General features: G+C 73.4%; 101 protein-coding genes and 7 pseudogenes (1 of these 108 cut by a window edge). 45 read left to right on the forward strand and 63 right to left on the reverse strand.

Annotation, left to right across the window (positions count from 1 at the left end):
- Positions 1-122 precede the first annotated feature (122 nt).
- The gene (locus KME75_RS00005; RefSeq protein WP_219412367.1) at positions 123-2,495 is read right to left on the reverse strand and encodes a beta-xylosidase/alpha-l-arabinosidase; all 2,373 of its coding nucleotides are present in this window, start codon (positions 2,493-2,495) and stop codon (positions 123-125) included.
- A gap of 275 nt (positions 2,496-2,770) precedes the next feature.
- Between KME75_RS00005 and KME75_RS00010 the strand changes: the two genes are divergently transcribed.
- The gene (locus KME75_RS00010; protein WP_219412368.1) at positions 2,771-3,820 is read left to right on the forward strand and encodes a LacI family DNA-binding transcriptional regulator; all 1,050 of its coding nucleotides are present in this window, start codon (positions 2,771-2,773) and stop codon (positions 3,818-3,820) included.
- Between the two features lie 55 nt (positions 3,821-3,875).
- Positions 3,876-4,826, forward strand: a pseudogene (locus KME75_RS00015) (acetylxylan esterase); the annotation flags it as partial.
- A 35-nt stretch (positions 4,827-4,861) separates the two neighbouring features.
- On the opposite strand, the gene KME75_RS00020 reads toward KME75_RS00015, so the two are convergent.
- Positions 4,862-6,076 carry an MFS transporter gene (locus KME75_RS00020; protein WP_219412369.1) on the reverse strand — a complete coding sequence of 405 codons (1,215 nt, stop codon included), beginning with the start codon at positions 6,074-6,076 and terminating at the stop codon, positions 4,862-4,864.
- A 102-nt stretch (positions 6,077-6,178) separates the two neighbouring features.
- Here KME75_RS00020 and lipP1 point away from each other — a divergent pair, with 102 nt between their 5' ends.
- Genes lipP1 through KME75_RS00035 form a run of 3 tightly spaced genes read left to right on the forward strand, consistent with a single transcriptional unit; the run spans position 6,179 to position 9,407 of the window.
- Complete coding sequence (gene lipP1, locus KME75_RS00025) at positions 6,179-7,126, forward strand: LipP1 family hormone-sensitive lipase (protein ID WP_219412370.1); 948 nt, start codon at positions 6,179-6,181, stop codon at positions 7,124-7,126.
- Positions 7,123-8,727 (forward strand): flavin-containing monooxygenase, encoded by a 1,605-nt coding sequence (locus KME75_RS00030; protein ID WP_219412371.1) that lies wholly within the window; start codon positions 7,123-7,125, stop codon positions 8,725-8,727. Before lipP1 ends, KME75_RS00030 begins: the two co-directional genes overlap by 4 nt.
- Before the next feature lie 29 nt (positions 8,728-8,756).
- Positions 8,757-9,407, forward strand: coding sequence for a GntR family transcriptional regulator (locus KME75_RS00035; RefSeq protein WP_219412372.1), 651 nt, complete (start codon positions 8,757-8,759; stop codon positions 9,405-9,407).
- Here KME75_RS00035 and KME75_RS00040 read toward each other — a convergent pair.
- Positions 9,395-10,942 carry a class I adenylate-forming enzyme family protein gene (locus tag KME75_RS00040; RefSeq protein WP_219412373.1) on the reverse strand — a complete coding sequence of 516 codons (1,548 nt, stop codon included), beginning with the start codon at positions 10,940-10,942 and terminating at the stop codon, positions 9,395-9,397. The two genes, KME75_RS00035 and KME75_RS00040, sit on opposite strands and share 13 nt — an antisense overlap.
- A 111-nt stretch (positions 10,943-11,053) precedes the next feature.
- Here KME75_RS00040 and KME75_RS00045 point away from each other — a divergent pair, with 111 nt between their 5' ends.
- On the forward strand, positions 11,054-11,647 hold the full coding sequence (locus KME75_RS00045) for a Uma2 family endonuclease (RefSeq protein WP_219412374.1): 594 nt from the start codon (positions 11,054-11,056) through the stop codon (positions 11,645-11,647).
- Between the two features lie 35 nt (positions 11,648-11,682).
- On the forward strand, positions 11,683-12,477 hold the full coding sequence (locus tag KME75_RS00050; protein ID WP_219412375.1) for an NAD(P)/FAD-dependent oxidoreductase: 795 nt from the start codon (positions 11,683-11,685) through the stop codon (positions 12,475-12,477).
- Here the strand turns inward: KME75_RS00050 and KME75_RS00055 are convergent.
- The 3 genes and pseudogenes from KME75_RS00055 to KME75_RS42395 all read right to left on the reverse strand — a co-directional run.
- Positions 12,371-12,958, reverse strand: a complete 588-nt coding sequence (locus tag KME75_RS00055) for an alpha/beta fold hydrolase (protein WP_219412376.1) — start codon at positions 12,956-12,958, stop codon at positions 12,371-12,373. The genes KME75_RS00050 and KME75_RS00055 overlap by 107 nt on opposite strands.
- 150 nt (positions 12,959-13,108) lie before the next feature.
- Positions 13,109-13,327, reverse strand: coding sequence for a class III extradiol ring-cleavage dioxygenase family protein (locus KME75_RS42390; RefSeq protein WP_246631179.1), 219 nt, complete (start codon positions 13,325-13,327; stop codon positions 13,109-13,111).
- Positions 13,328-13,463: 136 nt separating this feature from the next.
- Positions 13,464-14,045, reverse strand: a pseudogene (locus tag KME75_RS42395) (3-carboxyethylcatechol 2,3-dioxygenase); the annotation flags it as partial.
- 144 nt (positions 14,046-14,189) lie between these two features.
- On the opposite strand from KME75_RS42395, the gene KME75_RS00065 reads away from it, so the two are divergent.
- The 6 genes and pseudogenes from KME75_RS00065 (at position 14,190) to KME75_RS00090 (ending at position 19,335) form a co-directional block, all read left to right on the forward strand.
- Positions 14,190-14,354: a helix-turn-helix domain-containing protein gene (locus tag KME75_RS00065; RefSeq protein WP_219412377.1), complete on the forward strand. Its 165-nt coding sequence runs from the start codon at positions 14,190-14,192 to the stop codon at positions 14,352-14,354.
- Positions 14,351-15,127 (forward strand): LysR substrate-binding domain-containing protein, encoded by a 777-nt coding sequence (locus KME75_RS00070; protein WP_219412378.1) that lies wholly within the window; start codon positions 14,351-14,353, stop codon positions 15,125-15,127. Before KME75_RS00065 ends, KME75_RS00070 begins: the two co-directional genes overlap by 4 nt.
- Positions 15,128-15,189: 62 nt before the next feature.
- Positions 15,190-16,797 (forward strand): FAD-dependent monooxygenase, encoded by a 1,608-nt coding sequence (locus KME75_RS00075; protein ID WP_219412379.1) that lies wholly within the window; start codon positions 15,190-15,192, stop codon positions 16,795-16,797.
- Positions 16,798-17,127: 330 nt separating this feature from the next.
- Positions 17,128-17,712, forward strand: a complete 585-nt coding sequence (locus KME75_RS00080) for an ABC transporter substrate-binding protein (RefSeq protein WP_246631199.1) — start codon at positions 17,128-17,130, stop codon at positions 17,710-17,712.
- A gap of 521 nt (positions 17,713-18,233) precedes the next feature.
- A pseudogene (locus KME75_RS46525) lies at positions 18,234-18,959 on the forward strand (ATP-binding cassette domain-containing protein); the annotation flags it as partial.
- 73 nt (positions 18,960-19,032) lie between these two features.
- Positions 19,033-19,335, forward strand: coding sequence for a hypothetical protein (locus KME75_RS00090; protein ID WP_219412521.1), 303 nt, complete (start codon positions 19,033-19,035; stop codon positions 19,333-19,335).
- Positions 19,336-19,399: 64 nt separating this feature from the next.
- Here KME75_RS00090 and dmpG read toward each other — a convergent pair whose 3' ends face one another.
- The 3 genes from dmpG to KME75_RS00105 are packed head-to-tail and all read right to left on the reverse strand — an operon-like array spanning position 19,400 to position 22,178.
- A complete protein-coding gene (dmpG, locus tag KME75_RS00095) occupies positions 19,400-20,410 on the reverse strand; it encodes a 4-hydroxy-2-oxovalerate aldolase (RefSeq protein ID WP_219412381.1) in 1,011 nt (336 codons plus the stop codon).
- Positions 20,407-21,357 carry an acetaldehyde dehydrogenase (acetylating) gene (locus tag KME75_RS00100; protein WP_219412383.1) on the reverse strand — a complete coding sequence of 317 codons (951 nt, stop codon included), beginning with the start codon at positions 21,355-21,357 and terminating at the stop codon, positions 20,407-20,409. The genes dmpG and KME75_RS00100 overlap by 4 nt, the downstream gene beginning before the upstream one ends.
- Positions 21,354-22,178, reverse strand: a complete 825-nt coding sequence (locus KME75_RS00105) for a 2-keto-4-pentenoate hydratase (protein ID WP_219412385.1) — start codon at positions 22,176-22,178, stop codon at positions 21,354-21,356. Before KME75_RS00105 ends, KME75_RS00100 begins: the two co-directional genes overlap by 4 nt.
- Positions 22,179-22,217: 39 nt before the next feature.
- Here KME75_RS00105 and KME75_RS00110 point away from each other — a divergent pair, with 39 nt between their 5' ends.
- Positions 22,218-22,970 carry an IclR family transcriptional regulator gene (locus tag KME75_RS00110; protein ID WP_308282459.1) on the forward strand — a complete coding sequence of 251 codons (753 nt, stop codon included), beginning with the start codon at positions 22,218-22,220 and terminating at the stop codon, positions 22,968-22,970.
- Positions 22,971-23,060: 90 nt separating this feature from the next.
- Here the strand turns inward: KME75_RS00110 and KME75_RS00115 are convergent, their stop codons facing one another.
- Positions 23,061-23,663: a CG0192-related protein gene (locus tag KME75_RS00115; protein ID WP_219412386.1), complete on the reverse strand. Its 603-nt coding sequence runs from the start codon at positions 23,661-23,663 to the stop codon at positions 23,061-23,063.
- A 10-nt stretch (positions 23,664-23,673) separates the two neighbouring features.
- Positions 23,674-24,678, reverse strand: coding sequence for a LacI family DNA-binding transcriptional regulator (locus tag KME75_RS00120; protein WP_219412387.1), 1,005 nt, complete (start codon positions 24,676-24,678; stop codon positions 23,674-23,676).
- 140 nt (positions 24,679-24,818) lie between these two features.
- On the opposite strand from KME75_RS00120, the gene KME75_RS00125 reads away from it, so the two are divergent.
- From KME75_RS00125 to KME75_RS00150, 6 genes are read left to right on the forward strand one after another with little or no spacing between them, the layout of a single operon-like run.
- Entirely contained in the window at positions 24,819-26,345 is a 1,527-nt protein-coding gene (locus KME75_RS00125; RefSeq protein ID WP_219412389.1) for a sodium:solute symporter family protein, read from the forward strand.
- Positions 26,342-27,544 (forward strand): AGE family epimerase/isomerase, encoded by a 1,203-nt coding sequence (locus KME75_RS45540; protein WP_219412391.1) that lies wholly within the window; start codon positions 26,342-26,344, stop codon positions 27,542-27,544. Before KME75_RS00125 ends, KME75_RS45540 begins: the two co-directional genes overlap by 4 nt.
- Positions 27,545-27,597: 53 nt before the next feature.
- A complete protein-coding gene (locus KME75_RS00135) occupies positions 27,598-28,296 on the forward strand; it encodes a 6-phosphogluconolactonase (protein WP_219412392.1) in 699 nt (232 codons plus the stop codon).
- Positions 28,289-29,047, forward strand: a complete 759-nt coding sequence (locus KME75_RS00140) for a sugar isomerase domain-containing protein (protein WP_219412393.1) — start codon at positions 28,289-28,291, stop codon at positions 29,045-29,047. Before KME75_RS00135 ends, KME75_RS00140 begins: the two co-directional genes overlap by 8 nt.
- Complete coding sequence (locus KME75_RS00145; RefSeq protein ID WP_219412395.1) at positions 29,047-30,195, forward strand: N-acetylglucosamine-6-phosphate deacetylase; 1,149 nt, start codon at positions 29,047-29,049, stop codon at positions 30,193-30,195. Before KME75_RS00140 ends, KME75_RS00145 begins: the two co-directional genes overlap by 1 nt.
- On the forward strand, positions 30,192-31,502 hold the full coding sequence (locus KME75_RS00150) for a hypothetical protein (RefSeq protein WP_219412397.1): 1,311 nt from the start codon (positions 30,192-30,194) through the stop codon (positions 31,500-31,502). Before KME75_RS00145 ends, KME75_RS00150 begins: the two co-directional genes overlap by 4 nt.
- A 23-nt stretch (positions 31,503-31,525) precedes the next feature.
- Here the strand turns inward: KME75_RS00150 and KME75_RS00155 are convergent, their stop codons facing one another.
- From KME75_RS00155 to larA, 3 genes and pseudogenes are all read right to left on the reverse strand, one after another.
- Positions 31,526-31,951 carry a DUF3237 family protein gene (locus KME75_RS00155; RefSeq protein WP_219412398.1) on the reverse strand — a complete coding sequence of 142 codons (426 nt, stop codon included), beginning with the start codon at positions 31,949-31,951 and terminating at the stop codon, positions 31,526-31,528.
- Positions 31,952-32,066: 115 nt separating this feature from the next.
- Positions 32,067-32,857 (reverse strand): annotated as a pseudogene (locus tag KME75_RS00160) (SIR2 family NAD-dependent protein deacylase).
- 23 nt (positions 32,858-32,880) lie between these two features.
- Positions 32,881-34,182: a nickel-dependent lactate racemase gene (larA, locus tag KME75_RS00165; protein ID WP_246631181.1), complete on the reverse strand. Its 1,302-nt coding sequence runs from the start codon at positions 34,180-34,182 to the stop codon at positions 32,881-32,883.
- Between the two features lie 57 nt (positions 34,183-34,239).
- Between larA and KME75_RS00170 the strand changes: the two genes are divergently transcribed.
- A complete protein-coding gene (locus KME75_RS00170) occupies positions 34,240-36,573 on the forward strand; it encodes a penicillin acylase family protein (protein ID WP_308282460.1) in 2,334 nt (777 codons plus the stop codon).
- 66 nt (positions 36,574-36,639) lie between these two features.
- Here KME75_RS00170 and KME75_RS00175 read toward each other — a convergent pair whose 3' ends face one another.
- From KME75_RS00175 to KME75_RS00230, 14 genes are all read right to left on the reverse strand, one after another.
- Positions 36,640-37,308, reverse strand: coding sequence for an HAD hydrolase-like protein (locus KME75_RS00175; protein ID WP_308282461.1), 669 nt, complete (start codon positions 37,306-37,308; stop codon positions 36,640-36,642).
- Positions 37,309-37,337: 29 nt separating this feature from the next.
- A complete protein-coding gene (locus KME75_RS42410) occupies positions 37,338-37,766 on the reverse strand; it encodes a nuclear transport factor 2 family protein (protein ID WP_246631182.1) in 429 nt (142 codons plus the stop codon).
- Complete coding sequence (locus KME75_RS00180; RefSeq protein WP_308282462.1) at positions 37,763-38,548, reverse strand: enoyl-CoA hydratase/isomerase family protein; 786 nt, start codon at positions 38,546-38,548, stop codon at positions 37,763-37,765. The genes KME75_RS42410 and KME75_RS00180 overlap by 4 nt, the downstream gene beginning before the upstream one ends.
- A gap of 28 nt (positions 38,549-38,576) precedes the next feature.
- On the reverse strand, positions 38,577-39,689 hold the full coding sequence (locus tag KME75_RS00185) for an acyl-CoA dehydrogenase family protein (protein WP_219412399.1): 1,113 nt from the start codon (positions 39,687-39,689) through the stop codon (positions 38,577-38,579).
- Positions 39,686-40,828 carry an acyl-CoA dehydrogenase family protein gene (locus KME75_RS00190; RefSeq protein ID WP_219412400.1) on the reverse strand — a complete coding sequence of 381 codons (1,143 nt, stop codon included), beginning with the start codon at positions 40,826-40,828 and terminating at the stop codon, positions 39,686-39,688. Before KME75_RS00190 ends, KME75_RS00185 begins: the two co-directional genes overlap by 4 nt.
- 2 nt (positions 40,829-40,830) lie before the next feature.
- A complete protein-coding gene (locus tag KME75_RS00195; protein WP_219412402.1) occupies positions 40,831-42,111 on the reverse strand; it encodes a CaiB/BaiF CoA transferase family protein in 1,281 nt (426 codons plus the stop codon).
- Positions 42,108-43,151: an ABC transporter ATP-binding protein gene (locus KME75_RS00200; protein ID WP_246631183.1), complete on the reverse strand. Its 1,044-nt coding sequence runs from the start codon at positions 43,149-43,151 to the stop codon at positions 42,108-42,110. The genes KME75_RS00195 and KME75_RS00200 overlap by 4 nt, the downstream gene beginning before the upstream one ends.
- Positions 43,148-43,726, reverse strand: coding sequence for an ABC transporter ATP-binding protein (locus KME75_RS44680; RefSeq protein WP_281424350.1), 579 nt, complete (start codon positions 43,724-43,726; stop codon positions 43,148-43,150). The genes KME75_RS00200 and KME75_RS44680 overlap by 4 nt, the downstream gene beginning before the upstream one ends.
- Positions 43,645-44,169 carry an ATP-binding cassette domain-containing protein gene (locus tag KME75_RS42420; protein WP_281424351.1) on the reverse strand — a complete coding sequence of 175 codons (525 nt, stop codon included), beginning with the start codon at positions 44,167-44,169 and terminating at the stop codon, positions 43,645-43,647. Before KME75_RS42420 ends, KME75_RS44680 begins: the two co-directional genes overlap by 82 nt.
- Positions 44,170-44,243: 74 nt before the next feature.
- Positions 44,244-45,194: an ABC transporter permease gene (locus tag KME75_RS00210; protein WP_308282463.1), complete on the reverse strand. Its 951-nt coding sequence runs from the start codon at positions 45,192-45,194 to the stop codon at positions 44,244-44,246.
- Entirely contained in the window at positions 45,191-46,135 is a 945-nt protein-coding gene (locus tag KME75_RS00215; RefSeq protein ID WP_219412403.1) for an ABC transporter permease, read from the reverse strand. Before KME75_RS00215 ends, KME75_RS00210 begins: the two co-directional genes overlap by 4 nt.
- Positions 46,136-46,200: 65 nt before the next feature.
- Entirely contained in the window at positions 46,201-47,790 is a 1,590-nt protein-coding gene (locus KME75_RS00220; protein WP_219412404.1) for an ABC transporter substrate-binding protein, read from the reverse strand.
- A gap of 41 nt (positions 47,791-47,831) precedes the next feature.
- The gene (locus tag KME75_RS00225; protein WP_219412405.1) at positions 47,832-48,569 is read right to left on the reverse strand and encodes an enoyl-CoA hydratase/isomerase family protein; all 738 of its coding nucleotides are present in this window, start codon (positions 48,567-48,569) and stop codon (positions 47,832-47,834) included.
- Positions 48,570-48,628: 59 nt separating this feature from the next.
- Complete coding sequence (locus KME75_RS00230; RefSeq protein ID WP_219412406.1) at positions 48,629-50,737, reverse strand: acetate--CoA ligase family protein; 2,109 nt, start codon at positions 50,735-50,737, stop codon at positions 48,629-48,631.
- Between the two features lie 421 nt (positions 50,738-51,158).
- On the opposite strand from KME75_RS00230, the gene KME75_RS00235 reads away from it, so the two are divergent.
- Positions 51,159-51,731, forward strand: coding sequence for a TetR/AcrR family transcriptional regulator (locus tag KME75_RS00235; RefSeq protein WP_219412408.1), 573 nt, complete (start codon positions 51,159-51,161; stop codon positions 51,729-51,731).
- A gap of 29 nt (positions 51,732-51,760) precedes the next feature.
- Here KME75_RS00235 and KME75_RS00240 read toward each other — a convergent pair whose 3' ends face one another.
- The 5 genes from KME75_RS00240 to KME75_RS00260 form a co-directional block, all read right to left on the reverse strand.
- Entirely contained in the window at positions 51,761-52,171 is a 411-nt protein-coding gene (locus KME75_RS00240; RefSeq protein WP_308282464.1) for a VOC family protein, read from the reverse strand.
- A gap of 79 nt (positions 52,172-52,250) precedes the next feature.
- Positions 52,251-52,487 carry a hypothetical protein gene (locus tag KME75_RS00245; RefSeq protein WP_219412409.1) on the reverse strand — a complete coding sequence of 79 codons (237 nt, stop codon included), beginning with the start codon at positions 52,485-52,487 and terminating at the stop codon, positions 52,251-52,253.
- Complete coding sequence (locus KME75_RS00250; RefSeq protein WP_219412410.1) at positions 52,484-53,539, reverse strand: ABC transporter ATP-binding protein; 1,056 nt, start codon at positions 53,537-53,539, stop codon at positions 52,484-52,486. The genes KME75_RS00245 and KME75_RS00250 overlap by 4 nt, the downstream gene beginning before the upstream one ends.
- Complete coding sequence (locus KME75_RS00255; protein WP_246631185.1) at positions 53,536-54,528, reverse strand: ABC transporter ATP-binding protein; 993 nt, start codon at positions 54,526-54,528, stop codon at positions 53,536-53,538. The genes KME75_RS00250 and KME75_RS00255 overlap by 4 nt, the downstream gene beginning before the upstream one ends.
- A complete protein-coding gene (locus tag KME75_RS00260; RefSeq protein ID WP_246631186.1) occupies positions 54,525-55,295 on the reverse strand; it encodes an ABC transporter permease in 771 nt (256 codons plus the stop codon). The genes KME75_RS00255 and KME75_RS00260 overlap by 4 nt, the downstream gene beginning before the upstream one ends.
- Positions 55,296-55,390: 95 nt before the next feature.
- Here KME75_RS00260 and KME75_RS00265 point away from each other — a divergent pair, with 95 nt between their 5' ends.
- The gene (locus KME75_RS00265; protein WP_281424357.1) at positions 55,391-55,948 is read left to right on the forward strand and encodes an anti-sigma factor RsbA family regulatory protein; all 558 of its coding nucleotides are present in this window, start codon (positions 55,391-55,393) and stop codon (positions 55,946-55,948) included.
- Positions 55,949-56,563: 615 nt separating this feature from the next.
- Here KME75_RS00265 and KME75_RS00270 read toward each other — a convergent pair.
- On the reverse strand, positions 56,564-57,358 hold the full coding sequence (locus KME75_RS00270) for an IclR family transcriptional regulator (protein ID WP_308282465.1): 795 nt from the start codon (positions 57,356-57,358) through the stop codon (positions 56,564-56,566).
- A gap of 165 nt (positions 57,359-57,523) precedes the next feature.
- Here KME75_RS00270 and KME75_RS00275 point away from each other — a divergent pair, with 165 nt between their 5' ends.
- The 6 genes from KME75_RS00275 to KME75_RS00300 all read left to right on the forward strand — a co-directional run bounded on the left by KME75_RS00275 (position 57,524) and on the right by KME75_RS00300 (position 65,163).
- Positions 57,524-58,438 carry a dioxygenase family protein gene (locus KME75_RS00275; protein ID WP_219412415.1) on the forward strand — a complete coding sequence of 305 codons (915 nt, stop codon included), beginning with the start codon at positions 57,524-57,526 and terminating at the stop codon, positions 58,436-58,438.
- Complete coding sequence (locus tag KME75_RS00280) at positions 58,435-59,265, forward strand: fumarylacetoacetate hydrolase family protein (protein WP_219412416.1); 831 nt, start codon at positions 58,435-58,437, stop codon at positions 59,263-59,265. The genes KME75_RS00275 and KME75_RS00280 overlap by 4 nt, the downstream gene beginning before the upstream one ends.
- Positions 59,262-60,878, forward strand: coding sequence for an FAD-dependent monooxygenase (locus KME75_RS00285; RefSeq protein WP_219412417.1), 1,617 nt, complete (start codon positions 59,262-59,264; stop codon positions 60,876-60,878). The genes KME75_RS00280 and KME75_RS00285 overlap by 4 nt, the downstream gene beginning before the upstream one ends.
- Before the next feature lie 168 nt (positions 60,879-61,046).
- Positions 61,047-62,462 (forward strand): MFS transporter, encoded by a 1,416-nt coding sequence (locus KME75_RS00290; protein WP_219412418.1) that lies wholly within the window; start codon positions 61,047-61,049, stop codon positions 62,460-62,462.
- Positions 62,459-63,640, forward strand: a complete 1,182-nt coding sequence (locus tag KME75_RS00295; protein WP_219412420.1) for a CaiB/BaiF CoA transferase family protein — start codon at positions 62,459-62,461, stop codon at positions 63,638-63,640. Before KME75_RS00290 ends, KME75_RS00295 begins: the two co-directional genes overlap by 4 nt.
- Entirely contained in the window at positions 63,637-65,163 is a 1,527-nt protein-coding gene (locus KME75_RS00300; protein WP_246631187.1) for a carboxyl transferase domain-containing protein, read from the forward strand. The genes KME75_RS00295 and KME75_RS00300 overlap by 4 nt, the downstream gene beginning before the upstream one ends.
- 87 nt (positions 65,164-65,250) lie before the next feature.
- Here KME75_RS00300 and KME75_RS00305 read toward each other — a convergent pair whose 3' ends face one another.
- Positions 65,251-66,036 (reverse strand): nucleotidyltransferase domain-containing protein, encoded by a 786-nt coding sequence (locus KME75_RS00305; RefSeq protein ID WP_219412421.1) that lies wholly within the window; start codon positions 66,034-66,036, stop codon positions 65,251-65,253.
- Positions 66,037-66,441: 405 nt separating this feature from the next.
- Here KME75_RS00305 and KME75_RS00310 point away from each other — a divergent pair, with 405 nt between their 5' ends.
- Positions 66,442-68,115 (forward strand): DUF222 domain-containing protein, encoded by a 1,674-nt coding sequence (locus KME75_RS00310; protein WP_219412423.1) that lies wholly within the window; start codon positions 66,442-66,444, stop codon positions 68,113-68,115.
- A 688-nt stretch (positions 68,116-68,803) separates the two neighbouring features.
- Here KME75_RS00310 and KME75_RS00315 read toward each other — a convergent pair.
- Complete coding sequence (locus KME75_RS00315; protein ID WP_219412425.1) at positions 68,804-70,192, reverse strand: flavin monoamine oxidase family protein; 1,389 nt, start codon at positions 70,190-70,192, stop codon at positions 68,804-68,806.
- A gap of 164 nt (positions 70,193-70,356) precedes the next feature.
- Here KME75_RS00315 and KME75_RS00320 point away from each other — a divergent pair, with 164 nt between their 5' ends.
- From KME75_RS00320 to KME75_RS00330, 3 genes are read left to right on the forward strand one after another with little or no spacing between them, the layout of a single operon-like run.
- Positions 70,357-70,527, forward strand: coding sequence for a hypothetical protein (locus KME75_RS00320; protein ID WP_219412427.1), 171 nt, complete (start codon positions 70,357-70,359; stop codon positions 70,525-70,527).
- Positions 70,524-71,957 carry a cytosine permease gene (locus KME75_RS00325; protein WP_219412429.1) on the forward strand — a complete coding sequence of 478 codons (1,434 nt, stop codon included), beginning with the start codon at positions 70,524-70,526 and terminating at the stop codon, positions 71,955-71,957. Before KME75_RS00320 ends, KME75_RS00325 begins: the two co-directional genes overlap by 4 nt.
- Before the next feature lie 60 nt (positions 71,958-72,017).
- The gene (locus KME75_RS00330; RefSeq protein ID WP_219412431.1) at positions 72,018-72,614 is read left to right on the forward strand and encodes a TetR/AcrR family transcriptional regulator; all 597 of its coding nucleotides are present in this window, start codon (positions 72,018-72,020) and stop codon (positions 72,612-72,614) included.
- A gap of 111 nt (positions 72,615-72,725) precedes the next feature.
- Here the strand turns inward: KME75_RS00330 and KME75_RS00335 are convergent, their stop codons facing one another.
- The 5 genes from KME75_RS00335 to KME75_RS00355 all read right to left on the reverse strand — a co-directional run bounded on the left by KME75_RS00335 (position 72,726) and on the right by KME75_RS00355 (position 79,381).
- Positions 72,726-74,387, reverse strand: coding sequence for a BCCT family transporter (locus KME75_RS00335; protein ID WP_219412433.1), 1,662 nt, complete (start codon positions 74,385-74,387; stop codon positions 72,726-72,728).
- Positions 74,388-74,448: 61 nt separating this feature from the next.
- Positions 74,449-75,192, reverse strand: a complete 744-nt coding sequence (locus tag KME75_RS00340; RefSeq protein WP_219412435.1) for an enoyl-CoA hydratase/isomerase family protein — start codon at positions 75,190-75,192, stop codon at positions 74,449-74,451.
- On the reverse strand, positions 75,189-76,385 hold the full coding sequence (locus tag KME75_RS00345; protein ID WP_219412437.1) for an acyl-CoA dehydrogenase family protein: 1,197 nt from the start codon (positions 76,383-76,385) through the stop codon (positions 75,189-75,191). The genes KME75_RS00340 and KME75_RS00345 overlap by 4 nt, the downstream gene beginning before the upstream one ends.
- A gap of 21 nt (positions 76,386-76,406) precedes the next feature.
- Positions 76,407-78,476 carry an acetate--CoA ligase family protein gene (locus KME75_RS00350; protein ID WP_219412439.1) on the reverse strand — a complete coding sequence of 690 codons (2,070 nt, stop codon included), beginning with the start codon at positions 78,474-78,476 and terminating at the stop codon, positions 76,407-76,409.
- Positions 78,473-79,381, reverse strand: a complete 909-nt coding sequence (locus KME75_RS00355) for an SDR family NAD(P)-dependent oxidoreductase (protein WP_308282466.1) — start codon at positions 79,379-79,381, stop codon at positions 78,473-78,475. The genes KME75_RS00350 and KME75_RS00355 overlap by 4 nt, the downstream gene beginning before the upstream one ends.
- Positions 79,382-79,535: 154 nt before the next feature.
- Between KME75_RS00355 and KME75_RS00360 the strand changes: the two genes are divergently transcribed.
- Complete coding sequence (locus tag KME75_RS00360) at positions 79,536-80,363, forward strand: TetR/AcrR family transcriptional regulator (protein WP_308282467.1); 828 nt, start codon at positions 79,536-79,538, stop codon at positions 80,361-80,363.
- A 54-nt stretch (positions 80,364-80,417) separates the two neighbouring features.
- On the opposite strand, the gene betT is transcribed toward KME75_RS00360, so the two are convergent.
- From betT to KME75_RS00375, 3 genes are read right to left on the reverse strand one after another with little or no spacing between them, the layout of a single operon-like run.
- On the reverse strand, positions 80,418-82,460 hold the full coding sequence (gene betT / locus KME75_RS00365) for a choline BCCT transporter BetT (RefSeq protein WP_308282468.1): 2,043 nt from the start codon (positions 82,458-82,460) through the stop codon (positions 80,418-80,420).
- A complete protein-coding gene (betA, locus tag KME75_RS00370; RefSeq protein ID WP_219412445.1) occupies positions 82,457-84,160 on the reverse strand; it encodes a choline dehydrogenase in 1,704 nt (567 codons plus the stop codon). Before betA ends, betT begins: the two co-directional genes overlap by 4 nt.
- A complete protein-coding gene (locus tag KME75_RS00375; RefSeq protein ID WP_219412447.1) occupies positions 84,157-85,662 on the reverse strand; it encodes an aldehyde dehydrogenase family protein in 1,506 nt (501 codons plus the stop codon). Before KME75_RS00375 ends, betA begins: the two co-directional genes overlap by 4 nt.
- A gap of 240 nt (positions 85,663-85,902) precedes the next feature.
- On the opposite strand from KME75_RS00375, the gene KME75_RS00380 reads away from it, so the two are divergent.
- Positions 85,903-87,840 carry a serine/threonine-protein kinase gene (locus KME75_RS00380; protein WP_219412449.1) on the forward strand — a complete coding sequence of 646 codons (1,938 nt, stop codon included), beginning with the start codon at positions 85,903-85,905 and terminating at the stop codon, positions 87,838-87,840.
- A gap of 31 nt (positions 87,841-87,871) precedes the next feature.
- Here KME75_RS00380 and KME75_RS00385 read toward each other — a convergent pair whose 3' ends face one another.
- The 10 genes from KME75_RS00385 to KME75_RS00430 all read right to left on the reverse strand — a co-directional run bounded on the left by KME75_RS00385 (position 87,872) and on the right by KME75_RS00430 (position 98,488).
- On the reverse strand, positions 87,872-88,603 hold the full coding sequence (locus KME75_RS00385; RefSeq protein ID WP_219412451.1) for an enoyl-CoA hydratase/isomerase family protein: 732 nt from the start codon (positions 88,601-88,603) through the stop codon (positions 87,872-87,874).
- Complete coding sequence (locus KME75_RS00390; RefSeq protein WP_219412453.1) at positions 88,600-89,760, reverse strand: acyl-CoA dehydrogenase family protein; 1,161 nt, start codon at positions 89,758-89,760, stop codon at positions 88,600-88,602. The genes KME75_RS00385 and KME75_RS00390 overlap by 4 nt, the downstream gene beginning before the upstream one ends.
- Positions 89,753-90,868: an acyl-CoA dehydrogenase family protein gene (locus tag KME75_RS00395; RefSeq protein ID WP_219412455.1), complete on the reverse strand. Its 1,116-nt coding sequence runs from the start codon at positions 90,866-90,868 to the stop codon at positions 89,753-89,755. The genes KME75_RS00390 and KME75_RS00395 overlap by 8 nt, the downstream gene beginning before the upstream one ends.
- On the reverse strand, positions 90,865-92,181 hold the full coding sequence (locus tag KME75_RS00400; RefSeq protein ID WP_219412456.1) for an alkyl sulfatase dimerization domain-containing protein: 1,317 nt from the start codon (positions 92,179-92,181) through the stop codon (positions 90,865-90,867). The genes KME75_RS00395 and KME75_RS00400 overlap by 4 nt, the downstream gene beginning before the upstream one ends.
- The gene (locus tag KME75_RS00405) at positions 92,178-93,728 is read right to left on the reverse strand and encodes a tripartite tricarboxylate transporter permease (protein ID WP_219412458.1); all 1,551 of its coding nucleotides are present in this window, start codon (positions 93,726-93,728) and stop codon (positions 92,178-92,180) included. Before KME75_RS00405 ends, KME75_RS00400 begins: the two co-directional genes overlap by 4 nt.
- 12 nt (positions 93,729-93,740) lie before the next feature.
- Complete coding sequence (locus KME75_RS00410) at positions 93,741-94,244, reverse strand: tripartite tricarboxylate transporter TctB family protein (protein ID WP_219412459.1); 504 nt, start codon at positions 94,242-94,244, stop codon at positions 93,741-93,743.
- Positions 94,241-95,230, reverse strand: coding sequence for a Bug family tripartite tricarboxylate transporter substrate binding protein (locus tag KME75_RS00415; protein ID WP_219412460.1), 990 nt, complete (start codon positions 95,228-95,230; stop codon positions 94,241-94,243). Before KME75_RS00415 ends, KME75_RS00410 begins: the two co-directional genes overlap by 4 nt.
- A gap of 31 nt (positions 95,231-95,261) precedes the next feature.
- Positions 95,262-96,422: a CaiB/BaiF CoA transferase family protein gene (locus KME75_RS00420; RefSeq protein WP_219412461.1), complete on the reverse strand. Its 1,161-nt coding sequence runs from the start codon at positions 96,420-96,422 to the stop codon at positions 95,262-95,264.
- A 127-nt stretch (positions 96,423-96,549) separates the two neighbouring features.
- Complete coding sequence (locus KME75_RS00425; RefSeq protein WP_219412462.1) at positions 96,550-97,485, reverse strand: LysR family transcriptional regulator; 936 nt, start codon at positions 97,483-97,485, stop codon at positions 96,550-96,552.
- Positions 97,478-98,488: a LysR family transcriptional regulator gene (locus KME75_RS00430; RefSeq protein WP_219412463.1), complete on the reverse strand. Its 1,011-nt coding sequence runs from the start codon at positions 98,486-98,488 to the stop codon at positions 97,478-97,480. The genes KME75_RS00425 and KME75_RS00430 overlap by 8 nt, the downstream gene beginning before the upstream one ends.
- A gap of 276 nt (positions 98,489-98,764) precedes the next feature.
- On the opposite strand from KME75_RS00430, the gene KME75_RS00435 reads away from it, so the two are divergent.
- The 3 genes from KME75_RS00435 to KME75_RS00445 are packed head-to-tail and all read left to right on the forward strand — an operon-like array spanning position 98,765 to position 101,883.
- Positions 98,765-101,104: a molybdopterin cofactor-binding domain-containing protein gene (locus KME75_RS00435; RefSeq protein WP_219412464.1), complete on the forward strand. Its 2,340-nt coding sequence runs from the start codon at positions 98,765-98,767 to the stop codon at positions 101,102-101,104.
- Positions 101,105-101,114: 10 nt separating this feature from the next.
- Entirely contained in the window at positions 101,115-101,585 is a 471-nt protein-coding gene (locus KME75_RS00440) for a (2Fe-2S)-binding protein (protein ID WP_219412465.1), read from the forward strand.
- A 10-nt stretch (positions 101,586-101,595) separates the two neighbouring features.
- Positions 101,596-101,883 (forward strand): hypothetical protein, encoded by a 288-nt coding sequence (locus tag KME75_RS00445; protein WP_219412466.1) that lies wholly within the window; start codon positions 101,596-101,598, stop codon positions 101,881-101,883.
- Between the two features lie 48 nt (positions 101,884-101,931).
- On the opposite strand, the gene KME75_RS00450 is transcribed toward KME75_RS00445, so the two are convergent.
- Positions 101,932-102,834 carry an intradiol ring-cleavage dioxygenase gene (locus KME75_RS00450; protein WP_308282469.1) on the reverse strand — a complete coding sequence of 301 codons (903 nt, stop codon included), beginning with the start codon at positions 102,832-102,834 and terminating at the stop codon, positions 101,932-101,934.
- A 105-nt stretch (positions 102,835-102,939) separates the two neighbouring features.
- Here KME75_RS00450 and KME75_RS00455 point away from each other — a divergent pair, with 105 nt between their 5' ends.
- Positions 102,940-103,674: a hypothetical protein gene (locus KME75_RS00455; protein ID WP_219412467.1), complete on the forward strand. Its 735-nt coding sequence runs from the start codon at positions 102,940-102,942 to the stop codon at positions 103,672-103,674.
- Between the two features lie 68 nt (positions 103,675-103,742).
- A complete protein-coding gene (locus KME75_RS00460; protein ID WP_308282470.1) occupies positions 103,743-104,192 on the forward strand; it encodes a hypothetical protein in 450 nt (149 codons plus the stop codon).
- 50 nt (positions 104,193-104,242) lie between these two features.
- Here KME75_RS00460 and KME75_RS00465 read toward each other — a convergent pair.
- A pseudogene (locus KME75_RS00465) lies at positions 104,243-105,013 on the reverse strand (YsnF/AvaK domain-containing protein); the annotation flags it as partial.
- A 14-nt stretch (positions 105,014-105,027) separates the two neighbouring features.
- Here KME75_RS00465 and KME75_RS00470 point away from each other — a divergent pair.
- On the forward strand, positions 105,028-105,513 hold the full coding sequence (locus KME75_RS00470; RefSeq protein WP_219412468.1) for a hypothetical protein: 486 nt from the start codon (positions 105,028-105,030) through the stop codon (positions 105,511-105,513).
- A gap of 82 nt (positions 105,514-105,595) precedes the next feature.
- Here KME75_RS00470 and KME75_RS00475 read toward each other — a convergent pair whose 3' ends face one another.
- The 3 genes and pseudogenes from KME75_RS00475 to KME75_RS00485 form a co-directional block, all read right to left on the reverse strand.
- On the reverse strand, positions 105,596-106,015 hold the full coding sequence (locus tag KME75_RS00475; protein ID WP_219412469.1) for a nuclear transport factor 2 family protein: 420 nt from the start codon (positions 106,013-106,015) through the stop codon (positions 105,596-105,598).
- Between the two features lie 634 nt (positions 106,016-106,649).
- A pseudogene (locus KME75_RS42425) lies at positions 106,650-106,823 on the reverse strand (hypervirulence associated TUDOR domain-containing protein); the annotation flags it as partial.
- A gap of 138 nt (positions 106,824-106,961) precedes the next feature.
- Positions 106,962-108,587 carry a serine/threonine-protein kinase gene (locus tag KME75_RS00485; protein ID WP_219412471.1) on the reverse strand — a complete coding sequence of 542 codons (1,626 nt, stop codon included), beginning with the start codon at positions 108,585-108,587 and terminating at the stop codon, positions 106,962-106,964.
- Between the two features lie 213 nt (positions 108,588-108,800).
- Here KME75_RS00485 and KME75_RS00490 point away from each other — a divergent pair, with 213 nt between their 5' ends.
- Positions 108,801-109,619, forward strand: a complete 819-nt coding sequence (locus KME75_RS00490; RefSeq protein ID WP_219412517.1) for a phosphatidylinositol-specific phospholipase C/glycerophosphodiester phosphodiesterase family protein — start codon at positions 108,801-108,803, stop codon at positions 109,617-109,619.
- 31 nt (positions 109,620-109,650) lie between these two features.
- Here KME75_RS00490 and KME75_RS00495 read toward each other — a convergent pair whose 3' ends face one another.
- Positions 109,651-110,511 (reverse strand): hypothetical protein, encoded by an 861-nt coding sequence (locus tag KME75_RS00495; RefSeq protein ID WP_219412472.1) that lies wholly within the window; start codon positions 110,509-110,511, stop codon positions 109,651-109,653.
- 298 nt (positions 110,512-110,809) lie between these two features.
- Here KME75_RS00495 and KME75_RS00500 point away from each other — a divergent pair, with 298 nt between their 5' ends.
- Positions 110,810-111,193 carry a group I truncated hemoglobin gene (locus KME75_RS00500; RefSeq protein WP_219412473.1) on the forward strand — a complete coding sequence of 128 codons (384 nt, stop codon included), beginning with the start codon at positions 110,810-110,812 and terminating at the stop codon, positions 111,191-111,193.
- Here the strand turns inward: KME75_RS00500 and KME75_RS44685 are convergent.
- Positions 111,163-111,672 (reverse strand): MarR family winged helix-turn-helix transcriptional regulator, encoded by a 510-nt coding sequence (locus KME75_RS44685; RefSeq protein WP_219412474.1) that lies wholly within the window; start codon positions 111,670-111,672, stop codon positions 111,163-111,165. The two genes, KME75_RS00500 and KME75_RS44685, sit on opposite strands and share 31 nt — an antisense overlap.
- Positions 111,673-111,828: 156 nt before the next feature.
- Between KME75_RS44685 and KME75_RS00510 the strand changes: the two genes are divergently transcribed.
- The gene (locus KME75_RS00510) at positions 111,829-112,677 is read left to right on the forward strand and encodes an alpha/beta fold hydrolase (protein ID WP_219412475.1); all 849 of its coding nucleotides are present in this window, start codon (positions 111,829-111,831) and stop codon (positions 112,675-112,677) included.
- A gap of 76 nt (positions 112,678-112,753) precedes the next feature.
- On the opposite strand, the gene KME75_RS00515 is transcribed toward KME75_RS00510, so the two are convergent.
- A complete protein-coding gene (locus tag KME75_RS00515) occupies positions 112,754-113,062 on the reverse strand; it encodes a hypothetical protein (RefSeq protein ID WP_219412476.1) in 309 nt (102 codons plus the stop codon).
- A gap of 109 nt (positions 113,063-113,171) precedes the next feature.
- Positions 113,172-113,786, reverse strand: a pseudogene (locus KME75_RS46530) (Lrp/AsnC family transcriptional regulator); the annotation flags it as partial.
- 112 nt (positions 113,787-113,898) lie between these two features.
- Here KME75_RS46530 and KME75_RS00530 point away from each other — a divergent pair.
- Positions 113,899-114,496, forward strand: the 5' end (the start) of a protein-coding gene (locus KME75_RS00530; RefSeq protein WP_246631192.1) for an MFS transporter. 743 nt of this gene lie beyond the right edge of the window; the window shows 598 of its 1,341 coding nt (coding positions 1-598); the start codon lies at positions 113,899-113,901; the stop codon falls past the right edge of the window.

Genomic DNA, 114,496 nt, shown 5'->3' on the forward strand with positions numbered 1-114,496 from the left:
CCCGGGACGCCGCCTGCGCAGCCGCCGACGGCGGGCCGCCGGCGCGGCGGCGACGGCCGCCGCCGTGGCCGCCTCGGCGGGCCCCCGCGGTGGGGCCCCGTCGATCGTGACGGTGGGTTCGGTCATGCGACGATCGCCTCCTCCGGCAGGCGGTACGTGACGGTGACGTCTGCGGCGGTCACCAGCCGCCGGTCGTGGCCGACCTCGCGCTCCTCCCCCACCAGCCGCAGTGGCAGGGCGGCGTGGACGTCGGCGCTGGAGCGGGCCACCCGCAGCTCGACGTCCCCGGGTTCGACGATCCGGCGCCCGTGCAACCCGGTGAAGGCGGCGAGGTCGGCCGGGACCGTGAAGACGACCCGCGCGCTCTCGCCCGGCTCGAGTGCCACCCGCGCGTAGCCGACGAGCCGCACGACCGGCCGGGTCACCTGGGCGACCGGATCGTGCAGGTACAGCTGCACGACGTCGGCACCGTCGATCTCGCCGGTGTTGTGCACCGTCACCTCGACGGTGGTCTCGCCGTCGACGGGCCAGGCCGCACCGTCCACCACGCGCGCGTCCTCCCAGGCGAACGTCGCGTAGCCCAGGCCGTGCCCGAACGGGAACGCGGGCGTCGGGTCCAGGTTGGAGACCCCGGACCGCTGCCCGAGCGGGGCGGCCAGGTAGGTGGCCGGCTGGGCGCCCGGGTCGCGCGGCACGCTCACCGGGAGCCGGCCCGACGGCGAGACGGCCCCGGTCAGCACCTCCGCGACGGCCTGCCCGCCGCGCTGCCCGGGGAAGAACGCCTGGACGATCGCCGCGGCGCCGTCGACGAACTCCCCCAGCGCATACGGGCGGCCGGTGAGGAGCAGGACGACGACGGGCGTGCCGGTCGCCAGGACGGCCCGCAGCAGGTCGGGCTGGACGCCGGGCAGCATGAGGTCCGGGGCGTCACAGCCCTCCCCGGAGGTGCCGCGCCCGAACAGGCCGGCCCGGTCGCCGACGGCGACCACGCACACGTCCGCATGGCGCGCGGCGGCGACGGCGGCGGCAATGCCCGCGGTGTCCGGGTCGGTGACGTCGCAGCCGTGGGCGTGCACGACCCGCCCGTGCGCCTCCCGGAGCGCCTCGAGAACGGACGGGATGTCGACGCCCAGCCCGGTGCCGGGGTGGTGGACGCCCACGTGCGCCGGGAAGGAGTAGCAGCCGAGCATGGCCAGGGGCTCGTCGGCGAGCGGCCCCACCACCGCGACCCGCGCTCCCGGCGCCAGCGGAAGCACGTCGCGCGGGTTGCTCAGCAGGACGACCGACTCCCGCGCCAGGCGGAGCGCGACGTCACGGCCGGCCGGGCCGTCGAGCACCAGGCCCGCGACGTCCGCAGGCTGCGGGTCCCAGTCCTCGTCCAGCAGGCCGAGCTCCGCCTTCTGCGCGAGCACGCGCCGCGCGGCGCGGTCGACCAGCGCCTCGTCGACCTTCCCGGTCCGGACCGCCGCCAGCAGCGGCGCGCCGAACGCGTCGACGGTGGGCAGCTCCACGTCGACGCCTGCCGCGAGCGCGAGCGCGGCGGCGTGAGCCGGTCCGCCCGCGACCCGGTGCAGCGTCTCGAGGAACCGCACCCCGAAGTAGTCTGCGACGACCGTGCCCGTGAACCCCCACTCGTCCCGCAGCAGCTCGGTGAGCAGCCACGGGTCGGCGGCCGACGGCACGCCGTCGATCTCGGTGTAGGAGTGCATCACCGAGCGGGCCCCGCCGAGTCGCAGCGCGGCCTCGAACGGCGGGAGGACGACATCGGCGAGCTCGCGGCGGCCCATCGAGACCGGGGCGAGGTTGCGCGCGGCCCGCGAGGCCGAATAGCCGGCGAAGTGCTTGAGGGTGGCCACGACCCCGGCGCCCTCGAGGCCGCGCACGTAGGCGGCGCCGACGGTCGACACCAGGTAGGGGTCCTCGGAGATCGTCTCCTCGGTGCGGCCCCACCGGTGGTCCCGGGCCACGTCGAGCACCGGGGCCAGGCCCTGGTGGACGCCCGCCGCGCGCATGGAGGCGCCGATGCACGCCGCCATCTCCTCCACCAGCTCCGGGTCGAACGATGCGCCCCACGACAGCGGTACGGGATAGGCGGTGGCCTGCCATGCGGTGAAACCGGCCAGGCACTCCTCGTGGACGAGCGCCGGGATGCCGAACCGGCTCGCGGCGACGATCTGGGCCTGCGAGCGCGCGAGCGACCGCGCCGCCGTCACCGGCTCGACCGGCGCGGTGCCGAAGGGCCGCGTGAGCTGGCCGAGGCCGTGGCGGATGACGTCGTGGAAGACGAGGGGCTCGCCCGTCATCTCGGCCTGGCGCGGCGCGACCTCGCCGCCCGCGGCGTCCGCGCCGACCCACACGCCCACGAGCTGGGCGAGCTTCTCCTCGAGGGTCATGCGGCCCAGCAGGTCCTCGGCCCGGTCCTCCGGCGTCCGACGCGCGTCCCGCCAGGCCGGCACGCAGGTGCCTGCCGCGTCGGGCTCGCCGTTCGTGGTCATGGGACTTCCTCGTCTCCGGTCGCGACGGGCGCATGCCCTCGGAATGCCCTGCTGCCCGTCGCGCTGCTCGAAAATTTCGGCTCAGTCGCCGATAGTGGGCACACAAGGAAAGTAGGACCTAGGTCACCGGACCGTCAACCCTCACCAGGGACGACCGCGGCGGCGTCCGAAACTCGTGCGGCGAGCCACTGCCGAGCTGCCGAGTTCTGCTACCGTCGCTCCGATAGTTGCGACGGCGGTCCGCGCCGCGACCACCACCCCGGGGGACCTCACCGATGCCGAACTCTCGTCCCAGAAGTCGGGCGGGCACGCCGAACGGGACGGCGACGATCTCCTCGATCGCCGCCGAGATCGGAGTGTCCGTCCCGACCGTCTCGAAGGTGCTCAACGGCCGCGCCGACGTCGCGCCCGAGACCCGGGCGCGGATCGAGGAGGCGCTGACCCGCCACCAGTACAAGCGGCGCAACCGGGGCCCCGCCACGATCGGCCCGCCGCTGATCGACCTCGCCTTCCACGAGCTCGACTCCGCGTGGTCCATCGAGATCATCCGCGGGGTCGAGACCGCCGCGGCGGGCGACGGAGTCGGCGTCGTCCTCTCCGAGCTCGGGGGCAAGCACCGGCCGCAGCAGGACTGGCTCGACGCCGTGCTCGCCCGCAGGCCGATCGGGGTCATCCTCGTGCTGTCGAGCCTCGGGCAGGAACAGCAGGACCAGCTGGAGAGCCGGTCCATCCCCTTCGTCGTCGTCGACACCGCCGGTGACCTCCCGGCCGGGGTCCCCACGGTCGGATCGAACAACTGGGCGGGCGGGCTCGCCGCCACCCGCCACCTGATCGGCCTGGGCCACCGGCGCCTCGCCGTCATCTCCGGCCCCTCGGACGTGTTGTGCTCCCGCGCGCGCATCGACGGGTTCCGCAGCGCGCACGACGAGGCCGGCATGGCCGTCGACGCGTCCCTCATCCGCCACGGCGACTTCTACGTCGACGGCGGCTACCAGCACGGCAGGAAGCTGCTGGCCCGGCCCGACCGGCCCACCGCCGTCTTCGCCGGCTCCGACATGCAGGCGCTGGGCGTGCTGCGGGCGGCTCGCGAGCTGGGCCTGGAGGTGCCGCGGGACCTGTCGATCGTCGGCTACGACGACCTCCCGCTGAGCGGGTGGATCGGGCCGGCGCTCACCACCGTCCACCAGCCGCTGCAGGACATGGCCACCACGGCCACGCGCATGCTCCTCGACCTGGCGCACGGCGACACCCCCGCGCTGCGCCGCGTGGAGCTCGCCACCGAGCTGGTCGTGCGCGAGAGCACCGCGCCGCCGCCCGGCACCTGAGATCCGGCCCGAGACGACGCCCGAAGAACGCCCGAAAGACGACGAGGACGCCCGCATGGCGCAGTTCGACCTCCCCCTGGACCGGCTCGAGACCTACCTGCCCGACGTCCGGGAGCCCGCCGACTTGGACGCGAGCTGGGCGGGCACCCTCGAGGCGGCGCGCGCCCTCCCCCCGGTCGTCGACCTCCGCCCGGTCGACACCGGGCTCACGCTGGTCGACACCTGGGACGTCACCTTCGCGGGGTTCGACGGCCAGCCGGTCAAGGCGTGGTTCTCCCGCCCCGCGGGCCGCGACGACGCGCTCCCGGCGGTCGTCGAGTACCTCGGCTACGGGCGCGGCCGCGGCCTGCCCCACGAGCGCCTCGCCTGGACCAACGCCGGGTACGCGCACCTGCTCATGGACAGCCGCGGCCAGGGCGGGCAGTACGGCTCCGGGGGCGACACCCCCGACCCGGTGGGCTCCGGCCCGTCCGCCCCGGGGTTCCTCACCCGCGGTGTCCTCGACCCGGCGCAGCACTACTACCGCCGCCTCGTCACCGACGCGGTGCGCGCCGTCGATGCCGCGCGAGCACTGCCGGGTGTCGACGCCCACCGGGTCGCCGCGGCCGGCAACAGCCAGGGCGGCGGCCTCGCGATCGCCGTCGCCGGCCTCGTCCCGGACCTCACCACGGTGCTGGCGAGCGTGCCGTTCCTCTGCCACGTCGAACGCGCGCTGGAGATCACCGAGCAGCACCCGTGGGGCGAGCTCGTCCAGTACCTGTCGGTGCACCGCGGCGCGGTGGACGCGGTGCTGCACACGCTCTCCTACGTCGACGGGGTCAACTTCGCGCGCCGCGCCACCGCGCCGGCGCTGTTCGCCGTCGGGCTGCGCGACATGATCTGCCCGCCGTCCACGGTGTTCGCGGCCTACAACCACTACGGCGCCGCACCGCGGGACCGGCGGATCGCGGTGTACCCCTTCAACGGGCACGAGGGCGGCGACGCCGTGCACGCGCGGCGCCAGCTCGACTGGCTGCGCGCGGTGCTGCCGCCGACCGCCGATCAGCCGGCCCGATCGGCCGATGCGGCCGATGCGGCCGGCCGGCCCAACGGCAGCAGCGCCAGGAACGAGCCCAGTCCGAACACTCCCGCCACCACGATGGCCCACGTGTACCCGCCGGTGGCATCGACGAGGAACCCCGCCAACGGCGGCCCGAACAGCGCGCCGGCCCCGCCCGCGGTGTAGACGAGCCCGACCAGTCCGCCGAGGCCGCGCAGCCCGAACACCTCGGCGATCACGGTCGGCTGCAGCGCGATCCAACCGCCGTAGCCGATCCCGAGCACGACGGTGAACACCAGCAGCATCGGCCACGAGCGGGCCGGCAGCCACACGGCGAACGACAGGGCGAGCACCGCGAAGCACAGCTGGTAGGTGCGGATCCTTCCGAGGCGGTCGGCGAGCGGGCCGATCGCGAGCCTGCCGGCGACGCTCGCCATCCCGATCGCCCCGACGAGCCCGGCCGCGGCGACGGGTTCGACCCCGACCGCCACGGCGTACCCGGGCAGGAACACGAACGGCACGAACAGCGCCAGCGAGGCGAGCAGCGTGGACGCGTACATCGACCGGAACGGGACGGTCCGCACGAGGGTGCGCACCGGCAGCGGAGCGTCCCCGGTGGCCTCCGGCGGGCGCTGCACCACGAGCGCGCAGAGCACCAGCAGCGCGGCGCCGGCGATCCCGAGCACGACGTGGGCCTGCCGCCACCCGCCTGCCTCGATCAGCACGGCCGCGACCGGGGCGCCGACGAGGGTCCCGACACCGATGCCGGCGACCGCCACCGCCAGCGCGGTCGCCCGGCGCCGCGTGAACCAGCCACCCACGGCGGCCACCATCGGCACGTAGCCGCACGCGACCGCGATGCCGACACCGAGCCCGTAGGACAGGTAGCCCATCCACAGCTCGGTCACGACCGAGGTGACCAGGAGCCCGACGAGCAGCGCGGCGGCCCCGACCAGCAGCACCGGGCGCGGGCCGAACCGGTCGGCCGCGCGCCCGCTCACCGAGCCGAGGACGAACCAGCAGCACGCGGTGATCGAGAAGACCACCGACGTCGCGCCATTGCCCGCGCCGAACTCGGCGGCCATCGGGGTGAAGAATGCGCCGAAGCCGTAGGCGATCCCGAACACGACCGCCATCGACACGAACGCCGCGGCGACGCTGAGCCAGCCGCGTGCGGAGTCGAGTGCGGGATGCGCCGTCCCCGGCCTCGTCGCCATGGCCGGAGCGTACGTCCCGGGACCCGGCACTTGTCGGATGCAGGATGCATTCCCTAGCGTCGGTGGTGCCGATCACACCTCCCGACGACGAGAGGACGCTCCATGGCACTCGACGAGGCGACCACCGCGTTCCTGACCCAGATGGCGGAGAGCGGCCGGCCGCCGCTGCACGAGTTGACCCCCATGGAGGCCCGCGGCCTCGGCGAGGCGCTGCGGGAGATGTACGGCTCCGGCCCCGAGGTCGGCGGCGTCACCGAGGACACGGTGCCGGTGGACGGCGGGCAGATCCCGGTCCGGATCCTCACACCGCACGGCCCGCCCCGGGCAGTGATCGTCTACTACCACGGCGGCGGCTGGGTCATCGGCGCCCTCGACGAGTACGACACGCTCGCGCGGCAGATGGTGGAACGCACCGGTGCCGCGGTGGTGCTGGTCGACTACCGGCTCGCCCCCGAGCACCGCTACCCCACCGCACCGAACGACGCCTGGGCCGCCCTGCGGTGGGTCGACGAGCGGATCGAGCGGATCGCGGGCGCCCGGGTGCCGCTGATCGTCGCGGGCGACAGCGCCGGCGGGAACCTCTCCGCGGTCGTCGCGCAGCGCGCGAAGGCCGAGGGCGGCCCTGCCATCGCCCTGCAGGTGCTCGTGTACCCGGTCACCGACGCCGACCTCGACAACGCCAGCTACGTCGATCCGGCCAACCAACTGCTGCTCAGCCGCGACTCCATGATCTGGTTCTGGGACCACTACGCGCCCGAGCCCGGCGACCGGAAGAACCCCGACGCCTCCCCGCTGCAGGCCCCCGACCTGTCCGGGCTGCCGCCCGCCGTCGTGCTCACCGCCGAGCACGACGTCCTGCGCGACGAGGGCGAGGCCTACGCCGACCGGCTGGAGGAGGCCGGCGTCCCGGTGCGTCGCCGCCGGTTCACGGGGCAGATGCACGGCTTCTTCCAGATGGTGAACCTGCTGCCCGGTGCGGCCGCGGGGCTCGCCCATGTCTCCGACGAGATCGACCGGCACCTGGCCGCCGAGCAGACCCCGGCCCGATGACAGGCGTCCGGAGCGTGGACGCGGTCGTCGTCGGGGCCGGCCTGTCCGGGCTCTACCAGCTGCACCGCCTGCGCGGGCTCGGCCTGACCACCCGCGTGCTCGAGGCCGCCGACGGCGTGGGGGGCACGTGGTACTGGAACCGCTACCCCGGCGCGCGCTGCGACGTCGAGAGCATGTCCTACTCGTACTCGTTCTCCCCGGAGCTCGAGCAGGAGTGGACGTGGTCGGAGAAGTACGCGACGCAGCCGGAGATCCTGCGCTACGTGGAGCACGTGGCCGACCGCTTCGACCTGCGCCGCGACATCACCTTCGGCACGCGCGTGACGAGCGCGGTCTACGACGAGCGCTCGCGGCGCTGGCAGGTCGACACCGACACGGGTGAGTCGGTCGACACCCAGTACCTGATCATGGCGACCGGGTGCCTCTCGGTGTCGAAGGCTCCCGAGATCCCCGGCGCCGACCGCTTCGCCGGGTCGATCCACCACACCGGCCACTGGCCGCACGAGGGCGTCGACTTCACCGGCCTGCGGGTCGGCGTGATCGGCACCGGCTCGTCCGGCATCCAGTCCATCCCGATCATCGCGGCGCAGGCGGCGGACCTGACCGTCTTCCAGCGCACGCCCAACTTCTCGATGCCGGCGGGCAACCGGCCGCTGACCGACGCGGAGGTCGCCGAGCGGAAGGCCGACTACCGGGCCTGGCGGGCGGCGCAGCGCACCTCGCACTCCGGCATCCCGCGGCCGCTCGCCACCCGGTCGGCGCTGGAGGTGTCCGACGCCGAGCGCACGGCGGCCTACCAGGCGGGCTGGGAACGCGGCGACCTGGTCAGCATCATCGGCGCCTACACCGACACCCTGCTCGACAAGGCGTCCAACGACCTGGCCGCCGAGTTCGTCCGCGGCAAGATCCGCGCCGCAGTGCGCGACCCGGAGCTCGCCGAGACGCTCTCGCCGCGCAGTTTCCCCTACGGCACGAAGCGGCCGTGCCTCGACAGCGGCTACTACGAGACGTTCAACGAGCCGCACGTGCACCTGGTGGACCTGCACCGGACCCCGCTGGCCGAGATCACCGAGCGCGGTGTGCGCACGTCCGACCGAGAGTACGCGTTCGACACGATCGTGTTCGCCACCGGGTTCGACGCGATGACCGGCGCGCTCACCGCCGTCGACATCCGCGGCCGCGGGGGCGTCTCGCTCCGGGAGAAGTGGGGCGAGGGGCCGCGGACGTACCTCGGGCTCGCGGTCGCCGGGTTCCCGAACCTGTTCACGATCACCGGCCCGTCCAGCCCCTCGGTGCTGTCGAACATGATCGTCTCCATCGAGCAGCACGTCGACTGGGTCACCGACTGCATCGCGCACCTGCGCGAGCAGGGGCTCACCGAGGTCGAGGCGACCGTCGAGGCCGAGGACGAGTGGGTCGCCCACGTCGAGGAGGCGGGCAACGCGACCCTCTACCCCACCGCCGACTCCTGGTACATGGGCGCCAACGTGCCGGGCAAGCCGCGGGTGTTCCTCGCCTACGTCGGAGGGGTCGGGGTGTACCGCGAGCGGTGCGACGCGGTGGCCGCCGACGGCTACGCGGGGTTCCGTCTGGCACGATGACCGCCCGGCCCGGACCCACGGAGCGTGCCATGTCGTTCGCCGTCCCCCTGACGCGGCGGGAGGCCGTGCTGCGGCAGCTGCGGGAGGAGATCGTCAGCGCCGCGCTGCCGGCCGGCACCGTGATCAAGGACGCCGAGGTGGCCGCGCGCCTCGGGGTGAGCATCACCCCGGTGCGCGAGGCCATCGCCCAGCTCGCCGCCGAGGGCCTGATCGACATCGCGCCCAACCGCACCCGGCACGTCACCGGGCTGACGCAGAAGAGCGCGCTCGAGCTGGTCGACGTGATGATGGTGCTGGCCTGCGCAGGCGTCGAATGGGGCGTGCACAACCTCACCGCCACCCACCTGGAGCGGATGCGGGCCCGGCTCGACGACTTCGTCGACGCCCTGCGCCGGGACGACGTCACCGCGGCCGGCGCGGCGGGCGCCGACTTCAGCACCATCATGATCATGGCGAGCGGCAACCGGGAGCTGCAGACCCACGTCGACCTCGTCGTCGCCCGCACGCTGCGCCTGCTCGCCCACACCGCGCGGGGGGACGCATGGCAGGTCTGGGTGGACGGCTACACCGAGACGCTCGCCCTGCTGGAGCGGGGCGAGTGCGACGCCGCCGTGGCCCGCTACCGGCAGATCTACCGCGACTACCGGGCGCGGGTGGAGGCACTGCTCTACGAGAGCTGAGCCGCGTCCCCGGTCCTGGCGTCGTACTCCGCCCGGAGCACGCGCTTGAGCAGCTTCCCCGACTCGGTGCGCGGCAGCTCCTCGCGCACCTCCCAGCTGCGGGGGCGCTTGTAGCCCGCCAGCCGTTCGGCGAGGTACGCCTCGAGCGCGGCGATCTCGAGCCGCCGCCCGGCCCGGGGCACGATCGCCGCGTGCACCGTCTGGCCCCACTCCGCCGACGGCACGCCGAACACCGCGGCGTCGAGCACGTCCGGGTGGCCGTGCAGCACCGCCTCCACCTCGGCCGGGTACACGTTCATGCCCCCGGTGATCACCAGGTCGCCGCTGCGGTCGCAGATGTACAGGTAGCCCTCCTCGTCGAGGTAGGCGACATCGCCCACGGACTTCCAGCCCTCGGCGTCACCCTCCGGCCCGCGCCCGTGGTAGCCGGAGAACGTCGACGCCGACCGCACGTACAGCTGTCCCGGCTCGCCCGCCGCGGCCTGCTCACCGTCCGGGCCGACGATCCGCAGTTCCACGCCGGGCACCGGCCGGCCGCACGACCCGGGTTTGCGCAGCTGGTCCTCCGGCTCGAGCACGGCGTCGACGCCCAACTCCGTTGAGCCGTAGACCTCGAACAGGAACCCCTCGCCGAGCGTCTCCGCCATCTCCTGCTTGAGCGCGTACGGGACCGGCGCCGCGTTGGCGACGAGTGAGCGCATCGACGACAGGTCCGCCCGCGCCAGTACCTCCGGCGGCAGTGCGACGATCCGTTTGAGCGGCGTCGGCGCCGTGAACGTGTTCGTGACGCGGTAGGTGCGGACGAGCTCGAGCCAGCGGGCGGCGTCGAACTTGCGCATCAGCACGATCGTGGCGCCGAGCAGATGGTTCAGGCTCGCCCAGGCCAGTGGGCCGGAGTGGTACAGCGGACCCGTCGTCAGGTGCACCTCGTCCCCCGGGCGCAGCCGCAGCAGCTGTACGAGGGTCGCGGTCATCGTCGGGTCGGTGCGGTCGCGCAGCGCGCCCTTGGGCCGGCCGGTGGTGCCCGACGTGTAGATCATCGCCGCGCCCGTCGAGGCGCCACCCGGCAGCGGGTCCGGTGCCCCGGAGGCGAGCACGTCGTCCCAGGCCAGGGCGCCCGCGGTCGGCGCTCCGCCGTACACGACGACGTGCCGGACGGCCGGCAGCGGCGCATCGGCGATCTTCGGCGCCTGCTCGGCGCCGATGACCACGACGCTCGCGCCGCTGTCGTCGATCATGTAGCGCATCTCCTCGCCGGTGAACCGGTAGGAGAGCGGCACGGCGACGAGACCCGCTTTCCGGGCCGCGTGCAGGATCGTGAGGACGGGAAGGCTGTTGGGACCGCACCAGACGATCCGGTCGCCCGGCGCGAGCCCGAGGGCGAGCAGGCCGCGGGCGAGGCGGTTGGCGGCGTCCTCGAGCTCGGCGAACGTGGTGCGCGTGCCGGTGTCGGGATCGATCACCGCGGGCTTCTGCCCGGCGGTGGCGGCGAGAGCGGTCAGCGGGTCGACGTCGGTGTCCGGTGCGGTGGCCACCACCCCACCCTGGCCGGGCGGGCTGCGATGCGGAAGCCCTGATCGCGACTCTTGGCACCGGGTGCGGCGTTCCGGCCCGGAGCGTCGGTGCCCCGTGCCACACTCGGCGCCATGACGGCCCTCCCCCAGCCGGAACCGCGGGCGCTACCGCTTCCGATGACGGTCGCCGAGTTCGTGGCACTGCCGGAGACCGATCACGGCCGACGCTACGAGCTGCAGGAAGGGTCGATCGTGATGGCGCCGAGCCCGGTCCCCGAGCACCAGCTCTGCCAGCATGCACTGCAGCTGCAACTGCACGACCAGGTGCCGCCGCACCTGCGGATCGTGCCGGCCGTCGACATCGACCTCGAGCTCGCCGCCCCTTCTGCGCCCGGCTGGGTGCGGATTCCCGACCTCGCGATCGTGACCCTCGCCGGGCTCGAACGGCGGCGGGCGGACGGAGGACTCCTTCGCGCGGGCGAGGTCGTCCTCGTCGTCGAGATCCTCTCCCCCGGCTCGGTGCGCACCGACCGCCTGATCAAGCACGACGAGTACGCCGACGCCGGCATCCCGCACTACTGGATGATCGAGTTCGAGGAGCGGGTGTCGCTCACCGCCTGCCACCGCGCCGGCGAGTTCGGCTACGCCGACGCCGCCCCCGTCACGGGCACGTTCACCGCCGAGGAGCCGTTCCCGGTGCGGTTGGAGCTCGATCGACTCGGGTGATCGCCGTACGGTGACCCGATGCGCAACCCCCGCTCGTGAAGGCCGCGGTCCGGCGGCTGCCGGGCGTGCAGGCGTTCCGGCGCCGGTTCATCTACCACTACGGCGAGCTGCTCACCGCGATGATCCGCCACCCCGACACCGTCAGGCGGATGGGCCGGGCCCGCTCGGAGCGGTTCATGCGCTCCCAGCTCACCGACCCGGAGGTGCGCGCGAGGGCGTGGCCGGACTACGCATTCGGCTGCAAGCGGGTGCTGTTCAGCTCCGACTACCTGCCCGCGCTGCAGCGGCCGAACGTCGACCTCGTCACCGAGAAGATCACCGGCCTCACCGCCACCGGCATCGAGACCGCCGACGGCGCCCACCACGAGGTCGACACGATCATCTGGGCCACCGGCTTCGCGACGACACGGTTCATATTCCCGATGGACGTGGTGGGCGCGGGTGGGCGGTCGCTCGCCGAGACGTGGGCGGACGAGCCGCGGGCCCACCTCGGGATCACCGTCCCGGGCTTCCCGTCGCTGTTCGTCATGTACGGGTCCGTTCCCGGGCACGGCCTGGACGCGCTGCGACTCCTGGTACCGCGACGCGTCCGGCCGGGTCGTCACGAACTGGCCGGGGTACATGCGCGAGTACGAGGCCCGCACCGCGCGGCTGCAGCCGGAGGAGTTCACGCTGATCCGACGACGACGCATCCGGGCATCCGGCTGTGGGCTCGCCGCGCCCTCACCGGCCCTCGGCCCGCAGCCGGGCGAGGAAGTCCACGTGGAGCTGGTCGAACTCGTCGACCTTCTCCCACTGCGGCCAGTGCCCGGCGTCGTCGATCACCGTGAGCTGCGCGCCCGGGATCCAGTCGCCGAGGACCTTGCCCTCGTCGATGGTTCCCGTGGGGTCGTGGGAGGTCCACATGACGAGCGTCGGACACTGGATCCGGCCGAGCCAGGACGGGTCCCAGTGGTAGGGCCTGCGCACCTCGGGGTCCTGCAGCGCGACGGTGTTCTCCATCGTCCGCACGTAGCCGGGCTGCGTGTAGATCGTGCGGCGGACGTCGACGATCTCGTCGGTGACCAGGGACGTGTCGTGGAACAGCCACTCGACGCGGGCCCGGACGCTCTCCGGACGGGCGGCCGCGTCGACGCCGGCCTTGACGCTGGACTCCCGCAGCGTGGTCATCACCTCGGGCCTCGCGGCGATGTTGCCGGGCGTGTTGAGGATCGCCCCGCGCACGCGGGCGGGGTGATGCGCCGCCGCCCATGCCGTCACCCAGCCACCCAGTGACTCCCCGGAGACGATGGGCAGCTCCAGACGGATCACCTTCTCCCGCCTCCAGGTAGCGGGTTCGCGTTCCGGCGGCGGCGGCGAAGCCGTAGCGCAGCGGGGTGCGCGAGAGCTCCTGCCAGATCGAGGGCACGGGCGACGGGGCCGGCGAGAGGGTCACAGTGATCTCCGATCGTGCGGCGGGGGTCAGCGGGTGCGGGCGGTCGTCACGCCGAAGCCGGCGATCCACTCGGGGATCGGCCGGTAGAACGAGGTGGTGACCGTGTAGGGGCCTGCGATGGACAGGGCGGCGTACGCCGTGATCCAGGTGCGGGACTCGTGGCTCGAGTGCCCGGCCTGCGCGGTGAAGTCCTCGACCGTCCAGGAGTCGGTGTCCGCGATCCGGCCGGCGGCGAGCAGGTGCATGAGGCGTTCGTCCCAGGCGGGGTTGAGCGGGGCGATGGTCGCGGTGCCCGCGGCGAAGTCGCGGCCGGTGGCGTAGACCCTCCTCCCGCGCCCGCCGCTGCTCCGGGGTGGGATGGCGCCCGGCGATCAGTCGCTCGGCGACCTCGGGCGGGGCCCCGTCGAGGCGCGGGACCGGCGGGTCGTGCGAGAGCCCGCCGGAGCCGACGACGAGCACGCGGCGGTCCAGCGTGGACACCGCGCGACCGATCGCCTCGCCGAGCCGCCGGCAGCGCGACACCGGACCCAACGGCTCGGCCACCGAGTTGACGAAGACGGGCACGACCGGAACGGCGTCGACGGCGCCGAACAGGATCTCCAACGGCTGGGCGAACCCGTGGTCGACGTACATGCGCTCGGAGTGGGCGAGGTCGATCTCCTCGGCCAGCGCTGCCCGGACGACGGTGGACGCCGCGTCGCGGTCCACCCGCAGCTCGCCCGAGGAGGTGCCGTAGTCACCGACCGAACGGGCCGCGGTGCCGACGCAGAACGGCGGCATCATGTCATAGAAGAACCCGTTGTAGTGGTCGGGCGCGACGAGCACGACCAGGTCCGGACCGAACCGGTCGATCTCCGCCCGCGCGGCGTCGAACGCGTCCTCGACGGCGGCGGCGACCTCGGGCGACGGGTCGTTGACCCCCATCAGGGGCGAGTGGGAGAGCGTGCACAGCGCCAGTGCCATGACGGCTCCTTTCCGGGTTCGTGAGCGGGTGTGGCCACGGACGCAAGCGACGCTAGGAGCGGATCGCAGTGGCGTCTAAGCTTCTTCTCCGTCGCCATCGATAGCCGGCGAGCTATCGGTTCCTCGCCGTCGAGAGGGTCGGCCATGAAGCTCGACAACCGCATCTCGCTGCAGAAGCTCGAGGTCCTGTGCCTGGTGGTGGAGCTCGGCGGGGTGCACCGGGCGGCCGAGCGACTCTTCGTCGCGCAGCCGGTGGTCAGCGCGCACCTGCGTCCCTGCAGGAGCGCGTCGGGGCACAGCTGTTCGTGAAGGACGGGCGGCGGCTCAAGCTCACCGAGGCAGGGGAGGCCGTGTACGAGTGGGCCAAGGAGGTGCTCGGTCGTCGCGAGGTCCTCGCCCGCGAGATCGAGGACCTGGCCGACGGCGCCTCCGGGACCGCGGTGGTCGCCGCCAGCATGTCCGTGGGCAACTACTTCCTGCCACCGCCGGTCATCGCCTTCGCCCGGTCCCATCCGCGAGCGCGGGTGACGCTGCTGGTCTCCGATCCCGAGGCCGCCCTGCGCCGGACCGAGGCGGGGGAATGCGACTTCTGCGTGGTGATGCTGACCGACATGCCGGTGGACCCGGACGTCTTCGTCGCCGAGCCGCTCGGGCGCGACGACCTCGTCGTCATCACCGCCCCCGACAGCGACGTCCCGGACGTGATCCCACCCGGGCGGCTCGAGGAGCTGCCGGCCGTCTGCCCGCCTCCGGGCCTCGCGATCCGGCGGCTCCAGGAAGCCGCACTCCGCGGGATCGGGGTGCACTACCGGCCCGTCGCGATCGAACTGGGCAGTGCCGAAGGCATCAAGCAGGCCGTGGCGGCCGGACTCGGGGTGGCACTGCTGTCCCGCACCTCGGTCCGGGCCGATCTGGCCTGCGGCGCGCTGCGCGAGGTCCGCGTCGAGGGCGCGGTGATGTCCGAACAGCTGCAGATGATCCGGCGGGCGAGCAAGAGGCTCTCGCCCCTGCAATCGGCGCTGGCCGACGAGATCCGTTCCGCGGTCGGCACGATCATGGTGGACCATCCGATAGTCGTGTGACTATCGAAGGACGTCCATCTTCGGCTTAGACCCCCTGTCGAGCCGCACCTACCGTCCCTGCCATGGTGCAGATCACGTCCGACGCCACCGAGGTCGCCGGCGACGTCACCCACGAGTTTCCGGTGGTCGTCGTCGGCGGCGGGCCGGTGGGCCTCACGCTCGCCCTCGACCTCGGGTGGCGCGGGGTTCCGGTGCTGGTGCTCGAGCAGGCGCTCGACACCACCACCAACCCGCGGTGCAACACCATCAACGCCCGGTCGATGGAGTACTTCCGCCGGCTCGGTCTCGCCGACCGGATCCGGCGGGCCGGCCTGCCGCTCGACCACCCGACGGACGTCGTGCACACCACCGCGCTGCATGGGCACGAGCTCGCCCGGTTCGAGTTCGCCTCGTCCGGCGAGGTCCTCCGCGGCGAGGCCCCCGAGCTGGCCGAGTGGCCGACCCCCGAGCTGCAGCACCGGATCTCCCAGATCTTCCTCGAGCCGATCCTGGAGCAGGAGCTGCGCCGGTACGCGAGCGTGCGGCTCTGGCGCGGCTGGCGGGTCGACGGCCTGGTGCAGGACGAGCAGGGCGTCACGGTCACCGCCCGGGACACCGAGGGGCGCGCCCGCCGCATCCGCACCGAGCACATCGTGGGCTGTGACGGCGGCGCCAGCACGGTGCGCAAGGCCGTCGGGGTGTCATTGCACGGCGATGCGGAGGTCGGGGACCGGCGGTTGTCGGTCTACTTCCGCTCAGAGGAGCTGCAGCCGCCGGCCGGGACCCGGCCGGGGTGGATGTACTGGTGGTACGGCCCGCACTACCGGGGTTCGCTGATCCAGCTCGACGGGCGCTCGCTGTACCTCTGTCACGGGCGCATCCCGCGGGACGAGGACCTGGCCGCCGCGGACCCGGACGAGATCCTGCGCGCGGCGATCGGGTACGACGTCCGGCACGAGAAGATCGACGTGGTGCGCTGGACCCCGCGCCGCCTGGTCGCCGACCGGTTCCGCGTCGGCCGGGTCCTGCTCGCCGGCGACGCCGCGCACATCTGGCTCCCGCTCGGCGGCTTCGGGATGAACACCGGGATCGCCGACGCGATAGCCCTGTCCTGGCGGCTCGCGGCGATGCACGCGGGCTGGGGCGGCGACCGCCTGCTCGACGACTACGCCCTCGAACGCCGGTCCGTCGGCGTCGCGACCTCCCAGGCCGCGCGGGACATCGACGGCTACCTGCATGAGCTCGCGCGGGACCCCGAGCTCCACCGCGACTCCCCCGCCGGCGCCGAGCTTCGCTCGCGGACCGGCAGGCTGATCGAGGAGCAGGACCGCAAGCAGTGGTTCAGCCAGGGGGTCCAGTTCGGCGCCCGCTACGTGGGTTCCCCGGGACTCACCGACAGCGGCGACGGCGACGCCGCGATCGACCGGATCGACGAGTACGTGCCCTCCGTGGGTCCCGGTTCCCGGTTGCCCCACGTCTGGCGCCCGGGCGGCCGATCGGTCTTCGACGAGCTCGGGCAGGGGTTCACGCTCCTGCGCATCGGAACCGACGCACCACCCGCCACCGAGCTCCAGGAGGCCGCCGCCGAGCTCGCTGACCGTCCTGCGGCTGCCCGAGGCGACCGCCGCCGAGGTCTACCGGCGGCGCCTGGTCCTGGTGCGTCCCGACTGGTACGTCACCTGGAGCGGTGACCGTGCACCGGACGACGCCCACCGGCTCCTCGGGGGCCTGACCGGCACCGCCGTGCCCGCACCTGCGGCCGCTGCCCGCTGAGCCCGCCGCTCAGCACCCATCTCCCTTGCCCAACCCGACGACATCGAGGTCGCCTTGACAACCACGAAGACCAGCCGACACCGCCTGACCGCGGCCATCGTGCTCGCCGGTGCCGTCCTGCTCGGCACCGCCGGCTGCGGCTCCGCCACCGGCGACGAGGCGACCAGCAGGGCGGAGGCGTCATCACCATCGGCGAGCAGGGCACCGCGGCCGGGGCCTCCCGCCTGTGGCCGCGACTCGCCGACGACCTGGGCTACCTCCGCGAGGAGGGCGTGACCGTGGACGAGTACGTCTCCGCGACCAAGGGCGCGGACGCCATCAACGGCATGGTGTCCGGCGAGATCCAGGTCAGCCTGATCGGGCCCGAGGGTCTCGTCGCCAAGTCCAAGGGCGTCGACGTCGTCGGGATCGGGGCCTACTTCGACCGGTCCGTCTGGGGCGTCGTCTCCTCGCCGGACGTCACCGACTGGTCCCAGCTCAAGGGAAAGACGATCGCGCTCGGGTCGCTGTCCGACATCACCCGCGTCGTGTTCGACCAGCTGGCCGCCGCCGACTGGGTGCGCGACCCGGCCAACCGGGAGGACGCCGTCGCCCGGGTCAGCAGGCTGATGGAGGAACCGGACACCGACGCCGTGCGCCAGATGCTCGAGTTCTACTTCCCCCCGGACGGTTCCGCGACGAGCTACCTGCCCGCCGGGTTCCGGCACGAGCCGCAGACGTTCACGCGGACCGTGCAGGAGTACCAGGAGCTCGGGCAGCTGACGTCGCCGGTCTCCGAGGCCGACTACATGGACTACTCCTACGCGGAGAAGGCGGTGGCGGACCGTGACTGATCCACACCCGACGGGCACCCTCCCGACGCGCAACGCGACCACCCCGGCCGACCGGACGACGACAGGTGGGATCCGCCGCGTCCCCCACGGCCTGATCTCGATCCTCGGCGGGCTGGCGCTCTGGGAGCTGGGGGTGCTCGTCTTCGAGCCCGACCCCCTGGTCATCGTGGCGCCGAGCACGATCGTCGGCACGCTCGCCACGCTGCTGACCTCGCCGGCGTTCTGGCCGCACCTGATCGTCAGCATGGAGGGCTTCGTCCTCGGCTACGCCCTCTCCGCGCTCATCGCGGTCCCGCTCGGCCTCGTGATCGGCTCCAGCCGGGCCCTGTACCGCTACACCGACCCCTGGATCAGCGCGCTCTACGCCGCCCCGATCATCGGCCTCGCCCCACTGTTCATCATCATCTTCGGCTTCGGCCTCCAGGCCAAGGTGGCGGTGGTCGTCGCGCTGGCCGTCTTCCCGATGCTGATCAACACCGTCGCCGGGGCCCGCGGTCTCCTCCGACCACCGCGAGCTCGCCATCGTCTACCGGGCCAACCGCAGGGAGACGTCTTGGCGGATCTTCCTGCCCGGCTCGATGCCGTTCATCCTCACCGGCCTGCGGCTGGCCGTCGGCCGCGGACTGATCGCCGTCGTGGTCGCCGACCTGTTCGGCACGAGCGTCGGCCTCGGACTGCTCCTGCAGCAGTCCGCCCAGTCCTTCGACACCCCACAGATCTTCGCCATCACCCGCCCTGCTCGCCGCGCTGGGCATCGGCCTCACCGGGCTGCTCCAGCACTTCGAGCGCCGCGCCTACCACGGGCGGAAACCATGAGCGCGAACGGAGACGACATGACCCGGACCATCGGCCTCGACGCCCCTCCCGCGCTGAGCATCGACTCCGTCGGCAAGGTCTTCCCGACCGCCGCGGGCCGGTCACTCCCGGTCCTCGACGACGTGTCGCTGCAGATCGCGCCCGGTGAGTTCGTCGCGATCGTCGGCCCGTCGGGCTGCGGCAAGACGACGCTGCTGCGCATCATGCAGGGCCTCGAGCAGCCGAGCAGCGGCTCGGTCCGCGTCGGCGGGTCCACGCCGGCCGACGCCCGGATGAGCTTCGTGTTCCAGCGGTCGGCCCTGCTGCCCTGGTACACGGTGCGCCGCAACGTCGAGTTCGGCCTGACCCTCGCCGCCGGGCGGGAGATCCAGCCGGACCGGCGCGCCCGCCGGGACACGGTCGACGAACTGCTCGACATGGTCGGGCTCAGCGCGTTCGCCGACTACTACCCGGACGCGATCTCGGGAGGCATGCAGCAGCGGGCCAACCTCCCGGGCACTCGCCGTGCGCCCCGACGTCCTCCTGCTCGACGAGCCCTTCAGCGCACTCGACGCGCTCACCCGCGAGAAGCTGCAGGCCGACGTGGCCGAGGTGCTGACGAAGGTCGGGACCTCCGCCGTGCTGGTCACCCACGACATCCGCGAGGCGGTCTTCCTGGCCGACCGGGTGGTCGTCATGGGCGCGAACCCCGGGCGGGTCCGCGAGATCGTCGGCATCCCCTACGACCGCCCCCGCCCACCCGAGTTCGGCCACAGCCCGGAGAGCGCCGAGCTCGAACAGCACCTCTGGCGATCGCTGCACCGATGAACCGCGGCCGAGTGGGACCTTCGCGGGCCGATGCCCGAGGAGGTCCCACTCGGCCGTGCGGCCCCTACGCTCTTGCCAGGTCGAGCGTGATGTCGACGATCATGTCCTCCTGGCCGCCCACCAGCCCGCGGCGGCCGACCTCGACGAGGATGTCGCGGGTGTCGAGCCCGTGCTCGGCGGCCGCGCGCTCGGCGTGGCGCAGGAAGCTGGAGTACACCCCCGCGTAGCCGAGGGTGAGGGTCTCCCGGTCGACGCGGACCGGGCGGTCCTGCAGCGGGCGCACGATGTCGTCGGCGGCGTCCTGCAGCGCGAACAGGTCGCAGCCGTGCGTCCAGCCCTGCAGGTCCGCGGCGGCGACGAACGCCTCGATCGGGCAGTTCCCGGCGCCCGCGCCCTGCCCCGCGAGGGACGCGTCGACCCGGGTGACGCCCTCCTCGACGGCGACGACGGAGTTGGCCACGGCGAGCGAGAGGTTCTCGTGGGCGTGGATGCCGATCTGCGTGCCCGGGTCGAGCACGTCCCGGTAGGCGCGCACCCGGTCGCGCACGTCGTTCATCGTGAGGCGCCCGCCGGAGTCGGTGACGTACACGCAGTGCGCCCCGGCGTCCTCCATCAGCGTGGCCTGCTTCGCCAGGTCCGCCGCCGGCGCCATGTGCGACATCATGAGGAACCCGGCCACGTCCATGCCCAGTTCGCGGGCGGTCGCGATGTGCTGGGCGGCGATGTCGGCCTCGGTGGCGTGGGTGGCGACCCGCACCGAGCGCACCCCGAGGTCGTAGGCCTTGCGCAGTTCGGCGAGCGTGCCGATGCCGGGCAGCAGCAGCGTCGTGAGCCGCGCGTGCTGCACGACCTCGGCCGCCGCGCTGATCCACTCCCAGTCGGTGTTGCTGCCCGGCCCGTAGGTCAGGCTCGCCCCGGCGAGGCCGTCGCCGTGGGCGACCTCGATCGCGTCGACGCCGGCCGCGTCCACCGCCGCGGCGACGGCGCGGACCTGGTCGGGGGTCATCCGGTGCCGGACGGCGTGCATCCCGTCCCGCAGGGTGACGTCCTGGATGTACAGCTGGGGGGTGCTCACAGCGTCGCCTCCGCGGGTCGGGCGGCGCGCGCGGCGAGCAGCTCACCGGTGCGCAGCGCGGCCGAGGTCATGATGTCGAGGTTCCCGGCGTACGCCGGCAGGTAGTGGGCGGCGCCCTCGACCTCGAGGAACACCGACACCTTCCACGCCGGCCGCGGCGCACCGGCCCCGATCAGCGTGTCCAACGGCTCGTCGGCGGCGACCGGGGTGACCTGCACGGCCTGCTTGAGCCGGTAGCCCGGCACGTACCGGGCCACCTCCGCGCACATCGCCTCCACGCTCGCCCGGATCGCGTCCGGCTCACCGCCGTCCGTGAGGCACAGCACCGTGTCACGCATGATCATCGGGGGTTCGGCCGGGTTCAGGACGATGATCGCCTTGCCGCGGTCGGCGCCGCCCACCACCTCGATCGCCTTCGCCGTCGTCTCGGTGAACTCGTCGATGTTGGCCCGGGTGCCGGGGCCCGCCGACCGGGACGCGATCGACGCGACGATCTCGGCGTAGCGCACCCGCGCGACCCGGGACACGGCCGCGACCACGGGGATGATGGCCTGCCCGCCGCAGGTCACCATGTTGACGTTGTGCGCGTCCGCGTGCTCGTCGAGGTTGACCGCGGGCACCACGAACGGGCCGATCGCCGCGGGGGTGAGGTCCACGAGGATCTTCCCGTGCGGCTCCAGCAGCGCCGCGTTCGCGAGGTGCGCCTTGGCCGAGGTCGCGTCGAAGACCACGCCGATCTCGGCGAACTCCGGCATCGCGATCAGCCCGTCGACCCCCTCCGCCGTCGTGGGGATGCCGAGGCGGCGCGCCCGGGCCAGCCCGTCGGAGTCCGGGTCGATGCCGACCATCGCGCCCATCTCGAGCGTCTCCGACAGCCGGATCACCTTGAGCATCAGGTCCGAGCCGATGTTGCCCGACCCGACGATCGCGACCTTCGTGCGACTCATGCCCTCTCCCCCGTTCCGGCGGTGAAGGTCGTCCGGACCGTGCCGAGGCCGGACAGCTCCACGGTGAACGCCGCGCCCGGCGCGACCGGCACCATCGGGCCGAGCGCACCGGAGAGCACGACATCGGCCGCGCGCAGCGGCTCGCCCAGCTCCACGGCCGTGCGCGCCAGCCAGACCAGCGCGTTGATCGGGTCACCGAGGCAGGCGGCGCCGGAGCCGGTGCTGACCGCGCCCCCGTCGGTACCGGTCATGGTCATCTCGACGGTGCGCAGATCCCGCTCCCCGAGCGGCCCGGCGCTGTCGCCGAGGACGTAGAGCCCGCTCGAGGCGTTGTCGGCGACCGTGTCGACGAACGTGATGTCCCAGCCCGCGATGCGGCTGTCGACGATCTCCAGCGCGGGCACGACCTTCGCGACCGCGGCCCGGGCCGCGGCCGGGTCGATGTCGTCGCCGTCGAGGTCGGCGGCGAGGACGAACGCGACCTCGGCCTCGATGCGCGGTTGCAGCAGGCGGGTGTGGTCGATCGGGCGGTCCTGCGGGCAGGCCATGTCGTCGAACAGGACGCCGAAGTCGGGCTGGTCGACCCCGAGCTGGGCCTGCACCGCGGGCGCGGTGAGCCCGATCTTGCGGCCGACGGCGCGCCGGCCCTCGTCGAGCCGGGCCCGGGTGAGCAGGTTCTGCACCGCGTACCCGGTGGCGACCGACGTGTCGGGCAGCAGGTCACGGACCGGCGCACAGGGCGTGCGCGTGCGCAGCGCCTGCAACAACCGGTCGGCCGCCGCGCGAACCTCCGCGGAGGCGATCGTGCTGGCTGGTGTCATGCCTGGACTGTCGCACCGGACCGGCGTCAGGATGGAGCCGTGCATTCCGTACAACGGAACGGTCCGCCGCTCTCCATGCTCGGGCGGGCGTTCACCCTGCTCACCGCGTTCCACCCGGGCGACGGCGAGCTGACCCTGGCCGAGCTCTCCCGCCGCACCGGGATCGCGAAACCCACCGCGCACCGGCTCCTCGGCGAGCTCGCCGCCTGGGGCGCCGTCGAGCGCACCGACCACGGCGTGCGCCTGGGCCTGCGGCTGTTCGAGCTCGGGCAACTCGTGCCCCGCCAGCGCGACCTGCTGGAGGTCGCCGCCCCGTTCCTCGCCGACCTGTTCGAGGCCACCCACGAGACCGTCCACCTCGCCGTCCCCGACGGCACCGACGTCGTCTACGTCCAGAAGATCACCGGCGCCGGCGGCCCCGACATCCCGTCCCGCCTGGGCGGCCGGATGCCCGCCTACTGCACCGGCGTCGGCAAGACGCTGCTCGCGTTCGGCCCGCAGGAGCGCCTGGCGGCCGTCCTCGCCGCCGGGCTGCCCCGCCGCACCCCGCGGACGGTGATCGCCCCCGGCCTGCTGCGCTCGGAGCTGGAGTCGATCCGCCGCCGGGGCATCGCCGAGGAACACGAGGAGTCCGCCCCCGGCGTCGCCTGTGTGGCGGCCCCGGTACTCGACGCCGACGGCGAGGCGGTCGCCGCGCTGTCGATCACGGGCTGGGTGAGCCGGATCAACGTCGCACGGCTGGCCCCGGCGGTCCGGACGGCGGCGCTGGGCCTGTCCCGCGCGCTCCGCTGAGCTCCGGTCGCACCGCACACACCGTCCGTAGGCGGCACATACCGCCGGCGCTGTGTGCGGACGCCACCCGCCGTGTGCGGTCGTTCCCGGTCAGCGCGCGAAGGCCAGCACCGCGGGGGCGTCCCGGCCGGGCCAGGTGCCGGTGAGCACCGGGCCGGCCGCGGGCGGCGTTGCGCCGACCACGCGGCACACCACCAGCCCATCGCCGATCACGGTGGCCACGGCGTCGTCGACCGGCGCGGACACGCCGGGCCCCCAGGTCACGCTCGGCCGCCCGCCGTTGCCGGCCACCCGGACCGGGGACTCCCGTCGCGCCGGCCCGTCCGCGCGTTCCACCCACTCCTCCGCCTGGGCGACCTCGGACGCCATGACCGCCAGCAGCGCGGCGACGTAGACCGGGTCGGCGCAGCCGTCGTAGATCCAGCGCGTGCCCAGGACGGAGTGCTGCATCGTCGTGATCAGCGCGGCGTCCGCCCCGGCCAGCGGCGCGCCGCGGTAGGTGAGGGGCACCTGGAGCACGCGGTCGCCCGCCTGGAGCAAATGCGTCTCGATGCCCACCTCGCCGGCCGGGTCGTCGAACCGGTAGGCCCCGATCATGCGAAAGGCGCCCGCACCCCACGGTCGCGCCGGTACCCACCGCTCGAGCAGCTCCTGCTTGGTGGGCGAGAGCTCGGCCATGTAGATCTTTGCCACGCGCCCGACCCTACGGCGCCCGGCCCGTCGTCGCGCGCAGGACCAGCGACGACGGCAGCAGATGCCGCCGGTCCCGGTCCCCGTCGTGGTCCTCGACGAACTCCAGCAGCAGGTCGACGGCGAGCCGGCCGGCCTCCGCGGTGCGCCCGTGCACCGTCGTGAGCGGCGGGTAGGTCCGCACAGCGAGGATGTCGTCGCAGCCGACGATGGAGACCTCGCCGGGGACGGCCACCCCGCGCTCGGCCATCCCGGCGAGCGCCCCCTGGGCGAGGGCGTCGTCGAAGGCGATCGCTGCGGTGGCGCCCGCGGCGAGGATCTCCGCCGCGGCGGCGCGACCCTCGTCGTGGTCCGGGCGGTGCGGCCGCAGCACGGTGGTGGTGACCCCGAGCGCGGCGCACCGCTCCTGAACCGCGCGGCGGCGCTGCTCGTCCGACCAGGACGACGCCGGGCCGCTGACGTAGGCGAGGTGACGGTGGCCGAGCGCCGCCAGGTGGTCGACGGCCTCCCGCATTCCGGGCGCGGAGTCGACGAGGATCCGCGGGACACCGGCGACGTCGCGGTTGACCAGGACCAGCGGGCCGCGCTCCGCGCGTTCCCGCACCGCCTGCTCGGGCAGGCGGGAGGAGACCAGGACGACCCCGTCGGTGCGCTGCTCGAGCTTGACCAGCAGGTCGAGCTCCTTCGCGGGGTCCTCGTCGGTGTCGCCGAGCACCGTGCTGAACCCACCGGCGAAGGCGTGCGCCTGCGCGGCACGGATCACCGGCGGGAAGAACGGGTTCGCGATGTCCGGGACGACCACGGCGATCATGCCCAGCCGGCCCGTGCTGAGTGCCCGCGCCGCGTGGTGCGGGACGTACCCGAGGCGCGTCGCGATCTCGGTGACGTGCGCGACCGTGCTCTCTTTCAGCAGGTGGGGCCGGGAGAACACCCGCGAGACGGTGGACGTCGAGACCCCGGCGGCCGCCGCGACGACCTTGATCGTTGGCGCCTTCTGGCGCCCCTCCCGGCGTGCCATGCGCGCACTCTACGGCGCCCGTCCGGCGTTGCCGCCCGGTAACGGATCCCCGCTCACCACTTGACGTGCAACCGGTTGCACGCAAGCATCCTCGGCCATCGGGTGCCGGTGCGGCACCGCCGCGCAGGAGCGGAGGAACCATGGGATTTCTCGACTGGTTGGTGGTCGGCGGCTACTTCGTCGTGATGGTGGGCATCGGGTTGTGGGCCAAGGCCCGCATCCACGACTCCCGCGACTTCTTCACCGCGGGTGGACGCATGCCGTGGTGGCTCTCCGGCATCTCGCACCACATGTCCGGCTACAGCTCCGCGGTGTTCGTCGGGTACGCCGCGATCGCCTACACCGAGGGGTTCGTCCTCTACGTGTGGTGGGCGCTCGGCATCACCTTCGCCATGGTGGTCGGCTCGTTCCTGTTCGTGCCGCGCTGGCCGCGGTTGCGGCAGCGGCTGGGGATCATCTCGCCGCTGGAGTACCTGCGGATCCGCTACAACGTGCCCACCCAGCAGCTGCTGGCGTGGAGCGGCACCGCGCTGAAGGTCTTCGACGTCGGCGCCAAGTGGACGGCCACCGCGCTGCTGCTCAACGTGTTCGCCGGCGTGCCGCTCGCCGCGGGCGTCCTGCTCACCGGCGGCGTCACGCTGATCTACTCCACGATCGGCGGCCTCTGGGCCGACGCGCTGACCGACATGGGCCAGTTCCTCATCCAGTTCGTCGCCGGCATCGTCATGTTCCTCGCCGTGCTCGCCGCGCTCGACGGCCTCCCGACGATCTGGACGATGTGGGACCGGCTGCCCGAGGGCAACGCCGAGCCGTTCAACGGCCAGTACACCGTGCTGTTCGTGATGGTCTACCTGCTGATCAACACGCTGTCCTACAACGGCGGGACGTGGAACCTCGCGCAGCGGTTCATCGCCTCCCCCACCGGCAGCACCGCCCGGCGGGCCGCGCTGTTCTCCGCCGGGCTCTACCTGGTCTGGCCGCTGGTGATGTTCTTCCCGATGTGGGCCGCGCCGCTGCTGCTGCCCGGGCTGGAGGAACCCGAGCAGTCCTACGCCCTGCTCACCCAGCAGCTGCTGCCCGCCGGCCTCGTCGGCCTGGTACTGGCCGGACTGTTCTCGCACACGATGGCCATGACGGGTTCGGACGCCAACGCGATCTCGTCGGTGGTGACGCGCGACATCCTGCCGACGATCTGGAAACGCGGCCGCACGATCGACACGAGGACCGAGCTCCTGATCGGCCGGATCAGCGTCTTCTCGTTCATCGCGCTCAGCATGATGATCGCCCTGACCGCCGACAGCTTCGGCGGCGTCCTCGGCCTGATCATCCTGTGGTTCGGCGGCCTGGTCGGCCCGATCGCGATCCCGATGCTGCTGGGCATGCTGCCGGCGTTCAAGCGGTGCGGGCCCGTCGCGGCGATCACCTCCTGGGCTGTGGGCCTGCTGGTCTTCGCGCTGACCCGGTACGTGTTCGACGACGCGATCGGAGCGCTCGCCCCGGACCAGGCCACCGCTGTCTCGGTCGGCGGCCCGGTCGTCTGCTCGATCATCACGTTCGTGCTCATCGGGCTCGTCGCCCCGTGGCGCAACGCGGAGTCCGACGAGCTGGTCGACGCGATCTCCCGCGACAGCGAGGCACCCGTGGCCGGCGGCGAGCCCGTCCGGTGACCGCCCTCGACACCTACCGCCGCCACCTCGTGGACGACGTGCTCGCGTGGTGGGCGGCGAACGGCCCGGACGAGGAGCACGGCGGCGTGCTCACCTGCTGGGACAACGCCGGCACCCGGCTGGTGGCGACCGACAAGTACACCTGGTCGCAGGGCCGGTGGGCGTGGCTGACCGCCCGCGTCGCGCTGGCCGCCCAGCGCGGCGTGCTCGACCCTGGCGACCGGTGGGACGCCGCCTGGTACGCCGAGCAGGCCACCCGCACCGCCCGGTTCGTCCGAGACCACGCGCTCCTGCCCGACGGCACCACCGCGTTCGTCACGACCCGGGCGGGTGAGCCGGGGGCGCACACGAGCGTTTTCGCCGACCTGTTCGCCGCGCTCGGGTTCGCCGGGGTGGCGCAGCTGTCCCCGGACGGGGACTGGGGCGGGTACGCCGACGACATCCTCCTGCGCTCGGCCTCGGCGATCGACGCCGGCCGGTTCCGCTCCGATCCCTATCCGGTGCCCGCCGGGCACCGCTCGTTCGGGCTGCCGATGATCCTCGTCGGCGTCGGCGAGCAGGTCCACCGGGCGACGGGGTCGCAGGCGGCCGCGGCGGTCGTGCGCGACGCCGCCCGGCAGATCGAGGAGTGCCACCTCGATACCGACGGCGACGGGGACGACATCGCCGAGATGCCGGCCACCGACGAGTCGCGGCGCGGCGGCCTGCTGGCCCGGCACCGCACGCCCGGGCACGTGCTGGAGGCGGCGTGGTTCCTCCACCACGCCCGGGACCTGCTGGCCGGGTCCGCGCTCGCCGAGCCGGACCGGCTCGCCCGGATCGCGGTCCGGGCGCTGGACCTCGGCTGGGACGACGTCCACGGCGGGCTGCTGCGTTACGTCGATAGGGCGGGCGGCGCACCCACCGGAGCCCGCACCGATGACCCGTACGAGGCACTCGTCGTCGACACTTGGGACACCAAGCTGTGGTGGCCGCACGCCGAGGCGCTGTACGCGACGGCGCTGCTCGCGCCGGACCGACACGCTGGGCTGCACGACTACGTGGTGGCGACGTTCCCGGAGGGGCCGGGGCGGGAGTGGACGCAGATCCGCACCCGCGACGGCGCGCCGCTGGAGAAGATCGTGGCGCTGCCGGTGAAGGATCCGTTCCACATCGCGCGGGCGCTGCTCATGCTGGTCGAGCTGGAAGGTGAAGGGTGAGACAGGAAGTCCCGGGCATGCCGAGGGTGCGTACCCACGCGGACCGTGCGGCGATGGGAGCGGCGGCCGCCGCCGACGTCGCCGCAGACCTCCGCGCCCGCCTCGCCGGGCAGGACGGCGTGCGGATGGTCTTCGCGGCGGCGCCGAGCCAGACCGAGATGCTCGACCACCTGGTCGCCGCCCCGGGGATCGACTGGTCCCGGGTGACCGCCTTCCACATGGACGAGTACCTGGGCCTGCCCGCGGAGGCCCCGGCGCGGTTCGCGAACTGGCTCGACCGGGCGGTCTTCACTCGGCTCCCGTTCGCCGAGGTGCACCGCATCGACCCCGGTGACGACCCCGACGCGACCGTGGCGGCCTACACCAAGCTGCTCGCTGAGGCCCCGATCGACGTCGTGTGCCTCGGCATCGGGCAGAACGGCCACCTCGCCTTCAACGACCCGCCAGTCGCCGACCTCGACGACCCGGTCGCCGTGAAGGTGGTGGAGCTGGACCGCACCTGCCGGGAGCAGCAGGTCGACGACGGGGCGTTCGCGAGCGTCGACGACGTGCCGACCCACGCGATCACGCTCACGATCCCGCGGCTGCTCGACGCCAGCCGGCTGTTCTGCGTGGTGCCTGGTGCGACCAAGCGGCACGCCGTGGCCCGCGCCCTGCACGCGCCGGTCTCCGCGGCCGACCCGGCGACCGCTCTGCGCACCCACGCCGACGTCACCCTCTACCTCGACGTGGAGGCCGCTCCCCGTGCCTGATCCGACGTTCCGCAGCTACCTCGACACGGTCCACGGGCACCTCGAGCGGATCCTCACCGAGGAGGCGGGCGCGATCCGCGCGGCAGCCGAGCTGCTCGCCGACCAGATCGCGGCCGACCGGCTCGTGCACGTGTTCGGCCCCGGCGGACACTCCAACCTCGCGGCGCAGGAGGTGTTCTTCCGCGCGGGCGGGCTCATGCACATCTCGGCGATCCTCGACGAGGGCACGCTGCTGTCCAACGGCGCACTGCGGTCGATGGCGATCGAGCGCACCCCCGGCTACGGGCGCGTGGTGATCAGCGACCGCGGCCTGGGCGACGGCGACCTGCTCGTGCTCGTCAACGCCTACGGGATCAACGCGGCGCTCATCGACGCCGCGCTCACCGCCCGCGAGCGCGGCGTGCGGCTGATCGGGATCAGCTCGCGCGAGCACGCCGAGCGGACCGCGGCCCACCACCCGGCACGCCACCCGACGAAGGCGAACCTGCACGACCTGGTGGACGTCGCGATCGACAGCAAGGTGCCGATCGGCGACGCGGTCATGGACGTGCCCGGGTCGGCCGAGCCCGTCGCCGCGGTATCGACGTTCACCAATGCCTACGTGCTCAACTGTCTCACGCTCGCCACCGTCGAGGCGCTCGCCGCCCGCGGGATCGAGCCGCCGGTGTGGCGCAGCGGCAACGCGCCGGGCGGCGACGAGGCGAACGGCCGGTTCCTCGACCGGTTCCGGGGGCGGGTGCGGTCCCTCTGATGAACGCTGTGAACCTCTGGGGCCGGGACCCGGCCACCGGGCGCGTCCTCGACGTCGTGACCGACGGCCCGGTGGTCGCGCACGTGCAGCACGTCGCCGACCCGGCGGACGACGTCCCGTGGCTGCTGCCGGGGCTGGTCGACCTGCAGGTCAACGGCTACGGCGGGCACGACGTCAACGGGCCCGACGTGACCCCCGATGCCGTGGTCGCGCTCGTCCGCGCCCTCGCCCGCGCGGGTACGACCACCGTGGTCCCGACCGTGATCACGGCGGCGGAGGAGGACATCGTCCGGTCGCTGCGCGCGATCGCCGAAGCGCGTGCCCGCGACAAGGCCACCCGCCGGGCGGTCCCGTGCGTGCACGTGGAGGGCCCGCACATCTCGCCCGAGGACGGCCCGCGCGGTGTGCATCCCGCCGCGCAGGTCCGACCGCCGGACCCGGCCGAGTTCGACCGCTGGCAGCGGGCGGCCGACGGGCTCGTCGGCATCGTGACGCTCTCCCCGCACCACCCGGAGGCGGTCGCCTACACCGAGCACCTGACGCGGGCGGGCGCGGTCGTCGCGATCGGCCACACGCACGCCACGCCCGAGCAGGTGCGGGCGGTCGTCGACGCCGGGGCGCTCCTCTCGACCCACCTCGGCAACGGGGCGCACGCGATGCTCCCCCGCCACCCGAACCACCTGTGGGCCCAGCTCGCCGACGATCGCCTCACGGCCGGGTTCATCGCCGACGGCCACCACCTGCCCGCCGACACCCTGACGGCGATGCTGCGCGCGAAGGGCCTCGACCGGGCGGTGCTGGTGTCCGACTCCGTCGCGCTGGCCGGGATGCCGCCGGGCGAGTACACGACCCCGGTGGGCGGCTCCGTCGTGCTGTCCGCGGACGGGAGGCTGTCCGAGGCCGGCACTCCCTATCTCGCGGGCGCGGCGCGGTCGCTGGCCGACGGCGTCGCACAGGTCGCGCGCCTCACGGGGATCCCGTTCGCCGCCGCGGTCCGGCTCGCGACCGCCAACCCCGGCCGCTTCGTCGGCGGTCGCGGCCGGTTGACCCCCGGCGCCCAGGCCGACCTGCTGCTCGCCGACCACTCCCCCGGCGACACAGCGCTGCGGATCCGCCGGGTGGTCGCCGGGGGCGAGGTCGTGGCGTGAGGGCCGGCGTCGCCGTCCGGGACGTGACGCCGCGGCCCGGGGCGGCGATGTCCGGGTTCGTGGCCCGCGAGGCGCGCGCGAGCGGGGTGCACGACCCCCTGCTGGTGCACGCGCTGGTGGTCGAGGACACGGCGCTGGTGACGGTGGACGCCGTCGGGCTGCACGAGGACGACTGCGCGGAGATCCGCAGGCGGTGCGGCCTGCCCGCGGAGCGCGTCGTCGTCCACGCGACGCACACCCACGGCGGCCCGGCGAGCATGCGGGGCCGCCTCGGCGGGCCGGTCGACGCGACGTGGCTCGACGGAGTGATCGCGACCTGCGTCGACGCGGTGGACGCCGCGCGGGCCGCGCGCGAGCCGGTCGAGGTGCTGGCCGGGTACGGCGCGGACCCCGGCGTGGCCCGCAACCGGCGCCGGCCCGGTGGACCCGTGGATGACGCGCTCCCGGTGGTGCACCTGCGCCGCCCGGACGGCTCGCTGCTCGCGGCCGTCGTGTCCTACGCGTGCCACCCGGTGGTCCTCGGCGCGGACAACACGCTGCTCACCGCCGACTACCCCGGGGTCGTCCGCCGGATCCTGGGCGAGCGGCTCGGCGGCCCGGTGCTGTTCGTGACCGGCTGCGCGGGCGACGCCAACACCGGCCACAGCGCGCACGCGTCGATCTCGACGGCCACGGCCGCCGATCGCACCTTCGCCGAGTGCGAACGGGTCGGCGTCCACATCGCCGAGGCCGCGCTGGCCGCGGCCCCACGGCCCGGCCCGGCGGCGGTGGCCGCGGCCCGCCGGGAGGTGGCGCTCGACCTCGACGTCCCCGACCCCGCAGCGCTCGCCGCCGACGTCGCGGCGTGGGAGGCGGAAGCGGCCGAGGCCGACCCCGCCCGGGCAGCGCTCATGCGCTGCTGGGCCGACTGGGGGCGCCGGATACTCGCCCGCGAGAGCAACCCGGCGCCGTGGCCCGCCCCGGTGAACGTCCTGCGGTGGGGCCCCGCGCTGGTCGTCGCGCTACCCGGCGAACCGTTCGCCGCGACCGCGCGACGGATCCGGGAACACGCGGCGGGCACGGGCGCGACCGTCCTGGTGGCGGGGTACAGCAACGGCTGTCCCGGATACCTTCCGCCGGCGGACGAGTACGCCTGCGGCGGCTACGAGGTGGACGAGGCCCACCGCTACTACGGCACGCCCGGCCGGTTCGCCCGCGGCTCGGCCGAACGGCTCGTCGACCAGGCCGAACGGGCCCTCATGGGGACGAGGAGTGGGTCCGACGGCTCCGCGGACCGGTCCGACCCAGAATGCTCGGAACGCAGCTGATCGGATGGCCGACCGGGAGGTGGCTACGTAAGCGTCGCCCGGCACTCGAACAGCCGGCCACGCGCGCTGCCTCCAACCTCGACGACGTCGAGGACGCCTTCGAGCACACCGAAGACGGAGTTCAGCCACGCGTACCGCTCGTCGCCCGTCTGAAAGCGGCAGGACGTGACGAAAACCCGCGCGCCGTCGTCGCGACGCAAGGTGGCAACGCCGTCCAGCTCGACCCAGGCACGCGCACCGTCCCGCGTCCTCAGCAGACCGCGCAGGGTCGGCTGGTTGACGTTGTCCGGGCGGCGGCGAGCGAGGTTCGTCAGATGCAGGGTCCCATCGAGTCGCTCCCCGGTCACCGAGCCCTCCATGGTGCCGTAGATCTGGCCTCCGCTCCCGGAATCCAGGTTGTCCAACGACGTGTACGTCAGCTCGACAGCGCCAAGCTCTGCCAGGTCCATCGCTCCTCCCCCGCCCCACCCTGAACGCACCCTGCTCGGCGAGAGAGAGGGTGGCACACACCGACCACGTTCGCACCATCCGCGGGGACAGCACCATCCCGCAACGCGGAGAGCGTCAGATCGGCCGGGACGTGCACGCGGCCACGAGTGCGGGGAGCACCTCGTCGAGTGGTTCGCGGAGCACGGCGGTGGCGTGCCCGTCGTAGGGGGTGGGCTCGGCGTTGCAGACGACCAGATCCGCACCGGCGCTGAGGGCGAGGTCGGCGAACCCTGCGGCCGGGTGGACGGTCAGCGAGGTGCCTGCGGCGAGGAAGAGGTCACAGTCCAGCGCTGCGCGCCGGCTCTGCCGCACGATCTCCTCGTCCAGGGCCTGACCGAAGGACACGGTGCTGGATTTCAGGATCCCGCCGCAGTCCAGGCACGGAGGATCCTCCTCGCCCGCCGCGACCCGGGCGAGGGCGTCGTGCATCGTGCCCCGCGTGCCGCAGTCCAGGCACACCGTGCCGAACATCGAGCCGTGCAACTCGAGGACGTAGGCGGGATCGAGCCCGCCACGCTGGTGGAGCCGTCGATGTTCTGGGTGAGCACCGCGCGCAGGCGGCCGCGTTCGGCCAGCTCGACGAAGGCGCGGTGGCCCGCGGTGGGCACGGCGTCCCATGCAGGGTGCGATGCGCGGCTCCGCCAGGACTCGCGCCGCACCTCGGGGTCGGCGACGTAGCTGTGGATGTCGCTCAGCCGCTGTGCCTCGGGGTTCTTCGTCCACACGCCGTTCGGGCCCCGGAAGTCCGGAATGCCCGCGGCAGTGGAGAGACCGGCACCGGTCAGAGCGGTGATCCGGCGCGCGGACGCGAACAGCTCCCGCGCCCGCTGCCACTCGCGCTCGGTGTCGGTACCCCGTTCCGCCATTGCGCCAGCCTGCCACCCGGTCGCTACGCCGGCTGCACGTATGGGATCGTCTGCGGCCCCTCGGGCAGCACGCACACCCGCGCGTCCTTGCCCGCCGCGGCCAGGGCCTCCTCCACCGTGGCCGCGACGTCCGCCGTCTGCTCCAGGTGTGCGGCCTCCAGCGCGTGGTCGGACAGGTAGGACGTGTGCATCACGACCCGCGCCTGGACCTGCACCTTGGCCTGCACCTGCACCTGCCACTGGTCGGGCAGCGTCTCCGGGCGGGCCGCGATCGCGTCGAGCAGCGCGCGCGGGGACGGCGCGGACTCCAGCACCTCGCGGTAGGAGCCGTGGTTGGGGAACCCGTCGCGGCACTCGGCCGCGCAGACGATGGTGCCGCCGTCCCGGACGACCGTGGCCGCGGCGGACATGCCCTTCACCGACTGGTAGAGGTTCTGGTCGAGCGGATAGCCGGAGTTGGTGGTGACGACCACGTCGAAGCGCCCCGGCACCGGCACCATCGCGAGCCGCTTGGCGGCCTCCCGCGCGGCGGCGTGCATCGCGAACAGCTCGCCGCCGAACGCCTCGACGATCGTCTGCTCGCGGTTGAGAACCACGTCCAGCCCGAAGTGCACCCCGCCGACGGCCCCGACGACCGCGCGGATGTCGTCGTGCACCGGGTTGCCCTCGCAGACCGCCCAGGTGGCCTGCGGATGGCCGATGCGGCGGGCGTCGTGCAGGGTGAGCACGGTGTCGAGGCCGGCCAGGCCGGGGGCGACGAGCTTCGGGCCGCCGCTGAACCCCGCGAAGAAGTGCGGCTCGACGAACCCGGTGGTGATCCGCAGATCCGCCTCGACCCAGTGCCGGTTCAGCCACACCGGCACCCCGTCGCCGTGGGAGCCCAGGTCCACCAGGGACGAGGGCTCGCGGGCGTCGTGGTTGAGCACGTGCACGGCGTCGACGACCTCGTCGCCGAGCATCGCGCGGATCTCGGCCTCGGTGTTGCCGCGGTGGGTGCCGGTGGCGACGAGGATGACGACGTCGTCGAGGTCGATGATCCCGTCGAGCTCCGCGAGCACGGCGGGGATCATGAGGTGCCGCGGCTGCGCCCGCGTGCCGTCGCACATCGAGATCGCGACCTTCTGGCCCCGCCGGGCGATCTCCCGCAGCGGCGGGCCCGCGACGGGGTTGTGCAGCGCCTCGCGGAGCACCGCCCGCTGGTCGGGGGCACCCGGCGTCCAGACGGGCTCCACCACGGTCGTGCGGGCGGTGGGCAGCTCCACGGACAGGCCGTTCTCGCCGTACGCGAGCCGCACCTGCGTCGTCCCCATGTCTGGCCCTGTCATATCTGACATCGTAGGTGGGCGATCTCTGCCGACCCCCAGCGACGGAGGACCGAGCCCGTGCCGGAGCCCACCGAGTACCGCGTGCCAGGACTGTCCGCCCCGGTCGAGGTGCTCGTCGACACCTGGGGCGTGCCGCACCTCTACGCCTCCTGCGCCCAGGACGTCTTCCTCGCGCAGGGGTTCACCGCGGCCCGCGACCGGCTGTTCCAGCTCGACCTGTGGCGGCGGCGCGGGCTCGGGCTGCTCGCGGAGGTGTTCGGGCCGGACTACGTCGAGCACGACCGGGCCGCGCGGCTGTTCCTCTACCGCGGCGACATGCACGCGGAGTGGCTCGCGTACGGCTCGGACACCAAACGGATCACCACCTCGTTCGTCACCGGCATCAACGCGTTCGTCGCCCTGTGCGAGGAGCGCCCGGACCTCCTTCCGCCGGAGTTCGCCGCGCTCGGGTTCCGGCCGTCGCGCTGGGCGCCCGCCGACGTCGCCCGGATCCGCAGCCACGGCCTGTTCGGCAACCTCGAGCAGGAGGTGGCGCGGGCGCTGACGCTGCGCGACTTCGGCCCGCAGGTGGAGGACCTGCGCCGGGTCCGCGAGCCGGCACGCCCGATCACGGTCCCCGACGGCCTCGACCTCTCGCTGATCCCCGACGACGTCCTGCGCGTCTACCGGCTCGCGACCACGCCGCCGGTGCTCGGCGCCCCCGCCGCGAGCCTCGCCGGGCGCACCGACCCGGAGGGCAGCAACAACTGGGTGGTCGGCGGCGGCCGGACCGCCACCGGGCGCCCGCTGCTCGCGAACGACCCGCACCGCACGGTCGGGCTGCCGTCACTGCGCTACCTCGCGCACCTGTCCGCGCCGGGCCTGGACGTGATCGGCGCGGGCGAGCCGGCCCTGCCCGGGATCTCCATCGGCCACAACGGGCACATCGCGTTCGGCCTGACCATCTTCCCGATCGACCAGGAGGACCTCTACGTCTACCGGACCCACCCGGAACGCGCGGACGAGTACTCCTACCGCGACCGGTGGGAGCCGATGACGACCGTGACCGAGGAGATACCGGTCGCCGGCGGCGAACCCGTCCCCGTCGAGCTGCACTTCACCCGGCACGGGCCGGTGATCCACGCCGACCCCCAGTGGCACACCGCGTTCGCCGTGCGTGCGGCGTGGCTCGAGCCGGGCATGGCGCCCTACCTCGGCAGCATCGAGTACATGACGGCGCCGACGTGCGACGCGTTCGTCGCGAGCATGAACCGCTGGGGCGCGCCGGGCGAGAACCAGGTCTACGCCGACCCGGCCGGCACGATCGGCTGGCACCCGGCGGGGCTCGTGCCGATCCGCCCGAACTGGGACGGGATGCTGCCGGTGCCCGGCGACGGCCGGTACGAGTGGCAGGGCTTCCACGACATGGACGAGCTGCCGTCGTCGGAGAACCCGGAGCGGGACTGGGTCGCCACGGCGAACGAGATGAACCTCCCCGCCGACTACCCGAACGACGAGCGCACGATCACCTACGACTGGTACCACCGCTACCGGCACGACCGGATCAGCGAGGTGCTGCGCGACGCCCGCGGCGTCACCGTGGCCGACTGCGTCGCGCTGCAGGGCGACTACGGCAACGTCGCCGCGCGGCACGTGCTGGCCGCGCTGGCCGGGCTCGAGCCGGACGGCGCGGACGTGGCCACCGGGCTGGCGCTCCTGGCGGGCTGGGACGGCGACGAGTCGGCGGATTCGGCGGCCGCGGCGCTGTACGAGGTGTGGCATCGCCGGCACCTGCGGCCGCGGCTGCTGTCGGCGGCGCTCGCGCGCCTGGTGCCTCCGGACCGGGTGGCCGAGGCGCTCGCCCGGATCACCCCGGACGAGGCCCGCTCGGGCGACATGCGCACCGATCTCGCCCTGCTGGGCGACCCGGCGATCCTCGGCGGCGGTGACCCGGCCGCCGGGCCGACGGTGCTCGGCGCGCTGCTGCTGGACACCCTCGCGGCCGCGGTCCGCGAGACCCGTGAGCTGCTCGGCCCCGACCCCGGCGCATGGGCGTGGGGCCGGCTGCACCACGCCCGGCTGGAGCACCCCGCCGCGCTGCTGCTGCCCGACGACTTCCCCGGCACGCAGGTGGGCCCGCTCCCCCGCGGCGGCAGCGGCAACACGGTCGGCAACACCGCCCACGACGACACGTTCCGGCAGACGGCCGGGGCGACGTTCCGCATCGTCGTCGACGTCGGCGATTGGGACCTGTCGGTGGCGATGAACTCCCCCGGCCAGTCCGGCCGCCCGGGCGACCCGCACTACGCCGACCTGTTCCCGGAGTGGGCGGTCGACGGGAGTTTCCCGCTGCTCTACAGCCGCGACGCCGTCGAGCAGCACGTCGACCACCGGTTCCGGCTGGTGCCCTGACGGCCAGCGCTCTCCGCTCGCTCCGCAAGCTCCGCTCAGCGCCGATGTTCGCTCCGCAAGCTCCGCTCAGCCCGTGCGTGACGGCAGCAGGACGGCCCCCAGCTCCGCGGCGCTGTCGACGATCGCGACGGCGCCCGCCTCGGCCAGCTCGCCGGGCAGCCCGTAGCCCCAGCCGACGCCGAGGCAGTCGAGCCCGTTGCGGCGCGCGCCGTCGACGTCGTTGCTGCGGTCGCCGACCATGACGGCGTCCTGCGGCGACCCGAGCCGGGCCAGCGCCTCGGCCACCACGTCGGCCTTCGTGGGGCGGGCGGCGTCCAGGGTGTCGCCGACGATCTCCGCGAACAGCTCGTCCCACCCGCGCTCGGCCAGCATCCGCCGGGCGTACACCTCGGCCTTGCTCGTGGCGAGCGCCAGCCGCACGCCGGCGTCGGCGAGCTCGCGCAGCAGCGCGTCGACCCCCGGGTAGGGCGTGCACTCCAGCAGCCCGCGCTCGGCGTAGTGCCGCCGGTACACCGGCATCACCGCGGCGGCGGCCTCGGCGCCGATAATCGTCGGCAGCGTCCGGTAGAGCGGCGGGCCGAGGATGCCGCGGTCGATCACGCCCTCGGGCCAGGGCAGGCCGAGCTCGTCGAACGCCGCGCGGAGCGAGCCGAGGATGCCGTCGGCGGAGTCGACGAGGGTGCCGTCGAGATCGAGCAGGACGGCGGTGGGCAGGCGGTCGGCGCAGATCGTCACGCCCCCATCCTGCCCGCCGCGGGCCGGACCTACGTGACGAAGCGGGCGTCGTCGCCGTAGGGGTACTCGCGCAGCTCCGTCCGGACGGCGCCCGGATCGTGGGTCCAGTACTGGCGGATCTGGCGGATCCGGCCGTCGGCGAACTCGTAGTGCTCCGACCCGCGGACGGGCACCGTCGCCCCGTCGCGCTCCACCAGCATGGTCCATTCGGCCGCCGCCGCGGTGCCGTCGCCGACGAACGTGTCGACGTGCCACGTCGCCCCGCGCCAGCGGTCGCGCACCTTCGCGTAGAAGTCGCCGATTGCCGCGGCGCCGCGCGCCGGGCGGTGGTTCGTGTCGTACACCGCGGCGTCGGCGCAGAACGACCCGGCGACCGCCGCCACGTCGCCGCGGCTGCAGGCCGCGAAGTACGCGCGGACGAGCGCCTCCGCACCGTCCCGGTCCAGCTCGCCGGTCATCGCGCCCTCCAGACGGGATCGCGCTTCTCGAGGAACGCGCGGACCCCTTCGGCGCGGTCCTCGCTCAGGTACGGGTTCGGGCCGACCGACAACCGCAGCGCGGCCGACAGGGGCAGCTCCGCGCCCTTGCCGATCATGGCCTTGTAGCGGCGGACGGTGAGCGGCGCGTTCGCGACGAGGCGACGGCAGAACTCGCGCGCCTCCTCGGCCAACCGGTCGCCGGGCACCACCCGGTTGACCAGCCCCCAGCGGTGCGCCTCCTGCGCGGAGATCAGCTCGCCCAGGTACAACAGCTCGTAGGCGATGCCCCGGGGGACGATCCGCGGCAGCAGCTGGCACCCGAAGTTGGCGCCCATGCCGCGCTTGGCCTCGGGCAGCCCGATCCGGGCGTGGTCGGCGGCCAGCCGGACGTCGCAGGCGAGCGCGATCTCGCAGCCACCGCCCGCGGCGACCCCGTTGATCGCGGCGACCACCGGCTTGGCGCACTCCAGCACCGTCTCGAAGACGTTGCGGGTCGTGCCCGCCATCGGCATCGTCATCGGCCGCGCGGCGCCGTCGGCCTGGTTCACCTCCTTGAGGTCGACGCCCGCCGAGAAGGCCCGCTCACCGCTGCCGGTGAGCAGGACCGCCCAGACGTCGTCGTCGGCGGTGAAGCCGTCGAACGCCGCGACGATGTCGGCGATCAGGCCGGTGCTGAGGGCGTTGAGCCGCTCCGGCCGGTCCAGGGTGACGTGGGCGACCCGGTCGACGACCTCGACCGAGAGCCCGTTGTCGGTGCGCACGAGGTGCTCCTCCTCGGTGGACGGGATGTCAGTCGGTGAACAGGCCGGTCGCGAGGCGGGGCCACAGCCCGTCCGCCCCGAGCTCGGCCAGGTGCCGCCCGAGCCGCGAGCTCCAGTGCCGTTCGCTGCCGTACTCGTCGCGCCACGCCCAGAGCCGACGGGTGAGCTGGCCGAGCTCGTACTCCTTGGTCATGCCGATGGCGCCGTGCGCCTGGTGCGCCGCCTTCGCCGCCGCGCTCGCCGCCTCCCCGGCCACGATCTTCGCGGCGGCCACGTCGAAGAAGGCGGGGTCGGGGTCGGCGCTCGCCGCGGCCACGGCGGCCGCCATCCCGGCCGCCTGGGCCTCCTCCGCGATCCGCACCAGGTGGTGCTGCACCGCCTGGAACCGCGCGACGGGCCGGCCGAACTGCTCCCGCTCATTCGTGTAGCGCACCGTCAGGTCGGTGACCCGGGCCAGCGCGCCGGCGATCAGCGCGGCGCGGCCGAGTGCGCCGCGCAGCAGCAGCGCGTCGGCCGTCACGTGCTCCGGTGCCGGGGCGACGGCGTCGTCGGGGAGGGCGAGGTCGTCGAAGTTGACGGTGTCGCGCGGCTCCCCCGCCAGGTTGCGTCCCGGGACGACCGCCGCACCCGCCGCCGGGAGCGAGAGCACGAACCGGTCGCCGCCCCGCTGCGCCAGCGCGACCACGCGCTCGGCCTCGCCCGCCCACGGGACCCGGTGCAGCCGGCCCGACACCCGCCACCCGCCGGGTCCGCCGGTCAGCTCGAGGGCGTCGGCGGGGCGGCCCACCGCGACGGTGGCCGGCCCCGCGGGCAGGGCGAGCCCGGCGGACGCCAGCGCCCAGCCCGCGAGCAGCCCGGTCTCCGCGAGCGGGACGGGCGCGGCGAACCGGCCGGCCACCCGCAGCACGGCGCACGCGTCGGCGACGCTGCCCCCGGACCCGCCGGCCTCCTCCGGCACCGACACGAGGGGGAAGCCCGCCGCGGTGAGGGCGTCCCACAACGGCCCGGCCCAGCCGGTCTCCTCCGCGGCGCGCACGGTCTCGGGTGTACACAGGTCCGTGAACAGGTCGGTCGCGACCTCGGTGAGCAGTGCGCGGTCGTCCGCGCTGTGTCGATGATTCGCTCGCTCACGCTCGCTCATGGCTGCAGCCCCTTCGCCGCGATGGAGCGGAGCACCTCGGTGGTGCCGCCCCGGATGGTGAACGACGGTCCGGTGAGGATCGCCTGGGCGAGCAGCTGCTCGAACAGCGAGCCCCGCTGGGGGTCGATCTCGGTGTCGGCCGCGGCGCGCAGCACCTCGATGACCTCCTGCTCGAACGTCGTCCCGATGTCCTTGACCAGCGCCGACTCGATCGCCGGCGCCTCCCCGCGGTCGATCGAGCGCGCCACCGACAGCGACATCTGCCGGATCGTCCAGTAGCGCGCCGTCAGGCGGCCCGCCACCTCGGCGTCCGCGGCGCCGAGCTCCCCGTCCGGCCCCGCCCGCTCCCGGAGGAACTCGCGGAACGGGGTGAACGGGCTCATGAAGCGGTCGGGGCCCGACCGCTCGTAGGCCAGCTCGGAGGTGACCTGGCGCCACCCGGCCCCGACCTCGCCGAGCACCATGTCGTCCGGGACGAACACGTCGTCCAGATGGACCTCGTTGAAGTGGTGGGTCCCGTCGAGGTACGGGATCGGGGAGATCTTCACCTCCGGGGCGCGGAGGTCGATGATGAGCTGGCTCAGGCCGGCGTGCCGGTTGCCGTTCGCCGGCGAGGTGCGCAACAGCACGACGAAGTAGTGGTTGAGGTGGGCGCCGCTGGTCCAGATCTTGGTGCCGTTGACCATCCACCCGCCGTCCACCTTGGTGGCAGCGGTACGCACCGAGGCGAGGTCCGAGCCGGATCCCGGCTCGCTCATGCCGAGGGAGAACCAGCACTCCCCCGCGCAGATCTTCGGCAGGAACCGGCGCCGCTGCTCCTCGGTGCCGAAGTGCAGCAGCGTGGGCCCGGTCTGGCGGTCCGCCACGAAGTGCGCCCCGAACGGCGCGCCCGCGGCCAGCAGCTCCTCGATCACGACGAACCGATCCACGGCGGAGCGTCCGTGCCCCCCGTACTCGGGCGGGATGGCCATCCCCACCCACCCCCGCTCCGCGAGCTTGCGGGAGAACCCCGGGTCGTGGCCCGCGGCCATCCCCAGTCCCGGCCGGTGGTCGGGGGGAAGCTCCGCGGCGAGGAACTCACGGACCTCGTGGCGGAGGTCCTCCTCGGCGCGGGTGAGGGCGGTCGGTGCGAACTTCATGGTCACGTCCTCCAGGCAGGAGTGGTTGTCGTGGGCCGGGCGCCTGGGACGACCGCCCCGCAGTCGCACAGCGCAGCGGTCTCGGCGGCGTCGAAGCCCAGCTCGGCGAGCAGGTCGGTGGTGTGCCCGGCGAACGGGGGCGACGCCGCCCCCGCCGCGAACGGTGTCGCGCTCATCCGCAGCGGCGACCCGAGCCCGCGGTAGCGCCCGACGGTCTCGTGCTCGTAGTCGCTGACAAGCCCCTCCGCCTCCAGGTGCGGGTCGAAGAGCATCTCCTCGAGGTGGCGGACCTGCGCGACGGGCACCTCCCGCGCGCGCAGCTCCTCGACCCACTCCGCGCTCCCCCGCGTGACGAGCAGCGCGGCGAGCCGTGCTCGGAAGGCCTCGGGGTCGGTCTGCACGAGGGTCTCGTCGACGCCCGTCACCTCGGCGAGGCGTCGGCGCGCCGACGGGCTGCCCGCCCCCACGGCGATCACTCCGTCGGCCGTACGGAACGTGCGGTAGTGAGCGGTGTGGGTGGGCGCGTCGGGGCGCATCGCGCGGCGGACCTGTTCGATCTCGGCGTGGCCGGCGCTGTCCTTGCGCAGCCGCGGCAGCCGCTCCTCGACGAACTCGCGGCGCCAGTCGTCCGCGCCGTAGACGTGGGCGAGGGAGTTGTTCTGCATCGCCAGCGCCCCGCCGAGCAGCGAGGTCTCCACCTTCTGGCCGGTGCCCGTGCGTTCCCGGGCGTAGAGCGCCGCGGCGATGCCGCCGAACAGCAGCATCGCGGTGGAATAGTCGGCCGCCTGCACCTCGCTGTGGTGCGGCAGCCCGTCGTCCTCGGCGGCGAGCGAGCTCATCAGCCCCGACCTCGCCTGGACCACGACGTCCATCCCGGGCAGCCCGGCCTCCGGCCCGACGTGCCCGTAGGCGCTGACGGCGCCGTACACCGCCCGCGGGTTGCGGGCCGCGACGCTGTCGTAGTCCAGCCCGCGCCGGCGCACCGCGGCCGGGCTCAGGTTGACCAGCACGACGTCGGCCGCCTCCACGAGCCGGTGCACGACCTCCTGCGCCCGCGGATGGCCCAGGTCGATCGCGATGCTCTGCTTGCCCCGGTTCTTGATGAGGAACTGCCGGGTCTCCCCCGGGGCGAGCTGGGCCGGGCCCGAGCGGTACGCGTCGCCCGACGGCGGCTCCACCTTGATCACCCGCGCGCCCCCGTCCGCCAGCAGCTGCGCGCAGAAGGGGACGACGACGAACTGCCCGAACTCCACCACCGTGACCCCGTCGAACGGGCCCGTCACGCGGGCACCTCCGTCCTCGGCAGCGGACGGCCGGCGAGCGTCGGCCCGCTGGTCTGCAGGTGGCACGCGGTCTGCCCGCCGCCCTCGACGGGCGTCATCGCGGGCATCACCTGCGAGCAGACGTCCATGGCGTAGGCGCACCGGGTGTGGAACGGGCATCCGGGCGGCGGCGCGGACGGGTCGGGGAGGTCGCCGCTGAGCAGGATGCGCTTCGCGCCCTTCCGCTTCGGATCGGGCACCGGGATCGCCGACAGCAGCGCCTGGGTGTAGGGGTGCGCGGGCTGCTCGTAGATCCGCTCCACCGGTCCCGACTCGACGATCCGGCCGAGGTACATCACGGCGACCCGGTGGGAGATGTGCCGGACCACCGCGAGGTCGTGGGCGATGAACAGGTACGACAGCTCGAACCGCTCCCGCAGGTCCTCCAGGAGGTTGATGACCTGGTTCTGCGTGGAGACGTCGAGCGCCGACACGGCCTCGTCGCACACGATCAGCCGCGGGTTGAGCGCGAGCGCGCGGGCGATCGCCACCCGCTGCCGCTGCCCGCCGGAGAACTCGTAGGGGTAGCGGTCGGCGTGGCTCGGGCGCAGGCCCACCAGGTCGAGCAGCTCCTCCACCCGGTCGCGGCGCGCCTGCTTCGACATCTTCTCGTGCACCCGCAGCGGCTCGGCGATGCTCGCGCCCACCGGTGCCGAGGGGTCCAGCGACGAGTACGGGTCCTGGAACACCATCTGCATCTGGCGGCGCAGCCTGCGCAGCTGGGCCCCCCGGTGGCCGGTGACGTCCTGGCCGTCGACGCGGACCTCGCCCGCCTCCACCGGCACGAGCTTCAGCACGGCGCGACCGGTCGTCGACTTGCCCGACCCGGACTCCCCGACCAGCCCGAGCGTCTCGCCCCGGTCGATGTGCAGGGACACGTCGTTGACGGCCTTCACGCTGTGCCCGCGCCCGAACCTGCCCTTGCCGGCGAACGTCACGTGCAGGTCCTTGACCTCCAGCATCGGTGTCATGCCTGCGCTGCTCACGGCTGGACTACTCATGACTGCACTCCTCGCAGCTCGAGTTCGTCGGTGCGCACGCAGCGGGCGTCGCGGCCGGAGCCGACGTCCAGCAGCGGGATCTCACCCTCGGTGCACTTCGGTTCCGTGTACGGGCACCGGGGGTGGAAGCGGCAGCCGACCGGCATGTTCCACGGCTCCGGCGTCCGGCCGGGGATCGAGGCGAGCCGCCCCTCCCGCGAGCCGAGCTGCGGCATCGCGGAGAGCAGCCCCTCGGTATAGGGCATCCGGGGCCGTTCGAACAGCGGGCCGGCGTCGGCGCGCTCGACCACCTGGCCCGCGTACATCACCACGACGCGGTCGCACACCTGGGCGACGACGCCGAGGTCGTGCGTGACGAGCAGGACGCCCATGCCGATCCGGTCACGCATCGAGACCAGCAGCTCGAGGATCTGCGCCTGGATCGTCACGTCGAGCGCCGTCGTCGGCTCGTCGGCGATGAGGATCTTCGGTTCGCACGCGAGCGCCATCGCGATCATCGCGCGCTGCCGCATGCCGCCGGAGAACTCGTGGGGGTAGGCGTGCACCCGGCGGGCGGCGTTGGGGATCCCGACCATGTCGAGCATCTCGACGGCGCGGGCGGTGGCCGCCCGGCGGGCGCCCCCCCCGGGCGGGCGGGGGGGGGGGCCCCCCGGCGCCCGCCACCGCGGTGGCGCCGCACGGTCTCCCCGATCTGGTCCCCCACCGTGAACGCCGGGTTCAGGCTGGTCATCGGCTCCTGGAAGATCATGGAGATCTCGTTGCCGCGGATGTCGCGCATGGCCCGCTCGGGCAGGGCCGTGAGGTCGCGGCCCTGGAACCGGATGCTGCCCCCGGACCGCCTGCCCGGCGGGCTGGGCACCAGGCCGAGCACGGACAGCCCGGTCACGGTCTTCCCGGAACCGGACTCGCCGACCAGGCCGACGATCTCCCGTTCGGCCACCGTGAACGACACGTCGCGCACCACGTTCGCCCAGCCGTGGTCGGTGGCGAAGTCGACGGAGAGGTTTTCGACGTGCAACAGCGGCGCCTCCGGGCGCGGCGGCTCGGTGGCCGGCTGCGCGACGGGGGCCGGGATCGCGGATCGACGCACGGTCAGTCCCCCTTCCGGGTCTCGCGACCGAGCGAATCCCGCAGCCCGTCGCCGATGAGGTTGAACGACAGGGTCGCGATCGCGATCGCGAGCCCCGGCCACACGACGAGCAGCGGGGTGCTCCGGATCTCCGTGAACCCGCGGCCGAGCAGGTTGCCCCAGCTCGGTGTGGGCGGCACCACGCCGAGGCCGAGCAGGCTCAGCGCCGCCTCGGCCAGCAGCGCCGCGGCGAGCATGAGCGAGACCTGCACGAGCAGCGGGGAGAGGATGTTGGGCAGGACGCGGCGGGCGATGATGCTGCGCACCGGCGTGCCGATGCTGACCGACGCCTCGATGTAGGTCTCGGCCCGCACCGCCAGCGTCGCGCTGCGCACCACGCGGAACAGCCGGGGCGAGTAGACGATGCCCAGGGCGATCATCGCGTTCGTGAGCCCTGGTCCGGTGGCGGCGATGATCGCGATCGCCAGGATGATCGCGGGGAAGGTCATGAGGACGTCGGCGGCGCGGCCCAGCAGCCAGTCCGACCAGCCGCCGAAGTAGCCGGCAAGCAGGCCGAACGGCACGCCGATGACCACGGCGATGCCGACCGCGATCGCGGCGGCGAACAACGAGACCCGACCGGCGTAGAGCAGGCGGCTCAGGGTGTCCCGGCCCAGTGCGTCGGTGCCGAGCCAGTGCTCGGGCGTCGAGCCGGACAGCCGGTTGATCACGTCGATCGCGTCGGGCTCGTACGGGGCGATCAGGGGTGCCGCCGCCGAGGCGATCACGACCACCGCGAGCACGACGAGCGCGGCGACCGCGAGCCGGTTGGCCCGGAACCGGCGCACGAACCGGCGCAGGCCCGGCGCGCCGACCGGTCGGGCGGCGGTGTCCGGGGCCGGCGCGCCCGGAGTGGTCGTGTCGGGCGGGGGCGGCGCCGCCCGTCCCGGCCGGGAGGTGTTGATGTTCGTCACGACTGCCGGATTCTCGGGTTGAAGTAGCCGTAGGAGACGTCGACGAGGATGTTGATGAAGAGCACCATCATCGCCGCCACGAGCACGACGCCCTGCACGATCGGGAAGTCCCGGCTGAACACGCCCTGGTAGGCGAGCTGCCCGATGCCCGGGAGGGCGAACAGCTGCTCGATCACGACGGTGCCGCCGATCAACCGGTTCGCCTCGATGCCGAACACCGTCACGACCGGCAGCGCGGCGTTCTTCAGCGCGTGCTTGCCGACCACCCGCACCGGGCTCAGGCCCTTCGCGGTGGCGGTGCGGACGTAGTCCTCGCTCATCACCGTCGAGACCGACGCCCTGGTCTGGCGCGCGATCACCGCGGCCGGGGCCAGTGCGAGCGCGGTCGCGGGCAGGATCAGGTGCTGGAACCACGCGACCGGGTCCGCGGTCAGCGGGACGTAGCCGACCGCGGGGAGCAGCGGGTTCTCCAGCGCGAACAGCAGGACCAGGATCATCCCGACCCAGAAGTACGGGACCGCGACCCCGACGCTCGCCCCCACCGTGGCGACGCGGTCGGTCCACGTGCCGGGGCGCAGGCCGGCGACCGAGCCGACGGCCACGCCGATCACGATCGCCAGGGCGAGGGCCAGGAACGCCAGCGACAGCGTCGCGGGCAGCCGGGCGATGATCGCCGTCCACACGGTCTGGCTGGTGAACAGCGACGTGCCCAGGTTGCCCTGCAGGGCGCCGCTGAGCCAGTGCCAGTACTGCACCAGGAACGGGTCGTTGAGGCCGAGCCGCTCCCGCACCGCCTCGATCTGGGCCGGGTCGGGGTTCTGGCCGGCCAGCGCCACCGCCGGGTCGCCCGGCACGAGCACGATGAGGCTGAAGACCAGGAAGCTGACGACCAGCAGCAGCGGGATGCTCACCAGCAGCCTGCGCACGAGTAGACCGAGCACGAGCTCCTCCAGGGGGTCGGCGCGTCAGCCGGGGTGCGGCGGCTGCCCGCCGCACCTCGGGCCGCTCACGGCTGGGGTTCGATGCCGACGCCGCGGAACTGACGCGCCGCGTCCGCGTAGATCTCCACCCCGCGCACGGTGTCGTTCATCGCGAACGGCGTGGTCAGGTGGCAGAGGGTGACGTTCGGGTAGGCCTCCTCGACCACGGCCTCGAACAGCTGGGCGTAGGCAGGCGCCCGCTCCTCGGCCGTCGCCCCCTCCATCGCCTCGAAGTGCAGCCGGGTGATCTCGTCGGTCGTGTAGCCGCCGGGGTTGTTGAACCCGTCCGCGAGGTAGTACGAGGCGGTGAGGATGCTCGGGTCGGACTCGGCCTTCTGCTCCGACAGCGTGGCGTCCGCCGACTTGTTCACCGAGAAGTCCTCGGCGAGCTTGGCGATCTCCACCGGCGTGATCGACATCTCGATCCCGACCTCGGCCAGGTTCTGCTGGATGACCTCGGCGATCTGCTGGTAGAGGTCGAGGTTGATGACCTCGAGGTCGAACGAGAAGCCGTCGGGCAACCCGGCCTGGGTGAGCAGCTGCCGGGCGCGTTCGGGGTCGTAGGCGTAGCGCTCCGGCCCGATGTCCTGGTTGGACGCGAAGTAGAACTGCGGGAACATCTGCACGCCCGGCTCGCAGAACCCGTTCGTCACCGCGGAGATGGCCTCCCGGTTGATGGCGTGGTTGAGTGCCTGGCGCACCTCCTTGCTCCCGAACTCCGACCGCGCGGTGTTGAGCGTGAGGTTGTAGCTCGACAGGCTCGGCGCCTCGCACACGACCAGGCCCGAGTCGATCGCCGGCTGGTACATGCTCGCCCGCAGGAACGTGACGTCGGCCGCGCCGGTCTGCACGGCGTTCAGACGCGCGTTGTCGTCGCCGGAGATGAGGAACACGAGCTTGGCGATGTTCAGCGCCTCCGGGTCCCAGTAGTTCTCGACCGCGGTGTACTCGACCCGGCTGCCCGGGACGTAGTTGGTCATCTCGAAGGCACCCGAGCCGCCGGTGGGCGCGATGTCCTCGCCCGGCTTGTCGAACGCGGCCGGGCTCATCATCATCCCGGCCGACCCGCCGAGGATGCCCACGAGCGCGCCCGCACCGCCGTCCGTGACCAGGCGGACGGTGTCGGCGTCCACCACCTCGACGGACGTGACGGCCTGCAGGGCGTTGGCGTTGTAGGACCAGGGCTGCTTCGAGCGCTCGATGTTGGCCTTGACCGACTCCGCGTCGAAGGGGGTGCCGTCGTGGTAGGTCCAGTCGCCCCGCAGGTCCAGCTCCAGGACCGTGCCGTTCTCGAGCAGCTGCCAGGACTCGGCCAGCATCGGCTGCGGCGTGCCCTCCTCGTCGACGTGCACGAGGCTGTCGTAGACCGGGTAGAGGTACATCTGGCTGTTGTTCGTGGTGATCTTGTCGGGGTCGAAGCTGGTGTTCCCGACGCTGTACATCCACGTGAAGGTGGCACTCTCGTCCACCCCGTCGGTCAGGGGCGGGCACGCGGAGGTCTGTGCCTCCCGTTCCACCCCCTGGCCTCCCGCACCGGCGCCCACGCCGCCGCCACCGCATGCGGTGACGGCCAGCAGGACCACGCCCGCGATCGACAGACCGGTGAGCTTCTTCATGCCGTTCCTCCTCGCCGTGCGCCGTTGCACCGGAGATGCGGTCAGGAGCTGTTGCGCCGCCGCTGGGACCACATCTGCGTGGCCCGCTCGAAGTGGAGTGCCGCCTCCCAGCCGATGCCGGGAGGGCCGAGCTCCGTCCGGAACGACCGGACGGCCTGGCGGGCGAGGTCGGGGTCCTTGGCGGGCTGGGCCGCCAGCTGGAACGCCAGCTCCTCGACGTCCTCGTCGGGCACGGCGCGCCACGCCAGGCCGATCTGCTCGGCGCGCGTGCCGTCGATCTCCTCGCTGAACAGGCCCATCGCGGCGGTGGCCTCACGCCCCGCCGAGCGCCCGGCGATCGTGAAGAACCCGCCGCCCGGGTGCAGGCCGATCCGCAGGAAGCCGGCCATGATCCGGGCGCCCGTCGCCACGATTCGCATGTCGGTGGCGAGCATGAGGTTGATGCCGGCGCCGACGGCCGCGCCGCGGACGGCCGCGATCGTGGGCACGGCCAGCGACCCGACGCGCATGAACGCCCCGTAGACCTCGCCCGCCTCCCGGTAGGTGGCGTCCTCCGCCTGGTCGGCGCCGGGCCGCCAGCGTCGCCGGTCCGCCCCGGAGCAGAACGTGCCGCCCGCGCCGCGCACCACGGCCGCGCCGAGCGACGGGTCGGCGTCGACCTCGTCGCACAGCGCGGCGAGCTGCCGGCCCATCTCGGGGGTGAGGCCGTTCTTGACCTCCACCGAGTCGACGGTGAGGACGGCGACACCGTCCCGCCGCTCCAGGTGAACCTGTCCCATCCGATCGGCCCTGCCTTCCTGTTCGCTACCGGGTTGCTGCTGCTCGCTGGTCAGGTGCGTCACTCGCCCACCGGAACCCCGCCCTCCGCCGTGCGGACGAGGACGTCGACCGCGGTGGCCCCCTCGCCGCGCAGCCCGACGACGAGCGGGTTGACCTCGAACTCGGCCAGCCGGGGCCCGGCGGCGACCGCCGCGTGCCCGACGCGCACCACGGCGTCGACGGCGGCGTGCACGTCCCGGGGCGGAGCGCCGCGGAACCCCGCCAGCAGCGGCCAGGCCCGGAGGCTGCGCAGCATCGCCCAGGCCTCCTCGGGCGGGACGGGCGCGAGGCCCGAGGCGACGTCGGAGTAGATCTCGGTGGTGATCCCCCCGAAGCCGACGGTGACGAGCGGGGGGAACCCGTCGCGGCCGCCGGTGGCCGCGACCACGAGCTCCAACCCGGCCGGGATCATCGCCTGGACCAGGACGCCGTCGACCGCCTCGACGTGGTGGGCCCGGGCCGCCGTGAGGAGCTCGTCGAAGACCTCGGCGGCGTCGGCTGCGTCGACGCCGAGCCGGACACCCCCGACATCGGACTTGTGGGCCAGTGCGCCGGCCTGCAACTTCATCGCGGCCGGACCACCCAGGCCCGCCACGGCGTCGGCGGCCTCCTGCCGGCTGCGCACCACGACCGACGCCGGCCGGTCGACCCCCATGGCGTCGAGCAGCGCGGGTTCGTCGGGCTGCCCGTCGCGCGCGCCCAGCAGCTCCCGGATCCGGTCGGGCGACGGTGCGGCGGGACGGGGCAGCGCGGCCGGCGGCGTGCCGGGTGCCCGCGGCGGGGCGACGAGCCCGGCGGCGCGCGCCAGGTCGCCGACGGACCGGAACACGGGGATCCCCGCGGCGCGGAAGACCGCGCGGCCCTCCGCTGTCTGCTCCTGCCCGGCGAGCCAGGCCACCATCAGCGGCTTCGCGAGCTTCGCCGACGCGCCCACCAGGTCCTCGGCGAGGGCCGCTCCGGCCTGGCCGACGACCATCGTGAGCACCACGGCGACCGCGTCGACACCGGGGTCGTCGGCCACGATCCGGCACACGTCGCCGAAGGCGTGCGCACCGCGGGTGAACAGCTGGGCGGTGACGTCGACGGGGTTGGCCAGCGCACCGAACGCGGGGATGAGCGGCCGGAGCCGGTCCTGCGTGGCCGCGCGCAGCTCGGGCAGGTCGAGGTCGGCGTCGGAGCACCGGTCGGCGGCGAGGCTGCCCGCGCCGCCCGACGTCGTCACGACCGCCACGCGCCGCCCCTCGGGCCGGGGCATCGAGGCGAGCGTGGCCGCGACGCCGAGCAGCTCGTCCACGTCGTCGACGAGGACCACGCCATGGCGGGCCGAGGCGAGGACGAACGCGGCGTCGTCGCCCAGCATGGACCCGGTGTGCGACGCCGCCGCCCGCCGTCCCGCGGTCGAGCGGCCGGACCGCAGCACCACCAGGTGCTTGCCCGCGTCCCGCGCCCGGCGGGCCACCCGCAGGTAGTCGGCCCCGTCGCCGACCGACTCGACGTAGAGCAGGAGCACCCGTACGTCGGGCTCGTCCAGCAGCGCGGACGCGACCTCGACGAGGTCGAGGTCGGCCTGGTTCCCGGTGCTGACCCAGGCGGTGAGGCCGAGCCCCATCTCCGAGGACAGGTCGAGGATCGAGCCGCCGACCGCACCGCTCTGCCCGACGTAGGCGACGCCGCCCGCGGGCACCAGCGGGCGGTCGGCCGCCGCGGTGAAGGTGGCCACCAGACCCGTCGGGGCGTGCAGGAGGCCTTGGCAGTTCGGCCCGAGCACACGCACACCCGCCTCGCGACCCGCCGCGACGAGGTCGGCCTGCAGGCGAGCGCCCGCCGTTCCGGTCTCGGCGAAGCCGGAGGCGAAGACGACGACCCCTGCGGCACCGACCGCGCCCGCCTCGTGGACCGCGGCCACGGCCTTGGCCGCGGGAACGAGGGCGAGGACGAGGTCGACCGGACCCGGCACCTCGCCGAGCGAGCCGTAGCAGGGCAGGCCCTCGAGCTCGTCGTACCCGGGGTTGACGGGGTAGATGCCCCCGCCGAACCCGTGCTCGCGCAGGTAGCGCAGCGGCCGGGCCATCGGGTTGCCCGGTCGCCCCGAGACCCCGACGAGGGCCACCCCGCGCGGCCGCAGCATGCGTTCGATCCCCGACCGCCCCGGGATCCGGACGGGCGAGCCCCGCAGGGCCTTCCGCTCGTCGGGCCCGCTCGACCTTCGGCTCGGTGTGGGGTGGCTCACGCCGCAGAGTGAAGTTGACACCGATGTCGAAGTCAATACTTGCTCGACGTCGATGTCGAATTGCTACGCTGCGGCCACCGGGGCACTACCGACCGACGGCGACGGCCGCGCCCGTGCCCCGCGGAACCGGACCGACGGCGTGCCGTGCCCGCATCCAGCGGGCGCAGGCGGTCGGCGCCGACGGACCGAGACGACGAATGGGACGAACGCAATGAGCACGACTGCGACCAACGTGAGTGGGACGGGCAGCCTCCGCCGGTCCGCGGTGGGGAACCAGCCGAACTCCGAACGGGGACGACGGACCCGTCGCCAGCTCCTGGTGGCCGCCCGGAAGGTCTTCGAACGCGACGGCTTCCTCGATGCTCGGGTCACCGACATCTCGGCCGCTGCCGGCGCCTCCCACGGCAGCTTCTACACCTACTTCGAGTCCAAGACCGACATCTTCCGGACCCTGTGCTCGGAGGAGATGGACATGCTCTACGCCAACACCGGAGGTGGTGAGCCGAGACGGGAGGAGCTCGACCCGATCGAGCGCATCGACCGCTCGAACGGCAGGTTCGTGGCGATCTACAAGGAGAACGCGGCGCTGCTCGGCCTGTTCGAGCAGGTCACGACATACGACGACGAGGTCCGCAAGCTACGGATGGCCGTGCGTGAGCGCGCTGTCGCCCGCGCGCAGCGCAGCATCGTGCAGATGCAGGAGGCCGGGCTGGTCGATCGCGACCTCGAACCGTTCCACACCGCGAGCGCACTCGTGACGATGGTCAACAGCACCGTGCACTTCTGGCTGGTGCTCGGCGAGAAGTTCGACGAGGACACGCTCGTGCGCACCCTCACCCAGTTGTGGGCGAGGGCGCTCGGGCTCCGTCAGGACGGTGCGGGGACGGGGTGACGGCCCGGCCGCCGCGGGTGGACCTACCCCTACCCCTGCCCGGCGATGTTCACCATCCAGTCGATGCCGAACCTGTCGGTGACCATCCCGAACGTGTCACCCCACGGGGCGGGCTCCAGCGGCATGGCGACCGTCCCGCCGTCCGACAGCTTCTCGAAGTAGCCCGAGAGCTCGGCGTGGTCATCGCCGCTCAGCGACATGCTGATCGCCGACCCCGGCGAGTACTCCATGCCCGCGGGCGTGTCGGCGGCCATGAACATGATCCCGTTGGGCGCCTCCAGCGAGGAGTGCATGATCTTGTCGTCCTCGGCGGGATCCTGCGAGGCCTGGAACTCCTTGAACGTGGTCTGGGTGAGTGTCCCGCCGAACACGGACTTGTAGAACTCCATCGCCTCCCGCGCGTTGTCGCGGAACGACAGGTAGGGGTTGAGCGTCGCCACGGTTCCTCCCGGTGATGGGCACGATCAGCAGGCGAGGCAGTCTGCTCCTCCCCGCGGGCCCGTGGAAGCCCTTCGGCCGTCAGTCCCCCGTCCGATCCGCCGGGTACACCAGCACGATGTCCTTCTCCGGCACGCCGAGCGCCGATGTCAGCACGCTCCGCATGATCGGCTTCGGCACGAGGCAGTCGGGGCACGCGTCCGGCCCGGCGGTGATGCGGGCCTCCACGCCGGTGCCCGTCTCGGTGACGGTGAGCCGGTAGTCGTCGGCGGCGAGCGTGCTGCGGAGGCCGTCGAGGGCGGAGTCGTCGATCGTCATGGGGTCTCCTTCGCGCGGATCCGCGGTGCCGGGAGGTCGAGCGGGAAGTGGCAGGCGGCGCTGTGCCCGGGAGCGCGCTCGGCGAGCACCGGTTCCTCGTCGGCACACCGCTGCTGCGCCCGTGGGCAGCGGGTGCGGAAGCCGCAGCCGCTCGGCGGGTCCAGCGGCGACGGTGGCTCCCCGCGCAGCGGCACCGGTCGCCGGGCCCGCCCGGTGGCCGGGTCGAGGCCCGGGATCGACTCGAGCAGCGCCGCGGTGTAGGGGTGCAGCGGCTGCCGGTACAGCGCGTCCGCCGGGCCGATCTCGGCCAGCTGGCCGAGGTGCATCACCGCGACCCGGTCGCTGACCTGCTTCACCAGCGCGAGGTCGTGGGCGATGAACAGGTACGACAGCCCGAGCTCCGTGCGCAGCTGCTCGAACAGGTTCAGCACCTGCGCCTGGATCAGCACGTCGAGTGAGGACACCGACTCGTCGCAGATGACGAGCGCGGGGTTCAGCGCGATCGCCCTGGCGATGGCGACGCGCTGGCACTGCCCGCCGGACAGCTCGTACGGGCGGCGCTTGGCGAACACCGACGGGTCGAGCCCGACGAGGTCGAGCAGCTCGGCCACCCGGCGTTCCCGCTGCGCCGCGCCCCGGACGCCGTAGCCGAGCAGCGGTTCCTCGACGAGCTCCGCGACGCGCCAGCGGGGGTTCAGGGAGCCGAACGGGTCCTGGTAGACCATCTGCATGTTGCGGCGGGCGTCGACGAGCGCCCGCCGGCGCAAGCGCATGAGGTCGGTCCCCTGGAACAGCACCTCGCCGGACTTCGGCCGCGGCGCCTGGATCAGCGAGCGGGCGAGGGTCGACTTGCCGGACCCCGTCTCGCCGACCACGCCGAGGGTCTCGCCCGCGTGCACGTCGAACGACACGTTCGACACCGCGTGCACCACGCCGCCCGTGAGGCCACCCGCGCCGCGCACCGGGAACTGCTGCACCACGTTCCGTGCGCGCAGCAGCGGGGTCGCCTGCTGTGCCTTCCGGTCGTCCACGCGCTCGTCGACCGCCGTCATCGCTCGTCCCCCTCGAATCCCGGCGTTCCGGCCGGGTGCCAGCACGCCCACCAGTGCCCCGGCTCCTGCTCGGCGAAGGGCGGGGCGACCGTGCACTCCTCGCCCGCCGATCCGCACCGCGGCCGGAACGCGCACCCGAGCGGGAGCGCCCGCAGGTCCGGCGGCTGGCCGGGGATCACCGGCAGCAGCGCGTGCGACTCGCGTTCCAGCAGCGGGATCGCGCCCAGCAGGGCGCGGGTGTAGGGCATCCGGACGTTCCCGAACAGCGTGTCCGCCGGCGCGTACTCCACGGCCCGCCCGGCGTACATGACCACGATGTCCTGCGCGTAGCTCGCGGCGAGCCCCAGGTCGTGGCTGATCATGACGACCGCCATGCCGAGCCGTTCCTGCAGCTCGACGAGCAGCTCCATGATCTGGGCCTGGGTGGTCACGTCCAGGGCGGTCGTGGCCTCGTCCGCGATGAGCAGCCGCGGCTCCCCCGCCAGCGCGACCGCGATCATCACGCGCTGCCGCATGCCGCCGGACAATTGGTGGGGGTACTCGAAGAACCGCTGCTCGGGCGCGGGCAGCTTCACCAGCTGCAGCAGCTCGATGGCCCGGGCCTTGGCCGCCGCCCGGTCCAGGTCGGCGTGCGCCCGGATCGCCTCGGTGATCTGCGTGCCGATCCGCATGGTCGGGTTGAGCGAGCGGGCCGGGTCCTGGAACACCATGGCGATGTCCGCCCCGCGGCGCTTGCGCATCTCCGATTCCGGCATGCCGACCAGCTCGGTGCCGTCGAAGCGGGCGGAGCCGCTCACCTGTGCGGTGCCGGGCAGCAGGCCCATCAGCGCCCGCGAGCTGACGCTCTTGCCCGACCCGGACTCGCCGATGATCGCGAGCATCCGCCCCGGGTCGAGCCGGTAGGACAGCCCGTTGACCGCATGGACCGGCCGGCCGGCGCGCGTGAAGCGGACCCGCAGCTCGGAGACCTCGAGAAGGGGGGTGGTCATCGACCGCTCCATCGCGCGCGCAGGGTCTCGCCGAGCAGGTTGAAGGCCAGCACGGTGACGAACAGGACGAGGCAGGGCCAGACGACGAGCATGGGCGTCGCGGACAGGCTCTGCTGGCCCTGGGCGATCATGTTGCCCCAGCTCGGCGCGGGCGGCGGGATGCCGAGCCCGAGGAAGCTGAGGGCGCCCTCGATCACCATCACGATCCCCATCCCCAGCATCCCGAACGTGATCAACTGAGGGGCGATGTTGGGTCCGACGTGCCGCAGCAGCACGCGCCACCCGGGCGTCCCGCACAGCTGCGCCGCGGCCATGAACGGCTGCTCGCGCAGCCGCAGCGTGGCGGCGCGGGAGATCCGGGCGAACGCCGGGATGCTGAAGAACGCCAGCGCGAGGATCGTGTTGGTCTGGCTCGCGCCGAGGCTCTGCGCCACCGCCAGGGTGAGCACCAGCGACGGGAACGCGATGAGGACGTCGAGCACCCGCATGATCACGGTGTCGACGGCCCCGCCGAGGTAGCCCGACAGCGCGCCGAGCGTCCCGCCGGCCACGAGCCCGAGCAGGTTCACCGCCACGGCCACCACCAGCGACGACCGGCCGCCGTGCAGGATCCGGGACAGGATGTCGTTGCCGTTGGGGTCGGTGCCCAGCAGGTGACCGGGCGAGAACGCGGGCAGGTAGCTCTCGAGGACGCTGCCCCCGACCGGCGGCGGGATGGGCAGCACCAGCGGGCCGAGGAAGCAGGCCGCGGCGATGAGCCCGAGCAAAGCGGCCGGGACGACGATCTCCAGGCGGCGCGCCCACGGCCGGCTGCCCGTCGGGCCGATCTCCTCGTGCTCGACGACGGCGGGGGCGGCGTCATCTGTCCTTCCACGGCAGGCGGGCCACTATCCTGTGCCCGTACGACGCCACCCGACTCGACCCGGCGGTCCTCGCCGACGCCGAGCAGACCCATCCGGTCCTGATCGAGCGCGGGGCCCGGCGCACCAGCAGCGGATACGCGCCCGCGCGCGCCGTCGCCCGGGTGGGCGGGCCGCTCCCCCGGCCGCAGGTGCCGGCGTTCGCCTTCGACGCCGAGCGGCTCGGCGCGGCCCGCCGCTTCGCCGCCGACAGGGCCCGGGCCGCCGGACTGTCGCAGGACCGTGTGGACGACTTTGTGCTCGCGATCGGCGAGCTCGCCGCCAACAGCATCCGCCACGGCGGTGGCCGCGGCACCCTCCGCGTCTGGGTCGAGGAAGGCATGCTCACCGGGGAGGTCCACGACGCCGGGCGGCTCACCGACCCGCTGGCGGGGCGCCGTCCGGTGGCGGCGACGGCGCTCGGCGGCCGCGGCCTGCTCGTGGTCCACCACGTCGCCGACCTCGTCCGCAGCACCACCGGCGACGACGGCACCGCCACCCGGGTGCACCTGCGGGTATGACCTCGCCGGAGCAACGACGCCGGATCAGCGGGCCATCAGGTCGCCCAGCGCCTTGGCGATCGGGAGCACTGGCCTGCGCGCACCCGATGATCGCCGCGAGGTGACGGTTGCTGCTGCCCCGACTGCGGAAACTGCACCCCGAGGGGAGTGACGGGGAAGGCCTCGAGAGGGCAGCAATCGTCGTTGCGAGTGCGATGACAGCACTCTCGCCGCGATCACCACGACCGCCGGACCCGAAGATCGTCGCGAGATGTTCGTCTTTGCCCTCCCCACCGCAACAACCACCCGCTCGCGGTGATCATGGAACGGTCGGAGGTGGAGATCGTCGCGAGATGGCCGTCATCGCTGATCCCACTGCGAGAACTGCACCCTCGCGGCGATGCCGGGCTGCCAGGACCCCCACCACCCCGAAATAACCCTCATCGCTGTCCCGACCGCGGAAACCGCACTCTCGCGGCGATCATCACGACGACCGGGGACGGCGATCGTCGCGAGATGGTCGTCAATGCGGCCCCGACCGCCGAAATTGCACTCTCACGGCGATCGCGGGCTCCCACCGTTCCGACCTCGGCGACTGTTGCCGTTCCCACCGCAGCAGCCGACAGCTCGGAGTGATCACTGGGCCGGCCGTGAGGTCCGTGTTCCCCGCCGCGACCCCATCCCCCGCGATATCGCGAGGGCGGCGGCCCGGACGACCTGTTCGTACGCCTGCGGCTTCGCGGAGCCGGCGGGCACCACGATGGAGACCGCCGCGACGATCCGTTCGGCGTGGTCGCGGACGGGTGCGGCGACCGAGGAGACGGGCGCGGGGCGCTTTCGGTCGAACACCGCCACCCCGAGCCGCTGGACGTCCGCGAGCCGCCTGCGCAGCTCGGCCACGGCCGCGGGCGACTCGAGCAACGCGAACTGCTCGTCGCGGAAGGCGGGGTCAGCGTCGGCGAGGAGCACGAGCCCGACGCCGGTGTCGTGCAGGGGCATCCTGCCGCCGACGCGGTAGGCGACCTCCACGGCGGCCCGAGCCGACAGCCGTTCGACGAGCAGCGCCTCGGCGCCGTCGCGCACCGCGAGCAGCACGTGCTGCCGGGTGACCTCGTGCAGGTCCTCCAGGTAGGGCAGGGCCACCTCCCGCAGGCCATGGCTGCGCGGGGCGAGCGAGGCGATCTCGAACAGGCGCAGGCCGACGACGAAGCGGCCCTGCTCGTCGCGTTCCAGCGCACCCCACTCCCGCAGCCGCGCCGCCAGCCGGGAGGTGGTGCTGCGGGGCATCCCCGCGCGGCGGCTCAGCTCGGCCAGGCCCAGCGCCCGGTGGTCGGCGCTGAACGCGGCGAGCAGCGTCAGCGCCCGGTCCACCACCGGGTCGCCGCTCTTCGGACGCTTCCCCCGCCGGGGAGCCGCCGCACCGGGATCCACGACTCCGAGTCTGACAGGCCCAACCAATGGAACGCCCGCAGACGCCGGGCGCCGCGGTTCCGATGCTGCGTTCACCCGTCCCGCCGGCTTCGCACGCTTCGCCGGCTGCCATCCCCCTGCGTCCACCCCGGACCACCGCCGATCCGACCGGAGGAACCGAAAGACATGACACCGGAACCCGAGCTCGACCGGCTGCTCGCCGACGTCCTCAGACAGGTGAAGGCCGAGGACCCGCGGCTGGCAGAGATCGTCCGCTCGGCCGTGACCCACCTGCACGCGTTCGTCCGCGAGGTCCGCCCCACCGAGGAGGAGTGGCTGCGCGGGATCGACTTCCTCGTCCGCACGGGACAGGCCTGCACGCCGACGCGTAACGAGTTCATCCTGCTGTCGGACATGCTCGGCCTGACCTCCGCGGTCGACGAGGTCAACCACGCCGGTCCCCCGGAGGCCACGCCGTCGTCGGTGGAGGGGCCGTTCCACTCCCCCGCCCCGGCACGCCCGCTCGGTGCGTCGATCGCCGAGGGCCCCGAGCGCGACCGCGCCGAGCCGATGGTCGTGCACGGCCGCGTCACCGACTGCGCCGGCACGCCGATCGCCGGCGCCACCGTCGACGTCTGGCAGGCCGACGACGCCGGGCACTACGACACGCAGGACGTCGCACAGCCCGACGGCAACCTGCGCGCGCTGCTCACCACCGACGACGAGGGCCGGTACTGGTTCCGCAGCGTCCTGCCCAGCAGCTACCCCGTGCCGACGGACGGCCCGGTCGGCGGCCTGCTCACCGCGCTGGGCCGTCACCCGATGCGCCCGGCGCACATCCACCTGCGCGTGGAGGCCGCGGGACACCGGCCGGTCACCACCCACGTGTTCGTCGCGGGCGACCCCTACCTCGACTCGGACGCCGCGTTCGCCGTGAAGGACGCGCTCGTGGTCGCCCCCGAGCGCCGCGACGACCCGGGCGAGGCCGCGCGGTGGGCGGTCGACGGACCGTTCCTGGACTTCGCGTTCGACATCCGGCTGGTGGCCCAGCCGGCGCAGGCCGAGCTCGCTGCCGTGACCCTCGGTGGGGTGGCCCGGTGAGGCTCGTCGGCCTGCGCGACGGGCGGGACACGCTCGTCGCGGTCGTCGTCGGCGACCGGCTGACGCCGCTGGCGGAGGTGCGGGAGTTCTACGCGGACCTGCCGAAGTGGACGGCCGCGGCGGCCGCCGTGGCGACGGGCGAGCGCCCGCTGGCCGGTGCGCCACTCGCCCCGCCGGTGCCGCCGTCGGCGCGCGTGCTGTGCCTCGGCCTGAACTACCGGGCCCACGCGAACGAGGGCGTCTACGGCGTTCCGGACCACCCGACGATCTTCGGCCGGTGGACGCCGTCGCTGTCGGTCGGCGGGGTGCCCGTGCCGGTGCCTGCCAACGAGCCCGGCCTGGACTGGGAGGGCGAGGTGGCCGCCGTCGTCGGCGCCCGCCTCAGCGACGTCGACGCCGCAACCGCCGAGTCGGCCGTCCTCGGTTACGCGGTGTTCAACGACCTCACCGCCCGCACCGCCCAGAAGCTCACCGCGCAGTGGACGCTGGGCAAGAACGCCGACCGCAGCGGCCCGATGGGCCCGCTCGTCACCGCCGACGAGGTGGGCCCGCTCTCGGCCGGGCTGCGCCTGACCACCCGCGTCAACGGCGAGCTCGTGCAGGACGGCAGCACCCGCGACATGATCTTCGGGGTCGGCGACGTGCTGTCGCTCGTCAGCCGCACGCTGACGCTCGAGCCGGGGGACGTCCTCGTCACCGGCACCCCGGAGGGCGTCGGGTACGTGCGCACGCCGCCGTGGCTGTTGCAGCCCGGCGACGTCGTGGAGGTCGAGGTCGAGCGCCTCGGCGTGCTGCGGACCCCGATCTGCGGGGCGGGCGAGCGATGACGGAGCAGTACCCGGTGCTGATCGCCGGCGGCGGGCCGAGCGGCCTCGCGGTCGCGATCGAGCTGGGCCGGGCCGGGATCCGGTGCGCCGTCGTCGAGCCGCGCGAGACCGTCGGTACCGACCGGCCGCGAGCCAAGACCACCAGCGCCCGCACGATGGAGCTGCTGCGCCGGTGGGGCCTGGCCGACCGGGTGCGCGCAGCGGCGCCGCTGCCGGTGGCGCACGCCCAGGACGTCGTGTTCTGCACGCGCCTGACCGGGCACGAGATCACCCGCTTCCCGAACGCGTTCGCGCTGCACGCGCAGCGCCGCGACGAGTTCGCCGAGTGCGGCCAGCAGATTCCGCAGCCCGCCGTCGAGGCGGTGCTGCGCGAGGCCGTGGCCGAGCTCCCGGCCGTCGAGTTCCTCGCCGGACACCGCCTCGTCGGCGTCGAGGACGCGCCGGACGGCGTCCGCGCCAGGGTCGCCGGGCCGGACGGCGCGCTCCGCACGGTCGAGGCCGGCTACCTCGTGGGCTGCGACGGCGCGAACGGCGTGAGCCGCGACGCCATCGGCGCGCGCTACTCGGGCGCGAGTGGCGAGCTGCCCAACGTCAACATCACCTTCCGCGCACCCGCCCTGACCGAGGACGTGCTCTGCGCTCGAGCCGTGCACTACTGGGTGCTCGGCGCGGAGGTGGGCGGGATCGTCGGCCGGATGGACCTCGACGGCACATGGTGGGCCATCGCCCAGGGTGTCGACGCCGCCGCGACCGACGTCGACCCGGTGGCGCTCGTGCAGCAGATGACCGGCACGACCGGACGGATCGAGGTGCTCGCCACCGACCCGTGGACGGCACGGATGCTGCTCGTCGACCGCTACCGCGGCGACCGCGTGTTCCTCGTCGGCGACGCCGCGCACCTCAACCCGCCCTGGGGTGGGCACGGGTACAACACCTGCGTCGGCGACGCGGTGAACCTCGCGTGGAAGCTCGTCGCGGTGCTGCAGGGCTGGGCCGGGCCCGCGCTGCTGGACAGCTACGAGCCCGAACGGCGCCCGGTCGCGCAGCAGACCATCGCCGACGCCGGGGCCCAGGAGTCGCGGCTGGCGCGCGCGTTCGCCCACCCGGACCTCGACGCCGACACCCCCGCGGGCGCCGCACGCCGCGCCGCCGCCGCCGAGGCGCTGCGCGTCAAGCGCGCCGAGTTCCACAGCCTCGGGCTCGTGCTCGGCTACCACTATGCGGGCTCCCCCGTCGTGGTCGACGACCGCTCACCCGTGCCGCAGCACGATCCGCTGACCTACCACGGCTCGGCCCGGCCGGGCGCCCGGCTGCCGCACCGCTGGCTGCCCGACGGGTCGTCGCTCTACGACCACCTCGCCCCCACCGGCTTCACGCTGCTGCGCGGCGACGCCCGGCTCGACGTCGCCGCGTTCCGGGACGCCGCCGCCCGCCACGGCGCTCCGCTCACCGTGCTGGACCTGCCCGGTCTCCCCGACACGCACGGCGCCCCACTGCTGCTCGTGCGCCCCGACCAGCACGTCGCCTGGCGCGGCGCCGACGCCACCGACGCCGTGGCCGTGCTCGACGCCGCCCGCGGCGCGGCCCGGGCGCCGGCCGCGCTCTCCCACTGACCGCCCCTTCCCCGCACCCCAGACCTCATCGTGGAGGCCCCCAATGAGCGAGCTTGCGAGCGAATCATCGACACAGCGTCTGCGCGAAGCGCCGGCCGAGCCTGGGGGGATGGCAGCCGGCGGAGCCTGCGGAGCCGGCGGGGCGGGTAAGGACAGCGAGGCCGTGCGATGAGTATCGAACCCACCGCAGGCCGAGCCGCCCCGCCCGCCGACGGCGCGGCACTGCTGGACCGCGTGGAACGCATCCCGCTCACCCGGTTCCACCTGCGCATCGCCTCGATCCTCGGCGTGGGCACGTTCTTCGACTCCTTCGACGCCCTCGTCCTGTCGGTCGCCCTCACCGCGATCCTGTCCTCGCTCGGCGCCCCGCTGTCCGTCGCGGGTCTGCTGATCGCGGCGGGGTTCGTCGGGCAGATCATCGGCGCCGTCGCGTTCGGCGTGGTGAGCGAGCGCGCCGGCCGGAAGGTCGCCTTCGTGGCGGCGTCGGCGCTGTTCGGCGCGCTGTCGGTGGTGTCGGCGTTCGCCTGGAGCGCCGAGAGCCTGATGGTGTTCCGGCTGCTCCAGGGCATCGGCCTGGGCGCGGAGGTCCCGGTCGCCGCGGCGATGTTCAACGAGTTCGTCCGCGCCAAGGCCCGCGGGCGGATCGTGCTCATCTACGAGAGCCTGTTCGTCTGGGGGATCCTCGGCGCGACGCTGGTCGGTGCGGTCTTCCTGTCGGTCTTCCCGCCCGACGACGCCTGGCGCTACCTGTTCGTCCTCGGCGGCGTCCCGGTCCTCACCGCGGTCTGGGCGTGGTTCCGCCTGCCCGAGTCCCCCCGCCACCTCGTCCACCGCGGCGACCTGGCGCAGGCCGAGTCGGTGATCGCCGAGATGGAGGCGAGCGCGCGCCGCGGCGGCCACGTGCTGGAGGACCCGGCAGCGGCGGTGCCGCGGGCGGTCGTCGCCGAGCCCCCAACCCGGTTCGGCGAGCTGTTCTCCCCGGCCTACCGCACGCGCACGCTCGCGCTGTGGTGCATCTGGTTCACCACGTTCCTCCCGCTCGGCGGGTTCACCTCGTGGATGCCGGCGCTGCTCAGCCGGGTCGGCGGGCTCCCGCCCGCCGTGGCGTCGCTGCTCACCGGCGGGATCGTCGTGGGCAACCTCGTCGTGCTCTACATCGCCGCGTCCTCGCTCGACCGCCGGGGCCGCCGGTTCTGGTTCACCGCCGGGTACGGGCTCGCGCTGCTCGGCAGCGTCGGCGGCGCGGTGGCGATCGGCCTGCTCGGCTGGAACGGCTGGGTCGTGCTGTTCGTCGCGGGGGCGCTCGTGCTGTTCGGGGTCAACATCAATGCGCCCCTCGTCTACCTCTACACCGCCGAGCTGTACCCGACGCGCATGCGGGCCTGGGCGACGATGGTCGGCAGCACCATGCGCAACCTCGCCTCGGTGATCGCGCCGATCACCATCGGCCTGCTGCTGGGCGCCACCACGGGCGTGCTGTGGAGCTTCGTCCTGGCCACCGTGGTGCTGCTCGTCGGGCTGGCCGTCCTGCTGCGCTTCGGAGTGGAGACCAAGCAGCGCGCACTGGAGGAGCTCGCCCCGTGACCGATCCGCTGGACGGCCTGCTGGTCGTCGACCTGTCCCGGGCGCTGGCCGGCCCGCACGCCACGATGATGCTCGGCGACCTCGGCGCCCGCGTCATCAAGATCGAGACCCCGGACGGCGGCGACGACACCCGCGGCTGGGGCCCGCCGTTCCGCCACCCCGAGGGCGCGGCCCGGGAGTCGACGTACTTCCTGTCGGCCAACCGGAACAAGGAGTCGATCGCGCTCGACCTGCGCTCCGCCGACGGTCGTGCGCTGCTCGAGAGCCTCGTCCGGCGCGCGGACGTGCTCGTGGAGAACTTCCGCACCGGAGTGCTCGACCGCCTCGGCTTCCCCGTCGCGCGGCTGCACGCGCTCAACCCACGGCTCGTGGTGCTGTCGATCTCCGGGTTCGGTCACGACGGCCCCGAGGGCGGCCGGGCGGGCTACGACCAGATCGCCCAGGGCGAGGCCGGGCTGATGGCCGTCACCGGGTCCGGCCCGGACGACCCGCAGCGCGTCGGGGTGCCGATCGCCGACCTGCTCGCCGGGATGTACGGCGCCTACGGCGTGCTCGCCGCCCTGCGCGAGCGCGACCGCACCGGCGCGGGCACCCTCGTGCGGACCTCGCTGCTGGCCGCCGTGGTCGGGGTGCACGGCTTCCAGGGCACCGCGTGGACCGTCGCCGGGCAGGCCGGCACGGCCCGCGGCAACCACCACCCGTCCATCTCGCCCTACGGGCTCTTCCGCTGTAAGAACGGGGGCGTGCAGATCGCCGTCGGCAGCGAGGGCCTGTGGCGCAGGCTGTGCAGCGAGTTCGGCCTCGACGCCGACGCCGACGGGATGGGCACGAACGGCGAGCGGGTGCGGCACCCCGAGCGGGTGCGCGAGGTCGTCGAGGGGGCGTTCGCCCACGACGAGCCCGCGGCGCTGCTCGCCCGGCTCGAGCGGGCCGGCGTGCCCGCCGGCCGGATCCGCGGCATCGACGAGGTCTACGCGTGGGAGCAGACCCGCAGCCAGGGCCTGCTCGTCGACGTCGAGCACGCCACCCTCGGCCGGCTCACCCTGCCCGGGCCGCCGCTGCGGTTCTTCGACGGCGCCGGAGAGGAACGCCCGCCCCGTGCCCACGCCGCCCCGCCCACCCTGGACCAGCACGGGCCCGCGCTGCGCACCGAGTTCGCGCCGGGGGCGCTGCCATGACCATGACGCGGCGCACGGCCGCCGAACTGCTGCGCACCGTTCTCGATTCCGGCTCGTACCGCTCCTGGGACACCTCGCCCGACCACCGCCACGCCGACCCCGGGTACCGCCGGCAGCTCGCCGACGCCGCCGCGGCGAGCGGAGCCGACGAGGCCGTCCTGACCGGCGAGGGCCGCATCGCCGGTCGGGACGTGGCCGTCGTCTGCAGCGAGTTCGGCTTCCTCGCCGGCTCCATCGGCGCCGCGACGGCCGACCGCATCGTCGCCGCCGTCGAACGCGCCACCGCCCGCCATCTCCCCCTGCTCGCCGCGACCGCCTCCGGCGGCACCCGCATGCAGGAGGGCACGCCCGCGTTCCTCCGCATGGCCGACATCACCGCGGCGATCACCGCCCACAAGGCCGTCGGCCTGCCCTACCTCGTGTACCTGCGCCACCCCACGACCGGCGGCGTCCTGGCCTCCTGGGGCTCCCTCGGGCACGTCACCGTCGCCGAACCCGGCGCCCTGATCGGGTTCCTCGGCCCGAAGGTCCACGCCGCCCTGCACGACGGCACGCCGTTCCCGCCCGGCGTGCAGACCGCCGAGCACCTCCACACCCACGGCATCCTCGACGGCGTCCTCCCGGTCGAGCACCTCGCGGCGACGGCCGCCCGCGTCCTGGCCCTGCTCGACCCGGCCACCTCGACGGCGCCGGAGCCTCCGCCCGAACCCAGCGGACCGGCCGACTCCGCCTGGGCGCACGTCACCGCCACCCGCGACCCCGACCGCCCCGGCGCACGCGAGCTCCTGCGCGCCACCACCGACGCCGTCCCGCTCGCCGGCACCGGGCAGGGCGAGACCGGCACCGGGGTGCTGCTGGCGCTCGCCCGCTTCGGCGGCGCCCCGTGCGTGCTCGTCGCCCAGGACCGCCGCCGCCAGGCCCACCGCCCGCTCGGGCCCGGCGCGCTGCGGGTCGCCCGCCGCGGCATGCGCCTCGCGGCCGAGCTCGGGCTGCCGCTGGTCACCGTCGTCGACACCCCCGGCGCCGCGCTCACCCCGGCCGCCGAGGAAGGCGGGCTGGCCGGGGAGATCGCCCGCTGCCTCGCCGACCTCGTCGCGCTGCCCGTGCCCACCGTCTCGGTGCTCCTCGGCCAGGGCACCGGCGGCGCCGCGCTGGCCCTGCTGCCCGCCGACGCCGTCCTCGCCGCCCGGCACGCGTGGCTCACCCCGCTCCCGCCGGAGGGTGCCGCCGCGATCCTGCACGGCAGCGTCGACCGCGCCGCCGACGTCGCCGCCGCGCAGCGCATCCGCGCCGCCGACCTGCGGGAGATCGGTGCGGTGGACCGCATCGTCGATGAACGCCCCGACGCCGCGGCCGAACCCTCGGCGTTCACCGGTCGCGTCGCCCACGCGATCGAGGCGGAGCTGCACCGGCTCGCGGCGCTACCGGCAGCGGAGCGGCGCGCCGCCCGCCGAGACCGGCTGCGGGGCGGGTGGCGCGCCGGCGCACGCACCCCCGGTCCGGGGGAGGAGGAGACGACCTGAGCGTCGAGCACCGCGTCGAGGAGCCGCCCGGATGCTCGGCGCCGTCACCGGCGCGGTTCTTCCAGGAGACGGGCACGCCGACCGCCGTCAGGAGAACTCCGGCGGCGGGGTGCCGGTCAGCCAGGCGAGCTCGTTGTCCCGCACGAAGACCGACAGCGTCTCCTCGCGCGCCAGCGGCCACGGGTGGAAGGCCTCCAGCGAGGCCATGAGCGCGGCACCGGCCTCCGGAGTCGGATCGGCGAGCAGGCGCGCGGCGTGGCCGAGGTGGTCCTCCGGGAGCGGGTCGAGCGCCCGGAGGGTCTCCTCGAGGTACTTCGGCCCCCGGAACAGCACCCGGTGGTGGGCCAGCAGGGCCCGGCCCGCGGCGTTCACCAGGTGGACGGCGGCGTGGTGGCGCAGGAACACGTTGCCCAGCTTCCCCGCCTGCGGCAGGAAGTAGCCCCCATACAGCCGGACCTGCGCGATGAAGGACGCCGCCCGGGCCTCCCACACGCCGTCCGGCAGGAGCGGGATGCGCGCGACGAGGTCGGCGAGGTCGGCCACGCACGACCACACCACGCGCGCCCTCACGAAGGACGCGCGCACCGGGTCGTCGCCGCGCTCCACGGCCGCCTCGAGGTAGCTCAGGGTCGCCAGCTTCACGTCGACGTAGCCGTCCGGGTACGTGGCGACGTCCCGGCGCACGTAGCTCAGCCGGTTCTGCTCCCCGGCCCGGGCGAACTGGTCGTCGGTGACGACGAGGTACACGTCGACGTCGGAGTCCGGGCGCTCGGTGCCGCGGGCGACCGACCCGACGGCGACGACCGCCAGGGACTCCGGGTCGGCGCGGACGGCGGCGACGAACTCCGCCAGCGTGTCCTCGTGGTGGCGCATGTCGTGGCCGGTCCCTTCGTTCGGTACGGGCGAGCCCTGCCACCGGTCATCCTGCCGCCGCCGGATACGACGGGCGCTCCGAGCCCGCCACCGTCACCGCCCCGCCTCGCTGGTGACGTCCGCTGCCCGCGCCGGACCGCGACCAGCGCGCCGCGCAGCGCCTCCGGCACGGCGACGGTCGGAAGGGCGTCGCCCGCCCGCGACACCGGCGCGGCACCGGCGCCGAGCCACGTCACCTTCTCGGCCGCGGCGAGCTCGGACGGCACCACGATCACGCCCGCCGCGGACGGGCCGCGACCACATCGACCCCTGCCACGCCCGGCCGCACAGCAATGTGATGCAGATCCCATTTGCACTGCTGGGCGGCCCTCCAGAAATGTCGGTGGTCGCACATATGTTCGAGGCATGGCGCGGGTTTCGGTGGTCGAGGAGCTGGCGGGGATGCCGCCGGGTCCGGGGCTGTCCGCGCTGCTGGCCGCGGTGGATGTGGCCGGTGTGTGCGCGGACGAGGCGGTCGCGGTGTTGCAGGCGTGGTCCCGGCAGCGGGCCCACGATCACGCGATGTTCGTGCAGGCGATGGCCGTGGTGGCGCGGTCGAGCCGCGAGGCGACGGAGGCCGCGACTGCGGCGCAACGCCCGTATCTGCCGGTGGGTGACTGGGCGGGCGCGGAGATCGCGGCGGCGCTGACGTGGACCGAGGGCAAGACCGGGCGGGAGTTGGAGTTCGCGGAGACCCTCGTGGAGCGGTTGCCGCGGGTGCTGGCGGCGTTCGAGGCGGGGTCGATCGATCACGGGAAGGCGTGGACGTTCGCCGACGTGCTCGGGTCGGCGCAGCTGGCCGACGCCCAGCTGGAGGTGCTCTGTGCGGCGTTGGTGCCGGAGGCCCCGGGGTGGACGACAGGGCAGCTGCGGCGGCGGCTCCTGCGCGCGGTGTTGCGGGTCGACGCCGGGTACGCGCGGCGGCGGTACCGCCGTGCGGTGCGCCGCCGCGGGGTGTGCGGGTACCTGGCCCAGGACGGGACCGCGGTGATCACCGCCGACGGGCTGCCGGCCGACGAGGCCGCCGCCGCGTGCGCGCGGGTCGACCGGCTCGCCGGCGCCGTCAAGCGCGCAGGGCACCCGGGCACGCCGGCACAGATCAAGGCTGATGTGTTCCTGCGGCTGCTCGACGGAAGGCTGGCCGGGCTGAGCCACCCCGAGATCGTCGACGCCCTGCTCGCCGTCGCCGCCGAGGCCGACGTAACGGAGACCGACGCAACGGGGACCGAGGCCGCCGAGAACGGTGCAGGTGACGCTGCTACCGCTGCAAACGGCAGCGCCGGGACCGGCGCTGCTGAAAGTGGCGCTGCCGAGAGCAGCACCACCGAGAGCAGCACCACCGAGAGCAGCACCACCGAGAGCAGCACCACCGAGAGCAGCACCGGCGGGAGCGGCGCCGACGACGATGCCGGTGCGGCGGGCGGCGCCGGACTCCGCCCGTCCGGTCGTCCCGGGGGCGGCGCGCGGGATACCGGCTCGCAGGGCGGTGACAGCGGCGCGGCCGGCGTGAACAGCGATGGTGGCTGTGAGCACCGCCGCCGCTCGGGCGTGGAGATCCAGGTCGGGTTGACCACGCTGCTGCACCACGACGAGCGCCCGGGTGAGCTGCCCGGGTGGGGTCCGGTGCCGGCCGACGTCGGGCGGGGGTTGGTGGCGCGCCAGCACGCCGCCGAGTGGCGGTTCGCGATCGTCGACGACGAGGGCTACCTGCTGCTGGCCGGGGTGACCCGCCGCCGTCCGCGCCCGGCCGGGCCGGGTGCGCGGGAGGCACGCGGCGGGATCGTGGAACTGCAGGTCCCAGCCGCCGTCCTGGCCGAGTTGGCCGCGCACCCCGAACAGTGCGGGCCGTGGGCCGGAGTGGTGGCCGACCTGGCCCGGCAGTACGCCGACCGCGACCGGCTCCGGGCCGATCTGACCTCACGCCCGGAGGACCGGTTCATCCGGGCCGCGTTGCGCCGCCACACAGGTCCGGGACCGCACCTGTGTGGCACCGGGATGCGGACGCCCCGCCGCCGCGGCCGACGCCGACCACACCCGTGATCACGCGGTGGGTGGGGAGAGTGTTCCCGGCAACGGCGGACCGCTGTGCGCGAAGCACCACGCGATGAAGCACCGCGGCGGCTGGCGACTCCAGCAGCCCGAGCCCGGCCGGTTCCGCTGGACCAGCCCGCTCGGGCAGACCTACCTGACGCGCGGAGAGCCGATCTGGCCGCGGCTGCCCGAACCTCAAGCCCGCGCATCGGGGCACGAGCCCGACGATCCGCACGACGGACAGCACGTCGACATGCCGACGTTCCGTCCGGGCCCACGCCGCGCGCCCCGACGGGCCCCTGCCCGACCGCGCCGGTCCGCCGCCCGGACCAGTGGGCAGCCGGCTCGGGAGAGCCCGACGGGGACTGCCCCTTCTGATCACGGTCCTCGCCGCGGTCCGCATCCGGCAGCACAGCCGGTAGCGCTCCGGGCTCACGGCAGGCGGAGCGCCGGCATGTCCTCCTGGTGGAGCCTGCTGTTGGTCGACGACCGAGGTGGCTACTACGCACGGTGTCCGCGTGTGGCTCGAGCTTCTCCAGGGTCGAACGCGTGGCCCGGACGGCTGTTCTTCCGCAGCAAGGTGGCGGTGAGGGCGACGCCGAGCGCGTTCCTCGCGGCGTTCCGCCGAACCGTCGGCACCTCCCCCGGGGCGATACCTCAACGGCCGCGCGTGATGGTCGTCCCACGCCCGTGAAGATCAGCGCAGCGCCTCCAGCACCTCCCGCGCAGCGCGTTCGCCGGAGGAGATGGCCCCGTCCATATAGCCGTTCCATCGGCTCGCCGTCTCCGTGCCCGCCCAGTGGATCGGCCCGCACGGCTCCCGCCACCCGGACGCGCCGTGCGCCGTCCACGCGCCCGGCGCCGGGTTGGCCGCGTACCCGCCCCGCGCCCACGCGTCGTCCGGCCAGATCTTCTCCAGGTACTCCACCGGCTCCCGGGCCTCCGTGCCGAAGAGGCGGTCCAGCGTGTGCAGCACCTCCTCCCGTCGCTGGACAGCGGGCAGCGCCGACCAGCGCCGCAGCCGGTCGCCGTAGACGAAGGCCACGAGTACGCCGTGCTCGGCCCCGGGTGGCGAGTTGTCGAACACGACGCCCGCCGCGTCCGCGGTGTACAGCGACGCCACGCCGGACAGCCCCGCGTCCCGCCAGAACGGGCGCCGGTAGGCCGCGTGCACCTTCGCCACGTCGCCCATCACGCTGCGCTGCAGCCAGCGCGCCCGGGGCATCGGGAGCGCCGGCCGGAAGCGGATCGCCGCCGTCGCCGGCGGTGAGGTCGCCACGACCACCCGCTCGGCCCGCATCGTGCCGGCGGGGGTGTGCACCACGGCGCCGCCCGCGCCCTGCTCGACGGCCGTGACCGGCGTGCCGAGCACCACCGATCGGCCGAGGTGCGCTGCCGCGGCCAGCGCGGGTGCCTGTGCTCCCGCGACGAACCGGGCGTCCTGGGCCGCCCCCCGCGTGTCCATCAGCTGGGCGAACCCCCCGGCGGCGGCCACGTAGAACAGCAGGTGCAGCACGGAGATCTCGCGCGGCTCCATCGCCCACACCCCCTGCACCGCGAGGTCGAGCCGCCGGCGCGCGGGGGCCGACGGCACGGTCCGGCGGAAGAAGGTGTGGACGGTCTCGCTGTCCCAGTCCCACGCCTCGGCGGTGCCGCCCGGGTTCGCCGTGTCCACCCGCCGGGCCAGCGCGTCGATCCTCCGGGTCGCCTCGGCGTACTCCGCGAGCCCGGGCGCCCCCTCGGGCCCGTCACCCGCGTAGCGCCGCAGCGTGCCGTCGTGCCAGACCTCGAGGTGCTCTCCGGCGTCGCAGGTGGGGAACGTGGCGCAGCCGAAGCGGTCCGCCCAGGACAGCATGTGGCGCTGCGTCGGCCCGACCCACTGCCCTCCGTGGTCGACGAGGACACCGGAGCTCGTACGCTCCGTCCGGATCCGGCCGCCGACCCGGTCCGCGGCCTCCAGGACGAGGGCCGGCACCCCGTGCTCGTGCAGTGAGAGGGCGGCGGAGAGGCCCGCGTATCCGGCACCGATCACCACGACCGGCGCGGAGGAGGGCAGGGTCGATCCCGAGGCCGGGTCCCGGTTCATGCCGCCATCGTCACCATGATTGACTGGCGAGTCAATGCAGTGCCGCCGGCCGTTCACCGGGACTCCAATCATGAGATGCGCCCCGACGTCGTGGTTCTTGACAGCCGGAGTGAGCACCCACACACTCGCATAACTGTCTCACCAGTTAACTATGGGAGTTCCGGGTGGACGATGCGACCTTCGACGACGAACTGCGACGCCGGCTCGATCTGCTGGAGACACCGGGCAGCGGCGAGTCGGTCCTGCCCGGCCTCCCCTGGCTCGACGTGTGCCTGGCGACGCTGGGCATCGCGGCACTGAGCGTGCTCCTCCTGTGGTGGGGGTACCCGGCATGAGCCCGCGCGCGAGTACCAACACGGCCGCCGGCAGCGACGCGACGCTCAACGAGTTGCCGCTGCTGCGTGCCGAGCGCCTCTGGGGCTTCTGGGGGTACTCCTCGGTGAACGTCGGCCTGGCGATCGCGACGTGGGCCTTCCTGCAGGGCGGCGCGGTCGCTCTCTACGTCGGCGCCGAAGCGGCCGTCGCGAGCATCGTGGTCGGTTACGGGATCAGCGTGCTGCTCGTGGCCCTCGCCCCGTGCATCCCGTCGGCCCGCTACGGGATCGAACAGTTCGTCGCGCTGCGGAGCGTGTTCGGCGCGGGCGGCGCCCGCGTGCTGATGGTCGTCATGTCCGCGCTGCTCGCCGCGGCCTGGTCCGCCGTGCTCGCGATCATGTTCGGGCACGCACTGGACAACGTGGCGAGCCAGGCACTGGGCCTCGACCTCGGCGGGTCCGGCGTAGCGGTCAGCCTCATCGCCCTGGCGGCGGTGCTGCTGTCGTGGCTCATCCTGGCCAGAGGGCCGGTGTCCATCGAGTGGGTCAACCGCATCGTCGCCCCCGGCCTGGTCCTCGTGACGCTCGGCATGCTGGTGCTGATCTTCACGCAGACCTCGTGGTCGGAGCTCGCCGCGATCCCGCCGCTGGCGTCCTCCGGCGACCCCCACCTCGACTTCATGCTGGCGCTGGAGCTCAACATCGCCGGGGGCCTCGCGTGGTGGCCGAACGTCGGCAACCTCGCCCGCCTCACCACGAGCACCCGGGCCGCCTTCTGGCCCAACATGCTCGGCCTGTTCCTCGCGTCGGTGATCGCCGCGGTGGTCGGCGTGTTCGCGGCGCTCGCGCTGGCCTCCGAGGACCCCACGATGTGGATGGTGCCGCTGGGCGGCGTGGTGCTCGGGGTCCTCGCGCTCACCTTCGTCGGGTTCGCCAACATCACCAGTGTCGTCGCGCAGGGCTACTCGTCGATGGTGGCGCTCAAGGGTGGCGGCGGACGGTTGCTGCGCAACGTCCGCTGGGCCGTGCTGGCCGCGGCGATCCTCGCGCCCGCCGCCGTCCTCGTGTTCTTCCCCGCCGCGGTGTACGACAACTACTCCCGCTTCGTCTCCTGGGGCGCCATCCTCGTCGGTCCACTGTGCTCGGTGCAGCTCGTCGACTACTTCCTGCTGCGCCGCGGGCGCCTGCGGCTGCGCGACCTGTACCTCCCCGACACGCAGTCCCGCTACGGGTTCTGGCGCGGGTACAACCCGGCGGCGTTCGTCGCGGTCGCGGCGGGCGCGGTCACCTACACGCTCCTGCTCAACCCGGTCACCTACGAGCCCGTACCCGCATTCGGATTCCTCACGGCCTCACTGCCCGCGGTCGCGGTGGCCGGCGTGCTGCACTACGTGCTCACCCAGGTGCTCGTCCGGCGGCTCGGCAAGGGCGGCTACGGCCAGGTTGACTGACGGAGGAATCAACGCGGGTAGGGTGGGCCGCGGTGCGACCGCCCGCCGGAAGGGATACCGATGCCGCGGCCCAACGTCGAGACGGAACGACGCGAGCAGATCCTCCGGTCGACGTGCCAGGTGATCGCCGAGATGGGCTTCCGCGCCGTGCGCGTCGCGGACGTGGCCAAGCAGGCGGGCCTGTCCACGGGGATCGTCCACTACTACTTCACGAGCAAGCGCGAGCTCGTCCACGCGGCGTTCGAGCAGAACTTCTCCCGTTCCGTCGAGCGCCGCGCGGCCATCCTGGAGTCCGACACCGACGCGATCAGCAAGATCCGCGCGCTGATCGACGCCTACCTGCCCCAGGACGAGGAGACCATCGAAGCCTGGCACGTCTGGGCCGAGCTGTGGGTCGAGGCCATCCACGACCCGGACCTGCAGGAGCTCAACGACCGGGCCTACGGGGAGTGGCGCAGGCTCGTGGCCGGCATCGTGCGTGACGGCCAGGCGGCGGGCGAGATCGGTGACGGCGACGCCGTGGAGATCGCCAACCTGCTCGTCGGCGGCGTCGACGGGCTGGCGATGCAGGTACTCGCCGGTTCCCGGAATATGACGCTGGACCGGATGCGCGCCACCTGCCGCTCGCTCATCGACCGGGTCCTCCTCCCCCTCTGACGGGTCCGCCTCGGCTCGGTGGACCTCGTCGTCTCCGTCATCGGCTGACGATTCAGTTATTTGTGGGGGCGAGCCCCTGCACACAGTGGGTCGTCCGCTACGACACGTGCGTCAGACCGGACGCCGATCGGGCCACGGGGAGTGCTGGCGGCCGTCCGGGTCGGGGGCGGGCTCTCGGGCGCCGTCGGGTGCCGGCCCGTCCTCGTCGAGCAGGTCCCATTCGCTGATCCCGGTGGGCGAGGCGGCCTCGACGGGGTGCTCCCGGATCCAGCGCAGGAACGACAGCGCGACGATCGCGAGCACGAACACCAGCGGAAGCGCGGTGATGATGGACAGGGTCTGCAGCGGTTCCAGGCCGCCGACCGCCATCAACGAGATCGACACGGCGGCCAGTGCGACCGCCCAGAGCACCCGGTGCCACCGGGCCGGCTCGTCCTGCGGCCGCAGCTGCCTGGTCGCCACGGCCGCCATCGTGTAGGCCGACGAGTCGAGGGTCGTGGCCAGGAACACGACCAGGAGCACCAGGTACACGATCAGCGCGAGCGTGCCGAGCGGCAGCGCCGACACCGCCGCCACCACCGCGGCGGCCTGGCCGTCGCCCGCGAGGATCTGCGTGATCGGCACCACCCCGTCGAGCTCGAGGCGCATGGCCGTGCCGCCGAGGATCGCGAACGCGATCCAGCACCCCAGGCTGCCCGCGACGCACATCGCGACGATCAGCTCGCGCACCGTCCGGCCCTTGGAGATCTTGGCGGTGAACAGCCCCACGAACGGGGCATACGCCACCCACCAGGCCCAGTAGAAGACCGTCCAGCTCTCCTCGAAGCCGGAGCCGCCGACCGGGTCCATGGAGAGGCTCATCTGCACGAAGTTCTGCACGAGGGTGCCGACGCTGTCGGTGAACCCGTCCAGGATGAACACGGTCGGGCCGACCACGAGGACGAACACGCCGAGCGCCCCTGCCAGCCACATGTTCACGTTGGCCAGGACCTTCAGCCCCTTGTGCAGTCCGAGGTACACGCTGGCCCCGAACAGCGCCGTCCACGCGACCGTGATCAGCACGTCCATCCCCAGGCCGGCGGGAAGCGACGTGAGGTGGGTCAGACCCGCGGAGATGATCGGTACCTCCAGCCCGAGCGACGTGCCGGCGGCCCCGATCAGGCCGAAGATGAACAGGGCGTCGATCACCCGGCCCAGCCACCCGTCGACGCGGCTGCCGAGCACACCGCGGCACGCCTCGCTCAGGCGCAGTGTGGGCCGCTTGCGCACGTAGTAGGTGTAGGACAGGGCCAACGCCGGCAGGCAGTAGATCGCCCACGCCGTGAAGCCCCAGTGGAACAGCGGGTAGGCCATCGCCCAGCGCGCCGCCTCGACGCTCCTCGGCTCCGCGCCGAACGGGGGCTCCTGGTAGTAGTAGGCCCACTCGATGACGCCCCACAGCATGATGCCGCCGCCGATCCCGGCGGTGAAGATCATCGCGATCCAGCTCGTGGTGGAGAAGTCGGGTCTCGTGTGCCGGTCCCCGAACTTGATGCGGCCGTGTCGGCTGCACGCCAGCCAGACCAGCCCGCCGAAGACGGCGATGGCGAACCAGAGGTAGAGCCAGCCGAAGTTGCCGGTGACGAACGACATGACGGCGCTGATCACGACCTTCGCCGCGTCGGGGGCCACCAGGATGGGCACGGTCAGGCCGACCACGACCAGCACCGAGGGCCAGAAGACCTTCTTGTCGATGCCGGTCCTGCCGGCCGCGTCGCCGAAGTCGGATGCCATTGTCCATGCTCCTTGAAGCGTCGGGGGGAAGAGAGCGGCCTTGCTCGGGGTCCTCCTTCGGCTACGTCGGGCCGGTGCGGTTGAGCGCTGCGTAGGCGAGCCGCTCCAGCAGCAGGCCGGTCTCCCGGGACGCCTCGGCCGCGCCGTCGATCAGCTGCTTGGCGGTGGCCACCGCGAGCGCAGGCGCGACCGCCAGCTCGGTGGCGATCTCCACGGCGCGGTCGACCTGCCGCCCCGGCTCGGTCACCTCGGTGAGCAGCCCGCGGCGGAACGCCTCGGAGGCCTCCATCCGGCGGCCCCGCAGGATGAGGTCGCGGGCCAGGGCCGGGCCGGCCGCCCGCACCAGCCGGTGCACCCCGCCCGAGCCGGGCAGGATGCCCAGCCCGATCTCCGGCAGGCCGAACACCGCGCCCGGGTCGGCCACACGCAGGTCGCAGGCCAGCGCGAGTTCGAACCCGCCGCCGAGGCAGTAGCCGGCGACGGCCGCGACCGTGGGCTGCGGGAGGTCGGCCACCGCCTCGTAGACCGCTCCGGATCCGCGGTAGTAGGCGTCGATGGCCTCCGGGGTCATGGCGGGGAGCTCGGTGACGTCGGCACCCGCCGAGAAGGCGCGGCCCGCCCCGGTGACGACCACGGCGCGGGCTGCGCGCACCTCCGCCGAACGCAGCGCGCCGAGCAGCTCGTTCTCCAGGTACGTCGACAGCGCGTTCAGCTTCGCCGGCCGGGCCAGGGTGAGGACGGCGACGTCCCCGTCGCGGCGGATCTCGACGGTGCCCCTGGTCGCCGCGTCCGCGGTCGTGCTCATGACGCCGTGCGGAACGACAGCAGGTCGACGACCCCGCGCTTGACGATCTCGTTGGCGACGACCAGCCGCTGGATCTCCGAGGTGCCCTCCCAGATCCGGTCCACCCGCAGCTCCCGGTAGAGCCGCTCGACCGGGTAGTCGCGCATGTAGCCGCGGCCGCCGAAGATCTGCACGCACCGGTCGACCACGCGGCCCGCCGCCTCGGACGCCGACAGCTTGGCCAGCGCGGCCTTGGCGTGCAGGGTCTTGCGGTCCCCGCCCGCGTCGAACTCCCACGCGACCTGGTGCACGTACGCGCGGTTGACCGCGATGTCCACCGCGCAGTCGGCGAGCATGCCCTGGATGAGCTGGTGTTCGGCGATGGGCTTCCCGCCCTGGACACGGTTCTTGGCCCAGCCGGCGGCGAGTGCCAGCGCCCGCTCGGCCGCGCCGATCGTCCGGGCGCCGATCATGAGGCGTTCCTCGGTGAACCAGTCGCGCGTCAGGTCGTACCCGCCGCCGACCTCGCCCAGCACGGCGTCGGCGCCCACCCGCACGTCCTGGAACACGAACTCGGGGTGCTCGTAGACGAACGTGTGCATGTAGCGCGGCACGCGCTTCACCGCGACGCCGGGCAGGTCCTTGTCGACCAGGAAGAGGGTGGGCGCGCCGCCCTCGCCTTCTCCTCCGGCGTCCACGGGCCGGACGAGCGCCAGCACGATCAGGAAGTCGGCCGCGTCGCCCACGGTCACGAACCACTTCTCGCCGTTGATGCGGTAGCCGTCCCCGTCGGGGGTGGCGACGGTCTCGATGCCCTGGGGATCGGAACCGGCATCGGCCTCGGTGACCGCCACGGCGTCCCGGCGCCTGCCCTGGATCTCGGGGACGAGGTAGCGCTCCCGCTGCTGCGGCGTGCAGGCGCGCAGCGCGTTGGCGGGCCGCCACACCGTGTCCCACAGGGCGTTGGTGAGCCTGCCGAGCTCCTCCTGCACGACGACCTGTTCGAGCACGCTCAGGCCGGCACCGCCCCACTCGGCGGGCATGTTGACGGCCTGCAGGCCGCTGGCCAGCACCTCGTCGCGGATGACGGCGAGCGACTCCGCAGGGAGCCCGTTCCCGGCCTCGCACTCGTCCTCGAACTTCGTGATCTTGGCCGTGAGGTCGGCCGCGCGCTGCTTGAGCTCCAGCAGCCGGGGTGAGTAGGCGAAATCCATTGCGTCTCCTCGGTCGAGCGGTCAGTGGGTGTCGTGGTTCGGTGGTGCGAGGACACAGCGCGCGTCGAGGGCCAGCGCGCCGTCCGGGAGGGCCAGAACCGGGTTGACCTCCAGCTCCGCGATCTCCGGGTGCGCGGCGGCGACCTCGCTGACGGCGGCGACGACGCGGGCCACCGCCGCGAGGTCCACCGGGGTGCGGCCACGGGCGCCGGTCAGCAACGGCGCACCCCGCAGGCCGCGCAGGAGCCGTTCGGCGTCGGCGGGCCGCAGCGGGGCCAGCCCGAACGCGACGTCGCGCAGGACCTCGGTGAAGACGCCGCCGAGCCCGACCATGGCCACCGGGCCGAACCGCGGGTCGCGGGTCACCCCGGCGATCAGCTCGACGCCGTGGTCGAGCCGGGCCATCGTCTCGACGACGTATCCGGGCGCGTCCAGGCGGGCGTGCATGGCGTCGAACGCGGCCGCGAGCCCGGCCGGGTCGCGGAGTCCCAGCGCCACGCCGCCCGCGTCGGACTTGTGCAGCAGGCCGAGCGCCTTGAGCACCACCGGCCGGCCGATCTCGGCCGCGGCGGCCAGCGCCTCCTTCCGGGTGGCCACCCGGCGTGCGGCCGGGAAGGGCACGCCCGCCGCCGTCAGCAGGTCCCGGGTCTCCCAGTAGCCGTCGCCGTCGACGCGGTGCCGCGCCGGCGGAATGTCGGGGACGTACGGCGGCGGACGCTCGGCCCGCCGGGCCAGCCGGGCCAGCACGCCCGCGGCGTCCTCCACCGCGGCGAACGTCGGCACGCCGCCTGCGCGCAGCACCCGGGCGGCGCGGCTGTCCGGCCGCATCGTGTGTGCCACGACCGGCATCCCGGCCTCCTGGGCCAGCCGGGTGATGTCGGCGGCCACCTCGATCTCCCGCTCGGCCATCTCCGGGCCGTACTCGCCGTACCCACCGAAGTAGCCGGTCATCAGCACCTGGTCGACCGCAGGCTCCTTCACCAGCAGCCGCAGCACCCGGCTGAAGCTCGTGATGTCCTGCTCGCCCGCCCCGGCCAGGTCCACCGGGTTCGCGGTGCCCGCCGAGGGTGTCAACTCCGCCTTCACGGCATCGGCCAGACTCGGGGAGAACTCCGGGACGGCGAGCCCGGCCGCCTCCGCGACCTCACCCGCGATCGACGCGTGGCCGCCGCCGTCGGCGAGCACCGCCACCGCCCGCCCGCGCGGGGACCGCATCGGGCGCAGCCCGGCGATCAGGTGCGCCATCTCCCGCGGTGTCGCCACCCGCTCCACGCCCGCGGCGACGCAGGCCGCGTCGACCGCGGACATGGCGCTGGTCAGCGCACCGGTGTGGGAGGACGCGCTGCGCGCCGCGGCCTGGCCGGCCCCGACGGTGAGCACCACCACGGGCTTGCCGGCGGCCGTGGCCTCCGCCGCCGCGCGGGCGAAGCCGCGGCCGTCCCCGAAGTCCTCCGCGTAGACCGCGATGACGCGCGTGCCGTCGTGCGCGACGCAGGCCCGGACCAGCTCGGCCAGGCTCAGGTCGGCCTGGTTGCCCAGGGAGGCGAACCGGGAGAACCCCAGCCCCGACGGTTCCAGCAGCGCCGACAGCTCCAGTGCGAGGTTGCCGCTCTGCGAGATGAGGGCGACGTCGCCTGCCGGCAGCGGGTTGGACGCCAGGCGCAGGCCGGACGTGGAGTCGAAGACGCCCAGGCAGTTCGGGCCGAGCAGAACCGCGCCGGCGGCGCGAACCCGTTCCACGAGGGCGGCCTGGCGGGCCCGGCCCTCGGGCCCGAGCTCGGCGAAGCCCGCCGAGATGCCCACGATCGCCCGCGTCCCGGCGGCCAGGGCGTCGGTGACCGTCTCCTCGAAGCCGCCCGCCGGCACCGCGACGACGACCAGCTCGGCAGGCGCCGGAAGCTCGGCCAGGGAGCGGTACGTCGGGCGGCCCAGCACGGGCGTCCCGCGCCGGTTGACCAGGTGCACCGGTCGGTCCATGGTCAGCGCCTGGACCGCGATCCAGTTGCCGTACTTGCGCTCGTCGTCGCTGGCCCCGACGATCGCGACCGACCCTGGATCGAACAGCGCGCGCAGCGCGTCACTCCTGGTCATCGCCCAGCCCCCTCGAGCCCAGCCCCCTCGAGCCCAGCCCCCTCGAGCCCAGCCCCCTCGAGCCCAGCCCCCTCGAGCCCGGCCCCCTCGAGCCCGGCTCCCTCCAGCGCGGGCGCCGGGTGCCCGGCGCCCCACGCGTCGGCGCCCCCGTCGACCACGAGGGTCGTACCGGTGATGTAGGCGGCGGCGTCGGTGGCCAGGAAGGCGATGAGCGCGGCGACGTCCTCCGGCCGGCCCAGCCGGCCCAGCGGTACCGCCGACTCCCAGCGGCGCCGTTCCTCGTCGGTGTAGTTGATCTCCAGGCCCTCGGTGGCGATGGTCCCCGGCGCCACGCACACCGACCGGATGCCGTAGCGGGCCCATTCGATGGCCAGTCCCGACGCGAGGTTCTCCAGTGCGGCCCGGGCGGCGCTGGCGTGCGCCATGCCCGGGATGCCGCGGCGCGGGGAGAACCCGACGAACACGACCAGCCCGGACCGGTTGGCGATCATCGACCGGGTCGCGACCTCCCGGGTGACCGCCCAGCTCCCCTCGACCGCCAGCCGGTGCACGGCCCGCCAGCCGTTGACGCTGATCTGCTCGGCGGGCGCGGAGAACTGGCCGCCTGCGTTGTTCACCAGCACGTCGACGCGGCCGAAGGCGTCCAGGGCGGTGTCGACGAGACCGGTGACCTGGTCGGGCTCGCGGATGTCCGCGGTCACGGCGAGCGCCCGCCCGCCCGCGCATTCGATGCGCGCGACCGTCTCGTCGAGGCAGTCCCGCCGGCGCCCCGCGACGACCACGCGGCATCCGGCTCGGGCCAGGTCGACGGCGGTCGCCCGGCCGATGCCGGAGCCACCACCGGTCACGACCGCGGTACGGCCGGCCAGTGCGTCCGCTCGGAGCGGCAGAGAAGGTTCGAGCACGGACAGCCCCTTCCGTACGGGCTTCGTTGCCATCAACTGTCTGGTCAGTAGGGAGTCCGCAACATCCTGCGCTCGAGCCCGTCAGCACGTCAATAGGGTGACGGCGACGGAATTTGACTTGCGATTATCGCATCGATCGCCTACCGTGGGCGCCGTGGCCGCCACCCTGACGGACCGTGTTCGCGAGGTCATCCGCGGCTCGGGCATGACCCAGCGCGATTTCGCCGACCGACTCGGCATGGAGCCGACCAAGCTCTCCAAGTCCCTCAACGGCGCGCGTCGCTTCACCCACGAGGAGATCGCGGGGATCGCCGAGGCGGGCGGCGCCACCGTGGACTGGCTGCTGCGCGGTACGAACAGAAGCGCCCCGCCGCTAGTCGCGACCAGCGGCCTGAAGGGTGACGACGGCCGTCGGGGCGAGATCCTGGAGGCCGCCTGGCGCCTCATCGCCCGCAACGGCTACCACGTCGTCCGCGTGGCCGACATCGCGAAGGCGTGCGGAACGAGCACCGCCGCCGTCCACTACTGGTTCCCGACGAAGGAGGACCTGCTCAACGCCGCGCTGCGGTACTCGGTGGAGCAGGCGTTCGCCCGCCAGAGCAGCCGTCTGCGCGAGGTGGACGACGCCCACGAGCGGTTGCTTCTCCTGATCGAGCTCCAGCTGCCGAAGCCCGGTCAGCTGCTCGAGGAATGGTCGGTCTGGCTGCAGTTCTGGGCCGAGGCGGCGCTGCGCCCGGACGTGCGGCCGTTCCACAACGACTTCTATGCCCGGTGGCGTGACACGGTCACGCGCATCGTCCGGCGGGGCCAGCGGCAGGGAGTGTTCCGCAACGTCGACACCGACGCCGTCGCCCTGCGCTTCACCGCGCTCACCGACGGGCTGACGATCCAGCTGCTCACCGGCACCGGCATCACCATCGACACGGTCCGAACCGCGCTACGCGACTTCGTCACCTGCGAGCTGCTCGTCGACGACGCATAGCGCACGGCCGCCGGTAGCCGTCCCGCACGACACGGGACGGCTACCGGCCGACGCTCAGGAGGTGTGCCGCTCCCCCAGGCGCAGGAACTCCAGGTGCCGCTCGTACTGGTCCAGGACGTCGTCGATCAGCTGCGCGTGCGTGTAGCCCATGACGTCGTAGCCCTGGCCGCCCTCGCGCATGTGCACCTCCAGGCGGGAGTACGTGGTGTCCCCGGGTCGCCCGTCGGTCGCGTACACCGGGACCGGCGCCTCCTCCTGCCGGATGCGGTAGTGGAAGGGATGGTCCCCGCGGAGATCCGCCACGAGCTCGGTGTAGGTCTCACCGTGGTCGTCGGTCGTCTTCCGCGCGTCCGCCTCGACGCCGCGGGTGTGGAGCTCCGTCGCCACCTCCTGGAGCGCGGGCAGGGCGACCTCGTCGAGGTACTGCTCTGCCGACGCCTTGTCGGGCACCGCCATCGCCCGGTTGAGGCGTGTGCGCCAGTTCAGGGCCCGGTGCTGGTCGCCGCTACCCGCGGTGCGGCTCGACAGCCGGCCCGGCAGGCTCTGCCGGTGGCTCTCCGCGCGGTGGGCCTCCACGCGGAGCGCCTTGTACAGGCCGACCATCACCAGCACCATCACGAACCCGAACGGCAGTCCCATGATGATGGTGGCGTTCTGGAGCGCGGGTACGCCGCCCACGATGAGCATCGCGGCCGTGAGCAGGCCGGTGGCGACGCCCCAGAAGATGCGCACCCCGCTGCCGCCGTCGTCCTGCGGCGTCCGCAGGTGCGAGGACAGGTTCGCCATGACCAGCGCACCGGAGTCGGCCGACGTCACGTAGAACAGCAGCCCCACGAAGGTCGCGATCGAGGCGACGAGCGGGAACGCCGGATACTCCATCAGCAGCGTGTAGAAGCCCTGCTCGGGGGTGTTCATCGCGAGCTCGCCGAACGCCGCGTCGCCGCTGCGCACCCGCTCGATCGCGCTGTTGCCGAAGATCGAGATCCACATGAGGATGTAGGAGAACGGGATGATCATCGTGCCGGCGACGAACTGCCGGATCGTGCGCCCGCGCGAGATGCGGGCGAGGAAGAGCCCGACGAAGGACGCCCAGGCGATCCACCACGCCCAGAAGAACAGCGTCCAGCCGTTGAGCCACTCCACGGGGCGGTCGAAGGCGAACGTCTGCAACGTCATGTCGGCGAAGCCGCTGACGTAGTCGCCGATGTTGAGCACCAGCCCGTTGAGCAGGAACACGGTGTTCCCGGCGACGAGGACGAACGCGGCCAGCCCGATGGCCAGCAGGACGTTGAGCTGCGAGAGCCGCTTGATGCCCCGGTCGATTCCGCTCACCGCGGACAGCGTCGCGATCACCACCGCCAGCGCGATCAGCCCGATCTGCGAGCCCCTCCCCGCGGGGATCCCGAACAGCACCTCGAGACCGAAGCTCAGCTGGACGACGCCGATGCCCAGCGAGGTGGCGACACCGAAGATCGTGCCGAGCACCGCGGCGAGGTCGACCGCATGCCCCAGCCCACCGTGCACGCGCTTGCCGACGATCGGGTAGAGCGCCGACCGGATCGCCAGCGGCAGGTTCATGCGGTAGGAGAAGTACGCGAGCGTCATCCCCATCAGCGCGTACATGCCCCAGCCGCTGACGCCGTAGTGGAACAGCGTCCACACCGTCGCTTCCCGCGCGGCCTCCACCGTCTCCCCCGGACCGACGGGCGGGGCGAGGTACTGCGTCACCGGTTCCGCGACCGCGAAGAACATCAGGTCCGTGCCGATGCCCGCGGCGAAGAGCATGGAGGCCCACGCGAACGTGCTGTACTCCGGCCTCGAGTGATCGGGCCCGAGCTTGATGTTGCCGTACCGGGAGAACGCGAGCAGCACGACGAAGACGAGCACCACCGTCGCGAAGAGGATGTAGAACCAGCCGAACCACTCCGACGTCCAGCCGACCAGCGTGCCGATCGCGTCCGCGGCCGCGGTCGGGGCTGCGATCGCCCAGACGGCGACGACCACGACGCCGACCGCCGAGCCGTAGAAGACGGGCCGCTTGATCCGGGCACGTGGTTCGGTGCCGGTGCCGGTCGCGGGGGCCGCAGGCTCGCTCACGATGTCCCTCCAGTGGTGATCGTGTTCCGCGGGTCGCCCGGCGGGTAGGGCGGCATGCCCTCGCCGTGGCGGTAGAAGGGAACGTCGAGGGCGGGGAGCGGCTCGTTGCCCGCGATCAGGTCGGCGGCCTTCTCGGCGATCATCATCACGGGCGCGTAGATGTTGCCGTTGGTGACGTAGGGCATCACGGACGCGTCGACGACGCGCAGGCCCTCCACGCCGTGCACCCGCATCGTGGCGGGATCGACGACGCTCATGTCGTCGGTGCCCATCTTCGCGGTGCACGACGGGTGCAGTGCGGTCTCCGCGTCGCGGGCCACCCAGTCCAGGATCTCCTCGTCCGTCTCCACCAACGGCCCCGGCGAGATCTCACCGGCGCTGAACGGCGCGAAGGCGGGCTGTTCGAGGATCGTGCGCGCGGCGCGGATCATCTCGATCCACTCCCGGCGGTCGTTCTCGGTGGACAGGTAGTTGAACCGGAGCGCGGGGTGCTCGAACGGGTCGGCCGACTTGATCTTCAGGGTGCCGCGCACGTCGGAGTACATCGGTCCGATGTGGACCTGGTAGCCGTGCTCGCTCGCCGGCCGCGACCCGTCGTACCGGATCGCGATCGGCAGGAAGTGGAACATCAGGTTCGGATAGGCGACCGAGTCGTTGCTGCGGATGAACCCACCCGCCTCGAAGTGGTTGGAGGCCCCGACGCCGCGGCGGAGGAAGAGCCACTCGGCGCCGATACGGGGCTTGTGCCGGTGCTTGAGCCACGGGGCGATCGACACCGGCTGCTTGCTGGCGTGCTGGATGTAGACCTCGAGGTGGTCCTGCAGGTTCTCCCCCACCCCGGGCAGGTCGACGACGCTCGTGATCCCGAGCGCCTGGAGCTCCTGCGCGTTCCCGATCCCGGCCAGCTGGAGCAGCTGCGGGGAGTTGATCGCGCCGCCGCACAGGATCACCTCACCGGCGGCGACGCTGCGCGCGAACCGGCCACCGCGCAGGTAGTCGACCCCGACGGCCCGGTTGCCGCGCATCCGTAGGCCCGTCACCTGGGAGAGCGTGTGCACGGTGAGGTTCGGTCGCTTGATCACCGGGTGCAGGTACGCACGGGCCGCACTCAGCCGCCGGCCGCGGTGGACGTTGCGGTCGAACGGCGCGAACCCCTCCTGGCGGTAGCCGTTCACGTCGTCGGTCAGCCGGTGCCCGGCCTGCTGCACGGCCTCGAAGAACGCGCCGAACAACGGGTTGGTCGCGGGCCCGCGCTCCAGGACGAGCGGACCGGAACCCCCGCGCCAGGCGTCGGCGCCCGCCAGGCAGGTCTCCATGCGCTTGAAGTAGGGCAGGCAGTGGGCGTAGTCCCACTGCTCCATCCCCTTGTCGCCGGCCCAGCGCTCGTAGTCGAGGGGATTGCCGCGCTGGAAGATCATCCCGTTGATGCTGCTGGACCCGCCGAGCACCTTGCCGCGGGCGTGGTAGACGCGGCGACCGTTCATGAACGGTTCCGGCTCGGACTCGTACTTCCAGTCGTAGAGCCGGTTGCCGATGGGATAGGGCAACGCGGCCGGCATGTGGATGAACGGGTCGATCCGGAAGTCGCTGCGCCCCGCCTCGAGGACGAGGACGGTCGTGGACGGGTCGGCGCTCAGGCGGTTGGCCAGGGCGCACCCGGCGGACCCGCCGCCGACGATGACGAAGTCGTAGCCCTTCATGCGCCCTCCCCGGCCGGCTCGCCGAACCAGTACTGCGCGGCCGGCTTCGTGTTGTGCCAGATGTGCTTGGTCTCGCGGTACTCGTTGAGCCCGGCCAGGCCGAGCTCCCGGCCGATCCCCGACTGCTTGTAGCCGCCCCACTCCGCCTGCGGCACGTAGGGGTGGTAGTCGTTGATCCAGATCGTGCCGTGCCGCAGTCGGCGTGCCACGCGCTCGGCACGGCCGGCGTTCTCCGTCCACACCGCGCCCGCGAGCCCGTAGATGGTGTGGTTGGCGATCTCCACGGCGCGGTCCTCGAACTCGTCGGGCGACGACCCGCCGAACGTCTCCACGGTGAGTACCGGACCGAACGACTCCTCCTGCACCACGCTCATGTCCGCCGTGCAGTCGTCGAGGATCGTCGGCAGGTAGAAGAAGCCCTTGTCCAGCTCCGGGTCGTCGGGGCGACGGCCACCGACGCGCAGGGTCGCGCCTTCGGCGAGCCCGGCCGCGACGTAGGACTCCACCTTCTCGCGGTGCTCGGCGCTGATCAGCGGCCCGGTCTCGGCGCCGGAGTCGAAGGGCCCGCCGACACGGATCTTCTCCGCGCGCCGGACCAGCTCGTCGACGAAATCGTCGTGGATCGACTCCTCGACGATGAGTCGGGCGCCGCCCGAGCACACCTGGCCGGAGTCGAGGAAGACCGCGGTCAGCGCGTAGTCGAGTGCGACGTCGAGGTCCGCGTCGGCGAACACGATGTTGGGGTTCTTGCCGCCGAGCTCGAGGGCCACCTTCTTCACGGTGGCCGACGCGGCGGCCATGATCTTCCGACCGGTCTCCAGGCCCCCGGTGAACGAGACCAGGTCGACCTCGGGTGCCTCGGTGAGCGGGGCACCGACCCGCGCACCGGAGCCGAGGACGAGGTTCGCGACGCCGGCGGGCACGCCGGCCTCGGTGAGCGCGTTCATCAGCCAGATCGACGTGGACGGGGTGAGCTCGCTGGGCTTGAGGACGAAGGTGTTCCCCGCCGCCAGCGCCGGAGCGACCTTCCAGGAGGTCTGCAGCAGCGGATAGTTCCACGGGGTGATCAGCGCGCAGACGCCCACGGGCTCGTGGACGATCCGGCTCGAGACGTTCGGCATGCCCGGGTCCACGACGCGCCCGGAGTCGGCGTTGGCCAGGCCCGCGTAGTGCCGGAACACGCCGACGATGTCGTCGACGTCGATCTCGGACTCGACGAGCCGCTTGCCGGTGTCGAGGGACTCGCGGCGGGCGACCTCGGACTTCTCCGCCTCGAGGAGATCGGCGACCCGGTGCAGGATCTGCGCGCGCTCCAGCGCGCTGGTGTCCCGCCACGGTCCGTGGTCGAACGCGCGGCGGGCGGCGCGCACCGCCGCCAGCGCGTCCTCGGCCGTCCCTTCCGAGACGGCGGCGACGACGCTGCCGTCCGCGGGGCACCGGATCTCGCGGCTCCCGCCGTCGCCCGCGTCCCGCCAGGTTCCATCGATGAAGAGCTCGGGCATCGCTGCCTTTCGTTCGTGCAGGCACAGTGTTGCGTGTAGCGCACATGCCTGCGTGCAGTGCAACACAATCGCGTGGCGCCTCCGCCGCGTCAAGGGGCCGAAGGCGTGCGACGAGTGTGGCGGAAGACGGGAGAACCCGCCGCTCGACGCGGGGGGCGTGGGACATCCACTTCGGCCCGGGGAAGCATCCGGCGCCTCGCCTATCCTCCGTGCAGGTCGTCCTGGGGGGGAGAGATCATCATGGGTGGGGTCCGGGAGGATCCTCCGGCCGATCTCGTCGCCGGCCGGTACCGGCCACGGCAGCTGGTGGGCGCCGGCGGCATGGGGACGGTCTGGCGAGCCACGGACGAGCTCCTCGGCCGGGAGGTGGCGATCAAACGGGTGCGACTGGGCGACCTGCCGCCCGCCCAGGTGGCAGCAGCCCGCGAGCGCACGATGCGCGAGGCGCGGATCGCCGCCGCGCTGCACCACCCGCACGTCGTGTCGATCTTCGATGTCGTGGTCGAGGACGACGAACCGTGGTTGATCCTGGAGTTCGTCGACTCCCGCAGCCTCGGTGGCGTGCTCGACGAACGCGGCCCGTTGCCACCCGCCGAGGTCGCGGCCATCGGGGCCCAGGTGGCCGGGGCGTTGGCCGCCGCGCACGAGGCCGGGATCGTGCACCGTGACGTCAAGCCCGACAACGTCCTCATCGACCGGTCGAGAACCCGCCGACCGGGCGAGCGGGTGCCCCTGGTGAAGCTCACCGACTTCGGCATCGCACACATCGCCGACGCCCCGACGATCACCGCGTCGCACCTGCTGACCGGCACCCCCGCCTACTTCGCGCCCGAGACGGCGCGCGGTCAGGGCACGGATCCGCGCAGCGACGTGTACGCGCTGGGCGCCACCCTGTACACCGCGATGGAGGGCCACCCGCCGTTCGGCAGCGGCGACGACAACGTCCTGGGCCTGCTCAGCCGGATCGCCCGCGGCGACGTGCCGCCGCCACGTCGCGCCGGACCGCTGACCGACCTGTTGCGCCGGCTCATGGCCGACGACCCGGACGCCCGCCCGACCGCGGCGCAGGCCCACCTCGAGCTCGACCGCCTGTCCGACACCCGCACATCCGCCGCGGCCACCGTCGTCGGGCCCGCCGCGCCCACGGCGCCCGTCGACACCCTGGTCACTGCGCCGGTTCCCCGACGCCGGCGGATGGCCGTGGCCGTGGTCGGCGTCCTCACCATGGCCGCCGCCGCCGTGGCGGTCACGATCGCCGCGTTCACGCCGGACCCGCCCGGTTCCGCCCGGCCCGCGTCCGGCGCGGCCGCCACCGGCGCACCGGCGGCCAACGGTGGGACCGTCGCCATCGCCGACCCGGAGATCGCCGACCCGTGCTCACTCATGGACCCGGATGCGCTGGCGGAGTACGGCTCGACCGCGCTCGACCGGCACAACGCGACCTTCGCCGGCTGCCGGATCGACATCGTCCGCCCGGGCGGCAGCAGGGTGAGCGTGGCCGCCATGTTCGAGAACGCGCAGGAGGTCGTGCTGGCGACCGACGGCACCGAGGGGCAGATGCGGGGTTTCACCGTCCTCCGGTTCCCGCACGGCGGAAGCCTCTGTCAACGGCGGGTGCTGCTGGCCGATGGCAACGGCGTGCTGCTCACGGCCACCGCCCATGACCCCGCCGCGGACACGGGCGCCCTCTGCGCCATCGCCGAGAGCGGCATGGTCACCGTGGTCGACCGACTGACCGAAGGAGGGCTGGGTGTCCGCGCCCGGCTCGACGCCGCCAGTCCGCTGGCCGGCATCGAGGCGTGCACCCTGCTCGCCGCGCCGGACCTGGCGGGAATCCCCGGCCTGTCGCCCGGGCGGCCGCGCTTCGCGGGCTGGGGATGCATCTGGAGCACGAACACGGCGCCCCGTCTCGACATCCACCTGTGGTACATGCGGCGCCCTCCCCTCGTTCCGGACGACGGCGTCGCAGCGGACTTCGCCGGCCGCCCCGGAACCGTCAGAGCCGGGGCGGGGCACTGCCTGGTCCAGTTCGTCCAGCGGAGGTACGCCGCCGGCGGCACGGACCGCGTCGAGACCGTCGCGTTGACGCACTACGGCAGCGGATCGCCGGACGACCTGTGCCGGACCGCGACGGCTCTCGCCACCGCGGCCGCGACCAAGCTCCCCCTCCCGACCTGACAGGCGTCGGCGGACTCATCGGTCAGGAGGTTCAACCACGGAACGCTTCTTCCGGTCCTATCTCGCCCGGCGTGCCCCCGGCCGGACAGGTCCCTGATCGGATCGTCGCCGATACTGCTGCGAATCCCCCTCGATACGCGGCTGAGACATCGCGTTTGACGGCTCGGGCGGCGCGGTTCGGGTAGCGAGCGATCGCGTCCGCCAGCCGCTGGGCCTCGATCACGACGTCGTCGTCGGGGACGGATCGCATCGCGATGCCCGCTGTCACCAGCTGCGCCGCGTCCATCGGCTCGCATCCCAGCGTCAGCCGGAGGGCGAGCGCCATGGGGTACTTCGTGGCCATCCATGCCAGGTTGACTGGTGGCGTCATCCCCATCGCGGCCTCCTTCACCTGCAGGATCGCCGTCTCGCCCGCGACGAGCAGGTCGCAGGCCAGCGCGAGCGCCGCGCCGGCGTTGATCGCGGCGCGCTCGAGGGCCGCGACCGTCGGCGTCGTCATCGCGTGGATCCGGAGGTGCAGGTCCGCCCAGGCGGCGCCGACGGCGGGCAGGTCGGGCTCGGCGAGGTCGAGTCCGGAGCAGAAGCATCCCCCCGCACCCCGGACGACGATCGCTGCGACGCCCGGATCGTGCTCGAGCTCCGCGAACGCGGTCTGCAACCTCCCGATCGTCTCCCGGATGATCGCGTTGCGCCGCCGGGGTCGGTTGAGGATCACGTCCGCGCGAGGTCCGTGGCGTTCGACGAGGACTGTTGCGGCGCTCATCGCGGCAGCCCCAGCACGCGCTCGGCGATGATCGTGCGCTGGATCTGGTTCGAGCCGCGGGCGATCCGCCGTCCCGGGCTCTCCAGCAGAACCCGCTGCAGCGGGGTCAGCCGGTAGCCGTCCTCGGCGGGCCGGGTGATCCCGTCGACCCCGAGCAGCTCCGCCGCCAGCAGGCCCATCTCCAGGTGCAGTTCCGACCAATTGATCTTGTCGATGGCCTGGAGGACCTGGGCGCTGCGCCCGGCGGCCATCTCGTCCGCGACGCGGCGGCCGGTGAACCGCATGAGCTGCACCTGCGCGTACACGTCGACCATGCGCTCGGTCGCGGACGCGTCGAGCCGGTCGAGCTGCGCGAGCCGCCGGACCAGGTCCGTGAGCTCGCGCTCGTAGCCGAGGTACTGCGAGGTGATGTGCCCGGCGCGCTCGGCGCCGAGCGTCGTCATCGCGACCTTCCAGCCGTTGTTCAGCCCGCCGATGACGTCGTCGAGGGACGCGACCGCGTCGTCGAACAGCAGATGGTTGAAGCCGTGGTCGCCGGTCATCATCCGGATCGGTTCGACCCGGACACCACCCGCCGCCATGTCGAGGACGACGTAGGAGATGCCGCGGTGCCGCGGCGCGTCCGGGTCGGTGCGGCACAGCAGGAACACCCGGTTGGCGTTGTGCGCGCCGGACTGCCAGATCTTCTCCCCGGTGATCCGCACCCGGTCGCCGTCCACGACACCGCGGGTGCGCAGCCGAGCCAGGTCCGACCCGGCCTCCGGCTCGGAGAAGCCCTGGCAGTACACGTCGTCGCCGGCGAGGATCCGGGGCAGCAGGCGCTCCTGCTGCTCCTCGGTCCCGTGCTGCAGGATCGCCGGGGCGAGCAACGTCTCGCCCATGCCGAGCGCCGGTCGCGGCACCCCCGCCCTCGCGAACTCCTCGTTGACGGCCATGCACGCGAAGGCGTCGAGCCCGCGCCCGCCGAACCGGGTCGGCCACGACAGGCAGAGCCAGCGCCCCGCGCGCAGGCGCTCGATCCAGGACCTCAGCTCGGGTCCGGTCTCGTAGTCCATGGGCTCGTGGGCGCCCGTCGCCGGCGGGGCGTGCGCCGCGTGCTCGCGCAACCGGTCCCGCACCTCGGCGCGCAGCTCTGCGAGGTCCTGTAGATCAGCCATGGCCGGCCGCCAACTGCCGCACCCGCTCACTGATGATCATCTTGTGGTACCCGCTCTCCCCGAAGAGCGCGCGGTTGGTCACCGCCCGCTTGTAGTGGAGGTTCACCTCGTGCTCCCAGGCGAAGCCCATGGCGCCGTGCAGCTGGATGCACTCGACGGCGACCCGCGGATACATCCGGTCGGCCACCAGCTTCGCGATGCTCGCCGCCTCGACGAACTCCTCGTGGCTGCCGGCGTCGGCGTGGGCGAGCGCCCCGTACGCCGCCGAGCGCACCGGTTCCAGCTCCCGCACCAGGTCGGCGCACAGGTGCTTCACCGCCTGCAGTGATCCCACCACGACGCCGAACTGCTCCCGGCCCGTGACGTGCTCGACCGCGAGCTCGAGGCACCGGGACGCCCCGCCGGCCGCTTCCAGCGCGAGGGCGACCCCGCCGAACGCGTACGCGTCCTCGATCGGGCGGCGCGCGCACCCGTCCGTGAGGAGCCGCGCCGGGGTCCGGTCGAGGTCGACGGTGGCGAGCGGGCGGGTCAGGTCGAGGGTCGGGACCACCGTCACCTCCGCGTCCGCGGTCGCGACCGCGAGGACGTGCGGCTCCCCGTCGATCTCGGCCGCCACGAGGACGACGTCCGCCTCGGCGACGCCGACCGCCGGCGTGGTCCGGCCCGAGACCGACCATCCGGCGCCGCGGCCGGCCACCACCGGGCCCGGCCGGTCCGGTGGCCCGAGCGCGGCCGCGACCGTCGTCCGCCCGGCGACGACGGAGTCCAGGATCTGCCCTGCCGCGTCGGCGTCGCACCTCGTCAGCAGCCGCGTGGCGACGCACTCGGCCACATACGGCACGGGGTACAGGGTGCGACCCAGCTCCTCGACGGCGATCCCGGGCCCGGACCAGCCGAAGCCCTGGCCACCCCGGTCCTCCGGCACCGGGAGGGCGCGCAGGCCGAGCATCCGGTCGATCGCGGTCCAGGTGCCCTGCGGATCACCGCCGCGGCCCTCGATCAGGTCCCGGGTGTGCGCGGCCGAGGCCGTCCGGGCGAACAGGCCGCGCAGCGAGTCGCGGAACATCTCCTGTTCCTCGGCGGCGAGCGTGGCGGCGGCCGTGCTCACAGCGACACCCGTGGCGCGCCGCCCGCCAGCGTCTCGACCTGCTCGAGTGTCGGCCTGCCCTCGACCACGCCTGTCGACTCGGCGACCGCCCACCCGTAGATGCCCCGCGCCATCGTGCTGCGTTCGCGCGCGACGAGGTCGGAAAACACCCGCGCCCGGACCGCGTGCACGCCGCCGTCGGCGGGGGCGGCCTGCACGGCGAGCTGGGAGAGGTGCGCCGCCAGCCGCAGGTCGCCCTCCTCCGCCAGCGCGGCCGCCCGCTCGGCCAGCCGGCCCGGGCCGCCGCACAGCGCGGCGATCTCCGTGGCGAGCGCCCCCTGCGGGGCGGGCTTCAGGTTCGCCGGGTTGCCGTCGTACCAGCCGCCGTACATGCGCCACACGTTGCGCACGACGAACTGGGGCTCGTCGTAGACGGGCTGCAGGTAGGGCTTCGCGGCGAGCTCGTCGGGCACCCTCACCTCGTGGACGGCATCGAGGACGGTGCCGCCGCCGTTCATGATCGCGAGTGTCTGGTCGACGATCGTCTCGAGGTACGCGGCGGTGCAGGTGAGTGCCTCCCGGACCCGGTCGGCCCCCCGGATCGGCACGCCGTGGCTGCCGAGCATCAGCTCGGCGTCCAGCTCCGCCATCCGGCGCAGCGCCGCCGCCCACTCCACGGGGTAGCGCTGCACCTTCTGCGGGTTGCCCGCGTTCGGCGAGACCCAGATGAACAGGTCGCCGGGGAACAGGATCCGGGACTCGGACAGGAAGCCGACGGTGTGGTCGTCGGTCTCGCCGAGCTCGTGCCGCAGGTGCAACCGCATCCCGCCGGTCTCCAGCAGGTGGGTGTCGGTGTAGGTCACGTCGGGGCGGCGGTAGGACTCGGGCCAGGCGATCGCCCCGTTGCGGAACTGCCGCTGGTTGATCAGCCTGTTGTAGCCCCGGGTGCGCTCGTACCGGTCGAACCGGGGCAGCACGCGCTCGTGGGCGATCACCAGCGGCCGTGGCCTGCCGGCGCGGTCGGCCTCGGCGTCGAACGGGCCGACCCCGCCCACGTGGTCCAGGTGCCCGTGGGAGTAGATCGCGTGGCTCACCGGCGAGGTGTCCCAGGATCGGATCGCCCGGAACAGCGCCTCGGCCCCGCTGCGCGACCCGGTGTCGAACAGCACGAGCGACTCGTGCGCCGCGATCGCGAACGCGTGCCCGAAGCCGGGGATCATCGCGACGCCGCCCGCGACCTCCTCCAGGTGGCCGGGCCCGTAGCGGCGGATCTCGTTCAGCGGCGCCTTCCCGGTCCAGACGTCGTCGGCCAGGTCCAGCAGGGATCGGGTCATCGGGACTTCCTCGTCGTCGTGGGGTGCAGCGGCTCGGCGGGTGGGGCCGGTTCCTCGGGCGGCGCCGGGGCACGGCGGGCCCTGCGGCGCAGGTGCGCGCGCACCACGAGGGCGACGACGACCGCGCCGACCAGCGCGTCCACCACCGGCCTGCCGAGCACGTAGTAGGGGTCCGCCGCGGAGAACGTCAGGGTCTGGCGCAGGGACGACTCGAGCGTGGGCGTCAGCACGACCGCCAGCACGAGCGGGGCCGGGTTGAGGTCCGCCCGCTTCAGGGCGAGCCCGACCAGCCCGGCCGCGAACATGACGCCGACGTCGAACAGGCTGTTGTTCTCGGCGTAGACGCCCACGGTGCACAGGCCGAGCACGACCGACATGAGGATGCCGGGCGGCACCGAGAGCAGGCGGGTGAACAGGCCGACCATCGGGAGGTTGAGCAGCAGCAGCATGACGTTGGCGACGTACATCGCGGCGATGACGGTCCAGAACACGTCCGGCTCGTCGGCGATGAACGTCGGCCCGGGCACGATGCCGTTCAGCAGGAGGGCCGACAGGATGAGCGCCATCGTCGGCGCGAACGGGATCCCGAGGGCCATGAGCGGGACGAACGCGGCGCCTGCCGCGGCGTTGTTGGCCGACTCCGGGCCGGCCACCCCCTCCACCGCGCCGTGCCCGAACTCCTCCTTGCGCCTGGAGAGCTTGCGCTCGGTCATGTACGACGCGAACGTCGAGGTCACCGCGGCCGGCCCCGGGACGAGCCCGAGGAAGAACCCGATGCCCGCACCGCGCAGGGCGGCCGGCAGGGCGCGGCGCGCCTCGGCCCGGGTCGGGACGAGCTCACGCAGCCGGGGTGCGCTGACCTTCTCGACGCGGCGTGGGCGCGTGAGCTGGTCGAGGACCTCCGCCACGCCGAACAGGCCCATCGCGAGGGCGATGAAGCTGATCCCGCCGCTCAGCTCGGGCAGCCCGAAGGTGAAGCGCGACGTGGCCGTGAGCGGGTCGATCCCGACCAGCGCGATCGCCATGCCCAGCGCGACCATCAGCACGGACCGGGCGAGCTGCCCGGGGTTGAGCGCGACCAGCAGGCCGAGCCCGGCGACGGTGAGCGCCAGGTACTCCGGCGGGCCGAGCTGCACCGCGGCCGCGCCGAGCGTGGGGGCCAGCAGCATCAGCCCGACGATGCTGATCGTTCCCGCGACGAACGACCCGACCGCGGCGATGCTGAGGGCCGCCCCGGCCCGGCCCTTCCTGGTCATCGCGTGCCCGTCGAGCACGGTCATGACCGACGCGGACTCCCCCGGCAGCTTCAGCAGGATGGCCGTGGTCGAGCCGCCGTAGGCCGCGCCGTAGTAGATCCCGGCGAACAGGATCAGCGACCCGACCACGCCGATCTGGGTGGAGATGCCCAGCAGGATCGACATCGCCCCGATCGGGCCGAGGCCCGGCAGCACCCCGACGAGGCTGCCCAGCACCACACCGGTCACGGCCAGCAGGAGGTACTCGACGGTCAGGAACTGGCCGAAGCCGGCGAGCAGGTCAGCGAGCATCGCGGCCCCTCCTCACGGCAGGTATCCGTGCGGGAGCGGGATCCCGAGCCAGTACTCGAAGACCAGGAAGGCGGCGAAGTAGAACGCCACCCCGGTGCACACCGCGCCCGGGATCCGGATCCGCATGAGGTACGCGGCGGCGCCGACCAGGACGGCGGTGGCCGGGAGCAGCCCGACGACGTTCGTCTGCCACAGCACGATGGCCAGCAGCCCGACGACGGCGGCGAGCGTCGGCACGGGCCGCAGCCGCGGTGCGGCGACGGCCGCCGGTTCGTCCGCCGGGGCCACGGGGACCGGTCGGGCCCGGCGGTACGCGCCGACCGCCACGACGGCGCCCGACCCGGCGAGGAGGCAGCCGGCGAGGAACGGGACGAACCCGGCGTCCGGCGCGGTGATCGAGCCCAGCCCGTAGCCGAGGCTGTGGACGGCGTAGGCCGCACCGGCCCCCGCCACCGCGGCCGGCGTCGCCGCACCGGCCATCCGCCCCCGCTCGGTCGCCGCGACCCCGGTGGTCACAGCCCGCCCGCTTCCTCGACGACCTTCCGCACCTCGGCCGAGCGCCGCTCGTAGTAGGTCATGAGCTCCAGCGCGCCCGCCGGGTCGATGCCCAGGCCCGACGCCTCGGCGACCTTCGCCAGCTCGGGCGACTCGAGCGCCTGCTCCACCGCGGTCGTCAGCTTCTGCACGACGTCGTCCGGGATGCCCTCGGGACCGAACATCGCGTAGATCCCGCCCGACGCGACGTCGTACCCGGCTTCGGAGAGGGTGGGCACGTCCGGGAAGAACGGCGAACGCTCCGCCCCCGTCGCGGCGAGCACCCGCACGCTTCCGGCCTGCACCTGGGGAAACACGGCGGCGGTCTGCGTGAGCGCCGCGTCGACGTTGTCGCCGAGCAGGGCCGTCGTCGCCGCGGCGTCCCCCTCGAAGTCGATCCGGTTGAACTGCACCCCCGCGGCCCGCTCGAGCAGCGTCGCCGTGAGCGCGTACGACAGCGGCCCCTCCCCCAGGCCGACGGTCCCCGGGGCGCTCCGGGCCGCCTCCACGAGGTCGTCGGCCGTCCGGAACGGCGAGCTCGCCGGGACGGCGACGAGGATGGCCCCCTCGGTGATCTGCATGATCGGCGTCAGCGCGAGCGGGTCGTAGGGCACGTCCTCGACGGCCGGGCTGAGCGTGATCGGGCCCTCCGGCGCGAACCCGATGGTGTAGCCGTCGGGCCGGGCGGACAGGATCTCGCTGACCCCGACGACGCCACCGCCTCCCCCGCGGTTGACGACGCGGAGCTCCTCGGCCAGCACGTCGGTGGCGTTGACGCTGTCGACCAGCGCGCGGGCCAGCGCGTCGGAACCGCCGCCCGCCGGGTAGGGGACGATGACGTCGACGGGCCGGGTCGGGTAGTCCTCCGCGGACCCGCCGGGGGCGGCGCACGAGGCGAGCACGGTGGACAGGGCCAGCGCGGCGAGGCCCGCGCCGTACCTCCGGCGAACGGTCGGTGAGCAACGCATGAGGGCGTCCTTCCTCGGGTGGCGTGCCGCGTCAGCGGGCGGGGGTGGGCTGCGGGTGGTCGCGGAGGATGTGGTTGTCGGCCCCGGCGTCCCGCGGGCGCTCGATCGCGGGGCGGAGGCCGTCCCAGCGGGCGGGCGGCCCGACGAACCAGTCCGGCTGTCCCTCGCCGGTCGCGGGCGGCGCGGCGACGAAGATGCCGTGCGGCTGCGCCTGCCGGTCGGCGAGCACCTCGGGATAGGTCTTGATCGAGCCGGCCACGAGGCCCGCGCCGACCAGCATGTCCACGCACTCCGCCTTGGTCCGGCCCGACAGCGTCCCGCTCAGGACCTCGTGCATCGCGGCCCGGTTCGCCACCCGCGCCGGGGAGGTCGCGAACCGCGGGTCGGCCACGAGGTCCGGGCGGCCGATCAGCTCGCAGAGCACCTTCCAGTGGGCCGGCGTGTACGCCGAGATCACCACGTAGCCGTCGGCGACGGCGATGACGTCGGCCGCCGGGGCGGCGCCGGGCTGGCCGTTGCCCTTGCGGCGGGGCGGCACGCCGGTGAGGGCGTACTCCATCCAGTTCGGGGCCTGGAGCGAGATGGCGACGTCGAGCAGGCTCACCCGGATCTCGGCGCCCTCGCCGGTGCGCCCCCGCCCGACGAGGGCGGCGGTGACGGCCTGGGCGATCACGGCGGCGGAGGCCGCGTCGACGACCGGGAACCCCACGCGCTGCGGCTCGTCCCCCGCCGGGCCGGTGACCCACATGATCCCGGACTCCGCCTGGGCGGCGATGTCGAGACCGGGGCGGCGCACCGTGCCGTCGGAGTCTCCGAAGCCGGTGAGCTCCACGCAGATCAGCTCCGGGCGGGCCGCCCGCAGCTCGCGCGCCCCGAGGCCGTACGCCTGCATCGCACCCGGCCGCAGGTTGCTCAGCACGACGTCCGCGTCCAGGACGAGCGCCTCGGCGGCCGCGCGCCCGGCCGCGGTCTTGAGGTCGATCGTGACCATCCGCTTGCCGCGGTTGTAGGCCTGGAACATCGCCAAGCCGTAGCCGGGCAGGGCCCGGCTGGGTTCGCCGGACGGGGGCTCCAACTTGATCACCGTGGCGCCCTGGTCGGCGAGGATCTGGGCGGCGCCGGGAACGGCGATGTACTGCCCGAACTCGATCACCCTCACGCCGGCCAGTGGCCCGGCTGTCTGCGCTGACACCGATGGACGACCTCTCCGTCGCAATGGCCCGTCGTGGGACGCCGCAAGTCCAGCCCACGCGACATCTCCGGTCAAACAGCTGTCAACGGTCCTTGCCATAGGGGTCGCCTATAGGTCGAGCCCGCGGCTACTCCAACGAGCCGGAGTCCCGGCACAGCTCGAGGAACGCCGCCGCTGCGGGCGAGAGGTGGGAGTCGCGGCAGACCACGACGACGTCCCGGGTCAGCGGCGGGTCGAGCCGCGCGACGATTGCGCCGCGCATCGCGGCGCGGCGGGCCTGTACGGTGTCCGTGAGGACGGCACCCGCCCCGGCCATCGCGAGCGAGATGAACGAGTCGCGGTGCTCGGTGCGTATGACGATGGCGTCGTCGATCTCCGGGCACGTCGCCCGGAGCTGCCGGTAGAGGTCCGAGCTCTCCCAGTACGGGGCGACGATGATGCCGAGCTCGACGAGCCGGGACCGCGGGATCCGCTCGGCCATCCCCGTCGTGCCCGGCGGGCACACCGCCCAGATCTCGCCCGTGTACATGGGGGTGATCCGGATGCCGTCGACGGCGCCACCCGGGTGTTCGGTGACGCCGATCTCGTTCTCCCCCTCGACGATCGACGCCGTGATCTCGGAGACGAACTGCGCGGCCGGCGCCGTGAGCCGCACGCGCACCCCGGGGTGCCGGCGACGGAACACGCCGATCAGCGTCGACAGCGGCTCCTGGGCGAGCGAGGGGGTGGAGATGGTGTCGAGCGTTCCCGTCGACAGCCCGGCAACCTCCGAGGCCGCGGCGACCACCAGATCGAACGCCCGCAGGGCGCGGTGGGCCGGACCGACGACGGCGCGGCCCTCCGGGGTGAGCCGCGACCCGAGCCGCGACCGCTCGAACAGGGTCACCCCCAGGTAGTGCTCGAGCTGGCGGATCCCCTGCGCGATCCCGGACGCGGCCACGAAGAGCCGCTCCCCGGCGGCTTTGAACCCCCCGCACTCGCTGACCGCGATGAAGTACTCCAGGTGCCGGCGTTCGATCCGCGGATCGCCGAGACCTCTGGCGTGGGCGGGCGGGTCAACCATCGTGATCACCCGTCGATGCCTCGGCGCAGGCCCGGCGGGCCAGTTCGAGGAAGGCCGTTCCGGCAGGCGAGAGCCACCCGTCCCGGTAGGCGAGGACGAGGCGGCGCGTCAGCAGCGGCCGCGTCCGCACCGCACGCACCCCGAGCGCAGTGGCCTCGACGGCCTGCGACTCGGGCACGAACGACGCGCCGGCCCCCGCGAGCGCGAGCGGGATGAGCGAGCCCTGATGGTCGGTCTCGACCGCGACCGCGTCGCGGACCCGCTCCTCGCCGACGTGCGCCTCGAGGATGCCGCGCGTGAGCCCGCCACGCGGCGTCACGACCAGCCCGGCGGCGAGGATCTCCTCGATCGTCGGGTCGTCGCCCACCGGGCTGTCCTCGGGCAGGATCGCGTTGAGCACCTGCTCCAGAAAGGGCTCCGCGACCAGGCCGCGAGGCTCCGCACCCTCCACCGTCAGAGCGATCTCGGCCTGACCGTCCAGGACCTGTTCGACGGACCCTGCACCCCGGCGTGGCCGCCGGACGGTGATGAAGATCCCGGGGTGGGCCAGCCGGTAGGCGCCGAGGAGTCGGGCGAGCGGATCCTGCGCGAGGGTGGGCGGGCTGACGAGCTGCAGCTTCCCCGACGTCATGCCCCGCAGCGCGTCGAGTGCTGCGGTGGCCGCACCGAAGCTCCGGATCACCTGGGTGGCCGGCCCGAGCAGGGCCTCCCCGGCGCTGGTCAGCTCCACACCGCTCGGTGTGCGCCGGAAAAGCTGCATGCCGACCGACTGCTCCAGCCCGGCGATCGCCTGGGACAGCGACGGCTGCGCGACCTTGGTCAGCCGGGCAGCCCGCGAGAGGCTGCCGTGCTCCGCGACGGCCAGGAAGTATTCGAGCTGACGGCGGTTCGTGGCGCGCTCCCGGACGTGATGTGGGCCGCGGTCATCGTTCCACAGCGGCCGCTCGGCGCTGCGCCACCTCCTGCGACACCCACGGTCACGGGTTGCCTGCCCGCACCGCATCGGTCCGTGGGATGGTGAACTGATCTTCACCCGTCAGCGTGAACTTCGGAAGCGGACACGCCCGGCTCACCACTGCCGCCGGCCCGGGCAGCCGGGCATCGCCCCTGCTCACGGGGCCACGGCGGTCGACGAACGGCGACCTCCCGTTCGAGATGCTACACGCGCAGGGTGCTGCGCCGCGTATCTGTAGAACACCGTACTCGTTCCTCGGCTGAGCACACCGGACGGCTCGCTCCCCGTTGCCGCTTCGGTCAGTTCCCGATGAAGAGGACTCCGATGGCCCAGCACCGCGTCGCCCCCGCACCGAGAGCCGGCTTGCTCGGCAAGGACACCAGCCGACGGCGCTTCCTCGGCTACCTCATCGCCGCCCCCACGCTCGTCGTCGCGGCCGAGGTCACCCGCCAGTCCGTGTTCGGCGGCTCGTCGGCCTCGGCCGCGGCGATCCCGTCCGCGCCGCAGACCCCCGAGGTCTACGACCTGCTCGACGCGCTGCGCGACGCGGCGCGGCCCACCGCGAACCTGATCCGGATCGAGGTGAACCGCGACGGCACGGTGTCGTTCGCGCTGCCCCGCTCCGACAACGGCCAGGGCATCATCACCTCCACCCAGATGATCATCTCCGAGGAGATGGACCTCGAGGTCGAGCAGGTGCGTGTCACCCTCGCCGACGCCCGGCCGGAACTGGTGTTCAACCAGCTCACCGGCGGGTCGAGCACGACGTTCACCACCTACACGCCGATCCGGGTCGCGGCCGCGCTCGCGAAGGGCCGGCTGCTCGCCGCCGCCGCCCAGATCCTCGACCAGGACGTCCGCACGCTCACCAGCCGCGGCGGCGTGATCAGCGGGGCCGGCGGCACCGCGCTCCCGTTCTCGGAGCTGACGGAGCGGGCCGCCAGCGCCACGCACGAGCAGGTGGAGGTCGTCCTCAAGCCCCAGGAGGAATTCCGGGTCATCGGGAAGCCCCAGAACAAGACGGACGCGCGCGCGATCGTCACGGGCCGGAAGAACTTCGCCACCGACCTGAAGATCCCCGGGGCGCTCCCGACCGTCATCTGCCGGGCACCCGACCTCAACGGCACGCCGAAGCGGGTCGCGAACCTCTCCGAGGTCCGGAACATGCCGGGTGTCACCGACGTGGAGGTCGTCTCCACCGGTGTCGCGGTCCGCGCGGTCACGTTCGGGCAGGCGATCGACGGGGTCAACGCGCTGCGCGTCGACTGGAACCCCGGCACGGTCGCGGGCGAGGACGACGAGTCGGTCCTGGAGAAGCTCAGGGCCGCCGAGCTGCCGCTGGCCGTCCCCGCGGGGGTCGGTGACACCGTCGAGGGCGCGTTCACCTTCTACTTCGCCTCCAACAGCTCCCTGGAGACCAACTCGGCGATCGCCGACGTCCGGCGCGACCGCGCGGAGATCTGGGGGGCGATGAAGAACCCCATCGCCGCGCAGGCGGAGATCGCGCGGAAGGTCGGCCTTCCGCAGAACGCCGTCACGGTGCACGTCACCGAGGGCGGCGGGTCGTTCGGGCGCAAGCTGTTCTTCGACGCCGCGCTCGAGGCCGCCGAGGTGTCGAAGGTGATGGGCAAGCCGGTCAAGCTGATGTGGACCCGGGCCGACGACTCCCGGCAGGGCCGGGTGCACCCGATGTCCACCGCGCGCGTGCGGGCCCAGATCGGCGGCGACGCGGTGCTGAGCTACGAGCAGCGGCACACCAGCGTCGCGACCGAGATCAACCCGGGCCTCGGCGAGCCGATCAGCGCGGCGGCCGTGAAGGTGCCGCTGGGGAACCTCACGCTCTCGGAGAGTGTGTTCGAGCTGACCCAGGTCACGCCCTACCACTTCGGGGTGTCGACCCGGCTGCTCAACGAGGTCGACATGCGGTTCAACACCGCGAGCATGCGCAACATCTACTCGCCCAACGTGGCGACGGCGCGCGAGCTGATGGTCGACCGCATCGCCGAGCGGATGGGCAAGGACCCCTACGAGTTCCGCCGCGAGTTCCTCAAGACCGACCGGCTGCGTGCGGTCCTGGACGCGGTCGCCGGGGAGGGTGACTGGGGCCGCTCGATGGCGCGGGGCACCGCCCAGGGCCTCGGCATCCACACCGAGTACAAGGGCGTGTGCGCGGCACTGGTGGAGATCGACTGCCGGCCGGAGACGGTGAACCGGAGGATCCGCGAGGCGGTGACGGGCCCGCGGGTGACGAAGGCGACCCTCGCCGTCGACGTCGGGCTGGTGATCAACCCCCGGGGCCTGGAAGCGCAGATGATGGGCGGCATCAACGATGCGATCGCGCTGATCCTCAGCTCGAGCCTGCACCTGACCGACGGCCACTTCGTCGAGGCCAGCTGGGACAACTACTTCTACACGCGGCAGTGGAACACCCCGCCGGAGATGAACATCATCATCGTGGACTCGGGGGCGGACGAGCCCGGCGGCGCGGGCGAGTTCGGCGTCGCCGCACCGTGCGGTGCGATCGCCAACGCCTACGTGCGCGCGACCGGGAAGGTGCCGGAGTACTTCCCGATCAACCACAAGGACCCGTTCCCGTTCGAGCCCAAGCCGACCGTGCCGCCGATCCCCCCGTCGCCGACCGACGGCCTGAAGTACACCTATTGAGGAGCACGCCATGCCCACCCACACCTTCACGCTCAACGGCGAGCGCGTCTCGGTGGACACCGAGGACGACGTGCGCCTGCTCTGGGTCATCCGGGACCTGCTGGGGGTCACCGGCCCCAAGTACGGCTGCGGGATCAACGTCTGCAAGGCCTGCACGTCCCACATCAACGGCAAGGCCTTCAACCCCTGCTCCGTGCCGGTCTCCGACGCCTCCGAGTCCGACGAGATCACCACCATCGAGGGGCTGGCCGACGGCGACGAGCTGCACCCGATGCAGCAGGCCTGGATCGACCGCGACGTGCCGCAGTGCGGCTACTGCCAGCCCGGCCAGATCATGGCCGCGGTCGCGAAGGTCCGCCAGTGCATGGCCGAGGGCCGTGACGTCGACGACGACGCCATCGAGGAGATCCGCAACATCTGCCGTTGCGGCACCTACAACCGCATCCGCGAGGCCATCAAGGCCGGCGCGGAGAACATGTGAGGAGATCCCGATGAGGAAGCGCCTTCTCGGCACGATGCTGCTCGGCGGGGCCGTCCTGCCGTTCGCCGCGGCGGGCACCGCCTCGGCCGCCGAAGCCCCCGAGCACTCGACGAGCGACCTGGAGCAGGCCGTGAGCGCCGGCGCCGCGACCGTCGCGAACGCCCAGGCCTCGTTCCTCGACGCCGTCGACGGGGAGGAACCGACCGGCGCGGAAGGGCTCGAGAGCGAGTTCCCGGAGTTCGACTACCGCTACATCGAGGGGCCTGCGGGCGGCCTGCTCAACGGGCCGTTCAGCTGACGGAGACCGGTCGTGAGTGCGCAGCGTCGTTGCAGGGACGTTCCGCACTCACGGCCGGCCGGGCCGCTGTCCTGCGCTCGGGGTGGTCGTGGTGTCGACAGCGGCGACGAGACCGACGGTGTAGCCGCGGATGACGTCACCGGTCACGGTGGCGAGCTGGCTCGCGCCGCCGTCGTCGCCGAAGACGTTGTCGTCCCGGAGGCTGACCTCCGCCAGGTTCCCGACCGAGGCCTCGTAACCCTCCTGGGCGTACACCTGCGCACAGGCATCGGCCGCAAGCGCGACCTGCGAGGTCGCGATGGCGTTCGACGCCTCCGTGATGCCCGCCTGGTCCGGGTAGACCTCGAAGTGGACGTGCGGCCAGCGCCCGGGGTAACAGGCCGGGAAGACGCTCGTGAAGCGCACCCGCCCGTCCGCGTCCGCGATCTGGACACCGCGCAGGTAGTTCTGGTCCTCCACGCCCTGCGAGTACATGGAGTACCCGCCGTCGCGGTCGCAGTGCCAGACGTAGACCGCCACCCCGGCGAACGGGACTCCGCCGTTCGCGAGGTCGGTGACCACCAGCTCGAGCGTCATCGGCACGCCGTCGGCCGTACCGCTCGCCTCTCCGAAGCTCGATCGGATGTCGCTGCGCACGATCCCGCTCTGCGACAGCACGTCGGGCCCGTTGGACCCGTCCCCCGGGTACGGGCCGGCCGTCTCGTCGGGGATCTCCCCCGAGGCGCTTCCCGTCGACGCCGTGGCGCTCGACGGGGTGGCGCCGCCCGCGTTGGCGCCGCAGGCCGCCAGGCCGGCGGTCACCGCGCCCAGGCCCAGCGCCCGCAGCAGCCGCCGCCGGTTCATCAGGGTCCCGACGTCGAAACCCAGCCCTTGGTCCACGACCTCCTCGTCCGGCCGGGCCAACGGCCGGCCCTCGTACGTCGACTCCCGATCGTGCTGCTCACGCTTCACGTGCTTCTCCGATGCCGTCCGCGACTTCCCGCTCGACGCTAGAGACGGGACCTGTGCCTCGGCTGTGCCGTCGCTGTGGGCGGCTGTGGAGGGGAGGATGACGGCATGGGGGACCTAGCCGAGGACGCCGAACCACCTATCGTGTGGACCGCGGGCGCGGTGGCGCGCCGCCCGCCGAGGAGGCACCCGAGCCGCTCGCGGACGGGATCGCGGCGGAGTCGGTGCACGGGCTCGTGCGCGCCGCGCCTGGACGCGGAGACCCTGCGGCACGTCCTCGACGACGACTTCGCGACCCACGGCCTCGAGACGACCTGGAACGAGCTGTGCGTGCCCGCCCTGACCGCGCTCGGGCGCCGGGTGACGCCGGCCGGCGACTGTGTGGACGCCGTGCTGCTGCTGTCCTGGGCGATCATCGCCGGCCTGCACCTCGCCGCCGGGCCGACGAACTCGGCGTCCCGGGCCCAGCGCGCGCTGCTGGCCTGTCCCGAGGGTGAGCGGCACACCATCGGCCTGGAAGCCCTGCACGCCGTGCTCACCGAGCGCCGCACCCCGGCGAACATGCTCGGGCCATCCGTGCCCACCCCGGTGCTGGTCGCCGCGGCGGACCGGATCCGCCCGGCTGTGGTGGTGGTCTGGTCGCAGGCGCGCCGCACCGCCCGGACCGGGCTGCTGCGCAAGCTGGCCCCCCTGGCCGGGACCACGATCGCCGCGGGCCCCGGCTGGGACGAGGTGCGGCTCCCGGGCACCGTCGTGCGGGTCACGACCCTGCGCGGCGCCACCGACGCCGTCACGGCAGCGACCGTCCCCGGCGGTCGCCCCGGCACTTCCGCGCGGGCCTGACGGCACCCGCCGGCGTCCGTCGCCTCGTCGTCGCGCTTGCCGGCCGCCGCATCCGGGTACGAGCGAGCGTGCAGCACGATCCCCGATCCGTCGACGACGACCACTCCCGGCCCGATGGCGTCGGCGACGAACTCGTCGAGGCCAACGGCAAGCTGTCGGAGGCGCTGGAGTACATCGAGCGCGTCCGCGGCCACCTCTACGCGTTCCACCAGCTCATCGGGCACGCCGACCTGCTGCTCGACGACGTCGTCGCGGGGCTGCGGAACGCCGGGCACCCGGACCTCGCCCGAGAGGTGCAGGACGAGCTGCTCGGGGCGAACGTCCTCGCCGGCCGCTGGACGTTCCAGATCGTCGAGGAGTTCGACGAGGGCTACTACGCCACGTTCCGCGCGGTGGAGGAACGGGTGCGGAACGCCACGATGCAGGGCCGCAGGCACGTGTTCGAGGCCGAGATGAAGCAGCGCAGGCGCAGTCACGGGCGCCCCGGCCACGAGCCCACCCCGGGTGTCGAGACGTAGGACGGCGTCGGCGCCCCCGGACGGGACCGGGGGCGCCCACCGGGTCACCGTCAGTCGCGGCGCCGGTCGCGGGTGGCGTCGTCGACCTCGATCTCCTCCTTGCGGACCTCGCCGCCCACCGTCTCCTGCTCGGTCACCGTCTCGGTCCCGAGCCGAACCCGCTCGACCGGATGCGCCTCGGTGTCCACCACCGGACGCTCGGCGTGCAACGTCACCTCGTGCTCCTCCTCGGAGATCGCCGGGCCGTCCGTCGCCGCGCCCCGGTTCGCATCGGTGATCCGCTCCCGCTCGACCCGCACCTCCTCGTGCGACACCGGCACGTTCACCTGCTGGTGCTCGGTCACCACGTGCTTGCGCAACCGGGCCCGACCCGCCTCACGGGTCTCGGTACCCACCCGTAGCTCCTCCTCCGACCTGGTCATGGCGTCGTCGGTATTCGGGCCCGAGACGTCGTGGCCTCGCGCGGTGCCGCGCTCGTCCGCGAGCTCGTGCCGGCCGCCGGTCCGCCCCACGCCCTCGGGGACGACGCTCTCGCGCCCACCCGCAGCAGGCCCGCCGGCCGCGCCGTGATCGAACCCGTAGTGGCGGTACAGCTGCGCCTCCTCCTCCGGCGAGAGGTGGCCGTCCTGCGCGATCCGCGGCGCGTCCTTCACCGCGGCCTTCTCGTACGCCACGGTGACGCGGTCACCGCCGAGCTCGGCGCCCTGTAGCGGCACGAAGCTCTCGTGGGTCCCGAACAGCCCGGTCTGCACCGTGATCCACTTGGGCTGGTCGGTGTCGTCGTCGTAGTACACCTGACCGACCCGGCCGATCTTGTCGCCCGAGCGCCGGTGCCGTGGGCATCAACGGCGCCGCCGCCGACCTCGGCGACGCCCGGCAGCGGCTGCACGTGGCCAATGCGGGCTGGGCCCGGTGGACGCCGGTGAACCTGGCCGCGATCGGCGTGCACCTGGTCGGCGCCATCGGCCTGCTGCTGGCCAACAAGGGCCGGGTCGCCACCCAGCGCGGCGTGGGTGCCTCCACCGTCGCCAAGACCGCCCTCACCGCGGCCGCGCTCGGCGTCACCGCCTACAGCCGGGCGCTGGGCAAGAAGCTGGAACAGGCCGACGGCGTGCCCGTCGAGGGCGGCACCGACCCCGCCGCCGACACCCCGCCCGAGGTCGCCAAGGCCCAGCAGCAGCTCAAGGTCTGCCAGTGGGTGATCCCCGCACTCACCGCCGGTATCGGCGTGCTCAACGCCGTCCACGGGGAACAGCAGCGGCCCGGCCAGCAGCTCCCCGGCATCCTCGCCAAGCCCGCCCAGCTCCTCGGCGCCGCCTGACGCCGGCCCGCGGCCACGGCTCCGGCGGGGGGAGCAGGTCCCCCGGCCGGAGCCCTGCGCGGGCGACGGCGGAGTTCCGTCGTTAGGTGAGGGTGGACAGATGCTCGTGGGCAATCTTCCACTCGCCGTGATCGTCCACCATCACAAGGCTGGCGCGTATCTCGCCGGTGAGCGCCTCGCCGTCGGCCACAGCCTGGTACGCGTACATGCCGGTGACGACCGCGACCGGGCCGAAGACGTCGATCCGCAGGTCCCGGATGTCGCTCCGGATGGACTCGAGTGCGGAGAACTCCGCCGCCTCGGATTCCATGGCCGCGGCGAAGTCCTGCCGCTCCAAGGGAGCGGCGTCGTTGAACTTCGTGAACTTGGGGCTGTTGAGATGGAAGCCGGCGAGGCGGTCCAGCTCACCGGCGTCCACGGCAGCGAGGATCTCGTCCAGTCGTTGCCCGATCGCCCGTCGCGCGTCCTCGAACGGCTCTTCGATGGTGTCCATCCGGTTCATCCCTTTCTGGCCCCTCCGTAAGCCGTTGGCTGCGCTCGTCGCTGCAGCGCTCGGCCCGGCGCGGGTGTTCGAGCCGAACGAGGTCGCGGCACAGCCCGCAGACGACTTGACCGAGAACGGGGGCCAAGAGGGATGCGCCGTTCGGGAAGGGACTACGCGGGGTGCTTCAGCCCTTGGCGTACGTCTCGGCGGTCTTGCTCTCGAACTCGAGCGCCACGAAGGGCTCATCGCCGAGCACCCACGCGTCATGCCCCGGGTCGAGGCGGTACGCGTCACCGGGACCAAGATCGAGCTCCGAGCCGTCGTTGGAGGCGATGTGGATCCTCCCCGAGACCACGTAGCCGAGATGCGCAGCCTGACAGCTCTCGGTACCAACCACCGGCTTGATGCACTCCGACCACCGCCAGCCAGGCTGCACGGTCAACCGCGCGACCGTGGCCTGCCCGAGGTGCACGACGCTCACCATGGTCTTGTCAGGAGTTCGCGTCTCGTCGGGGGTGTCCATGCTCCTGGACTCGAATGCCGGCCATCGCTTGCTCCCCTCATACGCTCTGTCCTGCGTGTCGAAATGGTTACGGCTCGCCAGCACCCGAGCAAGGCCCCAATTGGCCCTGCGGCAACCATCACTTCTTCCCCGGCCGCTCTTGTGGCTGCGCACCCGGTACTGCGGGTGATCCTCGGAGGCGCGGACCGTACGGCCGCCGGCCTCGGTGTCCTCGGTGATCTCCTCGACCACCTCGCCCTCCGCCGTGCCACCGTGGCTGCGCCAGGTCACCTCGTCGCCCTTGCGGAACCGCTGCTCCGCCATGTGGATCAACTCCCGCCGTTCCCCGCCAGGGATGCCGTCGTCCGCTCGCTCGCACGGTCGTACGCCGCGTCCTCGACACCTTCGCCGCCAACCGGGGCGGGCGCGGGCGCTGCTCGGTCGCGTCGAGGCCCGGCCGCCTCAGCCGCGTCCCTCTCCCCCGGCGCTCCCGCCGGCGGCCCGGCCCGGCCCGGCCGCCCCGGCTCCTCCGAACGCCTCTGCGCGGTCGCGGTCGGGATCGGCAGCCGCTCCACGGTCGTCTCGAGCGCCGGTCCCGTCCTCGCCGTCCCGGCCGTCCCGGCCGTCCCCGCCGTCCCCGCCGTCCCGGCCGTCCTCACCATCCCGGCCGTCGCCGCCGTCCTCACCGTCCCGGCCGTCCTCACCGTCCCGGCCGTCCCCGCCGTCCTCACCGTTCCGGTCGTCGTTCCCGTCCTCACCGGCCACGTGCTGGTGCTCCGCCTCGCCCGGCGTTCCGTCGGTCGCAACGAGCTGTCCGCGCTGGGGATCGGGCACCTCGAGACGGTCGCGGTGGTCGCCGTTGTCGCTCCCCGGATCAGCCGAGGCGGCGTCGTCACCGGCCGGAACGTGGACGCCTGCGTCGTCGACCGCCTCGGCGACGGCCTGACCCGCAGTGTTCGCAGCAGCGTCACCGGCCGAGCCGACCGGATGGGGGCCGTTCGGCGGGGCCGCCGGAGGGGCCGGGGCCGGGACATCAGGGCTCGCCGGAGCGGGTACGACGGGCGGGCTGCTCGGGTCGCCGGGAGCACGGGTCTCGGGTGCGGTGCCGGCCGTCACGGTCGACCGCCCGCTGTCCGGAAGCCCGGCCCCGGACAGCGCCACACCTCCCACGGTGACCGCAGCGACCAGCGCTGCGCCCGCGGCCACCGCGTTCCCGGCACGGCCGGGGCGCCACCGCCGCTGGAACGGGCCCGGCACGGGCGCCGGGAACGGCGCGCGGTGCGCGGCCAGGGAGGCGGCGACCGCGGCGGCGCTGGGCCGGTGGTGCGGGTCCTCCCGGGTCATGGCGCGCAGCACCTCGCCCAGCCGGCCGCCGTCGTCGGGGATCTCGGGCGGGCGGTGCAGGCGCGCCATCGCCGACTCCACCGCGACACCCGGGTACTCCCGGCGGCCCGTGAGGGCCTCCAGCAGCACCAGCCCCAGCGCGTAGACGTCCGCCGCCTGGCCCACCGGCCTGCCGAGCACCTGCTCCGGGGCGAGGTAGGCGGCCGTCCCGACGACGTGCCCCGTCGCCGTGGCGACGGTGTCGTCCAGCGCACGGGAGATGCCGAAGTCCGCGAGCCGGGGCCGGGTGCCGTCGCCGAGCAGCACATTGCTCGGTTTCACGTCCCGGTGCACGATGCCGGCCGCGTGCACGTGCGCGAGCGCATCGGCGAGGTGCTCGCCGAGCTGCCGCACGGCGTCGGGCTCCAGGGGCGGGCCGGACCGGATCTGCTCCGCGAGCGTGGGACCGTCCACGAACTCGGTGACCACGAAGGCGCGCCCGGCGTCGGTGCCCCCGCCGTGCAGTCCCACGAGCCCGCGATGGTCCAGGCAGGTGAGCGCGTCCATCTCGCGGCGGTACTGGAGCAGGTCCCGCGCCGACGTGCCCGGGTGGAAGTACTTCACCGCCACCGTGCTGTCGCTCTGCAGGTCGTGCGCGCGGTACACCTCGGCCGACGAGCCGATCCCGATCACCGGGCCGAGGACGTACCGACCGGCGACGAGATGCGGCTCGTGCCTCGCCGGGACAGAGTCGTCAGACGTCACGACATGTCCCGTTCCCCCGATCGCGTCGGAGCATGCACCGATCGCGCGCGCATCCGGACGGCCGGGGCATGTCATCGCCCGGCGATCGATCGACGCTCCCCGTTCACGCGGACGTCACGATCCGGGCGCGGACCAGTTGCACAACACATGCAACCTCCCCACGTGAGTTACCTCGGAAGAGTGGCGGCCGCGCTCGGCGTGGTCACGACCGTCATGGCCCTCGCGGTGGCGCCCGCAGCGGCGGCTCCGCCGGCGTCGGACGTCGAACCGCTCGCACGCGCCCACGCCCACAACGACTACGAGCACACCCGCCCCCTCGCCGACGCCCTGAGCTTCGGGTTCACCAGCGTCGAGGCGGACGTGTGGCTCGTGGACGGCGAGCTCCGGGTCGCGCACGACCTCGAGGACACCCGCCCCGGCGGCACGCTGCAGGCGCTGTACCTGGACCCGCTCGCCGAACGGTTCGCCCACAACGGGGGCTCGGTGTACCGCGGCTGGGACGGGTCGCTCCAACTGCTCATCGACATCAAGAGCGACGGCCCGGCCACCTACGCCGCGCTCGACGAGGCGCTGAGCGCCTACCCGCAGCTGATGACGCGCTGGACCGACGGCACGATCAAGGAGCGGGCGGTCACCGCGGTCATCAGCGGCAACCGGCCCCTCGCCGAGATGGCGGCCCAGCGCACCCGATTCGCCGGGTACGACGGGCGGCTGTCGGACCTGCACTCCGGACGGCCGGCGACGCTCATGCCACTGGTCAGCGACAACTGGACCAAGCACTTCACCTGGACGGGCGCCGGGCCGATGCCGGCGGCCGAGCGCGAGAAGCTGCGCTCGATCGTCACGACGGCGCACGCGAACGGGTACCGGGTGCGGTTCTGGGCGACCCCCGACCGGCCGGGCGAGGCCCGCGAGGCGCTGTGGACCGAGCTGGTGGCCGCCGGCGTCGACCACATCAACACCGACGACCTCGCCGGGCTGCAGGAGTTCCTGCTGGCCGCCGACCCCGACGAGCAGGCGGCGGCGGCCTGAGGCCGGAGCAGCGCCTGGCCGTGTGACCGCGCTACGAGTACGGCGCCGCGTCGTCCGGGACGGGGTCCCGGCGCAGGCGGAGGTCGACGGCGGCGAGCTGCTGCCGGAGGGAGTCGCGCAGCGCGTGCAGCTCGTCGACCTCCCGCCGGGCCTCGCCGACGATCCGGCGCACCTCCGCGCGGGCGGCGTCGAGCCGGCCGCGGATCTGCTCGTCGGCGTTGGCGAGCCGCTGCTCGACGGTGCGGAGGTTGTCGGCCTGGAGCCGGGCGAGTCGGGCCACGACAGCGCGGCACCGGAAGCTGATCGAGCGGTGGAACTCCTCCTCCGCGGCGGCGCGCGCGGCGATGGCGGCCTCGTCGAGCCGCGCCCGCTTCGCGGCGGCCTCCCGGAGCAGCCGCTCGGCCTCCACGCGGGCCGCCGCGACCGGGTCGGGTTCTCCGGTCGACGTCATCGCACGCGAGGCGCGCCGTGTGGACGATGTGGCAGCCCCGAGCCCTTCCCGCAGATCCGGGTCGGCGCCGGAGGCGGCCGGCAGGGTCTCCTCCGCCTCGCCGATGAGCGCGGCGGCGTACCGCGCTGCCTCGGCCTGCATCGCGCCGGACTCCTCGTGCGCCAGCCGCAGCAGGAGCTCCAGCCGGTCACTCATGGTCGACACGCTGTCCTGCGGACAGGACAGCGTGCGGAGTACGCCGCGCAGGCGTTCGATCTCCGACCGTGCGGTCTCCAGCTCCCGCTGCACGGCGGCGGACCGGGCGAGTGCGGCGTCCCGATCGGCCGCCATGATCGTCATCTCGACCTCGACGAGGCGGAGGTGATCGTCGACCTCCCCCGCGTCGAGCCCTCGGCGCACCACGCTGAAGCGACAGCCGTCGCGTCGGTCCGTCCTGTCCATCGCGCCTCCGTCCCGCCGCCCGCGCTTGTCGGAGTTGGTCGACAGCCCTGGTAGGAGCGTTACGCGAGGGATACCCGCTTCGTCCGGCCCGACGCCGCGCCGTGAGCCGACGCCGCCTACTGCGTGGCCCGACTCGCGAACCGCACCGCACCGCACATCCATGCGACCGGGTTGCGGCGACGCTGCCGCACTTTTATCGCGCGCTATTGACGTGTGCGCAATAGAACCCGGACAGTGGTCCGTATCACACAAGGCAGGCTTCGACGAGGCCCGCCACCACGAGCAGCCGGAGGAGCACATGGCCGAGGCGACCCTGTACGAACGACTCGGCGGGACGTACGCCATCGCGGCAGCGGTGGACGTCCTAGTCGACCGGCTGTACGACAACGCGTCGGCCAACGCGAACCCGGCCGTGGCGGCGTTCCACGAGAAGCGGGGGCACGCCGGGTTCAAGTTCCTCGTCACGGCCTGGTCCATCCAGCAGACCGGCGGGCCGGCGTGCTACCCGGGGCGGGACATGGCTGCTGTCCACGCGGACCTCGACGTCAGCCAGCACGACTTCGACGTGGTCGCCCTGGAGATCAAGGCGACGCTGAGCTACCTCGGGGTGCCGGTGCGGGAGATCGACGAGTTCATGGGCATCATCGAGAGCTACCGCTCGACGGTGGTCGCCGCCGCCTGAGCGGGCTCGGCCTCCCCGCTCTCGACGGCGTCGAGGCGCGCGGCGAGCCGGTGCAGGTCGTCGCGCAGCGCCGCGAGCTCGCGCGGGTCGAGCCCGGTCGCGCGTTCGACGGACGCCTGGGCGGTGACCGCGCGCTCGTACAGGAGGTGACCCGCGGCGGTGCACGAGATCTCCAGGGTGCGCTCGTCGTGCGAGGGCCGTCGGCGGGTGATCAGCCCTCGCTGCTCGAGGCGTTGCAGCAGGGGCGACAGGGTCGCCGAGTCCAGGTGCAGCCGCTCACGCAGCGCCTTGAGACCGACCGCGCCCGACTCCCACAGCACGAGCATCACCAGGTACTGGCTGTAGGTGAGCCCGATCGCGGCCAGCAGCGGCCGGTAGCGCGCGGTCATCGCCCGCGACGCGGAGTACAGGCCGAAGCACAGCTGCTGCTCCAGGAGCAACTGCGCCGCCCCGGGCTCCGTCTCGCGCGCGTCCGCCATCCGCCCACCCTACGTCGGGCCGCCCCGGGGACTGCGCAGCGACGACACGGGGCCGCACGGGAGAACGCCAGCACCGCCCGACCCCTGCGAAATTGAGTAGCGCCCTATACGATCACCCGCGATAGATCATCGTCGAAATCTCGAGGAGCGGCGCGCATGCCCACACTCACCGTCGGAACCGACGGCGCCACCCCGGTCGAGCTGCACTACACCGACCAGGCCACCGGCCGCCCCGTGGTGCTGATCCACGGCTGGCCGCTCTCGGGTCGCTCCTGGGAGGCGCAGGTCCCGGTCCTCGTCGAGGCCGGGCACCGCGTGATCACCTACGACCGGCGCGGGTTCGGCCAGTCGTCGCAGCCGTGGACGGGCTACGACTACGACACCTTCACCGCCGACCTCGCGGCGCTGCTCGACCACCTCGACGTCCGCGATGCCGCGCTCGTGGGCTTTTCCATGGGCGGTGGCGAGGTCGCGCGCTACCTCGGCGCGCGTGGCACCGACCGGGTCTCGCGGGCGGTACTGGCCGCGGCCGTGCCCCCGTACCTGTACCGGAGCGACGACAACCCCGACGGCGGCCTCGACGACGCCACGATCGCCGGCTTCGAGGAGGGCGTGCGCGGCGATCGCCTCGCGTTCCTCGACGGCTTCACGAAGGACTTCTTCAGCTCCGGCAGTGGCCTCACCGGGAAGAAGGTGCTGGTCAGCGAGCCACTGCGGCAGTACATGCTGGCGATCGCGGCCGCCGCGTCCCCGAAGGCGACCCTCGACTGCATCGCCGCGTTCGGACGCACCGACTTCCGGGGCGATCTCGCCCGGATCCAGGTACCGACGCTGGTGATCCACGGGGACAGTGACCAGATCGTGCCGATCGAGGTCAGCGGCCGCCGCAGCGCGGACGCGATTCCCGGCGCGGAGCTCGTCGTCATCGAGGGCGGCCCGCACGGCGTCAACGCCAGCCACCCGCAGCAGTTCAACCGGGCGCTGCTGGACTTCCTGGCGCGCTGACATCTCCGGATCCCGGCCCCCGGCCGGTTCGGCGATCGCGGGCACCGAGCGGCCCGGGCCGACAGGGGCGGCCGGGTCACCCGGCCCACGGGTCGAGCGGGACGAGCTCGATGGCGTGGCCTGCCGGGTCGAGCAGTCGCCCCATGCGTTTGATGTGACGCAGTGCGATCGCGCGGTCCACCACCCGCAGCCGCGGTAGCCGTTCGGCCAGAACGGACTCGAGCCGCTGCACGTCGTCGAGGCTCCGCAACCACAGCGAGACCAGCAGGTTCGCCGGGCCACCGGTCAGCCCGACCGACAGCCGGGCCTCGGGCAGCCCGGCGAGCGCGCGGGCGGCCTCGGCATGCTCCTCCGGTGGCACGAACGCCCACAGCGTGGCCGACACCGGCCAGCCGGAGAGCGAACTGGGCGACGTCGCAGCGGAGGATCAGGTCCTGGTTCGCCAATGCGGTCTCGACGCGCCGCCGTGCGGTGGCCCGGCTGACGCCCGACCGCGCCGCCAGATCGCTGATGCTCATCCGCCCGTCCTCGGACAGCAGCCGCAGCAGACCGCGCACGTCCCGGTCGTCGAGCCGGCCGGCCGGCCCGGCGGGGCGGGCGTCGGCACGGCCGAGACGGCGCCGCTGGGCGGGCTCGAGAGCCCGCAGCTGCCACTTGCTGCCCTCGACGAAGGTTCGCGTCATGAGCTGGCTCCGCGCGGAGAGCACGCCGGGGATCTGCGCCATGCCCTGCAGCAGGAAGTCCGACAGCGCCGACAGACCGCTCGTGAACACGGTGAGGAGCAGGTCCCGACCACCGGTCACGTGCTCGACGCTGCCGACCCGCGGATCGCGGGCGAGCGCCGTTCCCGCCCGCATGACCTGGTCGGTGGCGCAGTCCACCTCGACGAACGCGACCTCGCCCCGCTCGCGGCTGCCCGGGTAGGCCGCCAACCACGCCGAGCCGTCGGCGGTGAGGCGTGCCCAGCGTCGCGCGGCAGTGGCGGCGTCGATGCCGAGCACCTGGCCGATCTGCGCCCACGGAGCGCGCGGAGCGAGCTGCACGGCATGCAGCACCGCCAGATCGAGCTCGTCCGGTCCTTTCGGATCGTGCAACACGGAGCCCATCATGTGCCATTTCCTGAAGCAGGGACAGGTCGAGTTGCCACGCCCGCACCATCGGCGCACTCCCGCTCCCTTGGCGCACTCGAGAGGAGACCAGTGCAGCCCTCGCCTCGATCCATTGCGGCCACCACCACGCGCACGACGTCGAAGCCTGCAGAACCGAAGCGGAGGCGCGAGCTCCTCGCAGCCACCGTCGGCAGCGTCGTCGAGTCGTTCGACTGGAACATGTAACGCCGTACTGGCGCCGTTCTTCGCCGCCCAGCTCTTCCCCGGCGGCGGCACCGCGTCCCTGCTCGTCGCCTACGCCGGTTTCGCCGTCGGCTTCGTCGCGCGGCCGCTGGGCAGCGCGCTGATCGGCAGGCTCGCGGACAAGCGCGGCAGGCGCTTCGGCCTCACCCTGAGCATGTCGGTGATCGCCGCCGCGAGCCTGCTGCTCGCCGTCATCCCCTCCCGCGACGACATCGGCATCTGGGCCGCCGTGCTGGTGGTCGTCGCCCGGCTCGTGCAGGGCCTGGCATACGGCGGGGAGACCCCGACGGTCGCGGCGTACGTCACCGAGACCGCTCCGCCGCGGCACCGCTTCCTGTTCAGCGGCATCTCCTACGGCGGGATCATCATCGGCTCGCTGCTGTCGTTCGGCGTGGTCACCGTGCTGAACGCCGTGGTCGGCGCGGACGCGCTGGCCGACGGCGCCTGGCGCTGGGGCTTCGTGCTGG

The sequence above is a fragment of the Pseudonocardia nigra genome (genome assembly GCF_019396355.1).
In the GTDB taxonomy this organism is placed as follows: domain Bacteria; phylum Actinomycetota; class Actinomycetes; order Mycobacteriales; family Pseudonocardiaceae; genus Pseudonocardia; species Pseudonocardia nigra.

Bases quoted from the DNA above. Each gene is read 5' to 3' on its own strand.
- KME75_RS00005 (WP_219412367.1), bottom strand. From the start codon at position 2,495: ATGACCACGAACGGCGAGCCCGACGCGGCAGGCACCTGCGTGCCGGCC.
- KME75_RS00010 (WP_219412368.1), top strand. From the start codon at position 2,771: ATGCCGAACTCTCGTCCCAGAAGTCGGGCGGGCACGCCGAACGGGACG.
- KME75_RS00020 (WP_219412369.1), bottom strand. From the start codon at position 6,076: ATGGCGACGAGGCCGGGGACGGCGCATCCCGCACTCGACTCCGCACGC.
- lipP1 (WP_219412370.1), top strand. From the start codon at position 6,179: ATGGCACTCGACGAGGCGACCACCGCGTTCCTGACCCAGATGGCGGAG.
- KME75_RS00030 (WP_219412371.1), top strand. From the start codon at position 7,123: ATGACAGGCGTCCGGAGCGTGGACGCGGTCGTCGTCGGGGCCGGCCTG.
- KME75_RS00035 (WP_219412372.1), top strand. From the start codon at position 8,757: ATGTCGTTCGCCGTCCCCCTGACGCGGCGGGAGGCCGTGCTGCGGCAG.
- KME75_RS00045 (WP_219412374.1), top strand. From the start codon at position 11,054: ATGACGGCCCTCCCCCAGCCGGAACCGCGGGCGCTACCGCTTCCGATG.
- KME75_RS42390 (WP_246631179.1), bottom strand. From the start codon at position 13,327: ATGCACCTGCTCGCCGCCGGCCGGATCGCGGACACCGACTCCTGGACG.
- KME75_RS00065 (WP_219412377.1), top strand. From the start codon at position 14,190: ATGAAGCTCGACAACCGCATCTCGCTGCAGAAGCTCGAGGTCCTGTGC.
- KME75_RS00075 (WP_219412379.1), top strand. From the start codon at position 15,190: ATGGTGCAGATCACGTCCGACGCCACCGAGGTCGCCGGCGACGTCACC.
- KME75_RS00100 (WP_219412383.1), bottom strand. From the start codon at position 21,357: ATGAGTCGCACGAAGGTCGCGATCGTCGGGTCGGGCAACATCGGCTCG.
- KME75_RS00105 (WP_219412385.1), bottom strand. From the start codon at position 22,178: ATGACACCAGCCAGCACGATCGCCTCCGCGGAGGTTCGCGCGGCGGCC.
- KME75_RS00120 (WP_219412387.1), bottom strand. From the start codon at position 24,678: ATGGCACGCCGGGAGGGGCGCCAGAAGGCGCCAACGATCAAGGTCGTC.
- KME75_RS00125 (WP_219412389.1), top strand. From the start codon at position 24,819: ATGGGATTTCTCGACTGGTTGGTGGTCGGCGGCTACTTCGTCGTGATG.
- KME75_RS00135 (WP_219412392.1), top strand. From the start codon at position 27,598: ATGGGAGCGGCGGCCGCCGCCGACGTCGCCGCAGACCTCCGCGCCCGC.
- KME75_RS00145 (WP_219412395.1), top strand. From the start codon at position 29,047: ATGAACGCTGTGAACCTCTGGGGCCGGGACCCGGCCACCGGGCGCGTC.
- KME75_RS00155 (WP_219412398.1), bottom strand. From the start codon at position 31,951: ATGGACCTGGCAGAGCTTGGCGCTGTCGAGCTGACGTACACGTCGTTG.
- larA (WP_246631181.1), bottom strand. From the start codon at position 34,182: ATGACAGGGCCAGACATGGGGACGACGCAGGTGCGGCTCGCGTACGGC.
- KME75_RS42410 (WP_246631182.1), bottom strand. From the start codon at position 37,766: ATGACCGGCGAGCTGGACCGGGACGGTGCGGAGGCGCTCGTCCGCGCG.
- KME75_RS00185 (WP_219412399.1), bottom strand. From the start codon at position 39,689: ATGAGCGAGCGTGAGCGAGCGAATCATCGACACAGCGCGGACGACCGC.
- KME75_RS00190 (WP_219412400.1), bottom strand. From the start codon at position 40,828: ATGAAGTTCGCACCGACCGCCCTCACCCGCGCCGAGGAGGACCTCCGC.
- KME75_RS00200 (WP_246631183.1), bottom strand. From the start codon at position 43,151: ATGAGTAGTCCAGCCGTGAGCAGCGCAGGCATGACACCGATGCTGGAG.
- KME75_RS44680 (WP_281424350.1), bottom strand. From the start codon at position 43,726: ATGGTCGGGATCCCCAACGCCGCCCGCCGGGTGCACGCCTACCCCCAC.
- KME75_RS00220 (WP_219412404.1), bottom strand. From the start codon at position 47,790: ATGAAGAAGCTCACCGGTCTGTCGATCGCGGGCGTGGTCCTGCTGGCC.
- KME75_RS00225 (WP_219412405.1), bottom strand. From the start codon at position 48,569: ATGGGACAGGTTCACCTGGAGCGGCGGGACGGTGTCGCCGTCCTCACC.
- KME75_RS00230 (WP_219412406.1), bottom strand. From the start codon at position 50,737: ATGCTGCGGCCGCGCGGGGTGGCCCTCGTCGGGGTCTCGGGGCGACCG.
- KME75_RS00245 (WP_219412409.1), bottom strand. From the start codon at position 52,487: ATGACGATCGACGACTCCGCCCTCGACGGCCTCCGCAGCACGCTCGCC.
- KME75_RS00250 (WP_219412410.1), bottom strand. From the start codon at position 53,539: ATGACGGCGGTCGACGAGCGCGTGGACGACCGGAAGGCACAGCAGGCG.
- KME75_RS00255 (WP_246631185.1), bottom strand. From the start codon at position 54,528: ATGACCACCCCCCTTCTCGAGGTCTCCGAGCTGCGGGTCCGCTTCACG.
- KME75_RS00275 (WP_219412415.1), top strand. From the start codon at position 57,524: ATGACACCGGAACCCGAGCTCGACCGGCTGCTCGCCGACGTCCTCAGA.
- KME75_RS00285 (WP_219412417.1), top strand. From the start codon at position 59,262: ATGACGGAGCAGTACCCGGTGCTGATCGCCGGCGGCGGGCCGAGCGGC.
- KME75_RS00290 (WP_219412418.1), top strand. From the start codon at position 61,047: ATGAGTATCGAACCCACCGCAGGCCGAGCCGCCCCGCCCGCCGACGGC.
- KME75_RS00300 (WP_246631187.1), top strand. From the start codon at position 63,637: ATGACCATGACGCGGCGCACGGCCGCCGAACTGCTGCGCACCGTTCTC.
- KME75_RS00305 (WP_219412421.1), bottom strand. From the start codon at position 66,036: ATGCGCCACCACGAGGACACGCTGGCGGAGTTCGTCGCCGCCGTCCGC.
- KME75_RS00310 (WP_219412423.1), top strand. From the start codon at position 66,442: ATGGCGCGGGTTTCGGTGGTCGAGGAGCTGGCGGGGATGCCGCCGGGT.
- KME75_RS00315 (WP_219412425.1), bottom strand. From the start codon at position 70,192: ATGAACCGGGACCCGGCCTCGGGATCGACCCTGCCCTCCTCCGCGCCG.
- KME75_RS00325 (WP_219412429.1), top strand. From the start codon at position 70,524: ATGAGCCCGCGCGCGAGTACCAACACGGCCGCCGGCAGCGACGCGACG.
- KME75_RS00330 (WP_219412431.1), top strand. From the start codon at position 72,018: ATGCCGCGGCCCAACGTCGAGACGGAACGACGCGAGCAGATCCTCCGG.
- KME75_RS00335 (WP_219412433.1), bottom strand. From the start codon at position 74,387: ATGGCATCCGACTTCGGCGACGCGGCCGGCAGGACCGGCATCGACAAG.
- KME75_RS00340 (WP_219412435.1), bottom strand. From the start codon at position 75,192: ATGAGCACGACCGCGGACGCGGCGACCAGGGGCACCGTCGAGATCCGC.
- KME75_RS00345 (WP_219412437.1), bottom strand. From the start codon at position 76,385: ATGGATTTCGCCTACTCACCCCGGCTGCTGGAGCTCAAGCAGCGCGCG.
- KME75_RS00350 (WP_219412439.1), bottom strand. From the start codon at position 78,476: ATGACCAGGAGTGACGCGCTGCGCGCGCTGTTCGATCCAGGGTCGGTC.
- betA (WP_219412445.1), bottom strand. From the start codon at position 84,160: ATGAAGGGCTACGACTTCGTCATCGTCGGCGGCGGGTCCGCCGGGTGC.
- KME75_RS00375 (WP_219412447.1), bottom strand. From the start codon at position 85,662: ATGCCCGAGCTCTTCATCGATGGAACCTGGCGGGACGCGGGCGACGGC.
- KME75_RS00380 (WP_219412449.1), top strand. From the start codon at position 85,903: ATGGGTGGGGTCCGGGAGGATCCTCCGGCCGATCTCGTCGCCGGCCGG.
- KME75_RS00385 (WP_219412451.1), bottom strand. From the start codon at position 88,603: ATGAGCGCCGCAACAGTCCTCGTCGAACGCCACGGACCTCGCGCGGAC.
- KME75_RS00390 (WP_219412453.1), bottom strand. From the start codon at position 89,760: ATGGCTGATCTACAGGACCTCGCAGAGCTGCGCGCCGAGGTGCGGGAC.
- KME75_RS00400 (WP_219412456.1), bottom strand. From the start codon at position 92,181: ATGACCCGATCCCTGCTGGACCTGGCCGACGACGTCTGGACCGGGAAG.
- KME75_RS00405 (WP_219412458.1), bottom strand. From the start codon at position 93,728: ATGCTCGCTGACCTGCTCGCCGGCTTCGGCCAGTTCCTGACCGTCGAG.
- KME75_RS00415 (WP_219412460.1), bottom strand. From the start codon at position 95,230: ATGCGTTGCTCACCGACCGTTCGCCGGAGGTACGGCGCGGGCCTCGCC.
- KME75_RS00425 (WP_219412462.1), bottom strand. From the start codon at position 97,485: ATGGTTGACCCGCCCGCCCACGCCAGAGGTCTCGGCGATCCGCGGATC.
- KME75_RS00430 (WP_219412463.1), bottom strand. From the start codon at position 98,488: ATGCGGTGCGGGCAGGCAACCCGTGACCGTGGGTGTCGCAGGAGGTGG.
- KME75_RS00435 (WP_219412464.1), top strand. From the start codon at position 98,765: ATGGCCCAGCACCGCGTCGCCCCCGCACCGAGAGCCGGCTTGCTCGGC.
- KME75_RS00440 (WP_219412465.1), top strand. From the start codon at position 101,115: ATGCCCACCCACACCTTCACGCTCAACGGCGAGCGCGTCTCGGTGGAC.
- KME75_RS00445 (WP_219412466.1), top strand. From the start codon at position 101,596: ATGAGGAAGCGCCTTCTCGGCACGATGCTGCTCGGCGGGGCCGTCCTG.
- KME75_RS00455 (WP_219412467.1), top strand. From the start codon at position 102,940: ATGGGGGACCTAGCCGAGGACGCCGAACCACCTATCGTGTGGACCGCG.
- KME75_RS00475 (WP_219412469.1), bottom strand. From the start codon at position 106,015: ATGAACCGGATGGACACCATCGAAGAGCCGTTCGAGGACGCGCGACGG.
- KME75_RS00490 (WP_219412517.1), top strand. From the start codon at position 108,801: ATGGCCCTCGCGGTGGCGCCCGCAGCGGCGGCTCCGCCGGCGTCGGAC.
- KME75_RS00495 (WP_219412472.1), bottom strand. From the start codon at position 110,511: ATGGACAGGACGGACCGACGCGACGGCTGTCGCTTCAGCGTGGTGCGC.
- KME75_RS00500 (WP_219412473.1), top strand. From the start codon at position 110,810: ATGGCCGAGGCGACCCTGTACGAACGACTCGGCGGGACGTACGCCATC.
- KME75_RS44685 (WP_219412474.1), bottom strand. From the start codon at position 111,672: ATGGCGGACGCGCGCGAGACGGAGCCCGGGGCGGCGCAGTTGCTCCTG.
- KME75_RS00510 (WP_219412475.1), top strand. From the start codon at position 111,829: ATGCCCACACTCACCGTCGGAACCGACGGCGCCACCCCGGTCGAGCTG.